Source organism: Amycolatopsis sp. NPDC049868, assembly GCF_044461365.1.
Classification (GTDB): domain Bacteria; phylum Actinomycetota; class Actinomycetes; order Mycobacteriales; family Pseudonocardiaceae; genus Amycolatopsis.
In genome coordinates this window covers 111,972-218,230 of record NZ_JBITKV010000014.1, presented here as the reverse complement: position 1 = coordinate 218,230, position 106,259 = coordinate 111,972, and the positions used below count along the sequence as shown (strand labels likewise).

Below are 106,259 nucleotides of genomic sequence, written 5' to 3'. Positions count from 1 at the left end.
GCCGCCCGGTGACCGACCCGGTGCTGGGCACCGACGCCGCCAGCTGCGACCAGGCCGGGAGCTGACACCGCCGCCCCAAGCGCGTGAAGGCCCCCTTCCCTCGGCTGAGCCGAGGGAAGGGGGCCTTCACGCGCTTCGGTCCCTATTTCACTTGACGGAGTGAGCGCTCACTCCGCAAACTGGTCGCATGACAACCCCCGAAACCACCGCCCGGCGGAGAGCGCCGGGGATGAGTGCCGACGAGCGGCGCCGGATGATCGTCCAGTCCGTGCTGCCCTTGCTGGTGGAGCACGGCGCCGGTGTCACGTCGAGCCAGATCGCGCGTGCCGCGGGCATCGGCGAAGGCACCGTCTTCCGCGTGTTCAAGGACAAGGAAGAGCTGTTCGCCACCTGCTTCGCCGAAGCGCTGAAGCCCGACCAGGTACTCGACGCGATCGCGGTCATCGACCTCGACCAGACCCTCGACGACAGGCTCATCGAAGCGGCCGACGCGCTCAGCGCGCACCTCCAGCGGATGGGCGCGCTCATGGCGGTCATGCACGGTTCCGGCAGGCGGCCGGAGCATCGCCACGGCGACCGTGGTAACCGCCGTGACCAGCGCAAAGAGTCGATGAGCGCGATGCGCGACGCCATGGCCGAGCTGTTCGAACCGGAGAAGGACCGGCTCCGCCTGCCGCCGTCGCAGTCCGCGGCGCTCTTCCTGTCGCTGCTGTTCAGCGGCCGGATCCGGTTCAGCGAGACCGGTGACGAGCCCACCACGATGGAACTGGTCGACGTGTTCCTCAACGGCGCCTTGGCGGCCGCGTGATCGGGCCGCCCGGTGGGGGAGGCGGCATCGAGATGCTGCTGGCGCGCGGCGGCAGGCGACGTCGCCCGCCGTCGACGGTGCCCGACAGCGGGCTGACCGGCCCGGTCGACATCCCGGAGCCCGAACCCGAAGCCGTCCCGAAAGACCTGAAGTCCCGGCTCAACCGTATGTGGGTCAACGTCGCGGGCACGGTACGCGGCCTGCCGAAGGTCGCGAAGCTGACCTGGCAGGCAAGCCCGGCGCTGACCATCGTGATCACCTTGGTGACGCTGCTTTCCGGCCTCCTCCCGACGGCGACCGCGTACATCGCGAAACTGCTGATCGACTCGGTCGTCGCGGCGATCCAGGGACACGGGACGAAGAGCGCGATCGTCGGTGTCGCGCTCTTCCAGTTCGGCATCCTCGTGCTCAACGCGGTTTCGCAGGCGCTGACCACCTATGGCCAGTCCCTGCTGCAGGAACGGATGACGCTGACCATCCGCCACCAGGTGATGGACCACGCGAGCAAGCTGCATCTCTCGTACTTCGAGGGTTCCGCGTCCTACGACATGCTGCGCCAAGCCGCGCAGGAGGCGCCGACCCGGCCGCTGTCGATGATGAACTCGGCGCTGGGCCTGGTCCGGACGGTGATCACCTTCGGGAGCATGATCGCGCTGCTCGTCTCGATCAGCCCGCTGCTGGCGCTCGTCGCCCTCCTGGCACCGATTCCCGCGTTCATCTCGCAGTCGAAGTACGGCGCCCGCGCGTTCTGGCTGACCTTGATGATGTCGCCGCTGAAACGGCGGATGGATTATCTGTCCTCTTTGGTCACCACCGACACGTACGCCAAGGAGACCAAGCTTTTCGGCCTCGGCCCGTATTTCGTCGACCGGTTCCAGCGGCTCGGCCAGGTCTTCTACGACCGTCAGCGGACACTGACCCGCAAGCGCAGCGTCAGCTCGACATCCTGGGGTCTGCTCAGCACGGCCGCCGGATCCGCGATAGCGCTGTACATCGCGCTGGAGGCCGTCGGCGGCAGGCTCACCCTCGGCGACCTGGCGTTGTACACGGCGGCCGCGGCGTCGGTGCAGACCTCTGTCCAAGGCCTGTTCACCGCGTTTTCCGGGATGTACGAGAACAATCTCTACCTCGACACGCTGTATCGCTTCCTCGGGACGAAACCGGAGATCGTCGCGCCGCTCCAGGCGCGCCCGCTTCCGTCCACTGTGGAGGGACACATCCGGTTCGAAGAAGTGTCCTTCACCTATCCAGGAGCGCCCGATCCCGCCCTCGACGGCGTGAGCTTCGAGATCCGGCCGGGTGAGACGGTCGCCGTCGTCGGCCGCAACGGGGCAGGGAAGTCGACGCTGTTCAAACTGCTGTGCCGGCTGTACGACCCGACGGGCGGGCGGATCCTGCTCGACGACGTCGACATCCGCGAATACGACCCGGTGGAACTGCGGCGACAGATCAGCGCGATGTTCCAGGATTACGTGACCTACCAGGGCACCGCCGCCGAGAACATCGGACTCGGCGATCTGACGCACCTCGTCGACCGCGAAAGGATCGAGACGTCGGCGAAACGCGCCGGCGCCGACGAGCGGATCGAGCGCCTGCCCAGCGGGTACGACAGCCCGCTCGGGCGCTGGTTCGACCAGGGTGTCAGCCTGTCCGGCGGCGAATGGCAGAAGATCGCGCTGGCCAGGGCGTTCCTGCGGGAGGCGCCGATCCTGATCCTCGACGAACCGACCTCCGCGCTGGACGCCCAGGCCGAGCACGACCTCTTCTCGCGGCTGCGGGAGCTTTCGGAGGGACGCACGACGCTGTACATCTCGCACCGGTTCTCCACCGTGCGTCAGGCGGAGCGGATCCTGTTGCTGGAACACGGAAAGGTCGCCGAATACGGGACACACGACGAGCTGATGGCAGCGAAGGCGGGCTACGCCGAACTGTTCACCCTGCAGGCGGCCGCGTACCTGGACGAGGCTTGATCGTGCGACGGATCATGGTCGTCGGTTGCAGCGGCGCCGGGAAGTCGACGTTCTCACGACGACTCGGCGCCGCGCTCGGCCTGCCCGTCACCCACCTCGACCGGCTCTACTGGCGGCCGGGTTGGACACCGGCGCCGGACGCCGAGTTCCATGCCGCGCAGCAGGAGATCATCGCGTCCGACGCCTGGGTGATCGACGGGAACTACGGGGCGTCGATGCATCTCCGCCTGCCGAGAGCGGACACGATCGTCTTCCTCGACTACCCGCGCCGCGTCTGCCTCCGGCGGGTGCTGATGCGGTGCCTGCGCGATCACGGCCAGGACAACCAGGCGCCCGGCTGCCCCGAAAGGCTGGATCTGGAGTTCTATTCCTACGTCTGGCGCTGGCCGAAGCACCACCGGGAACGGACGGTGCGACGGCTGGCGGAACAAGGGGCACACGCGCGGCAGATCGTGCTGACCGGGCCACGCGAGGCGGAGGAGTTCCTGCGCCGGATGGGTTGACCCTGGTCACCGTATCGGGGGTTGGGAGCAAAACGGGCAAGCCGTACGTTGTCCAGGTATGGCTGTCGCGTTCCTGCTCTATGTCGTCGCCGAGATCGCCGCCGTGTGGGCGGTGGGCTCGGCAGTTGGCGTGCTCGGCACGATCGCGCTGCTCTTCGCCGGCGCGTTCATCGGCTCCTGGCTCGCGCGCCGTGAAGGCGGCCGCGCCTTCCGGGCGTTCGCCGAGTCCGCCCGGCTCGGCCGCCCCGCCGACGCGGAGAAGGAACTCACCGACGGGATGCTGATCGGGCTCGGCGGCCTGCTGATCCTGCTGCCCGGTTTCGTCAGCGACGTCATCGGCCTGCTGTTCATCCTGCCGCCGACGCGGAGTGTCGCGCGCAAGGTGTGGCAGAAGCGGATGCAGCGCCGGGCGGTCAAGTTCGCGAACCGTGCCCGCGGGCCGGTGATGGTCGTGGACAGCGAGGTCGTCATGGACACGCCGCCCGCGGAGGCCGCCAAGAAGCAGCCGCCGGTGATCGAGGGCCGCATCGTCGAGGGCTGAGTGTCGCGCCAGCTTCGCCACTACACTTCCAGTGGCGAAGCTAGTGGCGAAGCTAGGACGGCAGTTGCCCAAGAGTGTCCGCGAGACACTCTCGGCCTTCGCCAACACCAACGGGGGCGTGCTGATCCTCGGCCTTGACGAGGCCCTGGGGTTCGAAGCGACCGGCGTTCGAGATCCGGTGAACCTGGAGCCACCTCTCCGGCCGCTGATCGGAACGCACCGGTTCGAAGGCGCTGATCTCGTAGTGGCCGAGATTCCCGAGCTGCCGCCAGGCAGCAAGCCCGCGTACAACCGCGGTACCGGCATGACGCAGGGAAGCTTCATCAGAGTCGCCGACGGAGACCGGAAGCTGAGCCCCTACGAGGTCCAGTTGATACTGGCGAACCGTGGTCAACCGCGAGACGACGAGCAGCCTGTCCCAGGCACCACGGTCGCGGACCTCGACGAATCACTGACCGGCACCTTCCTGAGCCGGCTCCGCCGTCATCGCGGCAGAGCCTTCGCGCACCTCGACGACACCTCGGCATTACGTCGCGCCAAAATCCTGGTCGGGGACGAGCTGTCGTTGGCCGGACTTTTGGCATTGGGTGACTACCCACAGGAGTTCTTCCCTCAGCTCATGTTGACCTTCGTCCACTATCCGACCAAGTCGGGGCCGGACCCACGGAGTGGCACGAGGTTCATCGACAACATCGCGGCCGAAGGACCGATTCCGGCGATCGTCGACGAAGCCCTTGTCGCACTCCGCCGCAACATGAAGCGCCGATCGACGATTCGCGGCGCGGGGCGAGCCGAGACTTGGGAATATCCCGAAACCGCATTACGCGAAGCAGTGGTCAACGCCCTGGTCCACCGTGATTACTCAGGCCCGTCGCAGGGAACTCAAGTGCAGGTCGAGATGTATCCCGACCGCCTCGTCATTCGCAATCCCGGCGGCCTCTATGGGTCGGTTCGCGAGGAGAACCTCGGAGTGGAAGGCACCTCCTCGGCCCGCAACGCGACCTTGCTGAAAATCCTGGAAGACACCCCGCTGCCGGGGTCGGATCGCCCGATCTGCGAAAACCGCGGCTCCGGAATCCCGGCGATGCTGGCGGCCATGCGAGACGCCAAGCTCAGTCCACCACGGTTCGCCGATGACATCTCCACGTTCTCGGCCACCTTCCCCAATCACACGCTGATGGGGGACGGCGCCGTCCAGTGGATCGCGTCGCTTCGCGAGCACGGCCTGACCGACAGCCAGTGCCATGGCCTCGCGATGCTGTTCCACGGCGAGACGCTCAACAATCAGGCTTACCGCAATGCGAACGACCTCGACTCTCGTATCGCCACCGAAGAACTCGGCGATCTGGTCGCCCGCGGTCTGCTCGTTCCCACCGGTGGAAGGCGGTATGCGCACTACACGCTCGCAGACGATGTCGTTCCGACGACCGCGGACGGTCCGGTGCGGGAACAACGCCGTGCCGATCGCCGCGAGGAGATCCTTTCGGCACTCGACGAAAAGGAGGCGAGTCGTGCCGATTTGGTCGCAGCGACAGGACTTCCCGATCGGACGGTGTCCCGCTGGATCGGCGTTCTCCTCCGTCAAGGACTGATCGAGGCGACGGAGAAGAACCTGCGCAGTCCCAACGTCCGCTATCGCCGGACGCGGCAACGAACCCTCGACGAGACGGGCGGCTAGGCACCGCTCGGCTTCGGGATGTCGAAGTACCCGCTGAACCGCACGGCGGGCGCGTACTCGCCCTTCACCTTCACCTTGCCCGTCACGAACATCGCCGCCACCGCCGCGTTGCCGGTCGCCATCCGGATAAAGTCGTCGACGGAAAGGGTGATGGTGGTGTCCGGAGTGCGCGCGAGATCCGTGCTCGAAACGCAGACACCGTCTTCGATGACCGTTTGAAAACGATCGAAACCGTCTTCTCCGTCACCATCGGTGAAACGCCACGCGACGACGAAGTCCACATGCCGCGCGCGTTCGGGAACGAAATGATCCGACATTCTGCGGAAAATCTCGTCGAGGAACGCCGAACGCAGTTCCGGGTGATCGGCGATCGCCTTGAGCTGCTCTCGTGACGCCCGTTGCACGACGTCGACGAGCACCTCGGTCTCCAGTGAGCTCAGCTCGATGCCCGCACCGGTTTCACCAAGCATGTGCAGGGTTTCCAGCACCTGCGTGAACTGCCCGGGGCTCAGTTTGGCGAGTTCGAGCTTCTCCGCGAACGCGTTGACGACGTGCTCGCCGGCGGTGCGCGTCTTGTGCAGCCTCAACGGACGGGAAAGGCGTACCTTGTCCCGCCAGCGCCGGTTCGGGGAATTTCGGGGCACGGCACGGAAGTGTATCTGCTCGGCCGGGTTCAGGACGGTTTCGGCAGGTCGAAGAAACCGATCAGGCCCGCCGCGAAGGCCAGATCACCTTTTACTTTGATCTTTCCGGTGACGAATAGCACAGCGGGCGTCGCCTGATGGGTGATGAGCCGGAAGAAATCGACGGGCGCGATCGTGATCGTCACCCTCGGTTTCTCCTTCATGTCGCGGCTTACCGTGCACTCGCCGTGCGAGATCACCGTCTCGTAGCGGTCGTACCCGCCACCGCCGGTGCCGCCGGAGAGCCGCCAGTGGACGACGGCGTGCAGTGTCTTCGCGCGGTCCTGACGGATGTGGGCACCCATGCGGTCGAAGATCTCGCGCAGCACCCGCTCCCGGAGCGGCCGTTCGGCGACGACGCTCTCCAGTTGTGTGCGCGAGGCACGGGCGACGAGGTTCGCGAACCGGACCGGGTCGACCTTGCGGAGGTCGAACGCGGGCGCGGACTCGGCGAGCCGCCCCAGCGCGGTGAGCAGCCGACGGACGTCGTCCTTTCCGAGGTCCTTCGGGTCGATGGCGCCCGCGACCTCGTTGACGTCGAGAGAGTGCGCTTCGGCCGAATCCGGCTCGATCCGCTCCAGCGCGTCGACCAGCGCGCGGCCGGTCAGCCCCACGATCTCGGCCATCTTCCCTCCAGTTCCGCCTACCCGAGCGTAAGGCTACCCGCGAGTAGGTAGCCGGGCAAGCGTGCCGAAATCACCCTTGCCGGTGGTAGCCCGGTAGCGTCTTACCGAGCAAAAGGGAGGTCCTGAGTGTCCGAGGAAGTGCCGCGTCCCGCGGAACGCGCCAAAAGGCTGCCGAGAGCGGTGCGGGAACGCCAGATCCTGGACGCGGCGGTCTCGGTGTTCTCGCGCTACGGCTATCACTCCGCGTCGATGGACGAGATCTCCGAGGTCGCCGGCGTGTCCAAGCCGATGATCTACACCTACCTCGGCTCCAAGGAAGATCTCTTCGGCGCGTGCATCCGCCGCGAAGCCACCCGCCTGCTGGAGGCGGTGCAGGAGGGGATCAAACCCGATCTGCCGCCCGACATGCAGCTTTGGCACGGGCTTCGCGCGTTCTACCGCTTCGTCGCCGACTATCGCGAGTCCTGGACGGTGCTGCACCGCCAGGCCATGACCGTCGGCGGCGCCTTCGCCGCGGAGATCACCGACATGCGCACCCGCGCGATCGAACTGGTCGCCGCGCTGGTCGTCTCCGCCGGCACCCGCAAGGGCCTCGGCGAGCAGGCCGAGTTCTCCGGCGCCGGGCTGTCCGCCGCGCTGGTCGGGGCGGCCGAGTCGCTGGCCGACTGGGCCCTCGACCACCCCGATGTCTCCGACGGCGTACTCGCCTCGTGGCTGATGAACCTGGTCTGGCTCGGGTTCAACGACCTGGTCGAGGGCGAGATCTGGAAGCCGTCAGAGAGCGACGACTGAGCCCTCCAGGTGCGGCTTCGGCTTGCGGGCGTTCCACAGCTCGAAGGCCCAGCCGCCACCTTCACTCCAAGTGGTGAAAGCGGCCTTGGCGGGCAGCAGGACCGGCTGCTTGAACTTGACGTCGATGGCGAAGGCCTCCGGAAGCCTGCCTTCGAACGCCGCGAGCGCGTGCGCCTTCGTCCACATGCCGTGCGCGATCGCGGACGGGAACCCGAACGCCTTCGCCGTGATCGGGTGCAGGTGGATCGGGTTGCGGTCGCCGGAGACCTCGGCGTAGCGGCGGCCGATGTCGCCGGGCACCTGCCAGATCGCGGTGGGTGTCGGCTGCGAGAGCTGACCGCGTGCGGTCTTCTCGCCGCTGCCACCGCCGCGGCGCAGGTACGTGCTCACGTCCGTCCACACAGGACTGTCGCTGACCAGCAGCTCGCTGATCACGTCGAACTGCTTGCCCTTCTCGTGCGGGCGCAGATCCTCGGCGCGCACGCGCAGGGTGAACGACTCGCCGAGCCGCAGCTGCCGGTGCTGGGTGATCCGGTTGGCGACGTGCACCATGCCCAGCAGCGGGAACGGGAAGTCGTCCTCGGTCATCAGCGCCATCTGCAGCGGGAAGGCGAGGATGTGCGGATACGTCGCCGGGAGCACGTCGTCGAGCCGGAATCCGCACACCTGGTTGTACGCGGCGAGGTGCGCCGGGTCGACGACGACGCCCTCGCGGACGAACTCGGTCGACGGCAGCGTGTTCCCGCCGCTCTTGCGCAGCGAGCCGAGCAACGCCTTGGGGTACAACGAGGACAGGCTCGGCGACTCGTGGAGTTCCTTGACGCCCATGCTCACGCCCCCAGCAGTGCCTGGCCGCAAACGCGGACCACGTTGCCGTTGACCGCGGCCGAAGCCGGGTTCGCGTACCAGGCGATCGTCTCGGCGACGTCGACCGGGAGCCCGCCCTGGCCGAGGCTGGACAGCCGCCGCCCGGCCTCGCGGATGAACAGCGGCACGGCGGCGGTCATCTTGGTCTCGATGAAGCCGGGCGCGACGGCATTGATCGTGCCGCCGTACTCGGCGAGCTTCGGCGCGCCGACGTTCACCATGCCGATGACGCCCGCCTTGCTGGTGGCGTAGTTGGTTTGGCCGACGTTGCCCGCGATGCCGGCGATGGAGGAGACGCCGATGATGCGGCCGTTCTCGCGCAGCACCTTGTCCGTGAGCAGCTTCTCGTTCACCGCGAGCTGCGAGGCGAGGTTGACCGCGATGACCGAGTCCCAGCCGCCTTCGGTCATGTTGCCCAGTGTCTTGTCGCGCGTGATGCCCGCGTTGTGCACGACGATGTCGACGCCGCCGTGGCGGGTGACGAGGTACTCGGCGAGCTTCTCGGGCGCGTCGGCGGCGGTGATGTCCAGCTGCAGCGCCGAGCCGCCGACCTTGTTGGCGACCTTGGACAGGTCCGCGCCCTGCGCGGGGATGTCGAGCGCGACGACGTGGGCGCCGTCGCGGCCCAGCACTTCCGCGATGGCGGCGCCGATACCGCGGGAAGCGCCGGTGACCAGTGCGACCTTGCCGTCCAGCGGCTTAGCCCAGTCGGACGGCGCGGAGGCGGTCTTGGTCTCGGTGCCCACGCGGATGACCTGGGCGTCGACGAAGGCGGACTTCGACGACAGCAGGAATCGGAGCGTGGACTCGGTCGCCTCTTCGGCTCCTTCGGCGACGTACACGAGCTGAGCGGTCGCGCCGCGCTTCAGTTCCTTACCGACGGAACGGACGAAGCCTTCGAGCGCGCGCTGAGCGATCCGCTCGTTGCCTTCGGCCAGCTCCGGCGGCGTTCCGAGGACGACGACGCGGCCCGACGGACCGACGCTCCGGATCACCGGGTGGAAGAAGTTGTAGACCTCGCGAAGCTGCTTCGGATCCTTCACGCCTGTCGCGTCGAAGACGAGCGCGGCATGCCTGTCGGCCGCCGCCGAAACGACCTCGATCCCGGCGCGGTGCAGCTGCGCCTCGATCACCTTTTCGAGGCGACCGCCCGGCGCGGCCCCCAGAAGTGCGGGACCCTCGAGAGCGGGCTGGCCGGGCTTGTACCGGCGGAGCGTCGCGGGGTTCGGCAGGCCGAGCTTCGGCACCACGAATTTCCCTACCGGGCTCTTCGTGAACTGCTGGTACCTGTCAGCCATTACGTGCCTCCCGTGCAGTTTGCGTCACGTCGCATTCTAACCTACTCGCTAGTAGGTTACAGTGTGAGAGAGCCTACGGAGGAGTGGAAAAAATGGCCACGAAAAGGACGGCACCCGTGCGCAAGGTCGCGATCATCGGCGGCAACCGGATCCCCTTCGCCCGCTCGAACGGCCCGTACGCGAAAGCGTCGAACCAGGACATGTTCACGGCCGCCCTCGACGGCCTGGTCAGCCGCTTCTCCCTGCAGGACGAGGTGATCGGCGAGGTCGCCGCCGGCGCGGTGCTCAAGCACGCCCGCGACTTCAACCTCGCCCGCGAAAGCGTCCTCGGCAGCAGGCTGAACCCCGCCACCCCGGCCTCCGACGTGCAGATGGCGTGCGGCACCGGCCTGCAGGCGATCATCAACGTCGCCAACAAGATCGCCCTCGGCCAGATCGACTCGGCCATCGCGGGCGGCGTCGACACCACGTCCGACGCGCCGCTGGCGGTCAACGACGACCTGCGCCAGATCCTCGTGCAGCTCAACGCCGCGAAGACGCTCCCCGAACGGTTGAAGCTCGCCGCGAAGCTGCGCCCCGGCCACATCGTCCCCGAGATCCCGCGCAACTCCGAGCCGCGCACCGGCCTGTCGATGGGCGAGCACGCCGCGCTGACCGCGAAGGTCTGGGAGATCACGCGCGAGGCGCAGGACGAGCTCGCCGCCACCAGCCACCAGCGGCTCGGTGCCGCGTACGACAAGGGCTTCTTCGACGACCTGGTGACGCCGTACCTGAAGCTGGCGCGCGACCAGAACCTGCGGCCGGACTCCAGCGTCGAGAAGCTCGCGAAGCTGAAGCCCGCCTTCGGTGGTCCTGACGGCACGATGACCGCGGGCAACTCGACGCCGCTGTCCGACGGCGCGTCGACGGTCCTGCTCGCGACCGAGCAGTGGGCGAAGACCCGCAAGCTGCCGGTGCTGGCGTACCTGACGTTCTCGCAGACCGCGGCCGTCGACTACGTCCACGGCGACGAAGGCCTCCTGATGGCGCCCGCGTACGCCGTCCCGCAGATGCTCACGCGCGCCGGGCTCACTCTGCAGGACTTCGACTTCTACGAGATCCACGAGGCCTTCGCCTCGCAGGTGCTCGCCACCCTCAAGGCGTGGGAGGACCCGCAGTTCGCGAAGTCGAAGCTGGGCCTCGACGAACCGCTCGGCTCCATCGATCGGGCGAAGCTGAACGTCAACGGCTCGTCGCTGGCGGCCGGGCACCCGTTCGCCGCGACCGGCGGCCGAATCGTCGCCACGCTCGCGAAGCTGTTGAGCGAGAAGGGATCCGGCCGCGGACTCATCTCGATCTGCGCCGCGGGCGGCCAGGGCGTCACCGCGATCCTGGAGAAGTAGAAAGTTCGCCCGGAGCGGATCCGGGAAAAACCCCGGTGCCTTTGTCGGTGCCGGGGTCTAGTTTGACCGCATGTTCGCAGTTCAGGCGAAAGCGCTGGTCAAGACCTACGGTTCCACCCGCGCGCTCGACGGGGTCGATCTGTCGATCCCGACGGGCAAGGTGCTGGGACTGCTGGGGCCGAACGGCGCCGGCAAAACGACGACGGTCCGCATCCTGACCACGCTGCTCCGCCCGGATTCGGGCGAGGCGGAGGTGGCCGGGCACGACGTGCTGGCCCAGCCCGACGCCGTCCGGCGGTCGATCGGGCTGTCCGGGCAGTACGCCGCCGTGGACGAGAACCTCACCGGCTTCGAGAACCTGTACATGGTCGGCAGGCTGTACGGGAGCAAGAAGGCCGCGGCGAAGTCCAGGGCGCGCGAGCTGCTCACCCGGTTCCGGCTGGAGGACGCGGCCGACCGGCCCGCCAAGACGTACTCCGGCGGCATGCGGCGACGGCTCGACCTGGCGGGTGCGCTGGTCGCCGAGCCGACCGTGGTGATCCTCGACGAACCGACCACCGGGCTCGATCCGCGCGGCCGGATCGACACCTGGGAGGTCATCAAGGAACTCGTCGCCGACGGCACCACGGTGCTGCTGACCACGCAGTATCTGGAGGAGGCCGATCAGCTCGCCGACTCGATCGTGGTGATCGACAAGGGGAAGGTCATCGCACGCGGCACGGCCGACGAGCTCAAACAGGAGATCGGCGGCGAGCGGCTGGAACTGGTCGTGGCGAACACGAGCGATCTCGCCATCACCACCCAGGTGCTGACCGAGGTCGGTTCGGGCACGCCGTCGGTCGACGAGCACACCCGCAAGGTCGACGTCCTGGTCGAGGGCGGACCGAAGGCGCTGATCGAGGCACTACGGCGGCTGGACGGCCACGGCGTCGCCGTCCAGGACGTCGCGCTGCACCGGCCGACGCTCGACGACGTCTTCCTTTCGCTGACGGGGCACGCCGCGGACGAGGGGGAGAAAAAGTGAGCGCGGTCGCGAAGGCCTTTTCCGACGGTGGCGTGATCACCTGGCGGAACCTGAAGAACGTCCAGCGCAACCCGGACTGGCTGATGGCGGCGACGCTGCAGCCGATCATGTTCGTGCTGCTGTTCGCCTACGTCTTCGGCGACGCGATCGGCGGGGAGGCGGGCGGGCTCGCGTATCGCGAGTTCCTGATCGCCGGCATCTTCGCGCAGACGGTCGCGTTCAACTCGGCGTTCACCGTGATCGGGTTCGCGAACGACCTGCAGAAGGGCATCATCGACAGGTTCCGTTCGCTGCCGATCTCGCGGCTCGCGGTGATCTTCGGCCGGACGACGTCCGACCTGGTGATCAGCGTGGTCGCGCTGGTCGTCATGTCCCTGTGCGGGCTGCTGGTCGGCTGGCGGATCCGCGGCAGCTTCCTCGACGCCGTGCTCGGCTACCTGGTGATGCTGATGTTCGCCTGGGCGCTGTCCTGGGTCGGCGCCTGGATCGGCCTCGTCGCGCGCAGTGTCGAGGTGGCGCAGAGCGCCGGGCTGATGTGGATGTTCCCGTTGAGCTTCATCTCGACGGCGTTCGTCCCGGCGGACAAGCTCCCGGGCGTGCTGAAGACGATCGCCGACTGGAACCCGTTCACCGCGGTGATCAACTCGGCCCGCGACCTGTTCGGGAACCGCTTCGGCGCGCCCCCGACGGGCTGGCCTGCCGAGCACGCGTCGCTGTACGCGATCCTGTGCTGCATCGCCATCATCGCGATCTTCGCGCCGCTGGCGACGGCCCAGTACAAGAAGGTCGCGAGCCGGTAGAAGCCTTTTTTGAACGAAATGTCGAACCGCCGTCGAGCCGCTCGACGCGTCGGTGAAGGCGGGGTAGAAACAGCCCCGCCAAGACACTGAGGAGCGACGATGCGGTTTCTGATGATGCACCGGCTGGACGAGAGCGCCCCGGAGGCCTGGAACCCCAGCAAGGAGTTCATCGAGAAGATGGGCGCCTTCATCGAGGACTCGTTCGAGAAGGGCATCCTCATCACGGCGGAGGGCGTGCACCCCTCCGAGCGGGGCACGAAGGTCCGCAAGGTCCGCAGCGGCAAGATCACCGCGACCGACGGCCCGTTCACCGAGGCCAAGGAGGTCATCGGCGGGTTCGCCCTGATCAACGCCAAGGATCTGGCGGAGGCCGTCGCGTTCGCGGAGACCTACGCGGCGCTGTTCGACGAGATCGAGGTCGAGGTCCGCACCGTCGTCGAGATGGAGGACATCGAGGCCTTCACCGGGTGAGGCCGCATCTCGCGAATGTCATGAACGACCCTTTCCTGACGTTTTTCGTCAGGAAAGGGTCGTTCATGACATTTCGCTGAGGCCGAGCTACTTCGAGATGGCCTTCTCGGCCTTCTTCGCCAGCTTCTCGGCGCGCTTCTCCGTCTTGGAGGCGGCCCGCTTTGCGCGCCAGCCGAGCGACGGCTTGCCGGCGGTGTCGGCGGCGGCGAGCAACAGGCCACCGGCGAGGCCGGCGTTCTTGATGAACTGGATCTGCTGCTGCTGACGCTCGGCCGGTTCCTTGATCTCCCAGAACCGGTGCGCCGCCAGCGTGGTCGGGACGAGGCTGCCGAGCAGCAGCAGCGAGGCCAGGCGCGGCGCCTTGCCCGCGGCGAGCGCGACCCCGGCGCCGACCTTCACCACGGCGTCGATCCGGACGAGGGTGGCGGGGTCGCGCGGCACCGATTCCGGTACCACGCCCTCCAGCTTGTCGAAGGACTCGGTGAGGAACGGTTCCGCGGCTTTGGCGTGCCCCTGGGTGTCCCTCAGCGCGCCGATCCCGCCGGAGATGAAGATCGCGGCGAGAAGCGGACGTGCGACGCGACGGAGAATCACGGTCGTAAACCTTTCTGGATCCGGACCCGGGAAACCAACCTATCCCCAGTCTTCCCGCCCGCCACCGCGCCGAACCGCGCTAACGGTGTATCCCGGAATATTTGTCTGGCGCTAGACAGCGCTAGATTTCACTAGCGCGCCCGATACGCCTTCGGCAGCTTGAAGCCGCGATCGGCCGCGACCTGCCGCAGCCGGTCCGGATAGTCGGTGATGATGCCGTCGACGCCGTCGTCGATGAGCTTGTGCATGGTGGCCGGGTCGTCGATCGTCCAGGGCACGACCTTGATCCCCGCTTGGTGCGCCTCGGTGACCAGCGCCTTCGTGGTGAACGGCCGGTAGTCGGGGTCGCCGACCTTGCCGCCCTGCGGGTTGCCGTGCACCGGCGAGAGGGCGCTCGCGCCGAACGATTTCACCGCGCGGACCGGGCTGCCGCCGAAGTCGTCGATGTCGAGACCGCCGAGCCACGGCGACTTGCCCGGCTGCCCGACCTGCAGGAACTCGGGCTGGGTCAGCGCGACAGCCGGAATCCAGGGCGCCACCTCGCGAAGCCGCATCAGCGCGCCCCAGTCGAAGCTCTGGACGGTGACGTTGCGCGCGAACCCGCCGCGCAGGATCTCGCGCACCGCCCGCTGGACGAACTGCTCACGCGGCGCCGTCTCGTGCGGCGCGGCGGCCTCGACCTTGGTCTCGATGTTGAATTTGATGCCCCACGCGTGGTGCTCCCTGGCGAGCTGGAACAGCTCGGCGAGCGTCGGCATCTTGGCACCGGGGGAGAGCGTCTGACCGGGGTGGGCGGGCAGCCGGATCGAACCGCAGTCGAGCGTGCGGACCTGCGCGAACGTCAGGTCCTTCACGTATTTACCGACGTACGGGTATGCCGGGTCGCCAGGCGTCGCGGGCGCGGTGTCACGGCACTTCGCGGGCGTCGTCTTGCGGTCGTGGGTGATCACCTCGCGACCGTCCTTGGTGATCTGGAGGTCGAGTTCGAGCGTGGTCACCCCCAGCTCCATCGCCTTGCCGAACGACGCGAGCGTGCTCTCGACCGTGAGGCCGAGCCCGCCGCGGTGAGCCTGGATGTCGAAGGCGCGACGCGGCTGCGCGTCGGCGACCCCGGCCGTCGTCAAGGTCAGCGCAGCGGCGATGACCAGCGCGAATGTCTTCATCCGTGAACCATGCCACGGTCGGGTGAACTTCGATTGACTTTGACGCAACGTCAACCTCTACCTTCGTGGACATGCCGAACGAGACGGAGTGGTCGATCCAGGACATCGCCCGCTCGGCCGGGACCACGAGCCGCACGCTGCGCCACTACGGCGACATCGGGCTGCTCGAACCGAGCCGGGTGGGGAGCAACGGATACCGCTACTACGACCAGGACGCGCTGGTGCGGCTGCAACGGATCCTGCTGCTTCGCGAACTCGGGCTGAGCCTGCCCGCGATCGGCGAAGTCCTCGAAGGGGAGCAGGACACGACGGCGGCGCTACGCACGCACCTGAAGTGGCTGGAGCAGGAGCGACAGCGGCTCGGGCGGCAGATCGAATCGGTCAAAACGACCTTGAAGAAGACGGAAAGAGGTGAACAACTGATGGCAACGGAAGTATTCGACGGCTTCGACCACACGAAGTACGAAAAGGAGGTCACCGAGCGCTGGGGCGCCGACGCCTACAAGCAGGGTGACCGGTGGTGGAAGTCGCTGAGCGCCGAGGACAGGAAGGCGCACCAGCAGGAGCAGAAGGACATCGCGGCCGCGTTCGGCGAGGCCCGCGCGCAGGGCCTGCCCGCCGACGGTGACGAGGCCCAGGCGATCACGCGGCGGCTGTACGAATGGCTCCGACCGGCGGTGCGAGCCGTCTCGAAGGGCTACTTCGCCGGTCTCGGCCAGCTGTACGTCGACGACCCGCGCTACGGGCAGTACGACGAGAAGTACGGCTCGGGCACCGCGGAGTACATCCGTGACGCGATGAAGATCTACGCGGAACGCAACCTGAGTGAGTAAGAACGAGGGACGGGGCTGCAGACCCGTCCCTGTTCATCTGTCGCGCGCTGACGAAGACGCCCCGCGGGGCGGAGACCGGATAAAGCCTCTGGTGGACGAAGCAGCCGCCCCGCAAACCGTCTCCGTGGGCCTTCGGCCCAAACGAGGCGCGCGACGGTGAAGTCTCCGCCGGGCGCAGAGCGCCCTTGGGGAGACCGCTCGGCCGCATTTACCGCGACACGCCTATCCCTCTATGGCGGAATATCGGGTCGACGCTAGAAACGCCGATAGCGTGTGAGAGTGGATCCCATCCGCAACCCCTTCGCCCCGGGTGCCGGTCAACGGCCGCCCGAGCTGGCAGGTCGCGTCCGCGAGCTCCAGGCCTTCGAGGTCGTGCTCGAACGGGTCGCGCGGGGGAGACCCGAACGCAGCCTGATGCTGACCGGTCTGCGCGGCGTGGGGAAGACCGTTTTGCTGGGCGAGCTGCGCTCGAGGGCCATCAAGCACGGCTGGGGCGCGGGCAAGATCGAAGCCCGCCCGGACACCGAACTGCGGCGACCGCTCTCGGCCGCGTTGCATCGCGCGATCCGCGATCTCGCGGTGCGCCATCGCGCGCCGGACCGGGTCGAGCAGGTGCTCGGCGTGCTCAAGGCGTTCGCGCTGCGCGCCAACAAGCCGGACGCGAAGCTCCGTGACCGCTGGCAACCCGGCATCGACGTGCCCGCCGCACAGGGCCGCGCCGATTCCGGCGACATCGAGATCGACCTGGTCGAACTGTTCACCGAGGTCGCCGAGCTGGCGGCCGACGTCGGCACCGGGGTCGCGCTGCTGATCGACGAGATCCAGGATCTGCTGCCGGAGGACGTTTCCGCGCTCTGCGCCGCCTGCCACGAACTCTCGCAGTCCGGAGCGCCGCTGGTCGTGGTCGGCGCGGGACTGCCGCACGTGCCCGCCGTGCTTTCGGCTTCGAAGTCGTACTCGGAACGCCTCTTCCGCTACGCACGCATAGACAGGCTGGAGCGCGAAGACGCCGACCTCGCGGTGATGGCACCGATCGAACGCGAGGACGCGGGTATCGAACCGGAGGCACTGGACGCCCTGTTCGACGCGTCCGGCGGCTATCCGTACTTCATCCAGGCCTACGGCAAGGCCGCCTGGGACGCCGCGCCGGCGGATCCCATCACCGTGAAGGACGTCCAGGTCGCCGCCCCGGAGGCCGAATCGGAACTCGCGGTCGGCTTCTTCGGTTCCCGCTACGAACGCGCGACGCCCGCGGAACGCGAGTACCTGCTTGCGATGGCCGAGCTGACCCAGGGCCGGGACGAGTCCGCCGGGACCGCCGATGTGGCCGTCTACCTGGGGCGGAAGCCTTCATCGCTGTCACCGGCGCGGGACAGCCTGATGAAGAAGGGCCTGGTGTACTCCGCCGAGCGCGGGCACATCGCCTTCACCGTCCCGCACTTCGGCCACTACCTGCTCGGCCGGGACTAAGCCTCTCTCCTGCTTTATCGCCTCAGCGCTAGAAAGCGATAGAGGCCCCTACTGTCGCTTCATCGCACCCTCTTCCGTCGTATAGCGCAAACGCTAGACACCTCCAGCGTTACCAAGAAGTGACCGGCGACACCAAATCTCTCCGGATTTCCGCTCTGGTTGCCGATGATTCATCGGCAGGTGTGCCAAGTCACCGGATAATCGTTGGCTTCCTTGTGAAAAAGGGTGCATACTAGGAGCACAGCCACGAAGACGCAAGACCTACTCCCAAGGGGATGACAAAAACCGATGAACAACATCGCCGCCAAGCTCCGTGCCCGTCGCGCCGAGGCTCGCACTCGCCGGGCGCTGAACCGGGCGATCGACACCGCGGCCACCGCGACCGTTCGTCAGGAGCTCATCGCTATCTCCCAGGCGCGTCACACGCACATGCGCTGACCTGACAACAACCGTTGTAGGTGTCGCCCGTTCGAGTGACCTACGACACATAGTGCGTGAGGTGTAACGCCGCGGAACGCGGCGTCGATACCCATTACGACCCCGTGATGCTGGCGGACCCCCGACCTGGCAGCATCACGGGGTTTCCATATGTCCAGCCCCGAAAGATTTCTTGCCTTCACCGCTTCGCGGAGTAACACTTGACTTCGTCAACGAATCTGTTGAGGTGGTCAAATGAATCGATCCGTGGACCGGGTTGCGACCGTCCGGGCCTTCAACCGCCTGTACACCGGCGTGATCGGCGTCCTCGACGAAGGACCGGCCGACGCCGAGTACTCCCTGAGCGAAGCCAGGGTCATCTTCGAACTCGCGCAGCAGGATCAGACCCAGGTCACCGACCTGCGCAAACGTCTCGACCTCGACGCCGGTTACGCGAGCAGGCTGCTCGCGAGGCTCGAAGGACGCGGCCTGCTCACCCGTGAACGCAGCGACGAGGACGCCCGCCGTCAGATCGTCCGCCTGACCGAAAACGGCCGCAAGGCCTTCGCCGTCCTCGACGAACGGTCGGTGGGCCGGATCGGCTCGCTGCTCGGCCGGTTCGGTGACGACGAGCAGCAACGGCTGCTCGGCGCCATGGACACGATCACGTCGCTGGTCGGCGAGCGCGCCGCGGACCCCACGCTGGTCCTGCGCCCACCCCGGCCGGGTGACTTCGGCTGGGTGGTCCACCGTCACGGCGCCCTCTACTCCCGCGAGTACGGCTGGGACGAACGCTTCGAAGCACTCGTCGCCCGCGTCGTCGCGGAGTACGTCGACAGGCGCGGCGATCCGCGCCAAGCGGGCTGGATCGCCGAACTCGACGGGGAGCGCGTCGGCAGCATCTTCTGCATGCCCGCCGAAGACGGCATCACCGCGAAGCTGCGGATGTTGCTCCTCGAACCGGCCGCGCGAGGACGGGGCGTCGGGAAACGCCTGGTCACCGAGTGCGTCGAGTTCGCGAGGGCGGCCGGCTACCCGGCGATGGAGCTCTGGACGGTCTCGCTGCTGGAGGCGGCGCGGGCGATCTACCAAAAGGCCGGTTTCCAGCTGGCGAGCGAAGAGACGATCACGGGCTTCGGTTACGAGCTGACCGGGCAGACCTGGCGGCTGGAGCTGTGACGTGTTCGTCGTCTACTGCCCCGTCTGCGATCGGCGATCCGTGGTCGGGGTCGGCTCGATCGATTTCGTCGACGACCTGACCCCGGGCATGATCTCCGTTTCCGGTCGCTGCCCGGACGGCCACTACGCCGTCCTCCTGACCGGGAAGTCCTTCGCGTCCGACGAGCCCTGTGTGCGCGAAGTGCGGCAGGTGTTGAAACGCCGGCGGCTCCGGACGAGGCTGGGCGCCTGGTTCGCGCGGCAGCGTGAACTGCACGACCGGCTCTTCCGTTATTGATGTCGATTCGCCGTGGGCTCGTTCGTCTAGGGGCCATCGATTCCCAAGGAGGACACCATGCCCCACTACGTCGGTTTCCTGCGGTCCCAGTCGGATTCGCATGAACACCTCGGCCCCGACGAAGCACAACGCGTGCTCGAGAGCTACATCGCCTGGGCGGACGAGCGCACGAAGGAAGGCCGTTTCGTCGGCGGCGGCGGGCTGTCGCGAGGCGGCCGGGTGCTGCGCGGCACCGGCGGCGACGTCGGCGCGACCGACGGGCCGCACACCGAAGCCACCGAGATCGTCGGCGGCTACCAGGTGATCGAGGCCGCGGACCTCGACCAGGCGGAGAAGATCTTCGCGACGCATCCGCATCTGAGGTTCGGGCCGATCGAGGTGCGCAAGGTCGGCGAACGCGGTTGTGAGGACTGAGGCCGTCATGAGCCGCCCGGCCGGCGTGGTGGAGCACCTGTTCCGGCACAGTGCCGGACGGATCGTCGCCACGCTGGCCAGGGCGCTCGGCCCCGAACGCCTCGACCTGGCCGAGGAGGCCGTCGCCGACGCGCTGGAACAGGCGCTGCGCATCTGGCCGCAGAGCGGGGTGCCGGACAATCCGCGCGGCTGGCTGTTCCGGGCCGCGCGGAACCGGGCGATGGACGTCGTCCGGCGCGAACAGACCTTGCGCGCGCTGCTGCCGCGGCTCGTGGAGCTGAACGGCCACGAAGCCGACCGGCGTACGGACGACGAACTCGTGTTGATGTTGCTGTGCTGTCATCCCGCGCTGCCGACGGTCTCGCAGGTGGCGCTGACGCTGAAGACCGTCGGCGGGCTCGGGGTGAACGAGATCGCGGCGGCACTGCTGACGAAACCGGCGACGGTGGCGCAGCGGCTCGTGCGGGCGAAGAAATGGCTGCGGGAATCGGGGAAGCCGCTCACCCTTCCCGGGCCGGACGCGCTGGAGTCCAGAGTGGACAGTGTGCTGGCCGTGCTCTATCTGCTGTTCAACGAGGGCTATGACGCGACGACCGGCGAGGTCGCGGTGCGCGGCGAACTGTGCGGCGAGGCGATCCGGCTGGGGCGGCTGCTGCTGGCCGAGCCGAAGACGGATCTGCCGAGGGTGCGGGCGCTGGTCGCGCTGATGCTGTTGCAGGGGAGCAGGCTGCCCGCGCGGGTCGACCGGGACGGTGACCTGCTGCTGCTCGACGAGCAGGACCGCGACCGCTGGGATCACGCGATGATCGCCGAGGGGACGCGGCTGTTCGAGCGGGCGTGCGCCGGGCCGGAGATGTCGGCGTATCACGTCGAAGCGGCGATCGCGCTGTGCCACAGCACGGCTTCGTCGCCGGACTGGCGCCGGATCGTCGGCCTGTACGACGACCTGCTGACGCTGCGGCCGTCGCCGGTGGCGCGGCTGAATCGCGCTATCGCGCTTTCGATGGTGGACGGTGCGGCGGCCGGGATCGCCGAACTCGAAGCCGTCGAGGCCGACCTGCCGGACTACACCCTGCTGCCCGCCGTCCTCGGCGCGCTGTGGCTGCGCGCCGGCGACCCCGGGCGAGCCGCGGACCACTACCGGCGAGCGCTCGCGCTGCCCTGCACGGAACCGCGACGCCGCTTCCTCACCCGGCGCCTGTCGGCCTGCTCCACCACCCCTTGAACAGCAGTTTTGGCCTCGCCGCGCGTACCCCACCCCCCACCGCTCCCAGGGGGGCGCGCCCCGCACCAGCGTATCGGGAGGGGGTGACGCGGGGTGGGTTCCGGCGGTGACGGGGACCGAGTTGTCCACAACGGTGAGTGGGTGTGGACAACTCGGGTGGATGTCTCAAAGGGGGCCTTGGGGACATTGAGCGTCTCGAAGGGGCCCTTCAGGACTCGGAGATCCGGCGGGCGACACGTCGCGAAAGCCACTTTCGGGACATCAGACGTCGCGAAAGTGGCTTTCGCGACGTCCCGGCGTCCGGCGCGGAAGACACCCCCAGTTCACGCAGGCACGGTTATCTGAGGGAGTGAACTGGACGGCGTACGTCGACGGCTACTGCGAACGCCTCGCCCCCGGCCTCTGGGGCGAGCCACTCAACAGTCTCAGCAATCTCGCGTTCCTGATCGCGGCGATCGCGGTCTGGCGGCAGCCGAAGGGCCGCGTCTTCGCCGTCCTGATCGGACTGGTGTTCCTCGGCAGCACGGCCTTCCACCTGCTCGCCACCCGCTGGTCCGCGGCCGCCGACACCGGCTTCATCCTGGTGTTCGTCCTGTACTACGCCGCCGTGTTCCCGCATCTGTTCTTCGGCGTCCGCCGCGGGCTCTCGTGGCTCGGCGTCCCCGTGTTCCTCGCCTTCACCGCCGTCGTCGCGTCGCTGGGCGGCGGACTGTACCTCTCGGCCTTGCTCGGGCTCGTGGTCTTCGCGGTCATTCTCAGGGGTGAACACCGCCGCAGGTTCGCCCTCGCCGCGGGCGTTTTCGGGGTGTCCCTTTCGTTCCGCACGGCCGACCACACGGTCTGCGGGAGCTTCCCCGCCGGAACGCACTTCCTCTGGCATCTGCTGAACGGTCTCGTGCTCTACCTGGCGGCGACCGCGGCGACGAAAAGGGCCGCGTCCCGGCAGGACGCGGCCCCTTCGATCATCAGTGACTAGTGGACGCCGATTTCGCGGAGATCCTTGTCGTGTTCGTCGGCGTGGTAGTCCTCGGCCTCGGTGTCGTCCGTGCCGTTGAAGACCTTCAGCCGCCGCGCGATCACCGTGAAGATCACGGCGATCAGCAGGTTCGCGATCAGCGCCACGAACCCGACGTAGATCTGCAGCTGCGAGCCGCTGAACGGGTGCCAGCCGAAGATCGACAGGTCCCCCAGCTTCAGCGCCGAGCCACCGAAATGCGCCTTCCCGGTCGCCGGGTTCGGGATGTTGTAGAGCATGATCAGGCCCCAGCCGATGCCGACCACCCAGCCGGCGATCAGGCCCCAGCGGTGGAACCACCGCGTGTAGAGCGAGATCGCCACCGCGGGCAGCGTCTGCAGGATCAGCACACCGCCGATGAGCTGCAGGTCGATCGAGAACTGCGGGTCGATGAACAGGATGAACGCCACCGCGCCGAACTTCACGATCAGCGAAGCGAGCTTGGCCTGCTTCGCCTCCTGGCCCGGCGTCGCGTTCTTCTTGATGTACTCCTTGTAGATGTTGCGGGTCCACAGGTTGGCCGCCGCGATCGACATGATCGCCGCGGGAACCAGCGCGCCGATGCCGATCGCGGCGAACGCGATCCCGGCGAACCACGACGAGAACTGCGTGTCGAACAGCACCGGGACGACGGTGTTCGTGTCGGGTTTGCCGGTGGCGTTGTTGGTGATCGGCGAGACCGACGCGCTGATCGCGACGTAGCCGAGCAGCGCCAGCAGGCCCAGCACCAGCGAGTACGCCGGGAGCGCGACCATGTTCCGCTTGATCACGCTGCGGCCGCGCGAAGCGAGCACGCTGGTGAGCGAGTGCGGGTACAGGAACAACGCGAGCGCGGAACCGAGCGCCAGCGTGGCGTACTGCAACTGGTTGTTCCCGTTGAGCAGGATGCCGTCCGACGGGGACTGCGTCTTGTCGAACTTCGCGTCGGCCGCGTCGAAGATCGCCGACCAGCCGCCGAGCTTCGAGGGCAGGTAGATGATCGCCACGATGATCACGAGGTAGATCAGGATGTCCTTGACGAACGCGATCAGCGCGGGCGCGCGAAGGCCCGACTGGTAGGTGTAGACCGCCAGGATGACGAAGGCGACCAACAGCGGCAGGTGACCGACGATGCCGGAGCCGTTGATGCCCATGGTCCGCAGGACCGCTTCGAGGCCGACGAGCTGCAGCGCGATGTACGGCATCGTCGCGACGATGCCGGTGATCGCGATCAGCAGCGCCAGCGTCGGCGAACCGAACCGGCCGCGGACGAAGTCGGCGGGCGTGACGTAGCCGCGGACACGCGAGACCGACCACATGCGCAGCGCCGGCATCAACACGATCGGGTAGACGATGATCGTGTACGGCAGCGCGAACAGGCCCATCGCGCCGGCGCTGAACATCAGCGCGGGGACGGCCACGAACGTGTAAGCCGTGTAGAGGTCACCGCCGAGCAGGAACCAGGTGATCCACGAACCGAACTTGCGGCCGCCGAGACCCCATTCGTCCAGGTGGTCGAGGGTGTTGCCGGCCTTCCAGCGCGACGCTACGAAGCCGAGCACCGTGACCACCGCGAAGAGGATCGTGAAGATGATCAGCTCGGGCCATTGGATGTTGGTCACTTGACGTCCCCCTCGTCGAGCTCGTCCACGGACAACCGGTCGGGACGCTCACTGGTCGGCTTGTCCTTGGTCATCACGTAGACGATCCAGGTGCACAGGACGCCGACCGCCACGAACGCGAATTGGAACCAGTAGAAGAACGGCATCCCGAACAGCCGGGGACCGTCCGAATTGAACAAGGACGTGATCAGCACCAGCAACGGGATGATCAACAGGAGGTTCCAGGGGCTGAACTGAAAGCCCTTCACCTTCCCGCCTGCCTTACCTGACGCCATCGGACCTCACCTAACGTTCCCGTACCCCCGGATGGACCCGATGACCCTAGAACCTCTCACCCGCCCGGGTCACGCGTGCCGGATATCGATTTGATCAGTGAAGCCTCATACGACGAAGGGCGGTTGCCGTCGGAGTCCCCGGCGGATATCAATAGCCGCAAGTCGCGAACAGGAACTTCGCACGCAAGATCAAAGGGGCATCGGATGAAGAAACTCCGCTATGCGGTGGTGATCCCGGCTGTCGCCGGCACCATGCTGGCCGGGTTCACGCCTGCGTTCGCAGGGCCGGAGGCTGCCGGACAGCAGCCGCTGAACTCCACCAACATTCCGGCGAAGTACGCGGACCAGAAGCTGGACTGGCACAAGTGCACCGCCGGCGAGCTGCCGTCCGCGCCGCCTCCGGGGGCCGAGAACATCGAGTGTGCGACCTACCGCGCGCCGCGTAACTGGTACAAGACGAACGAGGCCATCGACCTGACGATCGCCGTCAGCCGCCTCGCCGCCACCAGCGGCAAAGCGACGGCCAGTGTCATCACGAACCCGGGTGGCCCCGGCGCTCCGGGCCGTAACTTCCCGGCCCGTCTGCGTAACCAGACGAAGCTCCGCGCGAACCAGGAGATCATCGGTCTCGACCCGCGCGGCACCGGCAAGAGCACCAACATCACCTGCGGCAACGCGATCGGCACCGGCTCCGACCTGGACCCGCGCGACCGCAGCCGGGCGAACCTCAACCTGATCCTGGACGCCACCAAGTACGCGGCGGACTCCTGCCAGGTGAAGTCCGGCGAGCTGGGCCCGCTCATCAACACCGCCCAGACCATCCGCGACATCGACCTGCTGCGCGTCCTCCTGGGCCGCGACAAGATCAACTGGGTCGGCTACTCGGCGGGCACCTGGATGGGCGCGCACTACGCGCAGCAGTTCCCCACCCGGACCGGCCGCTTCCTGCTCGACTCCTCGACCGAGTTCACCACCACCTGGCAGAACTCGTTCGACGGGCAGCCGCTCGGCTTCGAGCGCCGCTGGCGTCAGGACTTCCTGCCGTGGATCGGCAAGTACGACAAGGTCTATGGCTTCGGCAAGACCGGTGAAGACGCTCGCCAGACCTACGAGAAGGTCCGCTTCGCGCTGACCCAGAACCCGGTCGAGGTGGACGGCGTCCCGGTTTCGGCCAACGCCCTCGACTCGACCATCGCGGGGTACCTCTACTCGAAGCGCAACTTCCCGGCGCTGGCCGACTACCTGGTCAACCTGAAGACGCTGACCGAGGGCACCTCGACCCAGCAGCAGAAGACCACGGCCGCGCAGAAGGTCAAGGCCGAGACCGTCGACGGTGACGGCGTCATCGGCCCGCAGCCGCTGTTCGTCCCGACCGACGGCGACTCCTACAACGCCAGCTTCTGGACCATCCCCTGCAACGAGGGCAAATGGACCGGCAACCGGCAGAGCGTCATCCGCCAGTCGCAGAAGCTGATCGACCGCGATCTGCCGCTGCTCGGCGCCGGCTGGCTGATCCAGCCGTGCATCTTCTGGAAGAACAAGCCGGTCGACCTGCCGAAGCTCGACGGCCGCGGCGTCCCGCCGGTGCTGATCGTCCAGTCGGTGAACGACCCGGCGACCCCGATCGAGGGCGCGACCCGTGCGCACCGCGCGTTCGCCGGTTCGCGGATGATCACCGTGACCGGTGAAGGTGACCACGGTATCTACGCCGGCGGCAACGTGGGTGTGGACAAGGTCGTGGAGGACTTCCTCGTCGACGGCAAGGTGCCGAACGACCAGAGCCTCCCCGGACTCCCACTTCCGGTGCCCGCGGGCGCCTGAAGCCACTAGGGATTGTGGCCCCGTCGAGTTTCGGCTCGGCGGGGCCCTTTTCTTCGGGTTGTCCACGACCTGTGCACAGAGTTGTCCACAGGCTGGGGGTAACTCGGCACGTGAGCGGTATTAGTATTGGCTCCATGGTGCGAGTGCCGTTGACGGACGAGGAACGCGAACGCGGCGAGCGGCTGGGGCTGGCGCTCCGGGACGCGCGCGCGGCGTCGTCGCGGAGCATGGTCGAGGTCGCGGCGGAGGCCGGGATCTCGGTGGAGACGCTCCGGAAGATCGAGACCGGCCGGATCCCGACGCCCGCCTTCTTCACCGTGATGGCGATCGCGGACGCCGTCGCACTGCCGCTGGACGCGCTGCGTTCGGCCGCCGAGGGCGGCGCCGAAGAGGTCGCCGAGGCGAGTTAGGGGCGCAGGGCGGCCAGGGCGTGAGCCCGGTCGTTCAGGTAGAGGAAGCCGTCGATCGGCAGGTCGAAGCTGTTCAGCAGGCTTTCCAGGGTGGCGTACTCGTCCACGCCGAGGTGCAGGTTCTCGTTCAGCGCGTGCGCGACGAGGACGTCCGCCAGCTCTTCCCATTCGCCCGACCAGTGCAGCGTGCGGTAGAAGGCCAGGACGTCCGGCGCGATCCGGTCGCCGATCTGGTCGAGCAGGCTGTCGCCGAAGAAGCTGATCCGGCCGGCGGCGAGGTCGGCGACGGTCGGGTTCGCCGGGTCGGCGGCGGCGTCGGGATTGCGGACCACGCCGGGGCCCGCCACCGGATAGCCCGTCTTGACGTGGCCGTTGTCTTCGACCAGCACGATCAGATGCACGCCGTACCGTTCGCCGGCGCAGCGCCAGCGGCCGTTGTGCAGTCTGAGGCGGGGTTCGCTCGGATCGTTCGCGACGTCCTTGATCACCGCGATGATCTGCTCGTCGGTCCAGCCCACGGGGAACTCGCTGGTCGCCCGCCGCCTCTTTCCCGGTGCGTGCCCGCCGCCCACTCGTGCTCCTTTCGTCGCATCGAGGGTAACCCGCGTTCGGAGTATCCGAATGATCCGAACGCGGGAACGGGTGACCTCAGGCGATCACGCTGAGCAAAACGGCACCGACGACGAGCACGTCGACGCCGCGCAAAGCCTGCAGTCCGGCCGCCCCGCCGCTGACGTCGTAGTTCATCGGTGGCCGGGTCGCCGTCCGCAACACGGCGAAGACCGCGAGCGGGATCGCGAGCCACACCGGCCAGGCCGGGACCACCCCGAGGATCAGCGTCACGAGGCCGAGCAGGATCCCCCAAGCGAGACCGAGCAGGGTGATCACCAGCCCGTTGACCAGCCGCAGCTCCCAGTCCGACGCGCCGAGCCACCGCCGGCGGCCGGGATTGCGCCACAGTTCGCCGAGCCCGCCGACGAACGGCACGAGCGCCGCGTACGCGCCGAGCGCGAACAGCGCCGCCGCGGGGATCGCCGGGAAGGCCAGGTGCGCGACGCCTGCCAGGCACGCGACCACCACACTCGCCGCCGCGTAGCGCGTCCGGCCGAGCACCCCTGCCCACGCGAGCCGCAGCGTCGTCGGACGCCGCAGCGACAGCCACGGCACCGGCTTCGACTCCGGGATCAGCAGCATGGGATCCATGAAGACCGCGGCCATCGCCCGCAGGAGCCGAGCGTTCCAGCCGTCGACGAGTTCCTGACGGCCGACCCCGGACATCGGTTCGCCACCGAAGCCCACCGCGACCGCCACCACGAACAGGGCACCGGCCAGCACCTCGACGGCGACCGGGCCGAGGCCCGCGGCCGCGACCGCCAGGCCGGCGAGCGCGAGCACGACCGGTGCGAGCGTTTCCCCGCGGATCGCCGTCCGGCGCGCGGTGACGGCGGCCAGGATCGCACCGGAGGCGGTCAACGCCGACACAGCGATCCACACGTTCTTCGATCCGCCGCCGATCGCGGTGACCAGCGCCCCGGTGTAGCCGACCACCAGGACCAGCCCGGCCCAGAGCGTCCACATCCGCTTCACGACGACTCGGCGCCTGTCGACGCGGGCGAAGTCCATCCATGTCAGGGCCGCCGGCTCGGCCCAGACGAAGCCACGGCGCAGCAGGCCGCGCCAGAACATCGCGCAGAGCACGACCAGCAGCCCGAAGACCGCCGGAAAGTCCACAACGGACTGTCCAAAAAGGAAATCGCGGAGCTTCGGCAGGTTCTGGAAGGCGGTGAACAGCGCACCGAAACCGAACAGTGCCAGGAAGCTCTGATAGTCGCCGTTGAGCAGTCCGCCGAAACGCTGCCGTCCGGGCACATGCGTGGGCGCCTTCGTGGTCACCACAGCTCTAGCGTGGAATCGGCCGCTTCGAGCAGCGGCGGATGGTGCGTGGCCACGACGACGGCGGCTCCGGCGGAGGTCGACCGCTTGATCAACGACGTCAGCCATTCCTTGCCCGCGACGTCGAGCGCCCGCTCCGGCTCGTCGAGCAGCAGGACGTCGTGCGGCCGCGCCGTCGCGCCGAGGAGCAGCAGACGACGGCGTTGCCCGGCCGAGAACTTCCCCGCGGTGACCTTCGCCCGCTCGGCGAGCCCAGCGTCCGCGAGCAGCGCGTCGAAATCGCCGAGTTCGGCGCCGAACGAGCCCTCCAGCAGTTCGAGATGCTGGAGCGGGGTCAGCTCGGCGAAGAAATCGGAGTCGTCGAACAGGACGGAAACCTTGCGCCGGAAGGAAACATCGCGTTCGTCGGGTTTCCCGCCCGCGACGACGACCCGGCCCCGTTGCGGGGTCTGCGTTCCGTACAGACACCGCAACAGGGTCGATTTCCCGACCCCGTTGGGGCCGACGATGACCGCGCATTCGCCCGCCTCGACCTCGAAGTCGAGGCCGTCGAACAACCAGTGCTCCCCGGCCTGGACGCCGAGCCCGCGTACGTCGATCATTTGCCGCGCAATGATTCGATCACCGGTGCGAGCGCGTCCATGTTGTGCTCCAGCACGGTGAAGTAGGTGAAACCGAACCGTTCGCGATGCGCCAGGATCTGTTCCGCGATCTGCTCGTGGGTGCCGACCAGGGCCGTCGGAAGTTCGGCGAGCTGATCGATGGTGAGCTTCTCGTCGAGCAGCTCTCGCAGGCTTTCCAGACCCTTTCGCCGGTCTTCGACCACGGCGACGAAATGCGCGAGGATATTGAATTCGACGGCGCGCCCGTTCAGTTTCCCGCGAACGAAGTTCACCCGCTCTTCGATTCCGGCCGCGTCTTCGACGGCGAGCGCGCCCCCGTCGGGAACGGCCGCCGTGCCGGTGAAGCCGATGATGTCGGCGTGTTCGGCGGCGAGGGTGAGGAGCCTGTCGCCGCGACCGGCGATCATCAGCGGCGGTCCCGGTTTCTGCACCGTCGGCGGTTTGTGGTCTTCGTCGGAATAGAGCCTTTTCAGCACTTTGATGGTGTTTTCGAGATGGTCCACGCGTTTGCCGGCACGCGGGAAATCCATTCCCGCCGCTTCGAATTCGGCCTTCACGTAACCGGCCCCCAGGCCGAGCTCCAGCCTGCCCTCGGTGAACTGGTCAGTGCCGGTGACGTCGCGGGCCAGCAGCACCGGGTTGTAGAAGGCGGTGTTGATGACGAAGGTGTTGAGCCGAGGGCGATTCGTCACCTCGGCGGCGAGCACGAGGGCCGGGAACGGCGGTGCCATGCCGAGGTGGTCGGCCGCGCCGATCACGTCGAAGCCGAGGTCCTCGGCCTTGCGGCACTTTTCGACCCACGCGGCACGGCTTTCCGGGACGACCATGTTGACGCCGAATTTGACCATGCGGCCACGGTACCGAGCGCGAAAGAAGAAGGCCTCATCCTCGGGAATGACTCCGAGGATGAGGCCTTCTCAGGTGTTACGACGATCAGCCGAGACGCTGCTTGAGCGCGTCCAGTTCGTCACGCAGCGACGACGGGACCTTGTCGCCGATCTTCTCGAACCACTCCTCGATGAGCGGCAGCTCCTGGCGCCACTCCTCGGCGGAGACGTCCAGCGCGGCCTGGATGTCGGCCAGCGGCTCCTTGAGGCCGTCGGTGTCGAGGTCCTCGGCGTTCGGCACGAAGCCGACCGGGGTCTCGTTCGCGTTGCCCTTGCCCTCGACGCGGTCGATGACCCACTTCAGGATCCGCGAGTTCTCGCCGAAGCCCGGCCACAGGAAACGGCCGTCGTCGCCACGGCGGAACCAGTTGACGTAGAAGATCTTCGGCAGCTTGTTCGCGTCGGCGTTCTTGCCGAGGTCCAGCCAGTGCTTGAAGTAGTCACCGGCGTGGTAGCCGAGGAACGGCAGCATGGCCATCGGGTCGCGGCGCACGTTGCCGACCGCGCCGGCGGCGGCCGCGGTGGTCTCCGACGACATGGTGGCGCCCATGAACACGCCGTGCTGCCAGTCGCGGGCCTCGTTCACCAGCGGGACCGTGGTCTTGCGGCGGCCACCGAACAGGATCGCCGAGATCGGCACGCCCTGCGGGTCGTCCCACTCGGGCGCGAGGATCGGGCACTGCGACATCGGGGTGCAGTAGCGCGAGTTCGGGTGCGCGGCCTTTTCTTCCGACTCCGGCGTCCAGTCCTGCTTCTTCCAGGAGGTGGCGTGCTCGGGCTTGTCGCCCATGCCCTCCCACCAGATGTCGCCGTCGTCGGTGAGCGCGACGTTCGTGTAGACCGTGTTGCCCTTTTCGATGGTGCGCATCGCGTTGGGGTTGGTGTGCCAGTCGGTGCCCGGCGCGACGCCGAAGAAGCCGAACTCGGGGTTGACCGCGTACAGGCGGCCGTCCTCGCCGAACCGCATCCACGCGATGTCGTCACCGAGGGTCTCGGCGCGCCAGCCGGGGATGGTCGGCTGCAGCATGGCGAGGTTGGTCTTGCCGCAGGCGCTCGGGAACGCTGCCGCGACGTAGTGGACCTTGTCCTCGGGCGAGATCAGCTTGAGGATCAGCATGTGCTCGGCCAGCCAGCCCTCGTCACGGGCGATGACCGAGCCGATGCGCAGCGAGTAGCACTTCTTGCCGAGGAGCGAGTTGCCGCCGTAGCCGGAGCCGTAGCTCCAGATCTCGCGGGTCTCGGGGAAGTGCGAGATGTACTTGGTGGTGTTGCACGGCCAGGAGACGTCCTCCTGACCCGGCTCCAGCGGCGCGCCGACGGAGTGCAGGGCCGGGACGAACTCGCGCTCGGTGCCGTCCTCGGTGATGAACTTGTCCAGCGCGGCCTTGCCGGCGCGGGTCATCACGCGCATGGAGGCGACGACGTAGGCGAAGTCGGTGATCTCGATGCCGAGCTTGGGGTCCTCGGCTCCGAGGGGGCCCATGCAGAAGGGGATCACGTACATCGTGCGACCGCGCATGCATCCGCGGTACAGCTCGGTCATCGTGGCCTTCATCTCGGCCGGGTCCATCCAGTTGTTGGTGGGACCGGCGTCCTCTTCGTTCTCCGAACAGATGAAGGTGCGCTCTTCGACGCGGGCGACGTCATTCGGGTCGGAAGCCGCCCAGTACGAGTTGGGCTTCGCGTCGAGCTGCACGAACGTGCCGGCGGAGACCAGCTCGGCGTTGATCCGGGCGGCCTCTTCGTCGGACCCGTCGACCCACACCACACGGTCCGGAGTGGTCAGTTCGGCGACCTCCCGGACCCAGGACAGCACGCCACTGTGCGTCGTCGGCGCATTTTCCAGTCCGGGGATGGCGACTGCGGTCATCTCTACTCCTGACTTCCGACGGCAGAAGCCCACACCGGGAACGACGCTGTTCCGATGCGGGCTTCGATGCCGGCGACCGAATGGCTTCGCACACCGGCGGGAAGACCGGCGTGCAGGTTTTGGGATTCCCCGAGAGTAGCCGGATGACCGGCAGGTAACCGAGAGCTGACCTGTCGGTTCTCTCACAAGAACGATAAGGGAATCGATTCAGTATCACCGGAATGGGCCATACGCAAAAATTCTTCCGGTGATCGATGGCACAGGCGCCGGACGAATCGGACATGAGAAAACCCGGCACGAGGTCTCGTACCGGGTTTTCCTGTGACCAGGATTACATTAATCGGCCTACCGAATGGACTAAACCATTCTTGTATTGGTCCAGGCCATTTCAGGATTTAGTTCGGGCTGATCCACTGACCGGTGGCGGAATCGATCTTCGCCACTCCTTCGAGTGTTTCGGTGCCCCCACCGCCCCACGCGGCGTCGCCCGCCGGGTCGGCTGCCGTGTTGCCTTCGGCCGCCGGAGCGCTCGTGAAGGCCGAGTCGATGTCGTTGCTGACCAGGCCACTGCCGACCTCGGTCCACTGGCCGGGGCCGGTGTGCTCGTAGGTCTTGGAGTTGCCGGAAGCGTCGGTCTCCACCGCGATATCCGCGCTGCCGTCGCCGTCCTTGTCGGTGAAGGCGATCGTGCGGCCGTCCTCCGTGTGGACGATGGCGGTGTCCGGGGTCCCATCGTTGTTGGTGTCGACGGTCGGCGGGCCGACCTCGACGTCGCCGCTGGGCATGTCGGCGTGCATGGAGCCGCTGGTGCCCGCGTCGGAACCGTCGTCGTTGCCGCCGCCACCCGCTTCGACCCAGGACCCGGACGCCTCGTCGTAGACGGCTTCCTGGACGACCTTGCCGTTCTCGTCGAGCACCGCGTACTGGTCGGCCTCGCCGTCGCCGTCGGTGTCGACGAACGCCTGACCGGTGCCGTCCTCGTGCTGGATGACCGCGGCGTCGTTCACGCCGTCCTTGTCGAGGTCGTAGTTGAGCTCGGCCTGGTACTCCTCGCCGTCAACGTGGACGGTGACTGCTTCGGTGGAGCCCGACTCGGTGTCCGTGCCGCCGCTCTCGTCGACCCACATGGGATAACCCCCTCGTTGACCTGCTGGTGTGTCGAAGCTTATGACTCACCGTAGGCCGGTTCGGTTCCGGTCCACAACAGGACCACCCCGTCAGGCGTCGCGCAGTGATCGAATGCGACCGAGCAGTGCCTCAGCGCGGTCACGCCCGTCCGAGACGTCCTTCAGGCGCTTCGCGACGACCGAGATCTTCTTCGCCCGTTCCTGCGCGCCCATCTTGATCGTCTTGTCGACTTCCTTCAGCTCCGCCTCGATCGCGTCGATGCGGCGGCCGAGGGCTTCGTCGAGCGCCATCGAAAGCTGCTGTTCGGCTTCGATCAGCTGCTCCGCGACGAGCTGGTCCAACGTGGACCGAGCGTCGGCGATCGCCTCGACCAGCCATTGCTTCATATGCTGCTTGTCCGACGCGTGTTTACGGGTCCGCGCCATCCACCAGCCGGCACCGAGCCCGATGATGATCGTGGCAGGCAGGATCACCGGGTTCAGGATCGCGACGCCCGCCAGCGGCAGCGCGGCGACCTTCCCGGCGCCGAGCCCACCGGAAACCCCCATGAAGATGAGCAGTTTGTCCTCGGCCGTCGGCGGCTTCTTGTCCGGCGGGCGCAGCACGACCGGCGGGCCGCCCGCCCTCGCGAACTGGCCGCGGATGATGTCGAGCTCTTCGGCCGAGAACAGCTCGGCGAGCGCGACGTTGGTGACCTGGTTGAGCCGCTGGGAGAGCAGCATCGAGATCCGCTGCGACGTCGTCTGCAGCGCGATGTCGACCTGCTGGGGCAGCGCGGCGAGCTCGTCCCGTTTCGCGCCGTCGATCCGCTGCCGGAAATGGGTCGACGCGTCGCGCATCTGCCTGCTGGTCTCGTGTCCGACCTCGACGCGGGTCCGCTGGATCTCCGCACGCAGTTTGAGCTGCCAGCCCCGGGTCGAAGACCGGCGTTCGGCGGTCAGATCGTCCCGGCGCTGACGCAGCTGCTCCGCTTCGGCCTCACCGGCGGACAACGCGCGGCTTTCGGCCTGCAGCTTCGCCTTGAGTTCGCCGAGCGCGCTCGACAGCGCGCGCAGGGTGTTGGCCTCGCCCAGCATCGCCGAACGGCCGACCAGCATCTCCTGCAGCGCGCCCTGCAACGCGGCGATGCCCGCCTTCTCGCGCAGCATCATGGCCATCTGCTCGTTCGGGGCCTTGGCCGCCGTCTCGAACATGCGCGCGGACACCGGGTGGAACACCGCGTCGGCGAACCGGGGGGCGTGCTCGGCGAGCAGCCGCCGGTCGGCTTCGAGCACCTCGCGCCAGCCGCGGAACTGGTCGGTCTTGGTCAGCGCGAACAGCACGGTCTCGACGCGTTCGCCCATGTCGTGCAGGAATTGCAGCTCCTGCGCGGTGAACGGCGAGGAGGCGTCGACGACGAACAGCAGCGCGGTGGCGCCCGCGGCGGCCTCCTTCGCCAGCTCGCCGTGCATAGAATCGAGGCCGCCGACGCCCGGGGTATCCACAATGGACACCCGTTCGAGCAGCGGGACCGGGCCGGATACCTCGACGTACCGCGGCGGGATCTGCCCTTCCGGCAGTTCGTGCGCGGCCGAAACCCAGTGGATCAGCTCGTTCAGGTTGATCGGCACCGGCGCCAGCTGGCCCGGGTAGCAGGCCTGCGCGGACCACTGCTCGGCGTGCTCGAAGACGAGATACGTCGCGGTGGCGACGTCGGCGTCCACAGGGGACAGTCCCGGCATGGAAAGGAGCGCGTTCACGAGCGAGCTCTTGCCGCGGTTGGTCTCGCCGACCACCACGACCGACGGCTTCTTCGGCCGCGCCTGCCGGATGTCCTCGACCCATTTCGCGGCCTGGGGATCGGCTTCGCGGACGACGGTGAGCAGCTGTTCGCGGGTGCTCTTCACGACCGCGGGCAGGTTGGCCGCCGCGCTCGGAGCGGTCACTGTGCCTTCTTCGCGTAGACGATGACGATCGGCGCGCGCAGTACCCGGTCGTGATCGGCGAAACCGACCACCTCGGTCTCCGCGACGAGCCCTTCGAGTGCCGGGTCCTCGGTCGCGACCGCGCCGCCCGCCTCGTGCACGGCGGGGTCGAACCGCTCGCCGTCCGGGCGCAGGGCACGGACGCCGATCCCGGCGAGACCGTGTTCGAGCCGCTCGACGACACCGCCGCTGCGGGCGCGATCGAGGGCGTACAGGCACATCTGGATCAGCGCCTGCCTGTCGGCGAGAGCCTGTTCGAGGTCGGCCGGACCTGTGGTCGTGGACTCCACATCGGTCTTTGACGCGGCTTCGGCGCTCTCGGTTCCCTCGGACGGCGAAGTCACGCCATCCGCTTCGGCGATGACCGCCGCCGAGATCTGGCCGGTCGGCACGTCGTCCGGATTTTCCTCGTCGACCGCCTTCTTGCGCAGCCAGGCACCCACGGATTCGACCCCCGTAACTGATGTCCCGGGCCTACCGATCAGCCCGGGGAGATTTCACCAGTGTCGGATACCCGCCCGCCCGCCGGGGCGGAATCGCCGGAACGGGACGAAGGAATCTGGCGATCAGCTCCTTCATCACCGCGAGTTCCGCCGCCGGATCGAGGTCCGGCTCCAGAATCACGCGGGAAAGTGGCGCGTCGACCAAGGCGACGAGCCAGCTGGCCACCGTTCCCGGGGCCAGACCGGGATCGATCCGGCCCGCGTCCATCGCCCGCGTCACGAGACCGGTGAGCCCGTCGCGCAGGGCGCGGTCGTTGCCCTGGACGAGCCCGGCCAGATCGGCGTCACGGGAGCACTGCGCGGCGACCTCGAGGACGAGTTGGGCCGCGACCGGATGCAGAAGCTGTTCGGACACATGGAGGACGACGTGGAGGATCGCCTCCCACGGGTCCTCGATCTCCCCGGCGGCCGCGAGCAGGGCCGCGGTCTCGTCGGCGTCCTGCTCGAAGATGCCGGCGAACACCGCGCGCTTGTTCGGGAAGTAGTGGAACAGGCTGCCGGTGCTGATCCCCGCCGCGCGGCAGATCTCCGCCGTCGTGGTCTTCTCGAAGCCCTTCATCGCGAAACAACCGGCGGCGGCGTCGAGGATGGCCCGGCGTTTGGCCTCGTGTTTGACCGGGTCGACCGTCCTCATTTCACCGCCGGCGGCTCGTCATGCCACGGGTAGCCGTATTCGAGGAAGGCCTTGGCGACGGCTTCGCGGTCGACGTCGCCCTTCTGGCGTACCAGCTCCCGGCCGTCGGCGGCGAGCAGGACGAGCTCCTTGCCGTCGAGGAAGACGGCCTCCAGCTCGGCTTCGTACGCACGGCTGCGGCCCTTGGTGGTGAGCGTGACGCGGGTCGGCGTCACCTTGACGATCAGCCGCTCGTGCGCCCAGACCGCGGCGAACAGCAGGCCGAGGACCAGGCCGGCGCCGATTCCGGTGACCGTGCCCCAGGGCTGGGGGATCTCCGAAACGAGCTGGAACGGGCCTTTGAACGGGATCCAGCTCAGGGACGCCACCCAGCCCGAGATCGACTGGAGGAACCAGCCGAGGGCCGCCCCCGCCAGCGGGCAGCCGATCCAGGAGGCCGTGCGCAGCCACTGGGGCTCGTCGACGATCGTTTCCATGCGCTCATTATTAGACCGAGCGCTCGGTTTATCAAACCGGGAGGTCACTCGCGGATCTGCTGCCAGATGAGGAAGTAGGCCCGGTGCACGACGTGCGCGACGCGGCTTTGGGCGGGCGTCGCACCGAAGGACGCGAAGGAGCGCCACCAGCCGGCGCGTTCCAGTGCGTGGGCGGCGAGATCGGCGCGGGGAGCCCCCGGCTTGCCGAGCTGGGCGCCGATGTCGGCGTTGCTGCCGACCCGCAGGACCTCCTCGGACAGGTCCTCCGGCATGTCGACCGCGCCGGACGCGACCAGCGTGAGCGCTTCGAGCAGGCGCAGCTGATGCGCCTCGGGCTTGGCGAGCAGGACCTCGATCGCGTCGTGGACGCGCTGCCGCTCGGCCGGGTCACCGGACGCGTGGGCCAGCGCGGTGACCGAAGCCAGCGCGGCGGCGGCCTTGATGCCGTCGGCGCGGGCCGCGAAGACGATGCTCAGCCGCTGGCGGACGGCTTCGAGCCCGGAGGCGTCGAGCAGCTTCCGCCGCAGCGAGCCCGCGGTGATCTCGGGTTCCTTGCGGATCGCCTCGACGGCGTACCGGACGCCGAACAGGTCCAGTTTCTCCAGCAGCCGCAGCCGGGTGCCCGCCGCGACGTCGCATTCCCAGCTGGTGAAGATATCCGCCGAGATCAGCATGGTCTCGAGGATGTCGTCGTCCATCTCGGCCAGCTGGCGCAGCGCCTCGGCGTCGGGGGAGGTGAACCCGCCGGATTCGGCCGACTCCGCGATCAGCCCGATCACCGGCAGCACGTCCGCGACACGGGGCTTGAGCGTCGAGGCCTGCTTCTCCGACAGCAGCGTCGCGGCCTTCCACACGTCGCCACCCGAGCCTTCGACCGACTCCGGCGCGATGGTGTCCGCCTTGTTGAGCACCGCGATCGCGTTGACCGGGCCCGCTTCGCGGCTCGCGGTCGCGGCGGTGAACGCGGCCAGCGCCTGCTGGTCGTCGGCGCGCACGCCCTGCGTGACCACGTAGAGCACGGCCTCGGCGCCCGCGACGGCGTTGCGCGAGGTGTCGTCCAGCTCGTCGGAGCCTTCTTCGTCCTCGGCCTCGTCGTCGGGCTTGCGGTGCTTCGCCGCGCCCAGCAGCTCCTCGGTCCGCGACACCGAAGCGGCGTCGAGCGAGCCGAGGCCGGGGGTGTCGATGACGGTCATGCCCTGCAGGACCGCGTTGGTGAGGTACGCCTCGATATGCGAGACCTGGTCGATGTCGATGCCCAGCTCGGCCGGGATCATCCCGTCGGCGGAGAAGGGCAGCACCTGTTTGCGGCCGTCGTTGAAGACGATCTCGACGCGGTCGACCGTGCCGTACTGGAATCGGGTCACCAGGCGGGTGCACTCGCCGACGTCGGTCGGCGCGACCCGGCGCCCGATCAGCGCGTTGACCAGGGTGGACTTCCCCGATTTGATCCGGCCGGCGACGGCGACCTGCAGCGGGCCGCCCAGCCTGCGCAGCACTTCGGCGAAGCCGGCCGCGGTCCGCGCGGACACCTGGGGCTGGAGACGATGGCAGAGATTCGCCACCGACATCGACAGCGGACCGGCGAGACGGCCCTGCTCCGTCGCTGAGGTCACGGCGCCCACCCCTCCCAGTCGTCGAGCACGCCGAGTGGAATCGTGCCATGCCGCTCATCCTCGGGTCGCACCGAAGGTGGTACCGGCGACCGACGCGCGAACGGCACCGGCCGACATAGTGTTACCAGGTGCGACGGTTGAGCCTCTGGATGCGTGCCCACCCCATGGCGGGGGACAGTCTCATCGCCGTCGTCCTGCTGCTGACCGACCTGCTGATCTACGTGGCGGCGACCGAAACGCCGGAAGTCCCGATGCCGCCGTGGTACGTGGCGGTGCCGCTGGACCTGGTGATGGTCGCCCCGCTGGTCTTCCGGCGGAAGGCGACGCTGTGGTCGGCGTATCTGGTGCTGCTGATCGGCATCCCGCACGGCGCACTGGAGCTGGGCGCCGCCAGCGCGTTCGGGGTGATGATCAGCATCTACTCGGTGCTGGTCTACGTCGGGCGCAAACAGGGGCTGCTGTATCTGGTGGCGACGCTGGTCACCTCGGGGCTCCAGCTGTGGGCCGACCCGCCGGAGGACGTGTGGGTCCTGGCGATCATCGGCGTCTTCTCCAGCGCACTGTGCTGGACGCTCGGCGAGTTCGCCGGCGCGAGGCGCGCCTATCACGAGGAGGTGGAAGCCAGGTTGCATCTGCTTGAGACGGAACGGGACCAGGCCACCAGGATCGCCGTCGGCGAGGAACGCGGACGCATCGCCCGTGAGCTGCACGACGTCGTCGCGCACGCGGTGAGTGTGATGGTCGTGCAGGCCGACGGCGCGTCCTACGCGGTCGACGGGAATCCCGAGATGGCGAAACGGGCCTTGCAGACGATTTCGGAGACCGGCCGCGGCGCGCTCGCCGAACTGCGGCGGCTGCTGGACGTGCTCCGCAGCGACGGCGACGACGAGCCGCGGGTGCCGCAGCCGGACGCCAGCGCGCTGACCGACCTCGCGGACCGGATCCGCCAGGCCGGAGTGCCGGTGACACTGGCGATCGGGTCGGACGCGCTGACCGGGCTGCCCGCCGGTGTCTCGCTCGGCGTGTACCGGATCGTGCAGGAGTCGCTGACGAACACGCTGAAACACGCCGGTCAGGGCGCGCAGGCGGAGGTGCTGGTGCGCCGCGAGGCGGACGTGATCGACGTCAAGGTCACCGACGACGGCGCGGGCCGCGCGAAACAGCTGGTGCCCGCGGCCGCGAAGACGGCGCCGCACGCCGCGCCGTCCGGGCCGCGCAAGCTCACCGTCCCCGGTGGGAACGGATTGATCGGAATGAAGGAACGGGCGAACGTCTTCGGCGGCACGCTGGAGGTCGGGCCCGCTCCCGGTGGAGGGTGGCAGGTGCACGCGAGGCTCCCGGTTAGGTTGGCGACGTGATACGGGTGGTGGTCGTCGACGACCAGGAATTGATGCGCGTCGGGTTCCGGATGGTCCTGGGCGCGCAGGCCGACATCGATGTCGTCGGCGAGGCGGGCGACGGCGCGCAGGCCATCCGCCTCGCCGAGGAACTGCGGCCGGACGTCGTGCTGATGGACGTCCGGATGCCGGTGCTGGACGGGGTCGAGGCGACGAAGCGGATCGTCGAGGCCGGGACGGCGCGCGTGCTCGTGATGACGACGTTCGACCTGGACGAGTACGTCTATTCGGCGTTGCAGGGCGGGGCCAGCGGATTCCTGTTGAAGGACACCCAGCCGGATCACCTGGTGTCGGCGCTGCGGGCGGTCGCTTCGGGCGACGCCGTGGTCTCGCCGTCGGTGACCAGACGGCTGCTCGACCGGTTCGTCGGCGGCGGCGGGAAGCCGATGCGCGACGCGGCCGAGCTGGACGTCCTCACCGAACGGGAGCGGGAGGTGCTCGTGCTGATCGCGAAGGGCCTCTCGAATCTGGAGATCGCCGAGACCCTGTTCCTGTCCGAGGCGACGGTGAAGACGCACGTCGGGCGGATCCTGTCGAAGCTGGATCTGCGCGACCGGGTGCAGGCCGTGGTGCTCGCCTACGAGACCGGGCTGGCGCGTCCAGGGGTCACCTGAGATCCCGCCGGAAACCGGATCACGTGTGCTTGGAGGCGGAACTCGCGTGCTTGGAGCCGAAACTCGCGTGATTCTCGCCGGAACACACGGTGCGGAGCCGGCTCGGGCGTGTTCCGCCTCCAATCACGCGTGATCGGCCCTCAATCACGTGAGTTCGGCCTTCAAGCACGCGAGTTCGGAAAAGTGGTCATTCGGTGAGCACTTTGCGATGGATCCTTGTTCTCAGAGCCACTACCTGAGGAGAAGGAAATGCTGCGAGGTCTCACCACCACCACGTTCTACGCCGACGACCTGACCGCCGCGATCGAGTGGTACTCGGACCTCTTCGGGATCGAGCCGTACTTCGTCCGCAACGGTCCCGACGGCGCGCCCGCGTACGCCGAGTTCCGGATCGGTGACTACCAGCACGAGTTCGGCCTGGTCCGCGGGGACTTCCGGCCGCCGCTGGCTCAGCCCGGCCCCGGCGGGGCCATCGCGAACTGGGCCGTCGACAACGTCGAGGACGCCTTCGCGAAGCTGCTGGAGAAGGGCGCGAAAGAGTACGAGCCGATCATCGAACGCGGGCCGGGTTTCGTGACCGCGGCCGTCGTCGACCCGTTCGGCAACGTCCTCGGCGTGATGTTCAACCAGCACTACCTGGACGTGCTGGCCGGGAAGAAGTAGCTCCCGGCCAGCACGGCCTCAGCGGTACAGCGAGTGATCCGCGGTCGCCTCGTCCTTGCCCGCGTCCCGGACTTCGGCCATCCACTTGCCGAAGTCGGGACGTGAGCCGTCGACGTCGGTCAGGCCGTATTCGTTCATCAACGTCCACGACGCCAGTGTCTTGCCGGCGAACCGCGAGACCTCCGGGTCGGTCGCCAGCTTCGCGACGCCACGCCCGAGCAACGCCGGGGTCTCCGAGATGGCGAAGTCGACCGGCGCGGTCTTGCCCACCGCGTCACGCCACGTCTCCTCGGTGACCCCGAAGTGGTCCAACATCGACTCCGAGCGCAGGAAGCCCGGTGTGACGGTCATGCCGACGCAGCCGTACTTCTTCAGCTCGGCGCCGAGCGCCCTGCCGATCGCGCGGATCCCGGATTTCGCGAGGAAGTACGGGATCCCCGCGCCCACGTACTCGTCGTGGTCGCCGTCGGTGACCTCGATGACGAGACCGCCTTCCTGCCGCACGACCAGCGGGAGCAGCCGGTGCAACGCGATCAGGTGCGTGTCGAGCGCGTTGTGCACCAGCGTGAGCGCGTCGTCGAGACTGGAGTCCCAATACGCCCGCTCGAAATCCGCGAACGGGTCACCGCCCCAGACGTCGTCGACCAGGAGATCGATCCGGCCGTCCACTTCGGACTCGATCCGCGCCCGCAGTGCGTCCACATCGGACACCTTGGTGAAATCGGTCCGGACCGGGATCGCCCAGCCGCCCGCCGCGTCGACGAGTTCAGCGGTGTCTTCGATCGTCTCCGAACGCTTCATCGGCGACTGGTGGTCTCGCGTCGTGCGGCCGGTGACGAACACCGTCCAGCCGAGCCTGCCCAGCTCCACCGCGATCGCCCGGCCACATCCTCGCGTCGCCCCCGTGACGACGGCCACTTTCCGGTCCATTCAGGACACTCCTTTCCACGCGGTCAGTACCGCGTCCACGTCTTGCCCCACCCGTTCGGTGAACCGGCCCTTCGGCCGGATCGACCAGTCCAGCGCGGCCCCGTTCGCCACCCCCAGCAGCACTCGCGCCGCTCGGACGACACCCGGCGCACCCGGCAGCACTCGCGCCGCCACCCGCGTCAGCCGCCGCAATTCCGCTTCCACGGCGGTGAAATGCTCACCGAGCAGGGCACGCAGCTCCGGATCGCCGATGTCCACCCCCAGCTGCCCGAGATGGTTCGCCGCGGTCTCCGCGTCACCGAGGCCCTCGTAGACCACGACGACCGCCGCCCGCAGCGCCTCCACCGGATCGGCCAGTTCGCCGCATTCCCGCATCCGTCCCACGACGGACCGCGTGTTCGACCGGCTCAACGCCAGCAGAAGACCGTTCTTCGAACCGAACCGCTGGGCGACGGTGCCGACCGCGACGCCGGCCTCCGCCGCCACCTGGGCCAGCGTGAAACCCGGCCCGACCATGCCGATCACGGTTCCCGCCGCGGTCAGCAGTCGTTCGTCCGTGATGCTTCGGGGCCTCGCCATACGATTATTGAACCACGGTTCATTAACCCTGGCGAATCAGGGTCACTCTCAGGGGTATCACCGATCGCGTACGCCGCCGGAAGACGGCAAGCTACATCTCAGGTCGGGTATCAGGTTGGCACCTCAGGATGACGCGCTCGGCCACCCACATGAACGACGATTGTTCTCGCAGTCGCCGAGGGGAGCAGACATGATCGAGGCAGCGGGCCTCACCAAGCGCTACGGCAAGACACTGGCGGTGAACGACCTGTCCTTCTCCGTCGCGGCCGGTGAGGTCACCGGGTTCCTCGGGCCCAACGGGGCGGGCAAGTCCACGACCATGCGGATGATCCTCGGCCTGGACAACCCGACCGCAGGCCAGGTGCGCATCGGGGGCAAGCTCTACCGCGAGCTGAAGGAACCGCTGCGGACCGTCGGCGCACTGCTGGACGCGAAGTGGGTGCACCCCAACCGGTCGGCGCGGGCGCATCTGCGGTGGATGGCGAAGTCCAACAAGATCGCGGAGAGCCGGGTCGACGAGGTCCTCGAGATCGTCGGGCTCACCAGCGTGGCGGGAAAGCGCGCCGGCGGATTCTCCCTCGGCATGTCGCAGCGGTTGGGGATCGCGGCGGCACTGCTGGGCGACCCGGAGGTGCTTCTCTTCGACGAGCCCGTCAACGGCCTCGACCCCGAAGGCATCCTCTGGATCCGGAAGTTCATGCACCGGCTGGCCGACGAAGGCCGCACGGTATTCGTTTCCTCGCACCTGCTTTCGGAGATGGCGCTGACCGCGAGCCACCTGGTCGTGATCGGCAAGGGACGGCTGATCTCCCAGTCCTCCACCGAGGACTTCGTGGCGCGGGCCGCCGAGAACACGGTCAAGGTCCGGTCGCCGCAACTGCCCGCGCTGCGCTCCGCGCTGACGCAGGCGAGCGCTCAGGTCACCGACGCCGACCGAGCGATCGTGGTGTCCGGTTTGGACAGTGAAAAGATCGGCGAGATCGCCGCGGCGAACCAGATCGTGCTGCACGAGCTCAGCCCGCAGACCGGCTCCCTGGAGCAGGCCTTCATGCAGATCACCGGCGATTCCGTCGAGTACCACACCGGTCTCGAAGCGGAAGCCGCCGAAGTGGTCACCGCCGCCCAGTAGCCGCCGCCACCTTCCGAGGAAAGAAAAGCCATGACTCTGCTCGCCGTGGAACGCATCAAGCTGTTCACCACCCGCTCACCCTGGTGGTGCGCGCTGGCCGCACTCGCCGTCGTGATCGGCTTCGCCGCCATCATCTCCGGTGCCGCGCCCGCCGGGGAACTCACCGACGTCAGCCTGACCCAGTTCGGTTACGGCTTCGGCATGGCCGTGATCATGGTGCTCGCCGCGCTTTCGGTGACCACCGAATATCGCTTCAGCACCATCCGGACCACCTTCCAGGCCGTGCCGAATCGCACCGCGGCGTTGCTGGCCAAGACCGGTGTGGTCGCGACCCTGTCGCTCGTGATCGGCGAGGTCGCCGCGTTCGGCGCCTGGGGCCTCGCTTCGGCCATGCGGCCGGAAGATCTCATGCTGAACACCACCGCGGAGTGGATCAGTGTCGCCGGGGTCGGCGTGGTGTTCGCCCTCGCCTCGGTGGTCGCGATCGCCGTCGGCATCCTGATCCGGCACAGCGCCGGCGCCATCTCGCTCGTGCTGATCTACGCCCTCGCGGTGGAGAACCTGATCCAGCTCATCCCGAAGATCGGCAAGGACATCTACGACTGGATGCCGTTCCACGTCGCCGACCGGTTCCTCACCGGGGGCCCCGCCGCGGCGGACGCTCCGTTGAGCCAAGCCGGCTCGCTGGCCTACTTCGCCGGGTTCGCGCTGGTGCTGCTGGTCATCTCGCTGGTCGTCGCGAACAAGCGCGACGCGTAAGGACTTCCACAGGGGAGAAGGCCGGACGTCTCGCTCGGGGGAGCGAGACGTCCGGACGGGGAGAAAAAGGGGAACAAGGACCGGGCCGCCTATCGGGGGGCAGCCCGGTCCTTTCCCGCGTACTGTCGGAATCCACCGGAGGGAGGGCTGATGATCGAGGCCACCGGACTCACGAAACGCTACGGCGACAAGCTCGCCGTCGACGACCTTTCCTTCACCGCCGAAGCGGGGCGGGTCACCGGATTCCTCGGCCCCAACGGGGCGGGGAAGTCCACCACCATGCGGATGATGCTCGGGCTCGACAACCCCACGTCGGGCACGGTGACGATCGACGGCAAGGCCTACCGCGAGCTGCATGATCCACTTCGGACGGTCGGCGGCATGATCGACGCCACCTGGCGGCATCCCGGCCGTACCGCGCGCGACCACCTCAGGTGGATCGCCGCGACCAACGGGCTGCCGGACAAGCGCGTCGACGAGGTGCTGCGGCTCGTCGGGCTCGACTCGGTCGCCCGCAAACGGGCCGGGCAGTTCTCGCTCGGGATGGCGCAGCGGCTTGGGATCGCCACGGCCCTGCTGGGCGACCCGCGGGTGCTGCTGTTCGACGAGCCGGTGAACGGGCTCGACCCCGAGGGCATCGTCTGGATCAGGAAGCTGATGCACGCGCTCGCCGCCGAGGGGCGCACCGTGTTCGTGTCCAGCCATCTGCTGCCGGAGATGGCGCAGACCGCGCAGGACCTCGTCGTGATCGGGCGCGGGAAGCTGATCTACCAGGGCACGATGGAGGACTTCATCGGCCGCGCGAAGGGCCTCGGCGTGCGGGTCCGCAGCCCGCATCTGCCCGCACTGCGGACGGCGCTGACCGAGAAGGGCGCCGAGTTCCGCGAGGAGGACGGCGCGCTCGTCGTGTCCGAAATGGACAGCGACGACATCGGCGAACTCGCGTTCGCCGCGGGCGCGACCCTCCACGAGCTGAAGCCGCTCACCGGCTCGCTCGAACAGGCGTACATGCAACTCACCGCCGAGGCCGTCGAGTACGGCACCGGCCAGGTCCCGGAGGTCGTCGGATGACCGCGGCGAACATGCTCCGCGCGGAGCGGATCAAACTGCTGAGCACCCGCATGCCCTGGTGGTGCGCGGGGATCGCGGTCGTGATCGCGCTCGCCTACACCGCGCTCTTCTTCGGTTTCGTGCCGCTCGAGGGCCAGACAGGCGTCAACTCGACGCAGGTCGCCAGCGCGCTCGGCCGCACCGTCGTGCTGGTCCTCGCGATCCTCGCGGCGGCGACGGAGTTCAACTGGGGCACGATGAAGCTCACCTTCCAGGCGGTGCCCGCGCGCGTGCCCGCCCTGCTGGCGAAGGGCGCCGTCGTCGGGGTGTTCTCGGGGCTGATCGGGCTAGTGGTGGGCTTCGGCTCGTGGGCCGTCGCGTACTTGATCAAACCGGCCGCCGACCTGGGCCTGGCTTCGGGCGCCGACTGGCGCGCGGTGGCGGGCCAGGGCCTGACCTTCTTCCTGACCGGGCTGCTCGGCGTCGGCCTCGGGCTGTTGTTCCGCAGCCCCGCGTTCGCGCTCGGGTTCGCGCTGGCCTGGACGCAGCTGCTCGAGGGACTCGTCATGCTGATCCCGAAAGTGGGCGACGACATCTACCAGTGGATGCCGTTCTTCGCGGCGAATCAGTTTTCCGGGCCGGATCTGACGGTTTCGATGCTGAAACTCGAACCACCGTTGGGGCCGTGGGGCTATTTGGCTTATTTCGGCGGCATCTGCGTGATTGTTTATGCGGCCGGGCTGATGATCACCCATCGAAGGGATGCGTGAGCTTTTACCGCGGCCAAAGGAGTTAAGTCCACGTTAAGAGGCTGTGGCTTCTCTCACAGGGAGCGGACATACTGTTCCTGACCGGGCGATGCTCGGGACGAGCCTATTTTTCGGCTCTCGGCCCCGGAGGTGATCCTTGACGGTGGATTCCGGTCAGGGAGTGGAACGCATGATCCCGCAAGCTCGCACGGAAAGTATGCAGCCCCGGCTCGAGCCCATGCTCGACCTCGAATGGTCACAGGCGATCGAACTACCCCGCACGGTGGGGTCCGCGACCCGGCCGTCGGATATCCGCCGCGCCTGGGTGCATCGCGCTCCCGAAGATCTCGTCGTCGCGTTGTACCGCGCGTCGAGCGGAATGCACGGCGAAATTCCCGCGCCTTGGTGGCTTCGCGCCGTCGTGGAAGGGCGGCTCGAATCGCGGGAGCTCGGTTTCCGCATCGAAGATCGCATCGCCGGCCTGCTCGGCAGGCGGCCCGGCTGGGAATTCGTGCCGTGGGCCGCCGACGGCGAATCCGGCTACTGGGAGTTCATGCCTTCCGAACGCGGCGCGTCCGGGCATTCGATCCCGACCACGGTGCTGAACACCAGCCGCCACGACGGCTGGATCGACGTCCTCCCCGCCCATTCCAGTACGACGCCCGCCCCGATCGCGGTCGGCGGATTCGCGGGACTGCGCTCGCGGCTGGGGGAGTTCGAAGCCGTCAGGTAACCCCCGCGTTTAATGGGCTGGTGGAAAACGAGGACCAGCCACGGATGCGCAGCGTGGTCAGCTATGTCAAACGCGGCGGCCGGATGACCGTCGGGCAGCAGCGAGCCTGGAACGAACTCTGGCCGTCGCTCGGCCGCACCGTCGGCGAACTGCCCGAAGGACCGGTGGACTTCGACGACTGGTTCGGCAGGCAGGCCCCGGTCATGGTGGAGATCGGTTCGGGCATGGGCGAGACCACGTCCCAGCTCGCCGCCGCCGCGCCGGAACTCAACTACGTCGCGGTCGAGGTCTACGACCCGGGGCTCGGCCAGCTGATGTTGCGCGCCGAGAAGCTCGGGGTGAAGAACCTGCGGCTGATGCACGGCGACGCCGTCGTGCTGCTGACCTCGCATGTGGAGCCGGGCTCGCTGTCCGGCGTCCGGTTGTTCTTCCCGGACCCGTGGCCGAAGAAGCGGCACCACAAGCGGCGGATCGTGCAGCCCGGGTTCGTCTCGCTGGTGGCGTCGCGGCTCGCGCCGGGCGGGACCTTCCACCTGGCGACCGACTGGGAGAACTACGCCGAGCAGATGATGGAGGTCTGCTCGGCCGAGCCGCTCCTGCGCAACCGCCACGCCGGCGAGCCCGGGGGCTGGGCGCCGCGTCCGGAGTGGCGGCCGATCACGAAGTTCGAGAACCGCGCCGACGTCGAGGGCCGGATCTCGCACGACCTGATCTTCGAGCGGGTCTGAGCGAACAGAAAGGGCCGGTCAGGACGTCCCCACGTCCCTGACCGGCCCTTTCTTCACACCCCCGCACCTTGGAACGCCCCCTGCGCGTCCCCGGTGCCCGTTCGTCCCTCCCCCGACAGAGAGACGACCGGGCACCCGGTCTCGTGGGTGTGATCACCGACTCCACCCACGAGACCTGCCCGCCCAGGCGTCATGACGCCATTCGGGCGAACCTTTTCTATTCGTCGGCCAAGGGCTCCGACTGCACCCGCTTGAGCGCCGGGGTCGAGACGGATGCCCCGAGCAACGCCACCCCGATTCCCAGCACCACGGGCGCCAGCAGCCACGGGCTCAGCACGACCGCGTCCTTCTCGACCAGGCTGTAGAGCCCCATGGCGACTCCGATCCCGACCACACCCGCGCCGATGGTGGCCACCATCGCGGGCAGGGCCGCTTCCATCCGCAACGCCCTCGCCAGCACCCGGACCGGTGTCCCGGCCGCGATGAGTGCCCCGAAGGTGCGGCGGCGGTCCATCACCGAACCCGCGGTCGCCACGGCCGCGCTGCAGCCGGCGAGCACCCCGGCGGCGATCAGGCCGATCACGGTGACCCGGCGCAGGTCGCCGAGTTCCTGCTGCTGACCGATCAGGTGCAGGCCACGGCTGCCGACCTCCTGGCCGGGGGCCGCGCCGACCAGCGCGGTCCGCACGACCTCGGCGTTCTCCGTAGTGGTCGGCACGATCACGTCGAAGCGCTCCGGCGTGACACCCGCGGGCACCAGGGCCGGGTCGATGACGATCGTGCTGGACGTGTCCTCGTCACCCTGCGGGAAGAGGTGCACGGGAGCCTTCGGGTCCAGCGGCGTACCGGCCTTGTCGTATTCCGACGTCACGCGGTACTCCGCCGGGTTGATCCCGTACCTGCTGTAGATCGCTGGACCCGGCTGGCAGGAGCCACCGATGTTCACCCGCAGGAGTTTCGTGGCGTCCTCGCAGGTCATCACGAAGGCCCGGTTCAAGCTCTGGGAGCGGGTCCCCGTCTCGCCGGTGGCCAGGTAGACCTGCCCGACCGAGACGGCCTTCTCGGTGATCCCGTAGCGGGTGAGGGAGGCGTTGGTCCGGTCGGCGACCTGCTGGGCCTGGGTCGCGTCGGACTGGGCGTAGAGGACGTTGTCCTTGAAGGTCCGGCCGCCGCCCGCCATCGACTCGAACGAGGGCAGCAGGGTGAGCGCCATCGAGCCGGTGAAGACGGCGAGCACGACACCCGCGGTGGCGCGGTAGGCGCTCTTCGGGTCGTCGCGGAGCCTGCGTCCCGCCAGCAGCGACGCCGGTTTGCGCCAGATCCGGACGAACGTGCCGCCGACCGCCGAGGTGACCCACGGTCCGATGATGGCGGCCGACCCGACCAGCAGGAACAGCCCGAGCATCACCATCGGCAGGCTGGCGTTGTCCTGGGTGACCGCGAAGAGGAAGAACGCACCGGCCACCGGGACCGCGAGCAGACGCCACCAGTGCAGCGGCTTGCGAGCGTGTGCCGAGGCAGCGAACAGCGGCGTCTTCAGCACGCGGCGGATGCCGAGGACCCCGGCGAAGACGACCAGCAGCGGGATCGCGATGGCGACCGCGATGGTCGTGCCGGGCGCGAGGCTGAAGTCCGACGCGAGCCAGGTACCACCGGCCCACGGAACGAACGTCGAGAGCCCTTGCAGCGCGGGCGCCACGAGGATCCCGAGTAGCGCGCCGACGGTCGCGGACAACGCCGTCTCGGCGGCGACGATCTTCGTCACCTGGCCTGGGGTCGCCCCCGCCAGCCGCAGCGCGGCCATGCGCAGCTCGCGCCGGGCGGCGGTGAGCCTGGCCGAAGACGCGACGAGCACCAGGCTCGGCACGAGCAGGACGATCACGCCGACCCAGGCGAGCAGTTCGAGCATCGGGTCGGGCTTCGCCTGTTTGTTGGGGAAGCCGTCCGCGGCGAGCGCCGTCTGCGGCATCGTCTCCGGGGTGTGGCCGACGACGGCGACCAGCTGCTCCGGGTACATCAGGGATTCGGGTCCGAGCGCGTCGACGAGTTTGCCGAACCGGTCGCCGAGCTGCGCCTTCGGCGCGGACTGGATCAGTTTCCCGAGTTCGGGGGAAACGATCGACTCGCCGGGACCGGGCAGCCTCGGGATGCCGGGCGGCAGGCTGAGCATCGGTGAGGTACCGGTCAGGGCGATGTCGACGCGGGTGATCTCGCGGTCTCCCGAGTAGTCCTTGTTCGACGCCATCAGCAGCGGCGCCGGACGTTGGCTCTCCCCGGATTGGGAGTAGTAGCTGCCGATGTCCTGCCAGATCGCCCGCTGCGAACGGGCCTGCGTGGCACCGGGAAGAGAGGCGAGCAGGAGCACCAGACTGGTCGCGACGGCGACCCCGACCGCGGTGAGGATGGCCGACGTGCGGGTCCGGCGGTCGACCCGGAGCACCCGCATGGCCAGCTGGAAGCTGTTCATTACGCGGCCAGCCTCGTCGCGATCAGGCCGTCCCGGATGGAGACGGTGCGCGGCATGGCTTCGGCGAGCTCACGGTCGTGGGTCACCACGATCACCGCGGCGCCGCTGTCGGCGGCCGCGGCGAGCAGCGCGTCCATGGTGGCGCGGCCGGTACGGGTGTCGAGCGCGCCGGTCGGCTCGTCGGCGAAGATCACCTTCGGCCGGTGCGTCAGCGCGCGGGCGATCGCGACGCGTTGCGCCTCACCGCCGGAAAGCTCTCCGGGGCGGCGCTTCTCCTTGCCCGCGAGGCCGAGCTTCGCCAGCCATTCGCGGCCGGCTTCGATGGATTCCTTGCGCCCCTTGCCACCCAGCAGCGACGGCAGCGCGACGTTCTCCTCGGCGCTCAGTTCGGCGACGAGCATCCCGGACTGGAACACGAAACCGAACTCGGTGCGCCGCAGTTCGCTGCGCTTGCGCTCGTTGAGCTGGTCGACGCGCTGGCCCGCCAGGAAGATCTGCCCGGAGTCGGCGCGGAGGATCCCGGCGAGTACGTGCAGCAAGGAGGTCTTGCCCGAGCCGGAGGGCCCGACGATGGCGACCGCGTCACCCGCCTGGATGTCGATGTCGATCCCGGCCAGCGCGTGCTGTGTGCCGTACCGCTTCACCAGCCCGCGGCCCGATAGCACCGGCTGCCCTGTCCACTGTGGATCCGCCACCGTGATTCTCCCTAGTCAGTCACTTGGTGTTCTGCTTCGGGGAAGAGCTTCGCTGTGAACCACCTGTGTCCACTTCGGGCAGACGGCCAGTGCTGATCACGCGCGCATCGGCCGATCGGCCGACCCGGCTCGGGCCGGTCGGCCAAGGTGCGGACGGCGGCCGATCCTCTACCGTCACGGTGTGACAGCAGGTCCGGCCCAGAACAAGTTCACCGCGCGGGTGAGTGCGCTCGCGCGACGTATCGGCATGCCCGCCGTCGTCCTGCTGGCCGCGCTCGCGTTCGACCTGGTCTTCGTGACCGACGCGGCTTTCGACGACACGGGCCCCCGCGGCATCGATCTCCTGCTGTTCCCCGGCATCTTCGCGATGGTGTTCTGCGCGCTCTGGGCGCAGAAGCGGGCCGCGGTCGCCGCCGTCGCGGCCTCGGTCGTGCTGGTGGCGTACACCCTGGTCGTCCGGTACTTCGACATCCCGACCTATTCGAGCGTGCTCGCGCATCTGTCCATCACCGAGGTGGTGGCGGGGGTCGAGGTCCTGTTCTACGCCGCGCGCCGGACGCGGCCGGGTGTCGCCTTCGCCGTGATCTCCGGCCTGGTGCTGGCCACGTTGACCGCGGTGTCCGGCCGGTACTACTCCGGCAGCGAGTCGAACGGCACGATGGCGCAGGCGATGCTGTTCGGCAGCCTCCTGCTGGGCGGCACGCTGGTCTTCGCGATCCCCGGACGCGACCGGACGGCGCATCCGAAACGCTACGAGAAGCTGCAGAAGCTCAACAAGCTGGTGATGGGCCAATGGCCGCTCATCGGCCTGCTGGGTGTCGCGCTGATCCTGGAGTTCGGCTTCACCTACGAGAGCGGGGCGCACGGCTTCCCGATCCTGGTCTGCTCGATCGTCGCGGCGTTCATCGCGGTCGCCGCGCCGCGCCGGCCCGCCGACGCGATGGTCGCGCTCACCGCGGTCATGCTGCTTTCCGCGCTGGTGACGCCGTTCCTCCGGCTCCGCTACGACTACCCGACGCCGGGCGGTGTGCCGGGCACGCAGGTCGTCGCGGGGATGGGGCTGGTCGTCACCCTGGTCCGGTCGGTCGGCCTGAGCAAGGCCGTGTCCCGGATCGCCGGGCTGTCCACGGTGGTCGCCGTGGCCTGCGTCCTCAACACCAAACGGCCGGCGCCCAGGCTGATGACCGACCCGGACGACCTCGCCGGCCTCGCCGTCGCGGCGCTGCTGCTGCTCGGCATCTCGGTGGCGGTCGGCCTGGCGTTGCGTTCGCGGGATTCGGAGCGCACGCAGGTCATCCAGTCGGCGATCAGCGACGCGCAGACGTCGGAACGGATGGCGCTGGCACGGGAACTGCACGACGTCGTCGCCCACCACGTCACCGGGATCGTCGTGCAGGCACAGGCGGCGAAGATGATGGGTGAGAAGAACCCGCAGGTCGCGGTCGAGGCGATGGGCCGGATCGAGGACGCCGGGGTGGAGGCGCTGGCGGCGATGCGGCGGCTCGTGCGGAGCATGCGCGGCGACGCCCCGGCCGGGAGCAGCGAGTTCAGCGAACAGGCCACCACCGATCTCGCCGCCGACCTGCGGACGCTGATCGAACGGTCGAACCACGGCGTGAAGACGTCGATGAAGCTCGAACTGCCGTCGAACGTGCCGCACGAGGTCGGGCGGTCGGCGTTGCGGCTGGTGCAGGAGTCGCTGACGAACGTCGGCAAGCACGCGTCCGGTGCGACGGAGGCGCTGGTCGTCGCGGAGGTGACCGGGAACGAACTGCACCTCCAGGTGACCGATGACGGACGCGAGCCCCAGCGGCGTCCGGCGGGTGGGTCGGGCGGCTACGGTCTGATCGGCATGCGCGAACGGGTCGCCCTGCTGCACGGCCGGCTCTCCGCCGGGCGGGCGCCGGGCGGCGGATGGCGCGTCGAAGCGTGGCTACCACTTGAAGGAGAAGAGTGATCCGGGTATTGATCGCCGACGACCAGGACATGGTGCGGATCGGCTTCCGGATGATCCTGGACGCGCAGGACGACATCGAGGTGGTCGCCGACGTGGCGGACGGCGTCTCGGCGGTCGCGAAGGCGCGCGAACTGCGGCCGGACGTCTGCCTGCTGGACATCCGCATGCCGGGGATCGACGGGCTCGAGGTCACCAAGCAGCTGGCGGGCCCGGACGTCACCGATCCGCTGAAGGTGGTGGTGGTCACGACGTTCGACCTCGACGAGTACGTGCACACCGCGCTGCGGAACGGTGCGAGCGGGTTCCTGCTGAAGGACGCCGGGCCGGCACTGCTGATCGAAGCCGTGCGCGCGGCCGCGCGCGGGGACGCGCTGGTCTCGCCGCAGATCACCGTCCGGCTGCTGAAGCATTTCGACGGCGGGGCGGTGAAACGCGACGTCAGCCCGCCTTCGGAACCGCTGACCGCGCGGGAGCTGGACGTCGTCAAGGCGGCCGCGAAGGGGCTGACGAACACCGAGATCGGGGCCGAGCTGTTCCTGTCGCTGTCCACGGTGAAGACGCATCTGGCGTCAGTGCAGGGGAAGGTCGGTGCGCGGAACCGGGTGGAGATCGCGGCGTGGGCGTGGCGGAGCGGAGTGGTGGACTAACCGTAAGCTCGGGTCATGCAACGCCGTTTCCACGCTCCCGTCGTTCTCCCCGCCGACCCCGCCTGCTCGTTGCTGCGTGACGCCGTGGTCGACGTGGACGAGGCGGGGCGTATCACCCATGTCGGTCCCGCGTCCGAGGCGCCCGAAACGTCCGCTCCCGTGACCCGGTTGAGCGGCATCCTCCTGCCCGGTCTGGTCAACGCGCACGCGCACAGCCCGATGACGCTGCTGCGCGGGATGGGCGGCGACCTGCCGCTGCTGCCGTGGCTGACCGAGATCATCTGGCCCACCGAAGCGAAGCTGAAGCCCGCCGACATCCGCACCGGCATGCTGCTGGGCTCGGTCGAGATGCTGCGGCACGGCGTCACGACGAGCGCGGAGATGTACTTCGAAGGCGAGCAGCTCGCCGACGCGGTGCTCACCACCGGTGGCCGCGTGGTGCTCGGCCCGCCGATCATGGAACTGCCCGGGATGGACTGGCGCGCGATGCTGAAGGGCATCGAACGCTGGATCGACACCGACGGCCTGCGGTTCGGGCCGGGCGAGCGGATCGAGGTCGGCTACGGGCCGCACTCGGCGTACATGCTGAACGAGGAGGCGCTGCGGGCGACCGCGGAATCGGCGGCCGAGCGTGGCGCGCTGGTGCAGATCCACGTGGCCGAGGCGGCGCTCGAAGACGTCAAGCAGCGTGAAGAGCACGGCTCGGTGCCCGCGCTGCTGGAGAAGGTCGGGATGCTGCGGGGCCGGACGCTGGCCGCGCACGCCATCCACCTGTCCGACGAGGACATCGCACTGTTCGCCGCGCGCGGGGTCGGGATGGCGCACTGCCCGGGCTCGAACGCGAAGCTCGCTTCGGGCATCGCGCGCGTGACGGAGCTGCGGAAGGCGGGCGTCGCCATCGGGCTCGGCACGGACGGCCCCGCCTCGAACGACGACATCGACCTGTGGGAGGAACTGCAGCTCTCGGCGATGTTCGCGCGGCTCGCGACCGGCGACTCGACCGTGCTGACCGCGGCCGACGCGTTCCTGCTCGGCACCCGCGGCGGCGCGGACGCGCTGGGCCGGACCGACATCGGCGCGCTGGAAACCGGCCGATGGGCGGACATGGTGCACGTCGACCTCGACGACCCGGCCTTCGCGGCCGGGCTCGACGTGCCGGACGTGCAACTGCTCTCGAACCTGGTGTGGGCCGCGGGCTCACGCCGCGTGCGCGACGTGTGGGTGGCGGGCGAGCAGGTCGTCGGCGACGGCGAATCCCTGCGGGTGGACCGCGCACAGGTACAGGCCGAAGTCGCCGACACCTCCGCGCGCCTTCGCTCTTGACTCACCTACCCAGCCCCCCACCCGTCCCAGGGGGCGGCCCCGAAGCCAGTCTATCGGGGGTGGGGGCTGGGGCCCGCGGAAAAGTGCTGATCAGGGGCTGGTTGTCCACAACGGGGCGAGGCTGTGGACAACCCGGAGCACGTGCGGTGGTCGCGCGCCCAATGTGGCATTGGGGACGTTGAGCGGCCCCAATGCCACATTGGGGGCAAAGCGCGGCGTCGAAGCGAGCGGAAGCGAACCGGGCTAGACCAGGCCCCGCGGCCGGAGGGTCACCTCGGTCGGGTGCGCGTCACCGGTCGCGGAGACCGCGGCGACGACGGCGGCCGCGACGGATTCGGGGCGCAGGAAGCGTTCCGGCTCGTACGCGCGGCCCTCGTCGGCGATGATCGCCTGCTGCATTTCGGTGTCCGTGCGGCCGGGGTAGATCGACGTCACCCGAAGCGTGGACTCCTCTTCCCGCAGCGAGTCGGCGAAGGCCCGGACGGCGAATTTGCTCGCGGCGTACGGGCCCCAGCCTGGACGTGCGTTCTGCCCGGCGCCCGAGTTGATCACGACGACGTGCCCCTTCGAAGTACGCAGCGCGGGCAGCAGCCGCCGGGTCAGCGTGACCACCGCGAGCACGTTGACCTCGAAGTTCGCCCGCCAGTCGGCGTCGGTCGCGGTCTCGACCGTGCCGAGCCGCGCCACGCCCGCCGAGTGCACCAGCACGTCCAGCTCGCCGAATTCGGCCGTCGCCGCTTCCAGTGCCTCGTCGTCGGTCAGGTCGATCGGCCACGGCCGTGCGCCGGGCAGCGTGCCCGCGAGCTCGCCGAGCGCGTCGGCGTCGCGACCGCCGAGCAGCAGCCGGTGGGTCGGAGCGAGTGCGCGGGCGACCGCGGCACCGATGCCGCGGGTGGCGCCGGTGACGAGAGCGAGGGGGAGATCAGCCATGTCCGCCACGCTAGTACGGCGGTCTCACGTGATCGAAAGCGTGCCTCGCGTGATTGGAGGGCGATCTCGCGTGATTGGAGGGGGAACTCGCGTGATCAGGGGGCGCACACGACGGGAGGGGTCGCCACCCGCGGGAACCGCACGGAGCCGCGTGTGAACGACCCGGCGAAGTTGTCCGCGAAGCGGGCGGCGGTGAGCGGGTCGCGTACCGAAGCGTCGATCGCGACGAGATCCGGGCAGTCGAGCGCCGCTCGTGCGGCGGCGACGTCCTCGCCGCGGGCCGGGCCGCCCTCGGCGATCGGGAGCCGGGCCGAATTCGCCAGTTCCCACACCGGCGGCAGCCATTTCTGGTGCCCTGGGCGGCCGTTGGGGAGCGACGTCGAATGCGCGGCGAACGGGTTGGCGAGGCCGTAGCCGTCGCGCAGCCGCATGTCGAGCGGGATCAGCAGGCCGAGAGCGCCCATGCTGTCCGCCGCGACCGTCACGTACGGCCGGTCCGTCGGATACGCGTACCAGCGTCTGGTCGCGTAGTCCTGGACCAGCACCGCCGGGCCGACCACGCCGTGGACGGCGTCCAGCGCCGACGGCATCAACGGGTGGTCGGCGTAGTCCTCCGCCAGGACCGGGTGTTCGTGCCCGGTCGACCGCGACCAGAACGATCGCTCATCCGTGACGCCGACGGCGCGCGGAGAAGCCGAGTACGCCGGACGAAGCGACGCGGCGGCCACGAACGCCCAGATCCCGACGATCACCAGGAACGCCACGGTCAGTCTCGTCACCGGCACGGCCAGCACGGGCAACAGCAGGCAGAACAGCGCCGGGAGCAGCATGCGGCCGTGCATGAAATCCCCGCCGACGCGGATCACGTACACCGCGAGCAGTACCGCGCCGACGAGCGGCACCGCGGTGAGCACCACGAAGGTCTTGTCCACAGTGGACGAAACCGTGACGGCCGCGACGGCGAGCACCAGCAGCGGGAGCCACAGCCAGTACGGCTGGACGAGATCGACCAGATAGGCCCAACCGCGGGCCCAATTCGCCTCCGACGCTTCCTTGACCAGTGCGGTGTTCGGTGTCAGCAGACCGTAGTAACCCATGCGGAACACCTGATACGCCAACGGGAGCGCGCACGCCACGGCCAGCAGGCCCAGCGCACGACGACGTCCCGGCCGCGCCAGCACGAGCAGTGCGGCCAAGGCGACGACGCTGAAGAGCGCGAGGTCCGGCCGCACCAGCGGCCCGAGGCCGGCGACCACCGCGACCGGCCAGGTGCGCAGATCGTCCATTGTGGACGTGTGGCGGACGAGCAGCCACCAGGTGCCGCCCAGCCACAGCGTGATCAGGCCGGTTTCCAGCCCGGACGTCGCGAAGTCGCGGAACGGCGGCAGCGCGCAGACCACCAGCGCCCCGGCGGGGGCGAGTCCGTGGAACGCCAGCGGCTGGTAGAGCCGCCGGGCGCCGTCCAGGCCGAAGAACAGCCCGGCGACCGAGAAGACCAGCCCGGTGACCACGGAGATCCACTCCAGCGGCACCCCGGGAAGCAGCCCGAGCACACTCAGCACCGCCGTCCACAAAGGACTGGTGTTCGTCTCGACGCGTTCGCCGATGTTGAACACCGGCCCGTTGCCGGCGAGGATCTGGCGGACCGTCCGGAGCACGATCAACCCGTCGTCGCTCATCCAACGACGGCGCCAGGCCAGGTCGGCGTAGACCATCAGCACCAGGCCGAACCCGAACCACGTCCAGGTCGACGGCCGCCGGAACCAGGTGCGCGAAGGCCAGTCGGGCGTGTTCTCGCCCGTGGTCGTGTTCGTCTGCGTCATGACCCCGCCCGGCTCGGTTGCGTGCGCAGGAGATCAGGTCCGCGGCCCGCGAGTCAAACCGCGCGTGCGGACAGGCAGGCCTGTGGCCATTTCCTCCCTTCCATGGTCAGCCGCGCGGTGACCTCGAAGCCCGCCTGGCCCAGCAGGTCGGCGATCCGGCCGGGATCCAGCAGGTAGGCGTCGTAGGTGACCGGGTGGCCGTACGCCGTCTCCGGGCTCAGCCGCTCGTCACCGACGTGGAATCCGACCAGCAGACGACCTCCGGGCGCGAGCGTGCGGCGGAACTCCGCGAACACCTCCGGAAGCGTCTCCGGCGGCAGATGGAAGATCGACCACCAGGCGACGAGACCGCCCAGCTCGCCGTCCGGGAAGTCGAGGGCCGTCATCGAGCCGACGGAAAACCGCTGGTCAGGGTACTGACGGCGGGCCACCTCGATCATTTTCGGCGACAAGTCGACACCCGTGACGTCGAGGCCGAGCGACGCCAGGTGGGCGGTGACGTGCCCGGGACCGCAGCCGACGTCGGCGACCGGGCCGCGCACCTGTTCGGCGAACGCGGCGAGCATCGCGCGGCTGATCGGCTCCTGGTCGAAGAGCTGTCCGACACGGGTCGCGTAGTCCTCGGCGACGGTGTCGTAGGACTCGCGGGTGGCATCGAGATGTGAGGTCACGGTGGGCGACGTTAGCGGCACCCACCGACAATTCACGGGTCGAGCAGCCCGGCGTCCCTGGTCAGATCCTCCGGCGTCCCGGGCGAGGCCACCGCCGTGCACCCCGTGGCGGGATCCGCGGCCGAATCCGTGCCGTTGTGGTGCGCGGCGCCGGATCGGGTCAACTGGCGCGAGCCGACGTCGAAGCACACCTGGTACGAGCCCGGAGCCAGCCGCTCGAAGGCGTATCGCCCGTCCGGCCCGGTCACGGTCGAGCCGACCTCCTTGCCCGACGCGTCCTTCAAAGTCACCTTCACGTCCGGGACGCCGAGTTCGTCACGGCTTTGGAGGCCGTCCTTGTCCTTGTCCAGCCATACGAAGTCGCCCAGCCTGCTCATCGGCGCGTTCAACCCCGCCGCGAGCGTCAGGTCCACCCGCTTACGAGGGCCGACGGTGGTGGTCGCGGTGCAGCCGGTGGCCGGGTCGGCGTCCGAATCCTTCGTGTCGTCGCCCGCGTCCTTGGCCGTATACGTGAACGGGAGTCCGGCGAGGTCGAAGCAGACCTGGTAGATGCCGTCCTTCAGCTTGGTGAAGCGGTACTTGCCGCCGGCGTCCGTGGTGAGCGTTCCGAGTGCCTTGCCCGACGCGTCCTTCAAAGTTGCCTTCACGCCCTGAACGCCCGGCTCCCCGGGATCCTGCAGGCCGTTCCGGTCGACGTCGTCCCAGACGAACTCGCCGATCTCGTCGATCGCGGGCGGCGGGGTGACCTTGATGGTCGTCGTCGCGGTCTTCTTCGGCACCGTGCCGCTGGAGACGGTCACGGTGCTGACGTGGCCGTTGTCCGCTTCGGTGACGTTCTTGTGGTCGCAGGTGACGGTCGCCGACTTACCGCTGTCGAGGGTCGCGATCGGCGCGGGCTTCACGTCGCAATACGGGTCTTCGACCTTGATGTCGGTCAGCGTCGTGGTGCCGTCGTTGGTGACGGTGAAGCGGTAGTTCGCGGTGGTGCCCGCCTCGATGGTGGCCGTGGCACCCCAGGCGCCGCTCGCCGGATCCCGCACCTCCGCCTTCGCCGAGAACGAGGCGACCTGCAGGTGGACGCAGTCCCACATGACCCAGTTGCGGTTGGTGGCGGCGTAGAACTTCACGGAGCCCGCCGACGGTGGGGCGATGGACGGCGGGAAGTCCTGCCGCGCCAGCGCGCCGTCGGTTTCGACGGCGTGCGCGACCTTGAGCTTGTTCTCCAGGACGACCTTGCCGGACCCGTCGTAGAACCGGAGTCCCGTCTCCTGGACGGCGTCCGCGCGCCGGAGGTTGCCGTCGTTCGTGCCGGTCCAGTCGGTCAGGGTGTAGACGGCGCCGGGCACGAACTTCAGCGCCGCGTAGGCGGTGCTGACCATCTCGTCCGGGGTCGCGATCAGGGCGTATTTGCCGCCGTCGGGCTGGTAGCCGCCAGCCGTCGACAACCGGGGCTGTTTGCTCCTCGGGGTGCCGGGCGGCACCGGGGCGGCCGGGCTGAACGTGTACCCGGCGGGCGGGCTGCCCTGCTCGACGCTCGGGTTCGGCGCGGCGCCGCCGGTGCAGCCGGACGGGACCGCCGTCGCCTGCGCGGACGAAGGGACGAAGCCGGAGACGAGCGCGCCTGCCGCCATGAACACCAGTGCCCTTTTCACAGGGCTGAAGCTAATGAGCGCGGCAGGCTTCCGTCATCACCGAACGGTGTCGTCCGGCGCCCCGATCAGGCAGAACATGTCTCGCCGAGAGTGATCGGGGCGCCGGAAGGCACTACTTGACGCCGATGCGGCCGACCTGGCCCCAGCGGCCCTTCTTCCACACCGAAACGATCGACGGACGCGGCTGCGTCGTGCCACCGTCGGGCCAGTGCGAGGTCGGGCTCCCGGAGTTGGGCGCGTCCTCACCCGGGTGCTGCACGGCGACGAGCACCAGGTGGTCGGTCACCACCGGGCCGCAGGTCTCCGCGCCGACCGGGACCGACAGGAACTGCTTGACGTGCCCCCGCTCCGGACCGTCGACCGGCACGGAGAACAACCCGTCGTTGGCGCCGAGCGCGTTCCCGTCGGTGGAGATCCACAGGTTGCCGTGCCGGTCGAACGCGACGTTGTCGGGGCACGAGATCGGGCTGACCTGGTCCTTCGGGAAGCCGCCGAAGTAGGTGTCCGCCGTCTTCGGGTCACCGCAGACCAGCAGGAGCCGCCAGGAGAACTTCGTCGACGCCGCGTCGCCGCCGTCCTCTTCCCACTCCAGGACGTGGCCGTTGCGGTTGTTCGGCCGCGGGTTCGCCTCGTCGACGTTCGCCTTGCCGGCGGGGCCACGCTGGCTGTTGTTGGTCAGCGCGGCGTAGATGCGGCCGTTGACCGGGTTCGGCTCGATGTCCTCGGGCCGGTCCATCTTGGTCGGCTTGACCTTGTCCGCCGCCTCGCGGGTGAAGACGTAGACCTCTTCGGCGGTGAAACCGTCCACAAAGGACTTGTTGCCCGACGCCAGCGGGATCCATTCGCCGACGCCGTCAAATTCCCCGTCCGACGGCAGCTTCCCGGTGCCGTCGATCTCGGCGGCCGGGCTGTCGCCGGTGAACCGGCCGACGTACAGGGTGCCGTCGTCGAGCAGCGCCGAGTTGTGGCGGCGCGCGTGCGCGCTCTTGCCCGGCTTGTACTTGCCCTTGGAGACGAACTTGTAGATGTACTCGAAGCGCTCGTCGTCACCGGAGTAGACGGCGACCCGGCCATCCTTGGTGATCTTGATGTTCGCGGCCTCGTGCTTGAACCGGCCGAGCGCCGTGTGCTTGATCGGCGTCGAGTTCGGGTCGTTCGGGTCGATCTCGACGACCCAGCCGAAGCGGTTGGCCTCGTTGGGCTCCTGGGCGAGGTCCCAGCGCTTGTCGAACCGCTCCCACTTACGGGTGGAGGCGCCGCCCGAGAAGCCGTACCGCTTCAGGCGCGCGGCGGCGACCGGGTCGGTGACGCTCGCCGCGTTGGCGAAGTACTGGTTGACGTTCTCTTCACCGGAAAGCACGGTGCCCCAAGGGGTCACGCCGCCGGCGCAGTTGTTCTGCGTGCCGAAGACCTTGCGGCCGGTCGGGTCCGCGGAGGTCTTGAGGAACTTCGAGCCTGCCGCCGGGCCGCGCACCTCGAAGGCGGTGTTCAGCGTGATGCGGCGGTTGAACGGGCTCGGCACGGTGCGCAGCGCGCCGCCGATCGGGTCGCGGAAGGCCTGGACGACCGAGAGGCCGTGCGCGGCCCACGCGATCTTGACCTGCTCCTCGGTCGGGTTCGCCGGGTCGTACTGGTCGACCGGGAACATGTGGACCTCGGTGGTGTACTCGTGGTTCACCACCAGGAAGTTGCGGATACCCATCGGGTCCTGCGGGATCAGGCCGACGAAATCGCAGTTGTAGCCGAACTGCTTCGCCTGCGCGGCCGCGGTCTGCTTGTGGAAATCGAACTTCGGCGCGCCGAATTCGACGGCGTCGCCCCAGCGGATGACGACCCGCTGGTCGTAGCCCTCGGGGATGGTGACCGCGTCGAGCTTGTTCGGCGGCACCGCTTCGAAGTCGGTGCCGGGGACCGGGCGCCCGGGGCGGCCCGGTTTGCCGTGGCCCGCGGCGGAAACGTCAGCCGGGGTTTCGGCGGCGGCCGTGCCCGACAGCGCGGCGAAACCGCCGGCGGCCGCGGCCAGCACGGCACTCGCCTTCAGCGCGCCACGACGGGACAGCATGTTCTTGACGACGTCGCCGAAGTACTCGTTGTCCGACGTGTTCGGCTCGGGGTGGGAGCACGCGTTGCCGCAGCGGTACTCGCAGGTGACCGCGGAGCGGCCACCGGGGTGGGAGGTGATCAACGGCAGGAGCCGCTGAGGCTCGAAGGACACAGGGCCTCCATGGTCGCGGTGGGTACACGTAGTCCAGTCGGGGGAACGTCGTGACGGTAAGCGACCAATACGATCCAGCTCTGGCCAGAAGGTGAACAGCACGAGAACGAGCGATGACGCGCTGCCGGACCCGGCAGCGCGCCATCGACCAAAAGTACTGCTAGATCGTTGCTTTTCGACTAAGAACCGATGTCGGACAACCCGTGCCTGCCCGGTTTCCACACCGCCACCACCGAGGGACGGGGCTGGTTTTCGCCGCCGTCCGGCCAATGGGAGGCCGGTTTGTCGGCGTTCGCGCCGTCCACTTCACCCGGATGCTGGACACAGACCGTGACGATCTTCCGCTCCACGATCGGGCCGCAGGTCTCGGCGCCGCGGGGCACGGTGAGGAACAGTTTCAGCTCGCCGCGGTTACGGCCTTCGAGCGGCACCGAGTAGAGGCCGTCGTTGATGCCGAGGGCGCCCGCCGAGTCGGTGGAGATCCAGAGGTTGCCGTGCCGGTCGAAGGCCACGTTGTCCGGGCTGGAGATCGGCGAGACCTGGTCCTTGGGGAAACCGGCGAAGTAGGTGTCCGGCGAGGCCGGGTCGCCGCACACCAGGAACAACCGCCAGCTGAAGGTCAGCGCGAGCGCGTCGCCGCGACGCTCTTCGAGCTCCAGCACCTGCCCGTGCTTGTTGTTCAGCCGCGGGTTGGGCTCGGTCGCGCCCTCCTTGCCGGGGTTGCCGCGTTCGACGTTGTTGCTCAGCGCGCAGTAGATCCGGCCGGTGTACGGATGGGCCTGGATGTCTTCGGGCCGGTCCATCTTGGTGGCGCCGACCCGGTCGGCCGCCTCGCGGGTGAAGACGTACACCTCTTCGGCGGTCATTCCGTCCACAAAGGACTTTTTGCCGGACGCCAGCGGGATCCACTCGCCGCCGCCGTCGAATTCACCGTCCGAGGGCAGTTTCCCGGTGCCGTCGATCTCGGAAGCCGGGCTGTCGCCGGTGAACCGGCCGACGTACAGGGTGCCGTCGTCGAGCAGGGTCATGTTGTGGCGCCGGGCATGCGCGCTGTCGCCCGGCTTCATGCGCCCCTTGGAGATGAACTTGTAGATGTACTCGAAGCGTTCGTCGTCGCCGGAATAGGCGACCACGCGGCCGTCCTTGGCGACGCGGATGTTCGCCGTCTCGTGCTTGAACCGGCCGAGATGCGTGTGCTTGACCGGGGTGCTGCCGGGATCGTTCGGATCCAGCTCGATCACCCAGCCGAAGCGGTGGGCCTCGTTCGGTTCCCTGGCGATGTCCCAGCGCGCGTCGAACCGCTCCCACTTGCGGGTGGTCGCGGTGCCCTTGATGCCGTACCGCGCGTAGCGCTTGCGCTGCACCGGATCGGCCACCGTTTCGGCGTTCCCGAAGTACTGGTTGATGTTCTCCTCGCCGGACAGGATCGTGCCCCACGGCGTGACGCCGCCCGCGCAGTTGTTCATCGTGCCGAGCACCACCGTGCCGGTGGGATCGGCGGCGGTTTTGAGCAGGTCGCTGCCCGCGGCGGGACCCGTCACCTTGAACGGCGTGTGCAGCGTGATCCGCCGGTTGTAGCGGGACATCTTCGGCCGCAGGTGCCCGGTGTCGCGTCCGCGCGTCACCTGGACGACCGTCAGCCCGTGGGCCGCCCACGCGATCTTGACCTGTTCCTCGGTCGGGTTGTTCCGGTCGTAGCCGCGGAACATGAACTCTTCCGAGGTGTACTCGTGGTTCGTGACCAGGAGCGAGGAGAGGCCCCAGTGGTCGAGCGGCAGCAGCGCGGCGAAGTCGCAGTTGTAGCCGAACTGCTTCGCCTGCGCCTCGGCGGTCTGGTTGTCGAAGTCGAACTCCGGAGCGCCGGGCAGCACCGCGTCACCCCAGCGGATCACGATGCCCTGCTCGTAGCCCTCGGGCACCACGACGGCGTCGAGTGTGTTCGGCTGGACTCGCTGATAGTCGGTGCCCGGCGGCGGCTTCGGCCGTCCCTCGGGCGTGGCGGACGCGGGTGCGGCGAGCGCGAGCGGCGTCCCGGCGGCCAGCGCGACGACGGCGGTCGCCTTCAAGGCGCCACGGCGGCTCACCGCGCCGAGCACGTCGGCGAAGGTGGGGTTGTCCGACGTGTTCGGCGCGTCGTGGAAGCACGCGTCACCACAGCGGTAGGTACAGGTCACTGACGCCCGGCTTGGTGAGTGGCCGGCCAGCAACGGAAGGAATTTCACGCGGACCTCCGCATCGGCAGTTCGGGAGGTCGACGCTAAGGCACCGGACCAACGAGAGGAAACCCCTCGTTGGTCCGATGTTCACCCTTTGTTCCGCTTTACATCTCTTCGCCGACGAGGACCGCTTCGGCCGGGATCGTGTGCGGGTCGGCCGTCTTCTCGCGGATCGTCAGCAAGGCCCCGGCGAGCACGCACAGGATCGCGGCGATCACGAACGGCGCCTGCTTGGCGCCGAACCACTCGGCCAGGTGACCGACGACGGTCGCGGCGACCGCGCCGCCGAGCCAGCGGCAGAAGTTGTAGCCGGCGCTCGCGACCGGACGCGGGGCGCCGCTGATCGACATCGCCGTGCCGGTGAAGAGCGTGTTCAGCAGACCGGACACGAGACCGGACAGGATGATGCCGACGACCAGCACCGGTTTGCTCGGGATCGCCATGACCAGCAGCAACACGGCGTAGCCGAAGACGGCGACCACGGTCGCGTGCCGCTCGCCGAGCTTCGCGGCGAGTTTCGGCGCCAGCACCACACCCGCGACGGCGACCGAAAGGCCCCAGCCGCAGAAGATGAGGCCGACGGCGACGGCGCTCCACTCCAGCACGAACGGCGACCAGGCCAGCACCACGAAGAACGCGGCCGTGTACAGCGCGGAACCGATCGAGGTGCGCAGCAGCCCGCCGTGCTTCAGCGCGCGGAACGGGTCGAGCAGGCGGATCTTCGGCCGCTTCTCCTTGGCGTCACCGGTCAGGAAGATCGAGCAGAGCACGAGACCGCACAGCATCAGCAGCGAAGTGCCGAGGAACGGGCCGCGCCACGAGATGCTGCCGAGCAGGGCGCCCAGCAGCGGGCCGACCGCGAGGCCGACCCCGAGCGCGGCTTCGTACAGCAGGATCGCGCCCGCCTGGCCGCCGGTCGCGGCACCGACGATCACCGAAAGCGCGGTGGCGATGAAGAAGGCGTTGCCGAGTCCCCAGATCGCGCGCAGCCCGATGAGCTGCTCGATCGACCCGGACGCGGCGCACAGCGCGGTGGCGACGACGACCAGCGTCAGCCCGACGACCACGGTCCGCTTGGCCCCGAACCGGGCACTCATCGCGCCGGTCACCAGCATGGCGACCGCCTGGACGCCGAGATAGCTGGAGAACAGCAGTGTCACTTCGGACGGCGTCGCCTGCAGGCCTTCCGCGATCGACAACAGGATCGGGTCGACCAGCCCGATGCCCATGAACGCGATGACCGCGGCGAACGCGGTGATCCATACCTGTTTGGGCTGCCCCTTGACGGCGTCCAACAGGCTCGAGTGGTGCTCAGCGCTCATCGCGGATCAGTTCCTCCTTCTTGTCTTCGTGCAGCAACCTGGTGAGGGCGGGAAGCGCGGCTTCGATCGCGACGCGGTCGGTCTCGTCGAGTTCGAGGAGTCGTTCACGCAGGAACTCCTCCCTCGCGACGATCAACCGGCGATGGAAGCGCTGTCCGACCTCGGTGACCTCGACGAGCACGGCCCGGCCGTCGGCGGGATCGCGGCGGCGGCTGACCAGGCCCAGCCGTTCGAGACGGCGGACGACGTCGGTCATCGTCGGCATCCGGACCCGCTCCAGGCCGGCGAGCGTGCTCATCCGGCGCGGACCGCCGTTGAGCAGCTCCGACAGCACCGATCCCTGCGTGAGGGTGAGCTGCACCTGCGGGGTCTCCCGGCGGACGAGGTAGTACAGCCGGAACACCAGCGGGCGGAGCCGATGGGCGAGATCGGCGACTTTCGCGGTCACTTAGCCATGCTAACTAATATTACTGAGCATGGCTAAGTAATCTGCCGCACAGGTTTCCACCGCCTAGGGTTGAGGGTGTGGAAGCGGTGATCTTCGATCTCGACGGTGTCCTGGTGGATTCGGAAAAGATGTGGGACGAGGTCCGCCGGGCGGTCGTCCACGAGTTCCACGGCACCTGGCGGGAGGAATCGACCAGGGCCATGCAGGGGATGAGCACCCCGGAATGGGCCGCCTACCTGGCGCACGACCTCGGCGTCCAGCTCCGGCCCGCGGACGTCGCACAGGTGGTGATCGACCGGATGGCGCGGCGGTACGCGGAGAAACCGCCGATCATCCCGGGTGCGCCGGGCGTCGTTCGCGAGGTCGCGAAGCACTGGCCGGTGGCGATCGCGAGCTCGTCGCCGCCGCTGCTGATCAAGGCGTTCCTCGACATCACGCGGCTGCCGGTGCCGACGGCGGTTTCGTCGGAGCAGGTCGGCGCGGGCAAGCCGGCGCCCGATGTGTATCTGAAGGCGGCGGAGCTGCTGGGCGCGGAGCCGAAGAACTGCGCGGCCGTGGAGGACACGACCAACGGGCTTCGGGCGGCGCTGGCCGCGGGGATGACGGTGTACGCGGTGCCGAATCCGCATTTCCCGCCGGATCCGGCGGTGCTGGAGCAGACGACGGTGGTCCCGGTGATCACGGACGTGCCGTCGGCGCTTCAGGGAGCTGAAGGGGTTTAAGCGGCCCCTCGAATGCAAGGAACGGTCCTTTCCTCGCAAATTTTGCAAGGAAAGGACCGTTCCTAGCGCGCTACGGGAGGGTCACGCCTCGCCGGCGATGAACTTCTCCACCTCGTCGCGGGCGGTGGCGTCGTCGTACTGCTCCGGCGGCGACTTCATGAAGTACGAGGAAGCCGAGAGGATCGGGCCGCCGATGCCGCGGTCCTTCGCGATCTTCGCGGCGCGCACGGCGTCGATGATGATGCCCGCCGAGTTCGGCGAGTCCCACACCTCGAGCTTGTACTCCAGGTTCAGCGGCACGTCGCCGAAGGCGCGGCCTTCGAGCCGGACGTAGGCCCACTTGCGGTCGTCGAGCCACTGCACGTAGTCGGACGGCCCGATGTGGACGTTGCCCTTGCCGAGCTCGCGGTCGACCTGCGAGGTGACCGACTGGGTCTTCGAGATCTTCTTCGACTCGAGCCGCTCCAGCTCCTTCATGTTCAGGAAGTCCATGTTCCCGCCCACGTTGAGCTGCATCGTCCGGTCGAGCTGGACGCCGCGGTCTTCGAACAGCTTCGCCAGCACGCGGTGCGTGATGGTGGCGCCGACCTGGGACTTGATGTCGTCACCGACGATCGGGACGCCGGCCGCGCGGAACTTCTCCGCCCACTCGGGGTCGGAGGCGATGAACACCGGCAGCGCGTTGACGAACGCCACACCGGCGTCGATGCACGCCTGCGCGTAGAACTTGTCGGCTTCTTCGGAACCCACCGGCAGGTAGGAGACCAGCACGTCGACCTCGGCCTCGCGCAGCGCGGCGACGACGTCGACCGGGGTCTCGTCGGACTCCTCGATGGTCTCGCGGTAGAAGCGGCCGAGACCGTCGTAGGTGTGACCGCGCTGCACGGTGACACCCAGCGGCGGCACGTCGGCGATCTTGATGGTGTTGTTCTCGCTGGCGAAGATCGCCTCGGACAGGTCACGGCTGACCTTCTTGGCGTCCACGTCGAACGCGGCGACGAACTCGATGTCGCGGACGTGGTACTCGCCGAACACGACGTGCATCAACCCGGGCACGCGGGTGCCGGCATCCGCGTCGCGGTAGTACTGAACGCCCTGGACCAGTGAGGCCGCACAGTTGCCGACGCCCACGATGGCCACCCGAACGCGGCGGTTCTCGCCCATGCCGGTTTCTCCTTCATTAGTCCAACAGTTGTAGGTAAATGCGCAGCGGGGACTGCCAGAGCGCCTCAGGTCTCCGGTCCGCGCTGCTCGGCCTGTTCGTGCGCGATCAGCTCGTTGAGCCAGCGCACCTCCCGTTCACTGGACTCCAGCCCGAGCCGGTGCAGTTCACGGGTGTAGCGGTCGATCTTCTCCTCGGCCCGCGCCATTGCCGTCCGAAGCCCTTCTCGGCGCTCCTCGACCCGACGACGACGGCCTTCCAGGATTCGCATCCTGACGTCGGCCGGTGTCCTCGAGAAGAACGCCAGGTGGACGCCGAAGCCTTCGTCGTCCCACGTCTGCGGCCCGGCGTCGCCGAGCAGTTCGGCGAACCGTTCCTTGCCCTCGGCGGTGAGCTTGTACACGCGCTTGCCCCGGCGGGCCCACGCCCGGTCTTCCACCTCTTCGAGTTCCTCGACGAGGTAACCGGCGCGAAGCAACCGGCGCAAGGTCGGGTACAGCGAGCCGTACGAGAACGTCCGGAACATCCCGAGCGTCTCATGCAAACGTTTGCGCAGCACGTAACCGTGCATGGGGGTCTCGTGCAACAGCCCCAAGATCGCGAGCTCGAGCACACCGCACCCCCTTCCGGGAACAAACCGCGACCGGTCGCGTTGGCCACCGTGACCGGTTCGGTCAACCTACCGGCCCACTATATCGCGCCGATACATCGAAGTGGCGTAGCTAACCCGATCGGTACCCGGCGGATCCGGACGAAATTCACCGGAGAGTTATCGAATCGTCGGCGTGTCCGACCGTGCGCGGACCGTCCCCCCGAGAACGGGGCGTGGACCACACAGCAAGAGCCCGTACTCTGTTGGCGTGCGAAACCAGCGGCAGGTCGTGGACTACGCCTTACAGCGGCGCGCGCTGCTCAAGGGCGTCCACTCCGGACGGGTCGGCACATACGACGTCTGCGACGCGGGTCCGTACCTCCTGCGGGCCGCGAAATTCCATGGCCGACCAGGCGAGCGGGACTGCCCGGTCTGCCATCGGGAGGAACTCACCCTGGTGTCCTGGGTGTACGGCGACGAGCTCAAGCACGCCGCCGGATCGGCCAAGACGCCGGAAGAACTGGTGCGGATGGACGGGCTCTTCGCGGAGTTCACCGTCTACGAGGTCGAGGTCTGCGGGAGCTGTCACTGGAACCACCTGGTGCGGTCCTACGTCCTCGGAACAGGAGAACCGGGATCCACCCGGCCACGGACCCGGTCGCAGAGGACAGCGGGTCAGTGACAGGTATCGAAAACGCAGTTGACCACAGAGCGGCGTCCCCCGAAGCGCCGGTCTGGGAGGCCCATTCGTGAACGACGACCGCAATCGCTCCTGGCCTGGCCAGGAGCCTGATGCACCTCGCCGTGCCCAGTGGCCGGGCGAAACCGACGATCCCGGCTGGCCGAGCGAAGAACCGCCGCGCCGCCCCCAGCGCCGGACACCTCCGAGCGGCACCCCCCGCTCGGCCCCGCCACGGTCCGCGAACCAGCGTTCTTCCGATCCGCAGTGGCCGGGCGGCGACGCCGGTGGCCCGGAGTGGCCCTCCGACAACGAGACGCGCGAACCGCGCCGTCCCGCTGCCCAGCGCCGTTCCAACGGCATGCCCCCGCGCAGGCAGGGCCCCCCGCCACCGGGAGCCCGAGGCCCCGCCGGTGACCAGCGGTCCCGCCAGGGTGCCGCCGGGCACCGCCCGCCGCCGCCCCCGCCCGGCAACCGCCGTCCTCCGGCCGACGAGGCGACCGCGATGGTCCGGCCGGTCGAGCCGGAGCCGTACGAGCGCGAGCCCGAGCTCATCACGCATCACGCGCACAACGGCACCGAAGACCCGTACGGCTACGACCCGTACGACGATCGCTATGACGATCGTCACGAAAGCACCGCGCTCGGCGCCGAGGGCGAAGACCCCTACGACGACGAACCGGCCGAAGACGGAGAAGACGGCAAGAAGAAGGTCCTCACGCCGAAACAGCGCAAGAAGCGCCGCTGGCGGATCATCCGCCGCGTCCTCTACGCGATGTTCGGCCTGTTCGTCGTGGTGCCCGCGATCGCGTTCGTCATCACCTACTTCCTGGTGGACGTCCCGTCGCAGGAAAGCGTCGCGAGCCTGCAGAGCCAGCCGATCACGCTGATGTACGCCGACGGCAGCCCGATGGGCAAGATCGCGCCCGCCAGTGGCGGAAGCCGGTACCTGCTGCAGCCCGGCGAAGTCCCGGACGTGGTCAAGAAGGCCGTGTACGCGGCCGAGGACTCGTCGTTCGAGACCAACTCCGGTTTCGACGTCGGCGGCATCCTGCGCGCGGTCTACAACAACGTCACCGGCGGCCAGGGCGGCGGTTCGACGATCTCCCAGCAGTACATCAAGAAGGCCACGGCCAACGAGGCACCGACGCTCACCCGTAAATGGACCGAGCTGGCCAAATCCTTCAAGATGAACAACCAGATGTCCAAAGAGGAGATCATCACCGCCTACCTCAACACCATCTACTTCGGCCGCGGCGCGAACGGCATCGAAGCGGCCGCGCAGGCCTACTTCAAGAAGCCGGCCAAGGAACTCGGCGCGTCCGAGGCGGCCCTGCTCGCCGGCTTGATCCAGGGCCCGAGCAAGTCGGAGAACGAGGCGTACACGCTGCGGCGCTGGACCTTCGTGATGGACCAGATGGTGGCGAACAAGTGGCTCGAACCGGGGGCGCGCGCCGCCGCCCAGTTCCCGAAGCCCATCCCGAAGGCACAGGCGAAGGCCGACGACGCCGGAACGCTGAGCCTGCACATCCGCAACCGGGTGATCGACGAACTCGAAGCCCGCGGCTACGACCAGGACCGGCTGCACCAGGGCGGTTACAAGATCACCACGACGATCGACCCCAAGGCGCAGAAGATGGCCGAGGAGTCCGTCGCCGAGGGGATGAAGGGCCAGACGGACGAGAACATCCTGAACGCGCTGGTCGCGATCGATCCCAAGACTGGTGGTGTGGTCGCGTATTGGGGCGGCCCGGACTGGAAGAAGAACGACCAGGGCCAGGACGTCCAGGCACACGACTGGGCGAACGTGCCGCACAACCCCGGTTCGGCGTTCAAGGCCTTCGACCTGGCCGCGTTCCTCAAAATGGGCAAGGGTCTCGGCGAGACGTTCGACGGCTCCAACAACCGGAAATTCGACGGCCGCACGATCCGGAACGCGGGCGAGAGCTCCAACTGCGGTCCGCAATGCACGGTCGCCGAGGCGATGAAGGTCTCCGCGAACACCGTGTTCTACGACATGGTCCGCAATCAGACGAAGATCGACCCGGTGGCGAAGGCCGCGAAGGAAGCCGGCGTGATGGTGGAGGCCGACGGCGGCAAGGCGAAGCTGAGCCCCGACATCAACATCGCGCTCGGCGGTGGTGGCACGGTCACCACCGCGGAGGACATGGCGGCCGGGTTCGCCACCTTCGCCGGCGAAGGTGTCCGGCAGAAGCAGCACTTCGTCGCGAAGCTGACCAACGCCCAGGACGAGGTCGAGTTCGACGAGACGGCCCCCAAGGGCGCTCCCGCCTTCAGTGACGACGCCGACAAGAGCAAGCAGATCGCGGGCAACGTCACCGACGCGCTCGAAGAGGTCATCCCGTACTCGAAGCTCAAGTGCCCGAAGGGCCACGAGTGCGCGGGCAAGACCGGGACACAGCAGTACGACTTCAAGGAAAGCGACCCGGCGAGCTATCGCGATCGCAACGCGCAGACCTGGATGGTGGGCTACACGCCGAGCATCTCGACCGCGGTGTGGGTCGGCGGCGACGGCAACAAGCCGCTGCACGACAAGAACAACAAGCCGGTCTACGGCCGGACGATCGCCGGTCCGATCTGGGAAGACTTCATGTCCCGGTACATGACCGGCAAGCCGTCGGAGAAGTTCGGCAGCGTCAAACCGATCGGCAAGGACGCGCGCTCCGTGCCGACGACGACGGTTCAGAAGCCGACGGAGACGTCGACGCCGCCCGAGACGCCGACGTCCACCCCGACGCCGACGACTCCCACCGAGCCGACCGACACGACGCCGACGAAACCCACCAAGCCGACGAAGCCGAGCTGGACGAGGCCGGGACCGGGGACTTCGGATCCGTTGTTCCCGAACGGCGAAGATCCGTGACGATCGGGCTGAGTACCTGACGAAAAGGTGTGCCGGGCTGGTGCCCGGCACACCTTTTTTCGTGCCGGCGGTGAACCTGAACCGATCCGATACGTCTTTAGTAGAAGGAGACCTGCGACCGCAGGACCGCGCTCACCCACGGAAGGTTCGGAGGACGTCCCAGTGAACGACGATCCCCACGGCGGATGGCCAGGTCAGGACCCTGACCCCGCACGTCGTCCGCAACGCCCGGCCGGACCGCCCCGTCGCCCCGCCGGTCCGCCCCCGGGATACGGGCAGCGGCAGGGCCCCGGTCCGCAGGGGCCGGGTCAGGCGCCGTGGCAGCGCCAGGGTCCGTCCCAGCAGCAGCCGCCCCCGCGTCGTCCGCAGCGGCCGCCGGTCGCGCCGCAGCACGAGCCGGACCTCATCACGCATCACGAGCACAACGGCACCACCGATCGTGGCTATGAAGAGCCGTACGAGGACGAGCAGTACGGCCCGGAGACCGACGAGAACGGGAAGCCGATCCTCACCCCGGCTCAGCGCAAGAAACGGCGGTGGAGACGCATCCGGCGGGTACTGCTCGCGCTGTTCTGTCTCTTCGTCGTCGTCCCGGCGATCGCGTTCGTGATCACCTACTTCGCGGTCGACGTGCCGTCGCCGCAGTCGGTCGCGGCCACGCAGGGCCAGGCGGTGACGTACTACTACGCCGACAACACCGAGATGGGCAAGGACGTCCCCAAGGGCGGCAACCGGCATATCCTGACACCGGAGCAGATCCCGGACATCGTCAAGAAGGCCGTGATCGCCACCGAGGACGCCTCCTTCGAGACGAACTCGGGCTTCGACATCGGCGGTATCCTGCGCGCGGTCTACAACCAGGTGACCGCGGGCAAGGGCGGTGGTTCGACCATCTCCCAGCAGTACATCAAGGTCGCCAGCGGGGACGACGAATCGTCGCTCGCCCGTAAATGGACCGAGCTCGCCAAGTCCTTCAAGATGAACCAGACGTACGAGAAGAAGGACATCATCTCGGCGTACCTGAACATCATCTACTTCGGGCGCGGCGCGTACGGGATCGAGTCGGCCGCGCAGGCGTTCTTCGGCAAGCCCGCGGGCGAACTCAACGCCTCCGAGGCGGCGCTCCTCGCGGGCCTCATCCAGCAGCCGGGCCGCTCGGAGAACCCGAAGGTCGCGAACGAACGCTGGACCGTCGCGCTGAACCGGATGGTGCAGAACGGTTTCCTCTCGGCCGCCGACCGCGCGAACCTGCAGTTCCCGACGCCGATCCCGCAGACCGACAAGCAGCAGGCCGGCGTGGTGAACCCGTTCATCCGCGACAAGGTCAAGGAAGAGCTCGCCGCGAACGGCATCACCGACGACGTCTACTACCGGGGCGGTTACAAGGTCTACACGACCATCGACCCGAAGGCCCAGGCCGCGGCCGAACAGGCGGTGGCCGACGGGATGAAGGGCCAGACCGACGAGAACCTGCTCAACGCGCTCGTCGCGATCGACCCCAAGACCGGTGGCGTGAAGGCGTACTACGGCGGTCCTTCCATCGTGAAGGGACCCAACGGCCAGGACCTCAAGGGCCGGGACTGGGCGAACACGCCGCAGAACCCCGGGTCGTCGATGAAGCCGTTCGACCTCACCGCGTACATGCAGCTGGGCAAGGGCGGCATCAACTCGACGTTCGACGGATCCAACAACCGGCAGTTCGGGAAGCAGACGATCCGGAACGCCGGCCCCGGCAGCACCTGTTCCCAGCAGTGCACGGTGTCCGAGGCGATGCAGCGGTCGGCCAACACGGTGTTCTACGACATGGTCGTGAACGTGACCAAGCCCGGGCCGGTGGCGCAAGCCGCCAAGGACGCCGGGGTCAAACCCGCGCCCGACGGCACCGCCGAGCTGTTCGCCGACAACAACATCGCGCTCGGCGGTGGCAAGACGGTCATCAGCCCGGAGGACATGGCAGCCGCGTACGCGACCTTCGCGGCCGACGGGCAGCGCCGGGACAAGCACTTCGTCGTCAAGGTGACCAACTCGCAGGACGAGGCCGCGTACTCCGCTCCGGAAGAGGCGAAGCCCGCGTTCTCCGACGATGCCGACAAGAGCAAGCAGATCGCCGGCAACGTCACCGAGTCGCTCAAGGGTGTCATCCCGTTCTCGAAGCTCAAGTGCCCCAACAACCACGAGTGCGCCGGCAAGACCGGGACCCAGCAGCACACCTACCGTCCGGGCGAGCCCGCGTCGGCGAAGGACGCCAACTCGCAGACCTGGATGGTCGGCTACACGCCGTCGATCTCGGCCGCGGTGTGGGTCGGCGGCGACGGCGACAAGGCGCTGAAGGGCAAGAACGGCAAGTCGATCTTCGGTTCGACGATCGCCGGGCCGATCTGGCAGAAGTTCCTTTCCCTGTACCTGAACGGGAAACCGGGGGAGCGCTTCGACAAGGTCAAGATCATCGGCGGGGACGACAGCAACACCGTCCCGTCGACGCAGACCCCGCCGGACGACGACGAGGGTTCGTCCGAGACCGGTACGCCGTCGACCGGCCCGTCGACCGGGTCTTCGTCTTCGCGGAACGAGGATGAAGAGACGTCCAGTTCGCGGAACCCGCCTACGTCCAGCGAGAACAACGAAGAGGGTGGCAACGGAGGTCCCGGCCGGGGCGGCAGAGGCGATACCGAATAGCTCCGTCGGCTAGAGGGTGACGACGCGCCGTTCGGCACCCGCGAGGTGAGCGGCTTCGATGACCCGGAGCGTCTCGACGGCGGAGGCGGGATCGACCGGGAAGCCGCCTTCGCCGAGCAGCGCGTCGCGCACCTGCGCGTAGAAGTCTTCGTAGCGGCCGACCTCGGTGGGCACGGTCTCGACGTCGTCGTTCACGCCGAGCACACCGGCGTCCGAAGGCGGTTCGACGCCCCAGCCTGGGTCGCCGGGCCGCAGGCCGTCCTTGATCTGCGGCTCCTGGACGTCGAGGCCGTACTTCGTGAAAGTCGCCTTGTCGCCGAGAACGCGGAATCGCGGGTTCCGGGTACCCGCGAGCGCGGACGCCCACAGGTGCGAACGCACGCCGTTGGTGTGCTGGAGGGCGACGAAGGCGTCGTCGTCGACCGACACCCCGGCGCGGCGCCTGTCGACCTCCGCGTAGACCTCGGAGACCGGGCCGAACAGTTGCAGTGCCTGGTCGACGATGTGCGCGCCGAGGTCGTAGAGGAGCCCGCCCGCCTCGGCGGGGTCGCCGAACTCGCGCCAGTTGTCGCGCGGCTTCGGCACCCAGCGGTCGTAGCGTGACTCGAAGCGGAAGACGTCGCCGAGCCGTCCGGTCTCAAGGACCTTCCGGACGGTGAGGAAGTCCGAGTCGAACCGGCGGTTCTGGAACACCGTCAGCCCGACACCCTTGGCCTTCGCGGCTTCGACCACCTTCGACGCTTCGGCCGCCGTCGGCGCGAAGGGTTTGTCGACGACGACGGGCAGACCCGCCTCGATCGCCCGGAGCGCGAGCGGGACGTGCGTGCGGTTGGGCGTACTGACGACGACCAAGTCCAGCTCGCCGGCCTTCGCGAACAACGCGTCCGCGTCCGGCAGCACGTCGGCGGCCGGATGGTCGGCGCTCGCCTGCGCGACCCGATCCGGATTCGAGGTGACGATGGCGGCCGGGGTCAGCCCCGGTGTCGCGTCGACCAGCGATGCGTGGAAGACGCGTCCGCCGGTGCCGTATCCGAAGATCCCCACTCGCAAGTCAGCCATGCCCCCATTAAACAACAGTGTTGCTTAATCAGCCAGGCATGGCAGGATGCGCGCTATGCCGGAGACCGGGGTCAATCTGCGCGGCCTGCGCCAGCACAATCGGACACTGCTGCTCACGCAGATCCTGCGCGCGGGCGGCCTCAGCCGCGTCGAACTCGCCGAACGCACCCGCCTCACCCAGCAGGCCGTCTCGAAGATCGTGCCCGAACTGCTCGAAGCCGGCCTGCTGGACGAAGAACGCCAGCCGGCGTCGGGTGTCGGCAAGCCACGCACTCTGCTGCGCGTCCGCGCGGACGCCCGGCACGCGCTCGGGGCCCAGCTCGACCGGGACTCCTTCCGGGTGGTCATGACCGGCCTGACCGGGAAGATCATCGCGTCGCGCGGTGGCCCGCTGCCCCCGGGATTCACTCCAGACCAGGCGGTTTCCGCCCTCGGCGAAGCGACCGAAGCGCTACTCGACGGTGTCGAGCGGGAACGTGTCCTCGGCCTCGGCGTCGGCAGCGTCGGCCCGCTCGATCACCACGAAGGAGTGGTCCGGGACGCCACGAACATGCCGGGCTGGCACCACGTGCCCCTGCGCGACCTGCTGGCGAAACGCACCGGGCTGCCCGTGCGGCTCGACAAGAACACCAACGCCGCCGCCTTCGCCCAGCACTGGCCGGAGGGCGAGGAGACCGCGACCGCCGTCGTGCTCGTCGGCACCGGGATCGGCGTCGGCCTGCTGATCGACGGTAGGCTGTACCGCGGACCTCGGACCAACGCCGGCGAGTTCGGGCACACCACGCTCGCCTTCGACGGACCGCGCTGCGCGTGCGGCCGCCGCGGTTGTGTGGAGGTGCTGCACAACGCGGCGGCGACCACGGAGGAGGCGGCCGGACTGCTGGCGATCGGGCTCGCCGACCTCGTCCAGGTCCTCGACCTCGAACGTGTCGTGCTGACCGGACGTTCGGTCCGCGCGGCACCCGGGGTGTATCGCGACACCGTCGCCGCGCGGCTGCGGGAACTACTGCCTTTGCCGCACTGGCAACGGATCCAGGTCGATCTCGACGAGATGGGCGACGACGTCGTGGCGTTCGGCGCGGCCGCGGAGGTACTGGCGGGGTTCTACGAGAGCGGCGACATCACCGGGGGGTCACCCGGATAGGCGCTAACATCCGCCACGTGCCCGACCAGACGACCCAGCCCGAGGCTCCGCTCTCCCTCACCCCCGGCGAGCGGGTCATCCCGAGCTGGAACGAACCGCTCGTGGCCGCGGCCACCCGGCCGATCGGCGGCCCGCTCGGCGAGCACGCGGCCGTGGGGCGGCACTGGTTCTGGTCGCCGCAGCGGGTCGGGCTGCTGCTGGCCTGCCTCGCGCTGGTGCTGTCGTGGTTCGGCAAGGCGTCGTGCATCCAGCAGTACACCGACGACTCCGGAACCCACCAGCTCGACTGGCGGGCGGGCCGCCCGTTCGTCGCGATGTGCTACTCGGACATCGTCCCGCTCTACAGTTCCGAACGGCTGAACGATCCGGACACCTTCCCGTATGTGACTTCGTGGACCGAAAACGAGGGAACGGCGAAGGAGACCACGCGGTACATGGAGTACCCGGTGGCGACCGGGCTGTTCCAGTGGATCAACGCGAAGCTCACCGAAGCCTGGCTCACGGTCGCGGACGCGGGCTGGCTGCCCAGCGCGCTCCCGGTGGCCGTGTACTTCAACATCTCGGCGCTGTGGCTCGCGCTGGCCTGGCTCGTCACGGTGTGGGCGACCGGCCGATCGTTGAAACGCCGCCCGTGGGACGCCGCGCTGGTCGCGATCTCGCCGCTGGTGCTGGTGCACGTCTTCACCAACTTCGACGCCATCGCGACCGCGTTCACCGCGACCGCGCTGCTCGCGTGGGCGCGGCGACGGCCAGAGGTCGCGGGATTCCTGCTCGGGCTCGGCGCGGCGGCGAAGCTGTATCCGCTGCTCCTGCTCATCCCGTTGTTCTTCCTGTGCCTGCGGGCGGGCAAGGTCAAACAGTGGGCGCTCACCGCCGGGCTCGCCGTGGCGACGTTCGCCGTGGTCAACGTCCCGTTCGCGCTCGCCGCGCCGACCGGCTGGTGGGAGTTCTTCCGGCTCAACACGGCGCGCCCGATGGACCCGGACTCGCTCTACAACGTGATCTCCCACCTTTCCGGCTGGGCCGGATTCGACGGAAAGCTCGCCACGGGCGAGACACCGGTCGTGCTCAACGCCGTCGTCGCGGTGCTGTTCCTCGCCGCCTGCGCCGGCATCGGGTTCGTCGCGCTGAAGGCGCCGCGCCGTCCGCGGCTCGGCCAGCTCGCCTTCCTCGTGGTGGCCGCGTTCCTGCTGACCAACAAGGTGTGGAGCCCGCAGTACTCGCTGTGGCTGGTTCCGCTGGCGGTACTCGCGATCCCGCGCTGGCGGCTGCTGCTCGGCTGGATGATCCTCGACGCGCTGGTCTGGGCGCCGCGGATGATGTACTACCTCGGCGTCGACAACAAAGGCCTGCCCCAGGACTGGTTCCTTGGCGCCGTCGTGGTCCGCGACCTGGCGGTGCTCGGCCTTTGCGCACTGGTGATCCGCGACATTTACCAGCCGCGCAAAGACCCGGTCCGCCTCGCCGGTGACGACGATCCGATCGGCGGATTCCTCGACGGCGCCCCCGACCTACGCGCGGTCAAGCACGCTTCAGCACCTCAGGCCCAGGACGCTCGAGCCTGATGTGCTTGCCGAAGTCCTCGGCACCGAAGTCCTCGATTCGCACGACGACGGCTTCAGGCGAGGTTTCGACAAGACGGCAGGTGAACCAGTCGTCGCCGTGCCTGACCGACCAGCGCTCGGCGAGGATGGCCAGCCCCTCGGCCTCCAGCAACGCGACGGAGTCGTCGAAGGCGGCGGGCCCGCCGAGCGGGTAGCCGAAAACGGTCAGTGCCTGCCAACGGGTTTCCGGCGCGGGGACGACGTAGCCGACGTGCTCGCCATCCTCCGCCCGGTACACGGTCCGGTTCTTCATGCGGCCAAGACTCGACCCTCACGTGGCGAGAGGGTCAAGCCGATTCAGCGCACGAGGTAGCCGCCCGTGCTCGTTTCGAAGAACGGGATCGGGGCCGTGCAGCGCACGACGTCCTGATCGAAGCCCCCGACGGCCCAGCTCCAGCCGATCCGGTCGTGACCGCCCGGCACGTCCCGCACCGAGAAGCCGACCCGGCGGCCGACCAGGTTCACCGGGAGCGCGGGGATGTCGGCCCGTTCGATCACGCCGGTCAGGATCGCGATGTCGCCTTCACGCGAGACGCAGTCGATCTTGCCGTCGAAATCGGCGAAGGGCTTTCCGTCCTTGGTCAGATGATTCACGTGGAACCGGCCGGACGACTTCCCGGGATCACCGAAGGCGGCGAAGTCGAACCGGACCGGATCGCCTTCGTAGCCCGGAAACGTCAGCGGACCGCCTGCCGACCCGAGGACGACCGAGCCGGACGGCGGGGCCTGCGCCGCCGTCGCCTGTGTCGCCCCCAGCGTTCCCGCGGCGACGGCGAGCACTGCGACGGCGGCGATCTTGGCCTTGAGCTTCATGACTTCCCTCCAGAAACCGGGTGTGTCCCGGCTGGAATCGAGCCTTCCTTCGTCCGCGCGGGCGGGCCTCCCGCTGGAGAGGGAACGATCTCCCGCCCGGGTAGCACCGGTCCAGTACATGAAGGCCCCGATGCTTGCGCCTAGGTACAGGATGGGGGCCTTCATGTACTTCAAGTGCCCAACGCGACGTCAGGCGGAGGCGACGCGCTCCCGGACGTAGGCGATGTCCGCGGCCTGCCCGTCGGACGGCGTCTCGACGACCACGGGCGCACCCGCCTCGGCCGCGACCGCGGCCAGCACCTCGGGATCGATCGTGCCGTCGCCGCCGACCACGTTGGCGTGCCGGTCCCGCGTGGAACCGAACTCGTCGCGCGAGTTGTTGAGGTGCACCAGATCGATCCGGCCGGTGATGGCCTTGACCTTCTTGACCGCCTCGGTCAGGTCCCAGCCCGCCGCGTACGCGTGGCAGGTGTCGAAACAGAAACCCGCGCCGAATTCGCCGACCTTGTCCCAGAGCCGGGCGATCGTGTCGAGGTCGCGGGTCATCGCGTTGTCGCCGCCCGCGGTGTTCTCGATCAGGATCGGCACGGCGAAACCGCCCTTTTCCTGCTCCCGCTCGAAAAGCTTGCGCCAGTTGACAAGACCTTCTTCGACGTCTGCCGCGGAACCGACGTGGCCGCCGTGCACGACGAGCCCTTTCGCGCCGATTTCGGCGGCGCCGTTCGCGTGCTGTGTGACGTTCTTCCGCGACGGGATACGGATGCGGTTGTTCATCGACGCCACATTGATCAGGTACGGCGAGTGGATGAACACCTCGACCGGCGATTCCTTGATCGCTTCGCCGTGCGGGTGGGGTTTGGGAGCCTTCCAGCCCTGCGGGTCGGAAAGGAAGAACTGGAGGACCTCGGCCTCGCGTTCGGCGACCGCGGAGAGGGGATCGTCGTCGCGGACATGGGCACCGATTTTCATGCTGGAGGAATCTACGCGGAGCGAAGCTCCTCCGTTGAGGGCGGTGGTGGGGAGGAAGGCGGAGTACCCTTGGCCAATTCTTACCGGCGCGCCCCAGTCCGTCACGCTCGTGGGGTAGCGTGAGCGCGTTCCGTTAAACCGCGTTGGGTCTTGAGGGGCGGAGGACGAACTCGATGGGGAAGACTGCCGGGCGGATCACGGCTTGGGGATTCGCGCTTTCGGTCACGGCCGGATTAGCGTTCCCGATGACCGCGACGGCCGCCGAGGAACCGAGCCCGACCCTTTCCGGTGATTGCGGATCGACGCTGCAGAACGGGAAATCCGGCAACGGCCTCACCGCCGACGTGGGTGCCCCGCTCGGCTCGTCCGAAACGCTGACGGTCGGCCTCGATTCGAAGGCCAAGACCGCCGAAGGCCGGAAGCCTCTGCTCTCGCTGCCGGTCGGCGATCTGGTCAAGACGACCGGCCTCACCGACAACGCGGCAGGCGACCTCGTCGCGCAGGGCGTCTGCGAGCCCGCGCAGGGCGCGGTGAACGCGGTCGGGAACCTGACCCAGGGCGTCGCGGACGAGCTGCCGCTTCCGGAAGTGCCCAAGCCGCCCAAGCCCGAACCGCCCAAGCCGGAGCCCCCGAAGCCGGGGCCGGGTCAGCCCGGCGGTCCGGGCAGCGAGCTCCCGGTGGAGACCGCCCCTGGTTCGTCCACCGGTATCGGCGGCGACTCGATCGCCGGCCTGATCAGCAACGCGGCGCTGCTCCCCGGCAGCTTCGTCCAGGCGCCGGTGATCACCGAGATCATCCCCGGCGAGGTGCCGCCGCCCACCGTCGACGAGAAGGACACCGGCAACGCGCAGGCCGTCCAGGCGCCGGTCGCCCCGGCCAAGCTGCCGCTGCTGCTCGCGGTGCTGGCGCTGGCCGTCGTCGCCGCGGCTCTGGTCCGCGCCTGGCTGCGGGGTAAGCCCGCCTGATCTTCACCGTCAGTGACGCCCGCTTCCACTCGAATGCCTGACCTCTTCGAGTGAGCGGGCGTTACTTGTCTCCATTAGCGTCGTTGTCCGGGTAGGTGATCCCGACGACGGAGGAGTCGAAGGCATGCGCGAACGGACACGGAGGGCGACCGCCCTGGGTGCGTCGGCCTTCATTCTCGCGGGTTCGGCCGCCCTCGCCATGCCCGGCACGGCCGCCGCCGCGGAGACCAAGACCGCCACCTGTGGCGGCTCGGTGACCGCGAAGACCGGCGACACGATCCTCGGCAAGACCCCGTTGCTCGGCATTCCGCTCAACCTCGGCCAGGCCGGACCGGTCTCCGGAGTGCTCACGGGCACGATCAACGCGCTGCTCGGCACGGTCTGCAAGGTGACGGTGACCGTGGTGAACACCGTCGTCGCGCCGGTCCCGGTCGTCGGGGCGCCCGCCGCGGAAGCGCTGAACGGCGCGGTCGCCGGCACCACCCAGGCCTTGACCGGCGGCGGCCAGCCCGCCCCGGGAACCCAGCCCCAGCCTGGGAAACCCGCTCCCGGCAGCGGCGGACCGCAGACCGGCGGGCCGGGGGCTCCCGCGCAGGGCGGCACGCCGTCCGGCGGCATCCCCGCGGCGAACAGCCCGCTCCTGCCCGGCACCTTCACCCCGAACTTCGGCGGCCTGCCGTGGGGCATCAGCACGGGCTACGCCCCGATGCGCGACTACAGCTCCATCCCGATGGCGACGGCCGGTCTCTTCAGCCCCTCGCCCGGTCTCCGCTACGGCGGCCAGATCCCGGGTTACGCGCCGCAGTTCGGCATCGCGACCGAAAACCAGGGCGGGAATCCGGACGTCCAGAATGCGGGACAGGCCGAAGCGCTACCGAGCGTGAGCGATGGCTTCACTCAGGACGGGAAACTGCCGCTGCTGATCGCCGTTTTGGCACTCTCCGGAGTCAGCGCGGGCCTCGTCCGCACCTGGGTCCTCCGCCGAATGGCCGCTACAAGTTAGTCCTACCGCCTAGTATCTTTCTGGTCACTCCCTCGTTATCCCCGTTGCAGTGATTCCTCACGCACTGCTTCACGCCCCCACCGACCGGAGGATCGCGCTCGTGCGGAAGACCACCATCTGGCAGACCACCCGCAAGGCGCTCACCGTCACCGCACTCGCGACCATGGTCACCGGTGGCGCGCTCCTGACGGCGGGCACCGCCTCGGCGGCCACCACCCTGGCGAACGCGTGCAGCGGCACCGTGAACGGCGGGATGGGCGACACCGTCGCGATCACCGGCACCTCGGTCAAGGAACTGGTGCGGGCGGGCGCGCGGGAAGCGGGCACGCTGGCTCTGTACGACGTCGCCGCGAACGACATCGCGAAGGTCAACACCATCAACGTCGGCGCGGTCCCGAACGCCGCGGGCGGCTCGGTCGACGGCAAGGCGATCGGCACGGCCGTGCGACAGGCGGTCAAGGACACCAAGTCCTGGGGCCTCGGGCTCAACCCCGAGAAGACCCTCGACTCCATCGAGCACAAGGTCGCCGGCAGCTGCGGCCTGACCACGGTCGCCACGAACTACGTCGCGCCCACCCTGCCGTCGCCGGGCACCACCGGCCCGCAGCAGGGCGGCAACGGCGGCGGCACCAACGGCCTCCCGACCTCGCCGAGCCTGCTGCCCGGCGGCAGCAACGGCACCGGCTACGCCCCGCCGCGCGACTACGGCAACCTGCCGGTCGCGCAGCCGGGTGTCGCCGTGGCGCCGGGCGTGCGCTACCCGGCGAACAGCCCGCTCCCTGGCGAGGGTGCCCCGCAGTACGGCACCGAAGGCCAGGCCGGGCAGGGGCCCGACGTCCGCAACGCGGGCAACGCCGAAGCGCTCGCGACCGACGGCATGCCCGGCGGCGACGTCCAGCTGCCGATGCTGCTCGCGGTGCTCGTGCTCGCCGGCGTGACCGCCGCGCTGGTCCGCACCTGGGTCCTGCGCCGCGTCTCCTGACCGCCAGGTACGCTTACCTGGACAAACCCTCCTGCCACGGACAGTCCGTGGCCGCGAGCCCATAGGAGGTGAGTGGTTGTGTCACGCCATTACGAGGTAATGGTCATCCTGGACCCCACGCTCGACGAGCGTACGGTGGCCCCGACCCTGGACAACTTCCTCAACGTGATCCGTACTTCGGGCGGAAGCGTCGAGAAGGTCGACGTCTGGGGCCGTCGCCGGCTGTCCTACGAGATCAAGAAGCACGCCGAGGGCATCTACGCGCTCCTCGACCTGAACTCGACTTCGGAAGCGGTCAAGGAGCTGGACCGTCAGCTCTCGCTGCAGGAGACCGTGCTCCGCACCAAGGTCATGCGCCGCGAGATCAAGCGCGCCGCGACCGCCGCCGCCAAGGCCTGAGCCGAAGGACTTTCCCGATGGCTGGAGACACCGTCATCACGGTGATCGGCAACCTCACGTCCGACCCGGAGCTTCGCTTCACCCCTTCCGGTGCGGCGGTCGCGAACTTCACGGTCGCGTCCACCCCGCGCACGCTGGACCGTCAGTCCGGTGAGTGGAAGGACGGCGAGGCCCTGTTCCTGCGCTGCAACATCTGGCGTCAGGCGGCCGAGAACGTCGCCGAGTCGCTGACGCGTGGCGCGCGAGTCGTCGTGCAGGGGCGCCTCAAGCAGCGGTCTTTCGAGACCAAGGAAGGCGAGAAGCGCACCGTCGTCGAGCTCGAGGTCGATGAGATCGGCCCGTCGCTGCGCTACGCCACCGCCAAGGTGAACAAGGTCAGCCGTGGCACCGGTGGCGGTGGCGGCGGCTTCGGTGGTGGCGGCGGTGGCCAGAGCGCCCCGCCCGCCGACGACCCGTGGGGTTCCGCCCCGCCCGCCGGTGGCGGCGGTGGCGGCGGTTTCTCCGACGAGCCGCCCTTCTGATCAGGCGATCCACCGCGGGCGAGAGCTCCGCGAGACGCCTCGAGACAACCACTACGTAGAAATTCAGGAGTAATACCGTGGCCAAGCCACCCATCCGCAAGCCCAAGAAGAAGGTCTGCGTGTTCTGCAAGGCCGAGAAGAAGGGCCGCCCGGAGAACATCGACTACAAGGACACCAACCTGCTTCGGAAGTACATCTCCGACCGCGGGAAGATCCGTGCCCGCCGGGTGACCGGCAACTGCAGCCAGCACCAGCGTGACATCGCCATCGCGGTCAAGAACTCCCGTGAGATGGCGCTGCTGCCCTACACCTCGACCGCGCGCTAAGGAGGCACGTCAATGGCGAAGATCATTCTCACCACCGACGTCGCCAACCTCGGTGGGCCCGGCGACATCGTCGAGGTCAAGGACGGCTACGCACGCAACTACCTGCTCCCCCGCGGCTACGCGATCGTGGCCACCAAGGGCGCGGAGAAGAACGTGCGCACGATCAAGCGGGCGCAGGAGAGCCGTCGCATCCGCGACCTCGACCACGCCAAGGAGATCAAGGCGACCCTGGAGGGCCTCGGCGCCATCCAGCTGAGCGGCAAGGCGGCCGAGGGCTCGAAGAAGCTCTTCGGTTCGATCACCACCGCCGAGATCGTGGACGCGATCAAGGCCGCGGGTGGCCCGCTGCTCGACAAGCGCGTCATCGAGCTGAAGGACCACATCAAGACCGTGGGCAAGCACTCGGTCGGCGCCCGTCTGCACCCCGACGTCCGCGTCGACGTGCGGCTCGAGGTCAAGGCCAAGTAACACCACTTCGGCAACGGGCGGGACGTCTCCATTCCGGAGGTGTCCCGCCCTTTGTTTTACGGGGAACCGCACCCCACCAGGCGACGTCTTAAGCTTGACTGGGGATCGAGGCATTATCGAGACTCGACGTCGAGGCACGGGGAGATCTGGACGCAATGGCTTACGACAGCAACGCCGAGCAGAACCGGCAGGAGAAGGTCACGGTGTCCGCGCCGGCCAACCCGGACAAGCCGGCGTCGGGCGGAGGCGGCGGCGGGTTCACCTTCGACAAGGACAAGATCGACGGCATCATCAAGAAGTGGACGGACCTGCAGGTCGAGCTCAAGAAGGACTACAACGACGCGAACCTGATGGCGAACGTCAAGGCGCCCGGCAAGGAGTTCGCGAGCGGCGACTGGGAGAAGCTGGCGAACCCGTCGGGCAAGGCGTTCCTGGAGCAGAACCAGAAGATGCAGGAATACGTCAAGAACTACATCGACCAGCTGACCGCCGCCAAGAAGAAGATCGCCACGAACGAAGCCGAAACGCAGGCTTCGCTCAACAAGCACAAGGGCGTGTGATGCGACGTTCCCTCGTTCTCCTTCTGGCCGCGGGCGCGCTGGTCGCCGGCTGTTCCGGCACCAAGAACGGCACCGCCTCGTCGGAGCCGTCCTACACGACCGGGGCCGGCGCCCCGAGCGCGTCGAGCGGCTCGTCCGGCTCCGCGCCCAAGGTGTCGAACCCGTTGAAAACCTCGTCGATCGAGAGCGACGCCTGCTCGGCGCTTTCCGCGGCGAAGCGGTCCGAGCTCGGTCTCGGCGAAGGCGAGCGGCGGACCACGAGCGTCGGACCCGGCTGCTCGATCTTCGCCGCCGACGACCGGCTGAACCAGATCGAGATCAGCCCGGTGCTCGCGAACAAGAACGGCCTGAGCGACGTCTACGACACGAAGGCCAACAACGAGTACTTCGAGCCGACAGAGGTAGGCGGCTACCCGGCGGTGTACGCCGCGTCGCTCGACGGCCGCAAGCAGGGCAAATGCGGGCTCTTCGTCGGGGTGACCGACCAGCTGGCCGTGAACATCCTGGTGCAGTACGACAACGGACCCGGCGCGAGTGATCCGTGCCCGGTCGCGCTCAAAGTGGGGGAAGCGATGATCGAGACGTTGAAGGAGGGCTGACGCGTGTTCCTGCTGCCGATCATCGCCGGGTATTCGGCCTACAACCTGGCGACCACGAAATCCGGCGACTTCGAAGCGTCCGGCGGCGATCGCAAGATCGACTGCTACAACATCTGGGAGAAGATCGTCACCGGTCCGGGTACCGGGTCGATCCAGGAGGGCCAGGCCGCGGCGACCCGGCTCAAGGCCGGCTACCAGGACAGGCTGACCACCATCGACAACCTGTCGAAGGAGATGGACGCCGCCTGGACCGGTAAGAGCGCCGAAGCCGCGCAGCAGTCGGGCGCGCATCCGCTGCGGACGTGGATGGAGGACTCCGGCAAGAAGCTGGTGGACTCCGACAAGTACCTCGGTGAGCAGAACACCGCCTTCACCACGGTGAAGGCGAAGGTGCAGCAGGTCCCGAAGGATCCGCCGAAGAACAACCTGCTCAACTCCATCACCCCGTGGACCACCGACACCGACCGCGCGATCCGGGACTACAACCAAAAGGGTCAAGCGAACGTCGACGCGTTCAACGAGTACTTCAAGGCCAGTTCCGAGAACGGCAAGAAGCTGCCCACCTACAACAAGATGGAGGGGCAGAACACGAACGTCGACGTCAACGGCGGCGGCAAGGGCAAAGACAAGGACGACGGCGGCCAGGGCGACCGGAACGGGAACAACGGCATGCCGGGTATCTCGACGCCGCCCGGTTCGATGCCGCCCGGCGGGATGCCGAACGTCCCTGCCCCGAACATCCCCGGTTCGAACATGCCGGGTATCGGCACGCCGGGGTCGAACCTTCCGGGCAGCAATCTCCCCGGCTCGAACATGCCGGGTTCGAACCTGCCCGGCGGGCAGTACAACCCGAACATCCCCGGCAGCAACTACAAGCCGCCGTCCTGGGACGACGGGACGAACGCGTCCGGCTACACCCCGCCGAAGATCCCCGGCGCCGGTGGCTTCGGCCCGGGTGGCGGCGGAGGCGGTGGCGGCGGCTTCGGCGGCACCGACATCCCCGGTGCGGGCGGCTTCGGCCCGGACGGCGGATTCGGCCCTGGAGGCGGCTTCGGTCCCGGTGGCGGGAGCGGTGCGGCCCTGCCCGGCAACGCGGGTGCGATGGGCGGCGCCGGTATGGGCGGAGGTGCCGGTGGCGCCGGTTCCGGAGCGGGTCGCGGCGCGGGCGGAATGATGGGCGGCATGGGCGGTATGGGAGCCGGTGGCGCCAAGGGCAAGGGTGGCGAAGACGAGGAGCGCAGCGCCAAGTTCCTCGTCGGCGACGACCCCAACGAGATCTTCGGAACCGATGAACTCACCGCACCGCCGGTGATCGGCGAGTAGTCGTCACGAGCGGGCCGGGCGCGTGCCAAGATTGGGGCGCGCCCGGCTTGTCTTGTTCCGGGCTGGACGAACAGAACGACTAGGGGGCAGTTCCGGTGCTGGACAAACAGGTCACGATCACGACCGGCACCCTCATCACGCTGATCCGCCGCCGAGGCGGCGAACCGCACACGATCCTGTCGGAAACGCCGACCTGGTACGACGAGGACGCGCAGCGGGCCGAGGACGAGCGGACCAACGAGGAACTGGCGAGCCAGGGCCTCTTCGGCGCGCGCGGGCTGCACCCCGGGTTCAAGGCGACGCTCGAAGCGATCGCCAGGCCGTCGCTGGAGTACTACGGCTGGGTCGACGGCGGGTTCGAGGGGAAGGCGCTGAGCTTCAGCCTGCTCGCGGGCAGCGCCGGCGGCGAGGGTTTCGTGCTCGCCCGGCACAGCGAGCACGACGGCGTCGCGCTGGCTTCCGCGCGGCCCGAAGAGCTGCTCACCGAGTTCCTCGACCAGATCCCGAAGCTCGCACCTGGCCGCGGCCGGCCGATCGCCGTCCCGAAGAGTCAGGTCGAGGCTCCGCGCTCGTCGTCGACGGCGCAGGACGAGGGCTTCGAGGTGCTTCGCAGTGGACGGCAGAGCACCGGGAGCCAGGAGGCCGACGAGCTTCGCCGCATCCTCGCGTTACGCCGTATGGGGAGCGGAAGCCTCTACGTCGCGGCCCGCGGCCGGAGCGGCGCGCGGCAGCGGATCGAACGCCCGGTGAACTACATCGATACGTCCGAGGGCCGCTGGCTGACCGAGGAGGTACCGGGGAGTGGCGAGCCGAGGATCGCCTTCACACCCGCCGACCAGCAGGTTCTCGGAGAACGACTACGGAGCGCACAGGGCAGGTTGTTCGCGTCCTGAATTCCGGCCCGTTCAGCCCGGCGGGTCACCCCTCTACCCTCCGTAGCATTCATCCACAGGGCACCCCTGTGCGCCCGCGTGCGACACGCCGAACGACGAGTTTTGCCCGACACGCCGTCGCGAGGTGAATAAAGTTCTCCACAGTGTCTCCACAGGCTCTGACCAGTGCTTTTGTCAGACCATCCCGGCGTTGCCCACAAGTTGTACACAGGGTTTCGGCCACCTGTGAAGGGATGCCCACAGTCATCCCCAGGTTATCCACAGGGCGGTCCCCAGGCGAAATTGCGCTGGTCCTTTCGAGGGGCTTAGCGTGCCCGCCGGGCCGGTACACACAGTGGTGACCGTCCGGCCGAAGAGGGGACGACAGGGGAGGGTCCGGAGCCACGGGAGGGGCGGACGGGCGCGGGCGGATCGACCGGGGAAGTTCTGGCATAATCGAACGCGTGTTCGATGTCTTGAGGAGGTGGCAGCAGCGGTGGCGCTGACCGACGACCGCAATCCGATGTACGCGGAGTCCGACCCGGGTCCCAGTGATCCCGGTCCGCGTGGCGGCGAGTACGACCGCCAGCCTCCGCAGGACATCGCGGCCGAGCAATCCGTGCTCGGCGGCATGCTGCTGTCGAAGGACGCCGTCGCCGACGTCATCGAAGCCCTCGGCCCCGACGACTTCTACCGTCCCGCGCATCAAGCGATCTACGACGTCATCCTCGATCTCTACGGCCGAGGCGAACCCGCCGACCCGATCACCGTCTCCGCCGAGCTGGAACGCCGCGGCGAACTGGGCCGCGTCGGCGGCGCACCGTATCTGCACACCCTGATCGCAACCGTGCCGACGGCGGCGAACGCCGGGTACTACGCCGAGATCGTCTCCGAGAAGGCGGTGCTGCGGCGCCTGGTCGAGGCGGGCACGCGGATCGTGCAGTACGGCTACGGCGCGGCCGCGGCCGACGGCGCGAACATCGACGAGGTCGTCGACCGCGCGCAGGCCGCGATCTACGACGTCACCGAGCGGCGCACCAGCGAGGACTACGTCGCGCTGGAAGAGCTGCTGCAGCCGACCATGGACGAGATCGACGCGATCGCGTCGCGCGGTGGGCAGTCGCAGGGCATCCCGACCGGGTTCGCCGACTTCGACGATCTGACCAACGGCCTGCACCCCGGCCAGATGATCATCGTCGCGGCGCGTCCCGGTGTCGGGAAATCGACCCTGGGACTCGACTTCGCGCGTTCGGCGTCCATCAAGCACGGTCTGACCAGCGTCATCTTCTCGCTGGAAATGAGCAGGACCGAGATCGTCATGCGCATGCTCTCGGCCGAGGCTCGGATCCGCCTGGCGGATATGCGCGGTGGCAAGATGTCCGACGACGACTGGACGCGGCTCGCGCGCCGGATGAGCGAAGTCTCCGAGGCGCCGCTGTTCGTCGACGACTCGCCGAACATGACGATGATGGAGATCCGCGCGAAGGCCCGGCGGCTCAAGCAGCGCAACGACCTCAAGCTCGTCGTCCTCGACTATCTCCAGCTGATGACCTCGGGCAAGCGCGTCGAGTCGCGGCAGCAGGAGGTCTCGGAGTTCTCGCGGCAGATGAAGCTGCTGGCGAAGGAGATCGAGGTCCCGGTGATCGCGATCAGCCAGCTGAACCGTGGCCCCGAGCAGCGAACCGACAAACGCCCGATGCTGTCCGACCTCCGTGAGTCAGGCTCGCTGGAGCAGGACGCCGACCTCGTCATCCTGGTCAACCGCCCCGACGCCTGGGAGCGGGACGACCCGCGGGCCGGTGAGGCGGACCTGATCATCGCGAAGCACCGTGCCGGGCCGACGGCGACGATCACCGTGGCGCACCAGCTGCACTACAGCCGCTTCGTCGACCTGTCGCACGACTAGCGGCGGGTCAGCGCGGACCGGTGACGGTCGCCAAGAGGCGCGCGACCATGGGATTCCGCTCGTCCTTGCGCCAAGCGACGGCAACTCGCGTGCGAGCGGTGCTGGGCTCGATCCCCCGGAAGGCGACGCCTTTGAGGCGGATGCGCCGGATGCTCGCCGGGGCCAGTGACACGCCAAGGCCGGTTCCCACCAGTGCGCAGACGGTCTGCCATTCCACCGCGTGCTGGGCCACCCGGGGCGTGAAGCCGGTCGCGGTGCACAGGCCGGTGATCTGGTCGTACAGCTGCGGGCCGGCCTCGCGGGGCAGGAGCACGAAGGGCGAGCCCGCCAGCTGCTCGACCCGCACGGTTCGGTGAGCCGCGAGCGGGTGGGTCGACGGCAGGACGGCCACGAAGGGTTCGGTCAGAACGGTCCTGAAACCGAGCTCTGTTTCGTCGCCGGGCGGCTCGCGCACCAGGCCGATGTCGATGATCTTGTCGTGCAAGGCGGTGAGCTGCGGCGCCGTGGTCATCTCGTGGATGTCCAGGTGCACATCGGGGAACCGGTCCCGGAAGGTGCGCAGCAGACCGGGCAGGACGGTCAGGGCCAGGGAGGCGGCGAACCCGATCCGCAGGCGGCCGGCGACGCCGCTGCCGACGGCCCGGGCCGCGACGAGGCCGTCGGTGACGGCGGCGAGGGCACACCGGGCGGCGGGCAGCAGTTCCCGGCCGGCCGGGGTGAGGGCGATGCGTCCGGGTGCGCGGTGGAACAGCGCGTGGCCGACCTTGTCCTCCAGGCGGCGGATCTGCTGGCTCAGCGGGGGTTGCGCGATACCGAGACGCGCGGCCGCATGGCCGAAGTGGAGTTCCTCGGCGAGTACGACGAAGGCGTGCAGTTGCGGCAGGGGAAGTTCGGGGCGTTCCATATTTCCAGAGATATCAGGCGATGCCGGTAGCTGTATTGGACGTATTCGTGCTGGTCACTTAGCGTTCGACGGGTGACAGAACGACGCGCGATTCTCAGCGGCTCGACGTTCGAGGAGGAGATCGGCTACGCCCGGGCCGTGGTGGACGGCGACTGGGTACACGTGTCCGGGACGACCGGATTCGACTACTCCACCATGACGATCTCCGATGACGTCGTGGAGCAGGCCGAGCAGTGCCTGCACAACATCGAGGCCGCACTGGCCGAGGCGAAGTGCGCCTTCGCCGATGTGGTGCGGGTGCGATATCTGCTGCCGGACAGGGAGGATTTCGAGCCCTGCTGGCCGGTCCTGCGCCGGGCCTTCGGTGAGGTCCGGCCGGCCGCCACGATGCTCATGTGCGGCCTCGCCGACCCTCGGATGAAGATCGAGATAGAGGTGTACGCGAGGCGGGCCACCGCGTAGCGGAGACCGGCGCCGAACTCCCGATCGCAGCCAGGTCAGAGAAGGAATTCGAAGACGTCTTTGGTGAAGCGGCGATCGCTCATCACGGTGTGGTGCCGACGTCCCGGGTAGACCTTGAGATCGCCGCGGCGTGCCTTGTCGGCCACTCGCTCGGCGAGTTCGAGCGGATAGAGGGCGTCTCGCGAACCGGCGATCACCAAGGTGGGCGCGCTGATCTCGCCGAGCCGGTCTTCGATGTCGAACGCCTCCTCGGCCCGCAGCATGGCCACCATGCCGCGCGGGTCCGCCGGGCGGCCCGAGGTCAGCGCCAGCAGACCGGCCAGCAGCGCCCGCCCGGGCCGGGATTCCGCGACGGTGGGCGCCAGCGCCATGGCCGCGGCCCGGTGCTGCCCGGTGGCCAGCCGGTCCGCGTACAGGCGCTGGACGCGGCGGCCGGTGGAGCCGAGACGGGCACCCGCGGCCACGACCACCAGCCGTCGCACCAGGCCGGGATGGTCGGCGGCGAACTGCAGCGCCAGGCAACCGGCCGTGGACACGCCGAGCACGTCCACCGGCCGGTCGAACCTCTCCCGCAGCTCCTCGGCGTGGTGGGCGGCGAGCTCGGCCATGGTGACGCCGGGTTCGAGCCCCGGTCGCCGTCCGACCGTCAGCACGGTGAACCGCGCGGCCAGCGGTTTGAGGGACCGCATCTCCGCCCATCGGGCGACGCCGGTGGGGTTGGCCGAATCGGGCAGCACCGTCCGGAAGACCACGAGCGGGCTTCCCGTCCCGAATTCGAAGTACGGGGCGCCACCTGCCAATACACCTTCGCGCATGGTCACTCCTCGGTCAGTCCCGCCGCGACGATGTCGATGAGGCGGTCGAGTACGGCGGGGTAGCGCTGCTCGCCGATGTCCTGCCGGTGCATCGGCAGCAGCAACACGGCCCGGAGCACCCCGGTCAGCTCCTCGTCGTCGGCGTCGACGAGCTGCCCTTTGCCTCTGGCCGCCGCCAGGAATCCGGACAGCGGCAGCACCTGCTCGGCCCTGGCCATCTCGTCGGGACCCATCCGGCGGGCCACCGCCCGCATCTCCTCGGGATGCGTGATCAGCCGGTGGTAGAGCGGGTTCTCCGCCAAGATCCGTACCGTGGCGCGCAGGAAACCGCCAAGGGCGGCGCGCGCGTTTTCGGTCTCGTTCACCACGTCCGCCAGCTCTTTGTGCAGCTCAGGGGCCTGACGCAGCATAAGCTCCAGGTACAGCGCCTCCTTGGAGTCGAAGAAGGCGTAGAAGCTGCTTTTGGCGATCCCGGCGGGGGTCACGAGGTCGTCCAGGGAGGTCTTGCGCAGGCCCTGGGTGGCGAACAGAGCGCGTCCGGCGTCCAGGAGCCGCTCGGTGATCCTGGCGCGATCCTCGGCGCTGAACGGGCTCGGCATCTCGGCTCCCCGGTGGCTATGAACGAAATGGGCTTTCGTTCATAGCCACCTTAGTGGTTGCCGGGCTGGAAGAACGCGAGCATCCTCCGGGAGGCGTCCGGAGCCGTCAGGAGTTCGTGGACCCGCTCGGACATCCGGGCGGCGGCGCCGGTGCGGTCGAACATCTCGTGTTCGTACTCCTTGACGGCGCCGGGGAAGTCGTCCGGCCGCGCGGCCAGCGCGAGACCGAGCAGGGCACCGTCGAGCAGGGCCATGTTGGCGCCTTCACCCACCGCCGGCATCAGATGCGCGGCATCGCCGAGCAGGGTGACGTCCGGTGCCGACGGCCAGGTCAGGCCGACCGGGAGGGCGGCGATCGCCCGCGGCACGACGACGTCGTCGCAGGCCGCGATCAGCGCGGTGAACCGCGCGTCCCAGCCGTCGAGCCGCCCGATCAGCCACGTCCGGGCGGCGGCCGGATCGTCGAGCGGCATCCCGCTGGTGGCGAACCAGTCCTCGGCGGTGTTGTAGAAGCTGAGTCCGACGCGGACGGTGCCGTCGCCGTTGCGCTGCGCGGCGAGGGACTTCCCGTCGCCGAGCACCCAGTAGGTGCCGCGCCCGACCATCGCCGCGAGCTCGGGATGGGTGCGGTCGATGTCGGGGATGCGGAGTTCGACCAGGTTGTGCCCGAGATGCACGGGCCGGGCGTCGGTGAGCAAGGCGCGGACGCGGGAGTTGGCGCCGTCGGCGCCGACGAGCAGGTCGTACGTCGCGCGGCGCCCGTCGACAAACCGCAAGACACCGTCCCCGGCGGACTCGAAAGCGTGTCCCCAGCGCACCGTGTGCTCGGGAAGCGAGTCCAGCAGCAGGTCGCGCAGATCGGCACGATCGACCTCGGGTCGCTCGAACGGCGCGTCCTCCGGCGTGTCCTCCTGAAGCAGCAGCGTGCCGTCCGATTCGAGAAGCCGCATGTCCTGGCCCTCGCCGCGGGCGATCGCGGAGAACCGGTCGATCAGACCGGCTTCGCGCAGCGCCCGCTGCCCGGTGCCGGCGTGGATGTCGAGCATGCCGCCCTGCCCGCGCGCGTCGCGTGACGATTCCCGTTCGTACACGACGGCCTCGATGCCGTGGACGTGCAGGACACGGGCGAGAGCCAGGCCGCCGAGGCCCGCTCCGACGATGGCGATGGTCATGATCCGCACCTCTCGATACAGTGTATTGGTCGATACACTGTATCGAGCGATGCGTTGTATTGTCACCGCCATGGTGGTGTGGGAGCGGCCGGAGCCGCCGGATCGGCCCGCTCTGGCCCCGCTGAGCCGGGAGCTGATCGTGCGCGCGGCGATCCGGCTCGCCGACGCGGACGGCCTGGACGCGGTGTCCCTGCGCAAGATCGCCACCGCGCTGGACGTCGGCCCGATGCGGCTGTACGGCTACATCGAGAGCAAAGAGGAGCTGCTCGACCTGATGGTCGACGCCGCCCACGCCGAGATCCGGCCCTCAGGAGACGGCTGGCGGGAGGTGCTGCGGTCGCTTGCCGACGCGATGCGGCACGCAGTCCACCGGCACGAATGGCTCGCCGACCTCCTGGGCGGCAGGCCCCAGCTGGGACCGAACGCGCTGGCCACCGCGGAGGCCGTGATGGCGGCGCTGGGCGACGTCGGGGTGGATTCCGCGATGCCGGTGGTCTCGGCGGTCAACGCGTACACGATCGGCGCGGTACGCCGGGAAATCGCCGAGCGGCGCGCGGAACGAGCCACCGGGATGGACGAGCAGCGGTGGCAGGCCACACTCGGGCCCTATCTGACGCGGGCGTTCGCCAGTGGTGATCTCCCCGCGCTGGCCACGGTCGTCCGCGACGCCGTCCACCTGGACGCCGGCGAAACCTTCCGGATGGGCCTCGATTTCCTCCTCGACGGCATCGAAGCCCGCCTCTCAGGCTGACGCCCCATGTCAGCGCCGTGACCGTCCCGTGTCAGCGCGACCCGCGAACGTGGTCGCCATGACCAAGACACCGAAGACCTTCCGCCGCATCGGACTCACCGTGCTGGCCGCCGCGCTGCTGGCCGGCGTGACCGCACCCGCCGCCTCCGCCGGGCAGGATCGCCCGGAACTGCGGCAGGCTGTCCAGGAATTCGTCGACGCGGGCTTCGCCGGGATGCAGCTGCGTGTCCGTGACGAACGGGGCGAATGGACCGGCAGCGCCGGGGTGCGCGAGCTGGGCGGCACCGCGAAGCCGTCGACGAACGGCCACTTCCGCCTCGGCAGCACGACGAAGAACTTCACCGCGACCCTGCTCCTGCAGTTCGTGGCCGAGGGCCGGATCGGCCTCGACACGCCGGTGGCGAAGTTCCTTCCCGAGTTCGGGCTGGACTCGCGGATCACCGTGCGGATGCTGCTGCAGCACACCAGCGGGCTGTTCAACCACACCGGCGAGTACAACCCGGACGGGACGGTCACGCCGGGAATCCCGTGGGCAGGCAAGGAATGGGTGGACAAGCGGTTCCACACCTACCAGCCGGAACAGCTGGTGCGCCTTGCCGTGTCCAAGCCCGCGGTCTTCGAGCCGGGAGCGCGCTGGAGCTACTCCAACACCAACTACGTGGTGGCCAGGCTGCTGGTCGAGAAGCTCAGCGGCCGTCCCTTCGCCGACGAGCTGGACCGGCGGATCCTGCGGCCGCTCAAGCTGCGTGACACCTTGTCGCCGGGGGCGTGGGCAGGGATGCCCAAGCCGTACGCCCACGCCTACTACCGCTACGAAGACGCCGGCCAGTGGAAGACGATCGACGTGACCCACCAGAACCCGAGCTGGATCTCCAGCGCCGGTGACATGATCTCGACGACCAAGGATCTCCAGACCTACTACTCCGCGCTGCAGAGCGGAAAGCTCCTGCCGGCCTGGCTGCTGGCCGAGATGCGCGTGACGCATCCGGGCAGCGAAAGCCTCTACGGCTTCTACGGTCTCGGGCAGTTCTCGCAGGACTTGGGCCCGGGCTGTGTCGGCGTCGTCCTCAACCACAACGGTGGCCTCAACGGCTACGGATCGCTGATGTACAGCACGCCGGACGGCAGCAAGACGCTGACCGCGTCGATCACCGCCGGGGAAGACGCGAACGCGGGGCAGGCGTTCCCGGCGGCGCTGAACAAGCTCGTCCGGACGGTGTTCTGCGGTAAGTGACCGGTCAGCGCGCCCGCTCGGCCAGCCGGGCCGCCAGCGCGCCGACCAGATCCCGGAGCTCGGCCGGCCGTTCGATCACGAACGGCCGGTCGAGCGCGGCGAGCAGCGGCGGGATCCAGTCCAGCCGCTGTGCCCGGATGCGGGCGCGCACCCGGTCGCCGTCGGTTTCGAGGGTGGCCACGGACGGCGGGAAAACGGCGCGGATCTCCTCTGGCGTCGCCTCGATCCGCACGGAGACGTCGTGCCGGTACGGCGCCTCGGCCAGCGCGGTCAGCACTCGCTCGGCCGGATCGAAACCGTCCGGTGCCTCGAAGGTCCCGGCCTGAATCTCGGCGGACTTGATCCGGTCGACGCGGAAGGTGCGCACCTCGCCGCCGGCCGAGTCGAAGCCGGTCAGATACCACCGTCCGGAGTGCGCCACGACACCGTAGGGATGGACGACGCGTTCGCTCGCACCGCCGTGACCGGCGAGATACGCGAGCCCCACCGGACGCCGGTCCCGCGCCGCCTCCGCGACGGTGAGCAGCACCTCGGCCTCGGCCGACAAGGCTTTCCGGGCGGGTGCGGTGAAGTCGGCCGTCTCCAGCAGCGCGTCCAACCGGCGGCCCAGCGCCTCGGGAAGCACCCGGCGGACCTTCGCGACCGCGCTCTCGACGGCCGCGACGGACGTGGTGATCAGCCCCGCGCGCCGCCCCGCGACCAGGCCGAGCAGGACGGCCAGTGCCTCCTCGTCGGTGAGCATCAGCGGCGGCATCCGGTAGCCGGGGGCCAGCCGGTAGCCGCCGTACCGGCCGCGTACCGAACGCACCGGGATGCCCAGGTCGACGAGGTGTTCGGCGTAGCGGCGGACGGTGCGCTCGTCCACGTCGAGCCGCCCGGCGAGCTCGGCGACGGTGCGCGTGCCGCCGCTCTGGAGGATCTCCAGCAGCGCGAGCACACGGGCGATGGGCCTGGTCACAAGCCGGAGAATACCGGGCGGATTCTGCCCGGTATCGCTCCTAACGTGGCCGGTGTCCCGCTTTCCGGCACTCGAAAGGATCCATCGTGCAGTTCGTTTCCGTCCGTGTGATCACCCATGACGTCGCCCGCCTCACCGGGTTCTACGAGAAGGCGACCGGCCTCGACGCGCGATGGCGCTCCGAGCAGTTCGCCGAACTCGTCGGCCCGTCGTGCACCTTGGCGATCGGCAGCGCCGAAACGATGACGTTGTTCGGCGCGGGCGCCGCCGTGCCCGAATCGAACCGGACCGCGATCCTCGAATTCCGCGTCGAGGACGTCGACCGCGAGTACGAGCGGCTGGCGGATCTGGCCGAGATCGTGCAGAAGCCGACCACGATGCCGTGGGGGAACCGGTCGCTGCTGTTCCGCGACCCCGACGGCAACCTGGTCAACTACTTCACGCCGAGCGCGCCGTAGTTCCGGACGAACGCCGTCAGCAGCCGTGCGAATTCGCGACGGTCGTCGTCCGGCCAGTCCGCCATCGCCTCGGCGAATACCGAACGGCGGAATTCGTGCATCCGCGTCACTTCGGCGCGCCCGGTTCCGGTGAGCACGAGGACGGCGCGGCGGCCGTCGCGCTGATCGGCTTCGCGCCGGAGGAAACCACCCTCGACCGCGCGGGCGACCAGGCGGCTCGCCCGCGGCTGGTCGATGGTCAACGCCGCCGCGAGGCTGGTGACGGTACCCGGTTCACCGCTCTCCTCGGCCGCTTCGACGGCGTCGAGGAGCCCCTGTATCGCCTGGTCCGGCATCGTTTCGGCGCGGTCGCGGGCGAGCTTCGACAGCGATCGCCTCGCCTGGCTTCGCCGGATGGCGATCATCGCGCGTTCCACGTCGGCCACGGCGTCCGTCATTGCCCGTCCTCACCAAGTGCATGTATTTTTACATGTAGTTGCCGTCTACCCGGGGAGTATCCATGAAGCCCATCGGATTCTGGTTCGCCCACCTTCACCAGGCTCTCGAATCTTCACTGGACCGGGTCCTCGCCACCGAATCACTGACCCGCCGTCACTGGCAGGTCCTGAACACGGGAGCGTCGCCCGACGAGGCGCTGAAGCCATTCGGAGATCTCCGGGAAACCATCGCCGACCTGCGCGTTCGCGGCTGGATGGACGAGGACGGCCTGACCGAAGCAGGCCGGGCGGCACACCTCCGGCTGAAGACCAAGGTCGGCGAGTTCCGCTCACGCGTGACCGAGGGCATCAGCGACGACGAATACCGGACGACGGTCGGCGTCCTGGAACGGATGGCCGCGAACCTCGCCCGGGAATAAGGCGGAGGCGACCGGCGTCGTCTATCCTGGTAGTTGAAAGTTCAAACACCTGGAGCTGACATGACGCCGGTGCTCTACCTCAGCCACGGCGCGCCGCCGCTCGCCGACGACGCCACCTGGACCCGCCAGCTCGCCGGCTGGTCGGCGGACCTCGAGAAGCCGAAGGCGATCCTCGTCGTCTCGGCGCACTGGGAAGAGGCGCCGCTGACCCTCGGCGCCACCACCACGGTGCCGCTGGTCTACGACTTCTGGGGCTTCCCCGATCGCTACTACCAGGTGAAATACGCCGCGCCCGGTGCTCCCGAGCTGGCGGACAAGGTGCGCAAACTGCTGCGTTCGTCCCAGACACCGGTCCACGACGCGCCCGACCGCGGCCTCGATCACGGCGCGTACGTCCCGCTCGTGGAGATGTACCCGGACGCCGACATCCCAGTGCTGCAGGTGTCGATGCCCTCGCTGGACCCGAGGGAACTGTTCGACCTCGGCCGGAAGCTCGCGCCGCTGCGCGACGAAGGCGTGCTGATCATCGGCAGCGGTTTCTTCACCCACAACCTGAGCGCCATGCGCGAGACCGACGGAACCGACGGGACGCCGCCGTCATGGTCGAGCGAATTCGACCACTGGGGCGCGGAAACCCTGCGCGAGGGCGACCTCGACGCGTTGCTGGACTTCCAGCGCAAGGCCCCCGCCGCCGCCATCGCGCACCCCAGGATCGAACACTTCGCGCCGTTGTTCGTCTCGCTCGGCGCGAGCTCTTCGGAAGGAAAAGGCGAGACCGTCATCGACGGCTACTGGCACGGCCTCGCCAAGCGTTCCCTCCAGTTCGGCTAGCGGGATCGCAGGACACCCGCGCCGGCCACCAAGCCGAGCGCCAGCAGCGTGACCACCGCGAAGGACACCGTCAGCGACGTCAGGTCGGCGATCCCGCCGATGAGCGACGGCGCGACGAGACCCGACGAATAGGTGATGGTCGCGACGCCCGCGATCGACTGGCTCGGCGTCGGCCCGCTGCGTCCGGCCGCCGCGAAGGCGAGCGGAACGACGACGGAGACGCCGAGCCCGATCAAGGCGAAACCGGCCATCGCCATCACCGGATGGACGGCGAAGACGACCAACAGACCACCCGCGGTCGCGAACACCCCGCCCGCACGGACGGTCTTGACCGAGCCGAAGCGCCGCACCAGCGCGTCGCCCGAGAGCCGGGCGACCGCCATCGTGCAGGTGAACGCGGTGGTCGACGCGGCCGCGATCCCCGGCGAGGTACCGAGGACGTCCCGCAGGTAGACGGCGGACCAGTCGAGGCTCGCCCCCTCGGCGAAGACGGCGCAGAACGCGACCGCACCGATGACCACGGCCGACTTCGGCGGCAACGCGAACCGCGGCGGCGGGTGCTCGTCGGGGGCGCTCCGGACGTCGAAAACCCCCTGACAGATGAGCGCGCCGGCGACGGTGAGCACGGCCGACGCGATCACGAAGTGGATCCGGGCGTCCAGTCCGGCGTGCGCGGCGAGCGTGCCCGCGGCGGAGCCGAAGAGCGCGCCCGTGGTCCACATGCCGTGCAGCCCCGACATGACCGACTTGCCCATCTTCTCCTCGACGTCGACGCCGAGGGCGTTCATCAGCACGTCCGAGGTACCGGCCGCGGTTCCCATGACGAACAGCGCGAGACACAGGGTGAAGAGGTTTCCCGCCAGGGACGGGAGGATCAGCGCCAGTGTCCAGTACGCGAGCAGCAGCCGGAGCCCCAGTCTGCCGCCGAGCCGGTGCCCGATCCGCGCGGCGAGCGGCATGGTGAGCGAAGCGCCGATCGCGGGGAAGGCGAGCGCGAGGCCGAGCTGACCCGCGCTGATCCCCGCGTGTTCCTGGATCCACGGGATCCGGGTGGCGAAACTGCCGGTCACCGCGCCGTGCACGGCGAAGACGGCGGCGATGGCGACCCGCGCCTGCCGCACCCGCCGCGTCGGCCCGCCGACGGTTTCCACTGTGTTGGTCACTGGGCCCCCAAGGTCCATGAGACGACTCGACGGCGTCAGCGTAAACTATCAGGAAGGGAACCTGATAATTAATTCTGGGAGGATCTGCCGGTGAGTGTCATCCGGACGCCGTCCGCCTCCCCGAGCACGGCGCGCGCCATCAACGACCGCCTCGCCCTCGACCTGCTCCACCGCGAGGGTTCGCTGACGGCCGCCCAGCTCAAGACGTTGACCGGGCTTTCCCGGCCGACGGTGGCGGACCTCGTCGAACGCCTGCGGGACGCGGGCCTGATCGAAATCGTCGGCGAAGCGGGCGCGGACCGCCGCGGCCCGAACGCGAAGCTGTACGGCATCGTCGCCGAACGCGCGTATCTCGCCGGGCTCGACGTCCGCACCCACGGCATGGCCGTTTCGGTCGCGGACCTGCTGGGCCGGACCCGCGCGGAGGCGTCGCTGCCGTTCGACCTGGACGTCGACACCGACGAGGCGGTGGAGCGGGCGATCGCGCTGCTGAAGACCACCACCGCCGAAGCGGGCGCGACCGCGCTGCACACGATCGCCGTCGGCGCCCCCGGTCTGGTCGACCCGGCGACCGGCGGTCTGCGGCACGCCGGGGGATTGCCCGCGTGGCACGGGAAACTCGTCGACGAACTCCGGCGGCGGCTGGGGGTCCCGGTGCTGCTGGAGAACGAGGTCAACCTCGCGGCCGCCGCCGAACAGCGGCTCGGCGCCGCCCGCGACCGGGACACGTTCGTCCTGCTGTGGCTGGGCTTCGGGGTCGGCGCGGCGGTCGTCCTCGACGGTTCGCTGCGGCGGGGCGCGTCGGGCGGCGCGGGTGAGATCGGGTTCCTGCCGATGCTGGGACCCGGACGGCTCCCGACCGCGACCGACTGCGACGGCGGCTTCCACACACTGGCGGGCAGCGCCGCGCTTTGCGAGCTGGCCCGTGCGCACGGCATCCCGGCGTCGTCGGCCGACAACGCCGAAGCGGCCGAAGCGGCCATCGGGTACGCGATCGATGCCGACGCCGGGGATTTCCTGGAGATCGTCGCGGAGCGGATCGCGATCGGTGCCGCCGCGGTCACCGCGGTGCTGGACCCGGGCTGTCTCGTACTCGGCGGGGAGATCGGGCGGGCCGGTGGCGACGCGCTGGCGGCACGGGTGAGCCGCCGGCTCTCGGAGATCTCGCCGCTGCGGACCGAGGTCCGGGCGGGGACCGTCGGCGGGGGCGCGGTGCTGGAAGGCGCGGTGCTGACCGCGATGGGCGCCGCGCAGGACGCGCTCTTCACCCCTGGGGGCTGAAACGGCGATCTCGCGTGATCAGACGGACGACACGCGTGATTGGAGAGCGAACACGCGTGATCGGGGGCGGAACACACAAAAGGAAGCGGGCCCGGGAGTGTCTCCCGGGCCCGCTTCGGTTCATTCAGTGGCGCTAGCCGACTGGCAGGTTCACATGGTGTGGAACTTCTTGCCGGTCAGGGTGCCGATGAAGCGCTGGAACATGTTCAGCGGCGACGAGTCGACGCCCGCCAGAGCCGGGACCTGCGCGGTCGGCATCGCCGGGGTGTTGTTCACCGCGGGCAGGGTGCCCGTGGTGGGCAGCTGCACCGGCAGCGCACCGGCGGTGGGCAGCGCGCCCGCGGTCGGCAGGGCGCCGGCCGTGGGGAGCTGCACCGGCAGGTTGCCCGGGGTGGGCAGCCCGTTCAGCGCCGGGAGGGTCGGCAGCTGCGCGACCTTGGGGGCGTCCGCGCGAGCGTCGTCACCGGGCAGACCCGGGGTCTTCGGCAGGGCCGGGACACCGGGCAGGGCCGGGGTGCCGGGCAGCTCGGGCAGGTCCGACTTCGGCAGCTGCGTCGGGATGGCACCCAGCTGCTTCAGCGCGGTCAGGCCGGCCACCTGCACCGGGAGGGTCGCCACCTGGGGACCGTCGGCGCGGGCGCCACCGATCGCCGGGGTGGTCGGCAGGGTGCCGGCACCGTTCATCGACGGCACCGCGGGGGCACCGAACGGCAGCGCGGGCAGCGCGTCGATCGGCATCTCCGAACCGACCGAGTCGGTGAAGGCGCGGGTGAACTCCTCCTCGTTGATCACGGTGGAGTCGGTCGAGTTCTCGTCCGCGATCGCCAGGACCGGGACCTCGAACTCGTTCAGCGGCACCACGACGACCAGCGGGTGGTGGAAGTTGAAGCCCGACAGGGCCTCTCCGCTGCCGTCGGTGATGCTGTCGCCACCGGCCTGGCCGGTGATCATGCTCTCCGCGCCGGTCTCGGACACGCCACCGGCGGCCGCGATCGCGTCACCGAACACCTCGGGGTCGGCCGCGGCCGGGATGTCGAGGATGTTGCCCGAGAGCGATCCGTCGAGACCCGAGGTCTCCACGTCCCCGCCCGAAAGGGCGTCGACGGTGTTGGCGCCGTTGGCGTCGGCCAGACCGGCGGCCGCGACCGCGTCGTGGGTGACCGGCACGATCGGCAGCGCCTGCGCGCCGACGATGTTGCCCGAAACCGCGCCACCGTCACCGTTGGTGGTGGCGTCGCCGCCGGCCTCCGAAAGGACGTCGCTGACGCTCTCGCCCTCGGCGATGCCCGCACCGGCGATGCCGTGCCCGGTCAGCTGGCCCGTGCCACCGATCGGCGTCTGGACGATGTTGCCCGCCAGCGCGCCTTCTTCACCGTTGGCGGTGGCGTCGCCGCCCGCGTTCGAGTCGGTGAGGTTCGTGCCCTTGCCCGAGGCGATCCCGCCGAGCACGCCGGCGAAGTTGTGCGCCTGGATCGGGGCGGAGACCGGGCCGTAGATCAGGTTGCCCGCGCCCGCGCCACCGTCACCGGTCGCGTGGACGTCGCCGCCCGCGTTGGAGGTGGTGTCGCCGTCGGCGCCACCGTGGCCCTGGCCGATGAACGCACCACCGACCCCGAACGCCTGCACCGGCAGCGAAACCGGCACGGTGCCCAGGTTGGAGCTGAGGAAGCCGTTGTCGTCGGCGGTGTTCCCGCCGCCGCCACCGGAGACGACCTTGGTCTCCTCGGCCGAGGCGGTGCTCTGACCGATGAACGAGCCACCGACGCCGAAGACCTCGGCCGGAACCGCGGCCGGGACCTGGACGATGTTGCCCGAGCCGGACGAGTCGTTGCCCGTGGTGCCGTCGTACGCACCCGCGGTCACGGTCTTCGTCTCGGACGCGTCGGCGGTCGCCTGTCCGATGTGCGAGCCGGCGACGCCGAACACCTCGGGGGCCAGCGCGGCCTGGGTGTTGACGACGTTGCCCGCCAGGGTGGAGTCGTCACCCGTGGTGTGGCTGCCGTTGCCGGCGTTCGCGTCGACGGTGTTCTCGCAGGACTCGACGTTGGCGCTGCCGATGTAGGTGCCCGCGATGCAGGTCACCTCGACCGGGGCGGCCAGTGCCGGGTCGACGATGTTGCCGCCACCGGCGGAGCCTTCGCCCTCGCTGCTGACGAAGCCACCGGCGTCGACGACGCTGGACTGGCTGGTCCCGCCGTCCGTGCCGGTGTTCGCGAGGCCGATCCAGCTGGCGGCCACGCCGCCGACGTTCGCGACGTCCGCGGTCTGCGGCACGATCGCGTTACCCGCGACGGCCGAGTCCTCGCCGGAGGTCTGCACGTAGCTGGGGACGTTGCTCCAGCCGGGGGTGGTGTCACCGGCGGTGGCGTCCGCCGACGAGCTGCTGTTGGAGTTCGCGAGCGAACCCCACGCGGCGGCCGCGTTGTCGTTGAACTTCACCGGGAGGGCGATCGGCACCGCGCCGACGTTGCCGCCGAGGGCGGACTCGTCACCGTCGGTCTCGACCCAGCCGCCGGAGGTGGCTTCGGTCTCGGCCTCGTAGCCGGAGCTGTTGGCGTTGCCGATGATCCAGGAGGCGGCGTTGCCGGTGACCTGGACCGGGGTGGCGAACTGACCGGCCAGCACGTTGCCGGACAGGGCGGAGCCCTCGCCGTCGGTGGTGATGTTGCCGGTTTCGGTGGTGCTCTGGCTGGCGGAACCGCCGACCACGCGACCGGTGCCGCCGGCGAGCCCACCGGCGTTGCCGGCGATCTGCACGGGCAGCGCCCAGTCGAGGGCCACGACGTTCCCGGCGAGGCTGGAGTCCTCACCGGTGGTCTCGACGTCCTGGTTGTGCGACCAGGTCTGGTCGTGCGTGCCACCCTCGACCTCGGCGTCGCCGATCACGCCGATGGCGTTGTCGACGATCTGGATCGGGACGACGACGTCACCGACGACCTTGTTGCCCTTGAGGATGTCGTCCGTGGTGGTGAACCCACCCGAGGTCATCCCGCCGCTGATCTGGCGGGAGTCCTTGGCGGCCAGCGGCGCCGGGACGGCGTTCTTGCCGGAGAGGCTGGGGAGCCCTCCACCGATGCCGTCGGTGCTGCCGCCGGGCGACGAAGCCGAGTCCAGCGCGTCCGAGACGGGCTTGGTGACGGCCTTGGTGCTGACCTCACCCTTGTAGCCGGGGAGGTCGGCCTGGCCGAGGGGCGTGCCAACGGCGTTGTTGTCGATCTCGACCGGAACGGTGACGTTCGCGTCGAGCGGGGAGGCCGGGGTGTCGGGGTTGACGTGTTCGTCAGCCGAGGCGATGCCGGTGCCCAGCATCAACAACCCACCCGTGACCAACGCGGTCTGGAGTCCGCGCTTTGCCCAGGATTGCATGGGGTTTTTCTCCTTCATTTCGGGTTCCCTTTCGGGTTCGAGGAGGTGCCGTTCGAAAGGCACCAGAGGGGGGTGGAGCGAGTGCGGGCGCGACAAAGCGCACCGCCGTTTCGCGGGGGATCAGGAGCGGACGCGAAGCCAAGCCCGGAATCGGGAGGCGTGAGGCGCGTCGGCTACCCCGCGGAGGGAGGTGTTCAGTCGGGAGTGACGCCGGGCTGCGAGCCCGGGGTGAGCGGCATGTACCGCGTGCCTGCCAGCGCGTAGCCGGTCAGGGAACGCTCGACGGCGGCGGCGACCCAGGCGGGAACGCCGTGGGTCAGGCCGTCGAGGTGACCACCGGGGGCGGAGCCGCCGGGGACAGTCGGGAAGGAAGGCGCGGAGGGAAGCGGCGCCGGGGTGATCGGACGCGGGAGGTCACCACGGTGACCGTCACGCGCCGGAGCGTCCTCGACCTGATCGAAGGCATCGTGCGACTGCGCGAAGGCCGGCATCGGGAGGACGGTCTCGGAGGAAGCGGGGAACTGCGTCGTGGCCAGCTGCGCGAAGTCGGTGATCTGCTCACCGGCGCCGATGGTGTCCAGCGGGGACTCCGGGTCGACCGGGCTTCCGCCGACCGGGAGTTCCGGGACGAGGTCGCCGTGACCGTTCGGGTCGAGGAGGTCCCAGACCTTGCTGCCGAAGTCGGGCGACGGGGCGAAGGTCTCGTCCAGCACCTGGCGGGTGTCCTGCGGCTTGCGCACGATGTGCTCGACGGCGCCGAGGGTCCGCTTGACCGGGGTGACCACCGAGTTGTCCGCGAAGTCGGTGACCGCGTCGCTGACGCGGGTGGAGACCTCGTGCCGGTCGGCGCGGATGTCGCCGCAGTGGTGCTTCGCGGACGCGGACCCGTCTTCGCCCGGCATGGACCACGTCGTGGCGTCCTGCTGGGTGTCGCCGCACATCGCTCCGGCGACATCGCCGGCGAACTTCGAGGTGCCACCGGAAACGTCGGTCAAACCCGCCGCAGTGGCGTCGGTGACCGGAGTGACGCTGGTTTCGGGAGCGGAGACCACCGGCGCGACGTCCGCGGAAGCGGAAGCGCCGGAAACGGCCCACGCCGCGGCGGAACCGGCGACGGCACCACCGAGCACGAACAGCGCACGCGAAGCGAGACGGCCGAAGCGCACAGCGCCCCGCCTCTCGTTCTTCGCCGCGTTCGTCACTCGGTCTCCTGTCGCTTCGGTTCGTGGTTGCGGGACCGAGGTAAGCAAAGTGCGGATGGCTTGCGCGAGTTTGAAAGGCCTTGATGGCACGATCGTGTGAAGAACACACGGTGTAACCCGAAATCACGATCGGTGATCAAGCCTGGCGGGGCCCGGTTACTCCCGAGTCGATCCACCGGCGATGTGTCAAGCGTCGCATCGGGCGAATTCGACCCGTGCGCGTTGCCCGGAATGCTCAGGAAACGTCGTCTCGGACCGATACGGTGTGCCCGTGAGCGAGCCCCAGCGCAAGCAGCCGGAATTCGACCCGGCGAACCCGTTCCTCTCCGAGTCGACCGAAGACGTCACCAACCTGGTTCCCCGCGGCCTGCGGATCGGTGCGGCGTTGTCGTGGCGCTTCATCGTGGTGATCGCGGCGCTCTACGTCGTCGTGTTCCTCATCGGCTATCTGTCGGTGGTCGTGATCCCGCTGTCGATCGCGCTGCTGCTCGCCGCGCTGCTCGCGCCGGCGGTCTCCAAGCTGACGACGCTGAGATTCCCGCGCGGGCTGGCGG

General features: G+C 68.8%; 104 protein-coding genes (1 of these 104 only partly in view). 58 read left to right on the top strand and 46 right to left on the bottom strand.

The window, feature by feature from the left end:
- Nucleotides 1–229: 229 nt before the first annotated feature.
- The 5 genes from ACIBTM_RS39140 to ACIBTM_RS39120 are packed head-to-tail and all read left to right on the top strand — an operon-like array spanning nt 230 to nt 5,500.
- The gene (locus ACIBTM_RS39140) at nt 230–808 is read left to right on the top strand and encodes a TetR/AcrR family transcriptional regulator (protein WP_395882188.1); all 579 of its coding nucleotides are present in this window, start codon (nt 230–232) and stop codon (nt 806–808) included.
- Nucleotides 809–834: 26 nt separating this feature from the next.
- Nucleotides 835–2,778 (top strand): ABC transporter ATP-binding protein, encoded by a 1,944-nt coding sequence (locus tag ACIBTM_RS39135; protein WP_395882187.1) that lies wholly within the window; start codon nt 835–837, stop codon nt 2,776–2,778.
- Nucleotides 2,779–2,780: 2 nt separating this feature from the next.
- A complete protein-coding gene (locus ACIBTM_RS39130) occupies nt 2,781–3,281 on the top strand; it encodes a DNA topology modulation protein FlaR (protein ID WP_395882177.1) in 501 nt (166 codons plus the stop codon).
- Nucleotides 3,282–3,339: 58 nt separating this feature from the next.
- A complete protein-coding gene (locus ACIBTM_RS39125) occupies nt 3,340–3,822 on the top strand; it encodes an FxsA family protein (RefSeq protein ID WP_395882176.1) in 483 nt (160 codons plus the stop codon).
- Nucleotides 3,823–3,853: 31 nt separating this feature from the next.
- Nucleotides 3,854–5,500, top strand: a complete 1,647-nt coding sequence (locus ACIBTM_RS39120; protein WP_395882175.1) for an ATP-binding protein — start codon at nt 3,854–3,856, stop codon at nt 5,498–5,500.
- On the opposite strand, the gene ACIBTM_RS39115 is transcribed toward ACIBTM_RS39120, so the two are convergent.
- Both ACIBTM_RS39115 and ACIBTM_RS39110 read right to left on the bottom strand, forming a co-directional pair.
- Nucleotides 5,497–6,087, bottom strand: a complete 591-nt coding sequence (locus ACIBTM_RS39115) for an SCP2 sterol-binding domain-containing protein (RefSeq protein ID WP_395882186.1) — start codon at nt 6,085–6,087, stop codon at nt 5,497–5,499. The genes ACIBTM_RS39120 and ACIBTM_RS39115 overlap by 4 nt on opposite strands.
- A gap of 86 nt (nt 6,088–6,173) precedes the next feature.
- A complete protein-coding gene (locus ACIBTM_RS39110) occupies nt 6,174–6,809 on the bottom strand; it encodes an SCP2 sterol-binding domain-containing protein (RefSeq protein WP_395882174.1) in 636 nt (211 codons plus the stop codon).
- Nucleotides 6,810–6,935: 126 nt separating this feature from the next.
- Between ACIBTM_RS39110 and ACIBTM_RS39105 the strand changes: the two genes are divergently transcribed.
- On the top strand, nt 6,936–7,601 hold the full coding sequence (locus ACIBTM_RS39105) for a TetR/AcrR family transcriptional regulator (RefSeq protein WP_395882173.1): 666 nt from the start codon (nt 6,936–6,938) through the stop codon (nt 7,599–7,601).
- Here ACIBTM_RS39105 and ACIBTM_RS39100 read toward each other — a convergent pair.
- Nucleotides 7,584–8,429: a MaoC family dehydratase gene (locus ACIBTM_RS39100; protein WP_395882172.1), complete on the bottom strand. Its 846-nt coding sequence runs from the start codon at nt 8,427–8,429 to the stop codon at nt 7,584–7,586. The genes ACIBTM_RS39105 and ACIBTM_RS39100 overlap by 18 nt on opposite strands.
- Before the next feature lie 2 nt (nt 8,430–8,431).
- Entirely contained in the window at nt 8,432–9,766 is a 1,335-nt protein-coding gene (locus ACIBTM_RS39095) for a 3-oxoacyl-ACP reductase (protein WP_395882171.1), read from the bottom strand.
- Between the two features lie 92 nt (nt 9,767–9,858).
- Between ACIBTM_RS39095 and ACIBTM_RS39090 the strand changes: the two genes are divergently transcribed.
- The 4 genes from ACIBTM_RS39090 (at nt 9,859) to ACIBTM_RS39075 (ending at nt 13,443) form a co-directional block, all read left to right on the top strand.
- A complete protein-coding gene (locus ACIBTM_RS39090; RefSeq protein WP_395882170.1) occupies nt 9,859–11,148 on the top strand; it encodes an acetyl-CoA C-acetyltransferase in 1,290 nt (429 codons plus the stop codon).
- Between the two features lie 70 nt (nt 11,149–11,218).
- Entirely contained in the window at nt 11,219–12,172 is a 954-nt protein-coding gene (locus ACIBTM_RS39085; RefSeq protein WP_395882169.1) for an ATP-binding cassette domain-containing protein, read from the top strand.
- The gene (locus ACIBTM_RS39080) at nt 12,169–12,972 is read left to right on the top strand and encodes an ABC transporter permease (RefSeq protein ID WP_395882168.1); all 804 of its coding nucleotides are present in this window, start codon (nt 12,169–12,171) and stop codon (nt 12,970–12,972) included. Before ACIBTM_RS39085 ends, ACIBTM_RS39080 begins: the two co-directional genes overlap by 4 nt.
- 99 nt (nt 12,973–13,071) lie before the next feature.
- Nucleotides 13,072–13,443 carry a YciI family protein gene (locus ACIBTM_RS39075; RefSeq protein ID WP_395882167.1) on the top strand — a complete coding sequence of 124 codons (372 nt, stop codon included), beginning with the start codon at nt 13,072–13,074 and terminating at the stop codon, nt 13,441–13,443.
- Between the two features lie 87 nt (nt 13,444–13,530).
- Here ACIBTM_RS39075 and ACIBTM_RS39070 read toward each other — a convergent pair whose 3' ends face one another.
- A complete protein-coding gene (locus ACIBTM_RS39070; protein WP_395882166.1) occupies nt 13,531–14,037 on the bottom strand; it encodes a DoxX family membrane protein in 507 nt (168 codons plus the stop codon).
- A 131-nt stretch (nt 14,038–14,168) separates the two neighbouring features.
- Nucleotides 14,169–15,200, bottom strand: coding sequence for a glycerophosphodiester phosphodiesterase family protein (locus tag ACIBTM_RS39065; RefSeq protein ID WP_395882165.1), 1,032 nt, complete (start codon nt 15,198–15,200; stop codon nt 14,169–14,171).
- Between the two features lie 71 nt (nt 15,201–15,271).
- Here ACIBTM_RS39065 and ACIBTM_RS39060 point away from each other — a divergent pair, with 71 nt between their 5' ends.
- From ACIBTM_RS39060 to ACIBTM_RS39025, 8 genes are all read left to right on the top strand, one after another.
- Nucleotides 15,272–16,033 (top strand): MerR family transcriptional regulator, encoded by a 762-nt coding sequence (locus ACIBTM_RS39060; protein ID WP_395882164.1) that lies wholly within the window; start codon nt 15,272–15,274, stop codon nt 16,031–16,033.
- Between the two features lie 279 nt (nt 16,034–16,312).
- Entirely contained in the window at nt 16,313–17,503 is a 1,191-nt protein-coding gene (locus ACIBTM_RS39055; protein WP_007032375.1) for an ATP-binding protein, read from the top strand.
- 288 nt (nt 17,504–17,791) lie between these two features.
- Nucleotides 17,792–17,941 (top strand): hypothetical protein, encoded by a 150-nt coding sequence (locus tag ACIBTM_RS39050; RefSeq protein ID WP_007032374.1) that lies wholly within the window; start codon nt 17,792–17,794, stop codon nt 17,939–17,941.
- 234 nt (nt 17,942–18,175) lie between these two features.
- Nucleotides 18,176–19,099: a GNAT family N-acetyltransferase gene (locus ACIBTM_RS39045; protein WP_395882163.1), complete on the top strand. Its 924-nt coding sequence runs from the start codon at nt 18,176–18,178 to the stop codon at nt 19,097–19,099.
- Nucleotide 19,100: 1 nt separating this feature from the next.
- Nucleotides 19,101–19,376, top strand: a complete 276-nt coding sequence (locus ACIBTM_RS39040) for a hypothetical protein (protein WP_395882162.1) — start codon at nt 19,101–19,103, stop codon at nt 19,374–19,376.
- A 57-nt stretch (nt 19,377–19,433) separates the two neighbouring features.
- Nucleotides 19,434–19,790, top strand: coding sequence for a YciI family protein (locus tag ACIBTM_RS39035; RefSeq protein ID WP_395882161.1), 357 nt, complete (start codon nt 19,434–19,436; stop codon nt 19,788–19,790).
- Nucleotides 19,791–19,797: 7 nt separating this feature from the next.
- Nucleotides 19,798–21,015 carry an RNA polymerase sigma factor gene (locus ACIBTM_RS39030; protein ID WP_395882160.1) on the top strand — a complete coding sequence of 406 codons (1,218 nt, stop codon included), beginning with the start codon at nt 19,798–19,800 and terminating at the stop codon, nt 21,013–21,015.
- Nucleotides 21,016–21,364: 349 nt separating this feature from the next.
- Nucleotides 21,365–21,991 carry a hypothetical protein gene (locus ACIBTM_RS39025; protein WP_395882159.1) on the top strand — a complete coding sequence of 209 codons (627 nt, stop codon included), beginning with the start codon at nt 21,365–21,367 and terminating at the stop codon, nt 21,989–21,991.
- Here the strand turns inward: ACIBTM_RS39025 and mctP are convergent.
- Both mctP and ACIBTM_RS39015 read right to left on the bottom strand, forming a co-directional pair.
- Nucleotides 21,988–23,631, bottom strand: a complete 1,644-nt coding sequence (gene mctP, locus ACIBTM_RS39020; protein WP_395882158.1) for a monocarboxylate uptake permease MctP — start codon at nt 23,629–23,631, stop codon at nt 21,988–21,990. The genes ACIBTM_RS39025 and mctP overlap by 4 nt on opposite strands.
- The gene (locus ACIBTM_RS39015; RefSeq protein WP_395882157.1) at nt 23,628–23,906 is read right to left on the bottom strand and encodes a DUF3311 domain-containing protein; all 279 of its coding nucleotides are present in this window, start codon (nt 23,904–23,906) and stop codon (nt 23,628–23,630) included. The genes mctP and ACIBTM_RS39015 overlap by 4 nt, the downstream gene beginning before the upstream one ends.
- A gap of 204 nt (nt 23,907–24,110) precedes the next feature.
- Between ACIBTM_RS39015 and ACIBTM_RS39010 the strand changes: the two genes are divergently transcribed.
- Both ACIBTM_RS39010 and ACIBTM_RS39005 read left to right on the top strand, forming a co-directional pair.
- Nucleotides 24,111–25,727, top strand: coding sequence for an alpha/beta hydrolase (locus ACIBTM_RS39010; protein ID WP_395882156.1), 1,617 nt, complete (start codon nt 24,111–24,113; stop codon nt 25,725–25,727).
- Nucleotides 25,728–25,861: 134 nt separating this feature from the next.
- Nucleotides 25,862–26,137 carry a helix-turn-helix domain-containing protein gene (locus tag ACIBTM_RS39005; RefSeq protein ID WP_016338237.1) on the top strand — a complete coding sequence of 92 codons (276 nt, stop codon included), beginning with the start codon at nt 25,862–25,864 and terminating at the stop codon, nt 26,135–26,137.
- Here the strand turns inward: ACIBTM_RS39005 and ACIBTM_RS39000 are convergent.
- From ACIBTM_RS39000 to ACIBTM_RS38950, 11 genes are all read right to left on the bottom strand, one after another.
- Entirely contained in the window at nt 26,134–26,709 is a 576-nt protein-coding gene (locus tag ACIBTM_RS39000) for an EndoU domain-containing protein (protein WP_395882155.1), read from the bottom strand. The genes ACIBTM_RS39005 and ACIBTM_RS39000 overlap by 4 nt on opposite strands.
- Before the next feature lie 76 nt (nt 26,710–26,785).
- Nucleotides 26,786–28,033: a hypothetical protein gene (locus tag ACIBTM_RS38995; RefSeq protein ID WP_395882154.1), complete on the bottom strand. Its 1,248-nt coding sequence runs from the start codon at nt 28,031–28,033 to the stop codon at nt 26,786–26,788.
- Nucleotides 28,027–28,632, bottom strand: coding sequence for an ATP-binding cassette domain-containing protein (locus ACIBTM_RS38990; RefSeq protein ID WP_395882153.1), 606 nt, complete (start codon nt 28,630–28,632; stop codon nt 28,027–28,029). Before ACIBTM_RS38990 ends, ACIBTM_RS38995 begins: the two co-directional genes overlap by 7 nt.
- Nucleotides 28,629–29,501, bottom strand: coding sequence for an LLM class F420-dependent oxidoreductase (locus tag ACIBTM_RS38985; RefSeq protein WP_395882152.1), 873 nt, complete (start codon nt 29,499–29,501; stop codon nt 28,629–28,631). The genes ACIBTM_RS38990 and ACIBTM_RS38985 overlap by 4 nt, the downstream gene beginning before the upstream one ends.
- An 85-nt stretch (nt 29,502–29,586) precedes the next feature.
- Nucleotides 29,587–31,410, bottom strand: a complete 1,824-nt coding sequence (locus tag ACIBTM_RS38980) for a phosphoenolpyruvate carboxykinase (GTP) (RefSeq protein ID WP_395882151.1) — start codon at nt 31,408–31,410, stop codon at nt 29,587–29,589.
- 395 nt (nt 31,411–31,805) lie between these two features.
- On the bottom strand, nt 31,806–32,537 hold the full coding sequence (locus tag ACIBTM_RS38975; protein ID WP_395882150.1) for a hypothetical protein: 732 nt from the start codon (nt 32,535–32,537) through the stop codon (nt 31,806–31,808).
- Between the two features lie 90 nt (nt 32,538–32,627).
- Complete coding sequence (locus ACIBTM_RS38970) at nt 32,628–34,463, bottom strand: dynamin family protein (RefSeq protein WP_395882149.1); 1,836 nt, start codon at nt 34,461–34,463, stop codon at nt 32,628–32,630.
- Nucleotides 34,460–34,945 carry a nucleotide exchange factor GrpE gene (gene grpE / locus ACIBTM_RS38965; RefSeq protein WP_395882148.1) on the bottom strand — a complete coding sequence of 162 codons (486 nt, stop codon included), beginning with the start codon at nt 34,943–34,945 and terminating at the stop codon, nt 34,460–34,462. The genes ACIBTM_RS38970 and grpE overlap by 4 nt, the downstream gene beginning before the upstream one ends.
- Nucleotides 34,946–34,976: 31 nt before the next feature.
- Nucleotides 34,977–35,639 (bottom strand): TetR/AcrR family transcriptional regulator, encoded by a 663-nt coding sequence (locus tag ACIBTM_RS38960; RefSeq protein WP_395882147.1) that lies wholly within the window; start codon nt 35,637–35,639, stop codon nt 34,977–34,979.
- Nucleotides 35,636–36,115, bottom strand: a complete 480-nt coding sequence (locus ACIBTM_RS38955; protein ID WP_395882146.1) for a hypothetical protein — start codon at nt 36,113–36,115, stop codon at nt 35,636–35,638. Before ACIBTM_RS38955 ends, ACIBTM_RS38960 begins: the two co-directional genes overlap by 4 nt.
- Before the next feature lie 44 nt (nt 36,116–36,159).
- The gene (locus ACIBTM_RS38950; RefSeq protein ID WP_395882185.1) at nt 36,160–37,683 is read right to left on the bottom strand and encodes a dynamin family protein; all 1,524 of its coding nucleotides are present in this window, start codon (nt 37,681–37,683) and stop codon (nt 36,160–36,162) included.
- Nucleotides 37,684–37,892: 209 nt separating this feature from the next.
- Between ACIBTM_RS38950 and ACIBTM_RS38945 the strand changes: the two genes are divergently transcribed.
- The 3 genes from ACIBTM_RS38945 (at nt 37,893) to ACIBTM_RS38935 (ending at nt 40,402) form a co-directional block, all read left to right on the top strand.
- Nucleotides 37,893–39,086, top strand: a complete 1,194-nt coding sequence (locus ACIBTM_RS38945) for a sensor histidine kinase (protein ID WP_395882184.1) — start codon at nt 37,893–37,895, stop codon at nt 39,084–39,086.
- Nucleotides 39,083–39,739 carry a response regulator transcription factor gene (locus ACIBTM_RS38940; protein ID WP_005167029.1) on the top strand — a complete coding sequence of 219 codons (657 nt, stop codon included), beginning with the start codon at nt 39,083–39,085 and terminating at the stop codon, nt 39,737–39,739. The genes ACIBTM_RS38945 and ACIBTM_RS38940 overlap by 4 nt, the downstream gene beginning before the upstream one ends.
- Nucleotides 39,740–39,988: 249 nt before the next feature.
- A complete protein-coding gene (locus ACIBTM_RS38935; RefSeq protein WP_395882145.1) occupies nt 39,989–40,402 on the top strand; it encodes a VOC family protein in 414 nt (137 codons plus the stop codon).
- A gap of 18 nt (nt 40,403–40,420) precedes the next feature.
- On the opposite strand, the gene ACIBTM_RS38930 is transcribed toward ACIBTM_RS38935, so the two are convergent.
- Nucleotides 40,421–41,332 (bottom strand): SDR family NAD(P)-dependent oxidoreductase, encoded by a 912-nt coding sequence (locus ACIBTM_RS38930; protein ID WP_395882144.1) that lies wholly within the window; start codon nt 41,330–41,332, stop codon nt 40,421–40,423.
- Nucleotides 41,333–41,911 carry a TetR/AcrR family transcriptional regulator gene (locus ACIBTM_RS38925; protein WP_395882143.1) on the bottom strand — a complete coding sequence of 193 codons (579 nt, stop codon included), beginning with the start codon at nt 41,909–41,911 and terminating at the stop codon, nt 41,333–41,335.
- A 190-nt stretch (nt 41,912–42,101) separates the two neighbouring features.
- Here ACIBTM_RS38925 and ACIBTM_RS38920 point away from each other — a divergent pair, with 190 nt between their 5' ends.
- The 6 genes from ACIBTM_RS38920 to trmB all read left to right on the top strand — a co-directional run bounded on the left by ACIBTM_RS38920 (nt 42,102) and on the right by trmB (nt 47,059).
- Complete coding sequence (locus tag ACIBTM_RS38920; RefSeq protein WP_395882142.1) at nt 42,102–43,040, top strand: ABC transporter ATP-binding protein; 939 nt, start codon at nt 42,102–42,104, stop codon at nt 43,038–43,040.
- 30 nt (nt 43,041–43,070) lie between these two features.
- Nucleotides 43,071–43,799, top strand: a complete 729-nt coding sequence (locus tag ACIBTM_RS38915) for an ABC transporter permease (protein ID WP_395882141.1) — start codon at nt 43,071–43,073, stop codon at nt 43,797–43,799.
- Between the two features lie 150 nt (nt 43,800–43,949).
- The gene (locus tag ACIBTM_RS38910) at nt 43,950–44,870 is read left to right on the top strand and encodes an ABC transporter ATP-binding protein (RefSeq protein WP_395882140.1); all 921 of its coding nucleotides are present in this window, start codon (nt 43,950–43,952) and stop codon (nt 44,868–44,870) included.
- Nucleotides 44,867–45,619 carry a hypothetical protein gene (locus ACIBTM_RS38905; RefSeq protein WP_395882139.1) on the top strand — a complete coding sequence of 251 codons (753 nt, stop codon included), beginning with the start codon at nt 44,867–44,869 and terminating at the stop codon, nt 45,617–45,619. The genes ACIBTM_RS38910 and ACIBTM_RS38905 overlap by 4 nt, the downstream gene beginning before the upstream one ends.
- Nucleotides 45,620–45,788: 169 nt before the next feature.
- Nucleotides 45,789–46,331: a hypothetical protein gene (locus tag ACIBTM_RS38900; protein WP_395882138.1), complete on the top strand. Its 543-nt coding sequence runs from the start codon at nt 45,789–45,791 to the stop codon at nt 46,329–46,331.
- Nucleotides 46,332–46,375: 44 nt separating this feature from the next.
- Nucleotides 46,376–47,059: a tRNA (guanosine(46)-N7)-methyltransferase TrmB gene (gene trmB, locus ACIBTM_RS38895; RefSeq protein ID WP_395882183.1), complete on the top strand. Its 684-nt coding sequence runs from the start codon at nt 46,376–46,378 to the stop codon at nt 47,057–47,059.
- A 217-nt stretch (nt 47,060–47,276) separates the two neighbouring features.
- Here the strand turns inward: trmB and ACIBTM_RS38890 are convergent, their stop codons facing one another.
- Both ACIBTM_RS38890 and ACIBTM_RS38885 read right to left on the bottom strand, forming a co-directional pair.
- The gene (locus tag ACIBTM_RS38890) at nt 47,277–49,526 is read right to left on the bottom strand and encodes an FtsX-like permease family protein (RefSeq protein WP_395882137.1); all 2,250 of its coding nucleotides are present in this window, start codon (nt 49,524–49,526) and stop codon (nt 47,277–47,279) included.
- The gene (locus ACIBTM_RS38885; protein ID WP_395882136.1) at nt 49,526–50,221 is read right to left on the bottom strand and encodes an ABC transporter ATP-binding protein; all 696 of its coding nucleotides are present in this window, start codon (nt 50,219–50,221) and stop codon (nt 49,526–49,528) included. The genes ACIBTM_RS38890 and ACIBTM_RS38885 overlap by 1 nt, the downstream gene beginning before the upstream one ends.
- Nucleotides 50,222–50,402: 181 nt before the next feature.
- On the opposite strand from ACIBTM_RS38885, the gene ACIBTM_RS38880 reads away from it, so the two are divergent.
- Genes ACIBTM_RS38880 through ACIBTM_RS38870 form a run of 3 tightly spaced genes read left to right on the top strand, consistent with a single transcriptional unit; the run spans nt 50,403 to nt 54,148 of the window.
- Nucleotides 50,403–52,178, top strand: a complete 1,776-nt coding sequence (locus ACIBTM_RS38880; protein ID WP_395882135.1) for a sensor histidine kinase — start codon at nt 50,403–50,405, stop codon at nt 52,176–52,178.
- Nucleotides 52,175–52,825 carry a response regulator transcription factor gene (locus ACIBTM_RS38875; RefSeq protein WP_007032342.1) on the top strand — a complete coding sequence of 217 codons (651 nt, stop codon included), beginning with the start codon at nt 52,175–52,177 and terminating at the stop codon, nt 52,823–52,825. Before ACIBTM_RS38880 ends, ACIBTM_RS38875 begins: the two co-directional genes overlap by 4 nt.
- Before the next feature lie 15 nt (nt 52,826–52,840).
- Nucleotides 52,841–54,148 carry an amidohydrolase family protein gene (locus ACIBTM_RS38870; RefSeq protein ID WP_395882134.1) on the top strand — a complete coding sequence of 436 codons (1,308 nt, stop codon included), beginning with the start codon at nt 52,841–52,843 and terminating at the stop codon, nt 54,146–54,148.
- Between the two features lie 243 nt (nt 54,149–54,391).
- On the opposite strand, the gene ACIBTM_RS38865 is transcribed toward ACIBTM_RS38870, so the two are convergent.
- From ACIBTM_RS38865 to ACIBTM_RS38830, 8 genes are all read right to left on the bottom strand, one after another.
- Entirely contained in the window at nt 54,392–55,078 is a 687-nt protein-coding gene (locus ACIBTM_RS38865) for an SDR family oxidoreductase (protein ID WP_395882133.1), read from the bottom strand.
- Between the two features lie 95 nt (nt 55,079–55,173).
- On the bottom strand, nt 55,174–56,901 hold the full coding sequence (locus ACIBTM_RS38860; protein WP_395882132.1) for a hypothetical protein: 1,728 nt from the start codon (nt 56,899–56,901) through the stop codon (nt 55,174–55,176).
- A gap of 53 nt (nt 56,902–56,954) precedes the next feature.
- Nucleotides 56,955–57,572 (bottom strand): class I SAM-dependent DNA methyltransferase, encoded by a 618-nt coding sequence (locus ACIBTM_RS38855; protein WP_395882131.1) that lies wholly within the window; start codon nt 57,570–57,572, stop codon nt 56,955–56,957.
- A gap of 32 nt (nt 57,573–57,604) precedes the next feature.
- Nucleotides 57,605–59,209: an SdrD B-like domain-containing protein gene (locus tag ACIBTM_RS38850; protein ID WP_395882182.1), complete on the bottom strand. Its 1,605-nt coding sequence runs from the start codon at nt 59,207–59,209 to the stop codon at nt 57,605–57,607.
- Between the two features lie 127 nt (nt 59,210–59,336).
- Nucleotides 59,337–61,439 (bottom strand): PhoX family protein, encoded by a 2,103-nt coding sequence (locus tag ACIBTM_RS38845; protein ID WP_395882130.1) that lies wholly within the window; start codon nt 61,437–61,439, stop codon nt 59,337–59,339.
- 179 nt (nt 61,440–61,618) lie between these two features.
- Nucleotides 61,619–63,661 (bottom strand): PhoX family protein, encoded by a 2,043-nt coding sequence (locus ACIBTM_RS38840; protein WP_395882129.1) that lies wholly within the window; start codon nt 63,659–63,661, stop codon nt 61,619–61,621.
- Nucleotides 63,662–63,759: 98 nt separating this feature from the next.
- Nucleotides 63,760–64,977, bottom strand: a complete 1,218-nt coding sequence (locus tag ACIBTM_RS38835) for an MFS transporter (protein WP_395882128.1) — start codon at nt 64,975–64,977, stop codon at nt 63,760–63,762.
- On the bottom strand, nt 64,967–65,425 hold the full coding sequence (locus ACIBTM_RS38830) for a MarR family winged helix-turn-helix transcriptional regulator (protein ID WP_395882127.1): 459 nt from the start codon (nt 65,423–65,425) through the stop codon (nt 64,967–64,969). Before ACIBTM_RS38830 ends, ACIBTM_RS38835 begins: the two co-directional genes overlap by 11 nt.
- Nucleotides 65,426–65,502: 77 nt before the next feature.
- On the opposite strand from ACIBTM_RS38830, the gene ACIBTM_RS38825 reads away from it, so the two are divergent.
- Nucleotides 65,503–66,147: an HAD family hydrolase gene (locus tag ACIBTM_RS38825; RefSeq protein ID WP_395882126.1), complete on the top strand. Its 645-nt coding sequence runs from the start codon at nt 65,503–65,505 to the stop codon at nt 66,145–66,147.
- 81 nt (nt 66,148–66,228) lie between these two features.
- On the opposite strand, the gene ACIBTM_RS38820 is transcribed toward ACIBTM_RS38825, so the two are convergent.
- Together ACIBTM_RS38820 and ACIBTM_RS38815 are read right to left on the bottom strand one after the other, a co-directional pair.
- The gene (locus ACIBTM_RS38820; protein ID WP_034314293.1) at nt 66,229–67,311 is read right to left on the bottom strand and encodes an inositol-3-phosphate synthase; all 1,083 of its coding nucleotides are present in this window, start codon (nt 67,309–67,311) and stop codon (nt 66,229–66,231) included.
- A gap of 65 nt (nt 67,312–67,376) precedes the next feature.
- Nucleotides 67,377–67,922, bottom strand: coding sequence for a PadR family transcriptional regulator (locus tag ACIBTM_RS38815; protein WP_005168208.1), 546 nt, complete (start codon nt 67,920–67,922; stop codon nt 67,377–67,379).
- Between the two features lie 247 nt (nt 67,923–68,169).
- On the opposite strand from ACIBTM_RS38815, the gene ACIBTM_RS38810 reads away from it, so the two are divergent.
- The 3 genes from ACIBTM_RS38810 (at nt 68,170) to ACIBTM_RS38800 (ending at nt 74,140) form a co-directional block, all read left to right on the top strand.
- Entirely contained in the window at nt 68,170–68,583 is a 414-nt protein-coding gene (locus ACIBTM_RS38810; RefSeq protein WP_395882125.1) for a DUF5318 domain-containing protein, read from the top strand.
- 502 nt (nt 68,584–69,085) lie between these two features.
- A complete protein-coding gene (locus ACIBTM_RS38805; protein ID WP_395882181.1) occupies nt 69,086–71,464 on the top strand; it encodes a transglycosylase domain-containing protein in 2,379 nt (792 codons plus the stop codon).
- Between the two features lie 162 nt (nt 71,465–71,626).
- A complete protein-coding gene (locus ACIBTM_RS38800; RefSeq protein WP_395882124.1) occupies nt 71,627–74,140 on the top strand; it encodes a transglycosylase domain-containing protein in 2,514 nt (837 codons plus the stop codon).
- A gap of 9 nt (nt 74,141–74,149) precedes the next feature.
- Here ACIBTM_RS38800 and ACIBTM_RS38795 read toward each other — a convergent pair whose 3' ends face one another.
- On the bottom strand, nt 74,150–75,199 hold the full coding sequence (locus ACIBTM_RS38795; protein WP_395882123.1) for a Gfo/Idh/MocA family oxidoreductase: 1,050 nt from the start codon (nt 75,197–75,199) through the stop codon (nt 74,150–74,152).
- A gap of 55 nt (nt 75,200–75,254) precedes the next feature.
- On the opposite strand from ACIBTM_RS38795, the gene ACIBTM_RS38790 reads away from it, so the two are divergent.
- Together ACIBTM_RS38790 and ACIBTM_RS38785 are read left to right on the top strand one after the other, a co-directional pair.
- A complete protein-coding gene (locus ACIBTM_RS38790; protein WP_395882122.1) occupies nt 75,255–76,343 on the top strand; it encodes an ROK family transcriptional regulator in 1,089 nt (362 codons plus the stop codon).
- Nucleotides 76,344–76,360: 17 nt separating this feature from the next.
- Complete coding sequence (locus ACIBTM_RS38785; RefSeq protein ID WP_395882121.1) at nt 76,361–77,908, top strand: glycosyltransferase family 87 protein; 1,548 nt, start codon at nt 76,361–76,363, stop codon at nt 77,906–77,908.
- Here ACIBTM_RS38785 and ACIBTM_RS38780 read toward each other — a convergent pair.
- The 3 genes from ACIBTM_RS38780 to ACIBTM_RS38770 all read right to left on the bottom strand — a co-directional run bounded on the left by ACIBTM_RS38780 (nt 77,865) and on the right by ACIBTM_RS38770 (nt 79,729).
- Nucleotides 77,865–78,200: a hypothetical protein gene (locus ACIBTM_RS38780; RefSeq protein WP_395882120.1), complete on the bottom strand. Its 336-nt coding sequence runs from the start codon at nt 78,198–78,200 to the stop codon at nt 77,865–77,867. The two genes, ACIBTM_RS38785 and ACIBTM_RS38780, sit on opposite strands and share 44 nt — an antisense overlap.
- Nucleotides 78,201–78,244: 44 nt before the next feature.
- Entirely contained in the window at nt 78,245–78,760 is a 516-nt protein-coding gene (locus ACIBTM_RS38775; RefSeq protein ID WP_395882119.1) for a hypothetical protein, read from the bottom strand.
- Nucleotides 78,761–78,949: 189 nt separating this feature from the next.
- Nucleotides 78,950–79,729 (bottom strand): deoxyribonuclease IV, encoded by a 780-nt coding sequence (locus ACIBTM_RS38770; protein ID WP_395882118.1) that lies wholly within the window; start codon nt 79,727–79,729, stop codon nt 78,950–78,952.
- A gap of 173 nt (nt 79,730–79,902) precedes the next feature.
- Between ACIBTM_RS38770 and ACIBTM_RS38765 the strand changes: the two genes are divergently transcribed.
- The 12 genes from ACIBTM_RS38765 to dnaB all read left to right on the top strand — a co-directional run bounded on the left by ACIBTM_RS38765 (nt 79,903) and on the right by dnaB (nt 89,653).
- Nucleotides 79,903–80,694: a hypothetical protein gene (locus ACIBTM_RS38765; protein WP_395882117.1), complete on the top strand. Its 792-nt coding sequence runs from the start codon at nt 79,903–79,905 to the stop codon at nt 80,692–80,694.
- A gap of 124 nt (nt 80,695–80,818) precedes the next feature.
- Nucleotides 80,819–81,697: a hypothetical protein gene (locus tag ACIBTM_RS38760; protein ID WP_395882116.1), complete on the top strand. Its 879-nt coding sequence runs from the start codon at nt 80,819–80,821 to the stop codon at nt 81,695–81,697.
- Between the two features lie 100 nt (nt 81,698–81,797).
- Nucleotides 81,798–82,679, top strand: a complete 882-nt coding sequence (locus tag ACIBTM_RS38755) for a hypothetical protein (RefSeq protein ID WP_395882115.1) — start codon at nt 81,798–81,800, stop codon at nt 82,677–82,679.
- A 78-nt stretch (nt 82,680–82,757) separates the two neighbouring features.
- Complete coding sequence (gene rpsF, locus ACIBTM_RS38750) at nt 82,758–83,078, top strand: 30S ribosomal protein S6 (RefSeq protein ID WP_016338288.1); 321 nt, start codon at nt 82,758–82,760, stop codon at nt 83,076–83,078.
- Between the two features lie 17 nt (nt 83,079–83,095).
- Entirely contained in the window at nt 83,096–83,599 is a 504-nt protein-coding gene (locus ACIBTM_RS38745) for a single-stranded DNA-binding protein (RefSeq protein ID WP_126734698.1), read from the top strand.
- 77 nt (nt 83,600–83,676) lie between these two features.
- Nucleotides 83,677–83,925 carry a 30S ribosomal protein S18 gene (rpsR, locus tag ACIBTM_RS38740; RefSeq protein ID WP_005168122.1) on the top strand — a complete coding sequence of 83 codons (249 nt, stop codon included), beginning with the start codon at nt 83,677–83,679 and terminating at the stop codon, nt 83,923–83,925.
- A 12-nt stretch (nt 83,926–83,937) separates the two neighbouring features.
- Nucleotides 83,938–84,393: a 50S ribosomal protein L9 gene (rplI, locus tag ACIBTM_RS38735; protein WP_005168124.1), complete on the top strand. Its 456-nt coding sequence runs from the start codon at nt 83,938–83,940 to the stop codon at nt 84,391–84,393.
- 155 nt (nt 84,394–84,548) lie between these two features.
- Complete coding sequence (locus ACIBTM_RS38730; protein ID WP_395882114.1) at nt 84,549–84,953, top strand: hypothetical protein; 405 nt, start codon at nt 84,549–84,551, stop codon at nt 84,951–84,953.
- Nucleotides 84,953–85,552 (top strand): DUF3558 domain-containing protein, encoded by a 600-nt coding sequence (locus tag ACIBTM_RS38725; protein ID WP_395882113.1) that lies wholly within the window; start codon nt 84,953–84,955, stop codon nt 85,550–85,552. The genes ACIBTM_RS38730 and ACIBTM_RS38725 overlap by 1 nt, the downstream gene beginning before the upstream one ends.
- A gap of 3 nt (nt 85,553–85,555) precedes the next feature.
- On the top strand, nt 85,556–86,875 hold the full coding sequence (locus tag ACIBTM_RS38720; RefSeq protein WP_395882112.1) for a hypothetical protein: 1,320 nt from the start codon (nt 85,556–85,558) through the stop codon (nt 86,873–86,875).
- A 95-nt stretch (nt 86,876–86,970) separates the two neighbouring features.
- Nucleotides 86,971–87,768: an ESX secretion-associated protein EspG gene (locus tag ACIBTM_RS38715; protein ID WP_395882111.1), complete on the top strand. Its 798-nt coding sequence runs from the start codon at nt 86,971–86,973 to the stop codon at nt 87,766–87,768.
- A gap of 475 nt (nt 87,769–88,243) precedes the next feature.
- Nucleotides 88,244–89,653 (top strand): replicative DNA helicase, encoded by a 1,410-nt coding sequence (gene dnaB, locus ACIBTM_RS38710; protein WP_016338295.1) that lies wholly within the window; start codon nt 88,244–88,246, stop codon nt 89,651–89,653.
- A gap of 7 nt (nt 89,654–89,660) precedes the next feature.
- On the opposite strand, the gene ACIBTM_RS38705 is transcribed toward dnaB, so the two are convergent.
- Nucleotides 89,661–90,557, bottom strand: a complete 897-nt coding sequence (locus ACIBTM_RS38705; RefSeq protein ID WP_395882110.1) for a LysR family transcriptional regulator — start codon at nt 90,555–90,557, stop codon at nt 89,661–89,663.
- A gap of 72 nt (nt 90,558–90,629) precedes the next feature.
- Between ACIBTM_RS38705 and ACIBTM_RS38700 the strand changes: the two genes are divergently transcribed.
- Complete coding sequence (locus ACIBTM_RS38700; RefSeq protein WP_395882109.1) at nt 90,630–91,019, top strand: RidA family protein; 390 nt, start codon at nt 90,630–90,632, stop codon at nt 91,017–91,019.
- A gap of 35 nt (nt 91,020–91,054) precedes the next feature.
- Here ACIBTM_RS38700 and ACIBTM_RS38695 read toward each other — a convergent pair whose 3' ends face one another.
- The 3 genes from ACIBTM_RS38695 to ACIBTM_RS38685 are packed head-to-tail and all read right to left on the bottom strand — an operon-like array spanning nt 91,055 to nt 93,605.
- On the bottom strand, nt 91,055–91,834 hold the full coding sequence (locus ACIBTM_RS38695; RefSeq protein WP_395882108.1) for an alpha/beta fold hydrolase: 780 nt from the start codon (nt 91,832–91,834) through the stop codon (nt 91,055–91,057).
- 2 nt (nt 91,835–91,836) lie between these two features.
- The gene (locus ACIBTM_RS38690) at nt 91,837–92,433 is read right to left on the bottom strand and encodes a TetR/AcrR family transcriptional regulator (protein ID WP_395882107.1); all 597 of its coding nucleotides are present in this window, start codon (nt 92,431–92,433) and stop codon (nt 91,837–91,839) included.
- A 50-nt stretch (nt 92,434–92,483) separates the two neighbouring features.
- Nucleotides 92,484–93,605, bottom strand: a complete 1,122-nt coding sequence (locus ACIBTM_RS38685; RefSeq protein ID WP_395882106.1) for an FAD-dependent oxidoreductase — start codon at nt 93,603–93,605, stop codon at nt 92,484–92,486.
- 70 nt (nt 93,606–93,675) lie between these two features.
- On the opposite strand from ACIBTM_RS38685, the gene ACIBTM_RS38680 reads away from it, so the two are divergent.
- Entirely contained in the window at nt 93,676–94,356 is a 681-nt protein-coding gene (locus tag ACIBTM_RS38680; RefSeq protein ID WP_395882105.1) for a TetR/AcrR family transcriptional regulator, read from the top strand.
- Nucleotides 94,357–94,414: 58 nt separating this feature from the next.
- Nucleotides 94,415–95,590, top strand: coding sequence for a serine hydrolase domain-containing protein (locus ACIBTM_RS38675; protein WP_395882104.1), 1,176 nt, complete (start codon nt 94,415–94,417; stop codon nt 95,588–95,590).
- A 4-nt stretch (nt 95,591–95,594) separates the two neighbouring features.
- On the opposite strand, the gene ACIBTM_RS38670 is transcribed toward ACIBTM_RS38675, so the two are convergent.
- Nucleotides 95,595–96,548 carry a helix-turn-helix transcriptional regulator gene (locus ACIBTM_RS38670; RefSeq protein ID WP_395882103.1) on the bottom strand — a complete coding sequence of 318 codons (954 nt, stop codon included), beginning with the start codon at nt 96,546–96,548 and terminating at the stop codon, nt 95,595–95,597.
- An 86-nt stretch (nt 96,549–96,634) separates the two neighbouring features.
- Here ACIBTM_RS38670 and ACIBTM_RS38665 point away from each other — a divergent pair, with 86 nt between their 5' ends.
- Nucleotides 96,635–97,006 carry a VOC family protein gene (locus ACIBTM_RS38665; protein WP_395882102.1) on the top strand — a complete coding sequence of 124 codons (372 nt, stop codon included), beginning with the start codon at nt 96,635–96,637 and terminating at the stop codon, nt 97,004–97,006.
- On the opposite strand, the gene ACIBTM_RS38660 is transcribed toward ACIBTM_RS38665, so the two are convergent.
- Nucleotides 96,982–97,443 carry a MarR family winged helix-turn-helix transcriptional regulator gene (locus tag ACIBTM_RS38660; protein ID WP_395882101.1) on the bottom strand — a complete coding sequence of 154 codons (462 nt, stop codon included), beginning with the start codon at nt 97,441–97,443 and terminating at the stop codon, nt 96,982–96,984. The genes ACIBTM_RS38665 and ACIBTM_RS38660 overlap by 25 nt on opposite strands.
- Before the next feature lie 62 nt (nt 97,444–97,505).
- Here ACIBTM_RS38660 and ACIBTM_RS38655 point away from each other — a divergent pair, with 62 nt between their 5' ends.
- Complete coding sequence (locus ACIBTM_RS38655; RefSeq protein WP_395882100.1) at nt 97,506–97,862, top strand: MarR family transcriptional regulator; 357 nt, start codon at nt 97,506–97,508, stop codon at nt 97,860–97,862.
- Nucleotides 97,863–97,922: 60 nt separating this feature from the next.
- Nucleotides 97,923–98,693, top strand: coding sequence for a dioxygenase (locus ACIBTM_RS38650; RefSeq protein WP_395882099.1), 771 nt, complete (start codon nt 97,923–97,925; stop codon nt 98,691–98,693).
- Here the strand turns inward: ACIBTM_RS38650 and ACIBTM_RS38645 are convergent.
- Nucleotides 98,690–99,856, bottom strand: coding sequence for an MFS transporter (locus ACIBTM_RS38645; RefSeq protein ID WP_395882098.1), 1,167 nt, complete (start codon nt 99,854–99,856; stop codon nt 98,690–98,692). The two genes, ACIBTM_RS38650 and ACIBTM_RS38645, sit on opposite strands and share 4 nt — an antisense overlap.
- Before the next feature lie 90 nt (nt 99,857–99,946).
- Between ACIBTM_RS38645 and ACIBTM_RS38640 the strand changes: the two genes are divergently transcribed.
- Nucleotides 99,947–101,137: an ROK family transcriptional regulator gene (locus tag ACIBTM_RS38640; protein ID WP_395882097.1), complete on the top strand. Its 1,191-nt coding sequence runs from the start codon at nt 99,947–99,949 to the stop codon at nt 101,135–101,137.
- A gap of 150 nt (nt 101,138–101,287) precedes the next feature.
- On the opposite strand, the gene ACIBTM_RS38635 is transcribed toward ACIBTM_RS38640, so the two are convergent.
- The gene (locus ACIBTM_RS38635; protein WP_395882096.1) at nt 101,288–104,503 is read right to left on the bottom strand and encodes a beta strand repeat-containing protein; all 3,216 of its coding nucleotides are present in this window, start codon (nt 104,501–104,503) and stop codon (nt 101,288–101,290) included.
- Nucleotides 104,504–104,697: 194 nt separating this feature from the next.
- Complete coding sequence (locus ACIBTM_RS38630; protein WP_395882095.1) at nt 104,698–105,705, bottom strand: hypothetical protein; 1,008 nt, start codon at nt 105,703–105,705, stop codon at nt 104,698–104,700.
- A 271-nt stretch (nt 105,706–105,976) separates the two neighbouring features.
- Here ACIBTM_RS38630 and ACIBTM_RS38625 point away from each other — a divergent pair, with 271 nt between their 5' ends.
- Nucleotides 105,977–106,259, top strand: partial view of an AI-2E family transporter gene (locus ACIBTM_RS38625; RefSeq protein ID WP_395882094.1) — the beginning only. 914 nt of this gene lie beyond the right edge of the window; only the first 283 of its 1,197 coding nucleotides appear in the window; the start codon lies at nt 105,977–105,979; its stop codon lies off the right edge, out of view.

Coding starts and splice junctions, on each gene's coding strand:
- ACIBTM_RS38950 (WP_395882185.1), bottom strand. CDS start 37,683: ATGTCGGTGGCGAATCTCTGCCATCGTCTCCAGCCCCAGGTGTCCGCG.
- ACIBTM_RS38905 (WP_395882139.1), top strand. CDS start 44,867: ATGACCGCGGCGAACATGCTCCGCGCGGAGCGGATCAAACTGCTGAGC.
- ACIBTM_RS39075 (WP_395882167.1), top strand. CDS start 13,072: ATGCGGTTTCTGATGATGCACCGGCTGGACGAGAGCGCCCCGGAGGCC.
- ACIBTM_RS38975 (WP_395882150.1), bottom strand. CDS start 32,537: ATGTGGGTCGACGAGAGCGGCGGCACGGACACCGAGTCGGGCTCCACC.
- ACIBTM_RS38960 (WP_395882147.1), bottom strand. CDS start 35,639: ATGAGGACGGTCGACCCGGTCAAACACGAGGCCAAACGCCGGGCCATC.
- ACIBTM_RS38685 (WP_395882106.1), bottom strand. CDS start 93,605: ATGACCATCGCCATCGTCGGAGCGGGCCTCGGCGGCCTGGCTCTCGCC.
- ACIBTM_RS38860 (WP_395882132.1), bottom strand. CDS start 56,901: ATGACGCAGACGAACACGACCACGGGCGAGAACACGCCCGACTGGCCT.
- ACIBTM_RS38705 (WP_395882110.1), bottom strand. CDS start 90,557: ATGGAACGCCCCGAACTTCCCCTGCCGCAACTGCACGCCTTCGTCGTA.
- ACIBTM_RS38870 (WP_395882134.1), top strand. CDS start 52,841: ATGCAACGCCGTTTCCACGCTCCCGTCGTTCTCCCCGCCGACCCCGCC.
- ACIBTM_RS38795 (WP_395882123.1), bottom strand. CDS start 75,199: ATGGCTGACTTGCGAGTGGGGATCTTCGGATACGGCACCGGCGGACGC.
- ACIBTM_RS38655 (WP_395882100.1), top strand. CDS start 97,506: ATGAAGCCCATCGGATTCTGGTTCGCCCACCTTCACCAGGCTCTCGAA.
- ACIBTM_RS38770 (WP_395882118.1), bottom strand. CDS start 79,729: ATGAAAATCGGTGCCCATGTCCGCGACGACGATCCCCTCTCCGCGGTC.
- ACIBTM_RS38910 (WP_395882140.1), top strand. CDS start 43,950: ATGATCGAGGCCACCGGACTCACGAAACGCTACGGCGACAAGCTCGCC.
- ACIBTM_RS38725 (WP_395882113.1), top strand. CDS start 84,953: ATGCGACGTTCCCTCGTTCTCCTTCTGGCCGCGGGCGCGCTGGTCGCC.
- ACIBTM_RS38980 (WP_395882151.1), bottom strand. CDS start 31,410: ATGACCGCAGTCGCCATCCCCGGACTGGAAAATGCGCCGACGACGCAC.
- ACIBTM_RS39010 (WP_395882156.1), top strand. CDS start 24,111: ATGAAGAAACTCCGCTATGCGGTGGTGATCCCGGCTGTCGCCGGCACC.
- ACIBTM_RS38695 (WP_395882108.1), bottom strand. CDS start 91,834: ATGCGCGAAGGTGTATTGGCAGGTGGCGCCCCGTACTTCGAATTCGGG.
- ACIBTM_RS38680 (WP_395882105.1), top strand. CDS start 93,676: ATGGTGGTGTGGGAGCGGCCGGAGCCGCCGGATCGGCCCGCTCTGGCC.
- trmB (WP_395882183.1), top strand. CDS start 46,376: ATGCGCAGCGTGGTCAGCTATGTCAAACGCGGCGGCCGGATGACCGTC.
- ACIBTM_RS38915 (WP_395882141.1), top strand. CDS start 43,071: ATGACTCTGCTCGCCGTGGAACGCATCAAGCTGTTCACCACCCGCTCA.
- ACIBTM_RS39095 (WP_395882171.1), bottom strand. CDS start 9,766: ATGGCTGACAGGTACCAGCAGTTCACGAAGAGCCCGGTAGGGAAATTC.
- ACIBTM_RS39125 (WP_395882176.1), top strand. CDS start 3,340: ATGGCTGTCGCGTTCCTGCTCTATGTCGTCGCCGAGATCGCCGCCGTG.
- ACIBTM_RS39100 (WP_395882172.1), bottom strand. CDS start 8,429: ATGGGCGTCAAGGAACTCCACGAGTCGCCGAGCCTGTCCTCGTTGTAC.
- ACIBTM_RS38675 (WP_395882104.1), top strand. CDS start 94,415: ATGACCAAGACACCGAAGACCTTCCGCCGCATCGGACTCACCGTGCTG.
- ACIBTM_RS39065 (WP_395882165.1), bottom strand. CDS start 15,200: ATGAAGACATTCGCGCTGGTCATCGCCGCTGCGCTGACCTTGACGACG.
- ACIBTM_RS38780 (WP_395882120.1), bottom strand. CDS start 78,200: ATGAAGAACCGGACCGTGTACCGGGCGGAGGATGGCGAGCACGTCGGC.
- ACIBTM_RS39015 (WP_395882157.1), bottom strand. CDS start 23,906: ATGGCGTCAGGTAAGGCAGGCGGGAAGGTGAAGGGCTTTCAGTTCAGC.
- ACIBTM_RS39050 (WP_007032374.1), top strand. CDS start 17,792: ATGAACAACATCGCCGCCAAGCTCCGTGCCCGTCGCGCCGAGGCTCGC.
- ACIBTM_RS38990 (WP_395882153.1), bottom strand. CDS start 28,632: ATGATCGACGTACGCGGGCTCGGCGTCCAGGCCGGGGAGCACTGGTTG.
- ACIBTM_RS38865 (WP_395882133.1), bottom strand. CDS start 55,078: ATGGCTGATCTCCCCCTCGCTCTCGTCACCGGCGCCACCCGCGGCATC.
- ACIBTM_RS38635 (WP_395882096.1), bottom strand. CDS start 104,503: ATGCAATCCTGGGCAAAGCGCGGACTCCAGACCGCGTTGGTCACGGGT.
- ACIBTM_RS38805 (WP_395882181.1), top strand. CDS start 69,086: ATGGTCCGGCCGGTCGAGCCGGAGCCGTACGAGCGCGAGCCCGAGCTC.
- ACIBTM_RS39085 (WP_395882169.1), top strand. CDS start 11,219: ATGTTCGCAGTTCAGGCGAAAGCGCTGGTCAAGACCTACGGTTCCACC.
- ACIBTM_RS38730 (WP_395882114.1), top strand. CDS start 84,549: ATGGCTTACGACAGCAACGCCGAGCAGAACCGGCAGGAGAAGGTCACG.
- ACIBTM_RS38985 (WP_395882152.1), bottom strand. CDS start 29,501: ATGGTCAAATTCGGCGTCAACATGGTCGTCCCGGAAAGCCGTGCCGCG.
- ACIBTM_RS38760 (WP_395882116.1), top strand. CDS start 80,819: ATGCGCGAACGGACACGGAGGGCGACCGCCCTGGGTGCGTCGGCCTTC.
- ACIBTM_RS39005 (WP_016338237.1), top strand. CDS start 25,862: ATGGTGCGAGTGCCGTTGACGGACGAGGAACGCGAACGCGGCGAGCGG.
- ACIBTM_RS39090 (WP_395882170.1), top strand. CDS start 9,859: ATGGCCACGAAAAGGACGGCACCCGTGCGCAAGGTCGCGATCATCGGC.
- ACIBTM_RS38945 (WP_395882184.1), top strand. CDS start 37,893: ATGGCGGGGGACAGTCTCATCGCCGTCGTCCTGCTGCTGACCGACCTG.
- ACIBTM_RS39030 (WP_395882160.1), top strand. CDS start 19,798: ATGAGCCGCCCGGCCGGCGTGGTGGAGCACCTGTTCCGGCACAGTGCC.
- ACIBTM_RS39140 (WP_395882188.1), top strand. CDS start 230: ATGAGTGCCGACGAGCGGCGCCGGATGATCGTCCAGTCCGTGCTGCCC.
- ACIBTM_RS38920 (WP_395882142.1), top strand. CDS start 42,102: ATGATCGAGGCAGCGGGCCTCACCAAGCGCTACGGCAAGACACTGGCG.
- ACIBTM_RS38660 (WP_395882101.1), bottom strand. CDS start 97,443: ATGACGGACGCCGTGGCCGACGTGGAACGCGCGATGATCGCCATCCGG.
- ACIBTM_RS38820 (WP_034314293.1), bottom strand. CDS start 67,311: ATGGGCGAGAACCGCCGCGTTCGGGTGGCCATCGTGGGCGTCGGCAAC.
- ACIBTM_RS38835 (WP_395882128.1), bottom strand. CDS start 64,977: ATGAGCGCTGAGCACCACTCGAGCCTGTTGGACGCCGTCAAGGGGCAG.
- ACIBTM_RS38745 (WP_126734698.1), top strand. CDS start 83,096: ATGGCTGGAGACACCGTCATCACGGTGATCGGCAACCTCACGTCCGAC.
- ACIBTM_RS38925 (WP_395882143.1), bottom strand. CDS start 41,911: ATGGCGAGGCCCCGAAGCATCACGGACGAACGACTGCTGACCGCGGCG.
- ACIBTM_RS39110 (WP_395882174.1), bottom strand. CDS start 6,809: ATGGCCGAGATCGTGGGGCTGACCGGCCGCGCGCTGGTCGACGCGCTG.
- ACIBTM_RS38935 (WP_395882145.1), top strand. CDS start 39,989: ATGCTGCGAGGTCTCACCACCACCACGTTCTACGCCGACGACCTGACC.
- ACIBTM_RS38690 (WP_395882107.1), bottom strand. CDS start 92,433: ATGCCGAGCCCGTTCAGCGCCGAGGATCGCGCCAGGATCACCGAGCGG.
- ACIBTM_RS38930 (WP_395882144.1), bottom strand. CDS start 41,332: ATGGACCGGAAAGTGGCCGTCGTCACGGGGGCGACGCGAGGATGTGGC.
- ACIBTM_RS38790 (WP_395882122.1), top strand. CDS start 75,255: ATGCCGGAGACCGGGGTCAATCTGCGCGGCCTGCGCCAGCACAATCGG.
- ACIBTM_RS38890 (WP_395882137.1), bottom strand. CDS start 49,526: ATGAACAGCTTCCAGCTGGCCATGCGGGTGCTCCGGGTCGACCGCCGG.
- rplI (WP_005168124.1), top strand. CDS start 83,938: ATGGCGAAGATCATTCTCACCACCGACGTCGCCAACCTCGGTGGGCCC.
- ACIBTM_RS38775 (WP_395882119.1), bottom strand. CDS start 78,760: ATGAAGCTCAAGGCCAAGATCGCCGCCGTCGCAGTGCTCGCCGTCGCC.
- ACIBTM_RS38900 (WP_395882138.1), top strand. CDS start 45,789: ATGATCCCGCAAGCTCGCACGGAAAGTATGCAGCCCCGGCTCGAGCCC.
- ACIBTM_RS38765 (WP_395882117.1), top strand. CDS start 79,903: ATGGGGAAGACTGCCGGGCGGATCACGGCTTGGGGATTCGCGCTTTCG.
- ACIBTM_RS38955 (WP_395882146.1), bottom strand. CDS start 36,115: ATGGAAACGATCGTCGACGAGCCCCAGTGGCTGCGCACGGCCTCCTGG.
- ACIBTM_RS39035 (WP_395882161.1), top strand. CDS start 19,434: ATGCCCCACTACGTCGGTTTCCTGCGGTCCCAGTCGGATTCGCATGAA.
- ACIBTM_RS39060 (WP_395882164.1), top strand. CDS start 15,272: ATGCCGAACGAGACGGAGTGGTCGATCCAGGACATCGCCCGCTCGGCC.
- ACIBTM_RS39045 (WP_395882163.1), top strand. CDS start 18,176: ATGAATCGATCCGTGGACCGGGTTGCGACCGTCCGGGCCTTCAACCGC.
- ACIBTM_RS38650 (WP_395882099.1), top strand. CDS start 97,923: ATGACGCCGGTGCTCTACCTCAGCCACGGCGCGCCGCCGCTCGCCGAC.